A 115,343-nucleotide genomic window follows, 5' to 3' on the forward strand; every position below is an offset into this window, starting at 1 on the left:
AAGCACTTGGTCAACAGCATCTCGTTTGAATGATTCGGGATAAGTACGTCTGGTCTTGGTCATAAACATAACTCCTGGGTGGCATTATCCACCTTAAGTTAGTGTCCACCTAGACCGGGACAGACCAGTCTTCCTAAAGTTTTTTACGCATACAAAGTTCATAATCCTGTATCAGGCAAATTGCTGCGAACTTTTTCAATCCGGATTTCCATTAGGGGCAGATCAGACTGGCATCGCTACTCATTAAGAGCCTGTTGCCAGCGATACTAAAGCTTGATCCAGATCAAGCTTGATGGCGTCCTTTTTTTTTATGATGAAGTGCAGGGAAATCTTTTGTCGCTAAGTCATACCTGAAGGAGCATCCTCATGAAAAACGTTGGGAATATTGATCGTGGTTTACGGATCGCTGTTGGTGTCGGATTGGTTTTGATGGCGCTAATGGGCTATGTTGGTTGGTGGGCATATATTGGTGTAATCCCGCTGTTGACGGGGATTGTCGGTTTCTGTCCCGCCTATAGCGTGTTTGCTTGCTCGACGTGTCCCAAAGAGGAAAAATAGAAATCTATTTTTCAAATACCGCGTAGCGGATATCAGTTAGGATCAATCCAGTAGATCACCGCATCCTTGCGCGAGGTAGCTGAAGCCTTGTGACTTGGATGTCCAATAATAATGGGCGCAACCGTCAACCATTCGATCGGCAGATTCAATAAGGCTTTGCCAGCGGCGGTGTTCAGATAATGCTGTGCTAAGCCAATCCAGCAGGAGCCTAGTCCGCTTCCATGCGCGGCCAACATCATATTTTGTGCAGCGAGTGCACAGTCTTCGTTGGCCCATTTTTCCATTTCTGCCGATGAAATTACAAGCAGCACCGGCGCGTGGTAAAAAAGATGAAAATCACGGTCTTCAAGCTGCTTGCGAAAGTGCGCGGCACCAGGATCATCAGAGATGCTCCTAAGCATGTATGCCTTTGCCTGGACGGACAACTCATCAAGCTTCTCTTTATCGCGCACCACCGTAAATGTCCATGGTTGATTGTTCACGGCACTGGGAGCGTGAATCGCCGCATCAATTAACTTGCGGATACTCTCCTTGTCCACGTTTTCAGTCGTGTATTCACGAACTGCGCGGCGGTTTTTAATTGCATCAAAAAGTTCCATGTCTTACTCCGGAGTGAATCAATGTCGCTGCGGGCTTGCCGCTGATACCGCCGCCTAACCTTTGCGAATTCATGTTCACTGTAATCTGCGCATCTATCATCAGATTGATATAGATCAAAATCCAGTGCGGGTGTCGGAGTAGCGTCAAATCTCCTAAATTTAATCAGGAGATGATAATGAGCTCGCTTGAGGTGATCGAGGTATTGGCGGAATCCGACAAGAGTTGGGAGGATGCGGCGCAAATAGCCGTGAAGACTGCGGCAAAAAATATTAACAACATCAAGTCAGTTTATATCAAGGAGATGGAGGCAAGCGTCGAAAAAAATAAGATCACCCTTTATCGCATTAACGCGAAGATCTCATTCCTAATCGATAAAGAAGTTTTGCAAAACATATCAATGTATTCCTCTTTGGAATAAGCTGTTTTCTTAAGGAGACGGATATGTTGAAACTATGGTTTCATTTTTGTTTTACCCTCGCTCTGGTGCAAATCCCTCTCGCCGGTGCGATGTCGGCGGAAGTTACGGTCGGGGCGATTAGGTATTTGTCGGGTGGTATTGGAGTGGATGAAGAAGTAGAGTTGAAATCCATGGCATCGTGCTATGTGTTGGAAATGGTATCTTTGATCAAGTCTGGGCCGGGCGATCAATACACTGCAGACTCCCGGGTTTGTATCAGGAATAAAGTAGGTAAGGCTGTGCTGGATGGGATTTCAGAAGGCCCGTTTTTGCTGGCTAACCTGCCTGACGGAAGTTATCAGGTCGTAGTAAGCGAGGATGGCAACAGCAAACCAGAGAGGGTCTTAATCAAGAAGGGAACGCATAGGCGTCTGGTGTTTGTATGACGTCAGTAGCAGATCGTTTTCGCAGATTATTTGTGGTATTTACTACTGCGGCTGGAGTTTGTTCTGGCATGTTACAAGTCGGTCATGCGCAGATCATGCCCGACGAACTCGCTCCAACTTTTTATAAACAGGTCAGGCCAGCACTCGCCCCGCCAATTGAAGAGCAATTACTGTATGCCGGTTTAGCGTATAAGTCTTTGCAGGGCAGTGGTTTGGTCAGCGGGTCAGAATACATAGTATTGGTTGACCGTAGTGCATCAGTGCAAGCGATTTTCATCTTTTGGCTGGAGCAAGGACAACCTACCATATTTATCGGCGCATCCCCCGTATCCACTGGTCGAGTTGGACAATTCGACCATTTCGAGACGCCCACAGGCGTATTTGAACACTCTGTCGACAATCCGGATTTCCGCGCCGAAGGCACCAAGAATGCGCTTGGCATTCGCGGCTATGGCGTGAAGGGCATGCGCGTTTTTGACTTTGGTTGGCAGCAGGCAACGCGCGGTTGGGGTGGCGGTGGTCTGGGCACAATGCGATTACAAATGCATGCGACAGATCCTGACTTACTGGAAGCCAAGCTTGGAACGCAGCAATCCAAAGGATGTATCCGCATCTCAGCCAGCTTAAATCATTGGCTCGATACCTTTGGAATTATTGAGGCAGATTATGCGGATGCAGTAAACAAAGGTATGCATCTTCCTGTAGCTATGCCAACGCCTAAAGTGTATGGTTCTGGCAGATTTTTGATCGTTATTGATTCAGGGCGTTCCACCCGCCCGGAGTGGGCGACGCCGCAATTTTCCCCTCGCAATATTTTAAATTCCAGCTCAAATCTGCTTTATTTCGATAACTTCCGCTAGGTATATTAACGGGGATTGATTTGCTCGCAGAATTGACCCTCTCCAACTGATCCACCTTCCACTGTCTGGCGAAGGCTGCAACCCGGTCATACGACCCTTCATATCCCAACGTGTTGATTTGTATCGAAAACTGACCCACTTGGTCGTAGAAATTGCATCCAAAACTTACCACTAAATGATAGGTCGCTGCTCTAGTTTTCCGTACTTAACATGGGCAGATAACGCGATGACCAAGCTGCAATCAAATCAGCAACATAGTCTGCATCCCTGCGTTGCGTCAGTAGATGGTCTGCATCATCCAGTGAAATAAAGCTCTTTGGATGTTTTGCTGCCGCAAAGATGTGTGCAGCATTTTCAACATACACCGTGTCGTCGCCCGGTGCATGCATTACTAACACTGGACGTTTCAAGGCTGTGATGTGCGAACGTAGATCGTTCTCGCGCAAGGCATCAATCAAATCCTTGTGAACAAAAAAAGGACGACCGGCCAAATGGACTTCAGCTTGGCCGTTCGCTTCGATTTCTTCTAAAGCAGCTGGATCAAACTGATGCAATACATTCTTTAGATCGTACGGTGCACCGATCGTGACTACCGCTCGAATATTCGGCATCATGCCTGCGGCCATCAATGAAGCGGCGCCTCCCAAGCTATGACCTATCAGTAAAGAAGGTTCCTTGCCAACTTTCGCCATTGCCTGACCTGCCGCAACTAGATCAGCCACATCTGCCGCAAAGGTTGAATCGCCGAATTTGCCTTGGCTCCCACCCAATCCAGCAAAGTCAAAACGTAATACACCGACCCCACGCGCAGCCAGAGCACGTGTCGTTCGAGTAGCAGCCAGACTGTCTTTTCCGCAAGTAAAGCAGTGCGCAAAAATCGCCCACGCACGCGGTGCTTCAGGTCCTTCTATACGGCCGGATAAACGATAGCCTTTAGGCCCGTCAAAATCAAATGCTTGCGACGCCATAGTTATCCCTCTATATTCAATTTCAACTAATTTAATAATACTCATGCTACGTTATTTTTTGTGATTAAGTAGTCGCTTAAGTCGACGCGCTAAAGCGGAATATAGGCGCCCGTCGTTTTCTTGAATCGTATCTACCAATCCCATATCTCGCACTTTATAATTCGACGCATTCAAGACGGAGACAACTGCTCCGGCTAAAAAAATCGATTCTAAAAATCAAAAAACATTCTAATTGCTTATAAAAATGAAGAATATCGAGGAGACGTAAAAGTGATTGACGTTAAAGCACACAATCCTGTTCAGATCGAATTGGACAAGGCGGCGAGACTCATTAATGCAATATTGAGACTTATGCACAAAGGTGCAATGCCACACGAGCAGGCTAGGAAGGAATTGAGCGTACTGCCGAAAGGAATCGCCAAAGCAGAAATAGCTTATTGTGTTCAACAAGCAATGAGAGCTGTTGATCTGAATGAACAGATTTCGCGTAATACAGATAAAGAAAAAGAAAAATTTCCTGCGTGGTGATTCTATTTGCTACAGGTTATAGATAGCTGCCGAACTGCCCATTTGATGAGCTAGTCTATTCCAGACTATTTACTCAATCTAACCGAACCGCTTAACTAATAAATAGAAGATGCTTATTCTAAATTCCGTATATCTGCCAACTCGTGCAGATGCAGATTTAACAATTTTTATGGCCAGAACTGGTCAGCTTCTCATCGAATGCTTTATTGGCTTGTCTCCTGAGAAGACCGCTCAAGATTTCCAAAACGATGTCCTTATGCCGGTGCGGCTTAGCGATAATCTTCTCATTGATAATCCATCCGAAATTTTTATGCAATTTCTGTCGGAATCAGATCTCGATGGTGATTTTGCAGCAAAAACCAAAGCGCCTTTGATTAATGCTACTGCTTATTTTTGCCGAGCATTGAAAGCGTACGATATTGGTCAATTATCGGCTACTTGGTCTTATTTAGTTGACGCTAATTATTGGTGTGGTTTTTCATCTTCATACAGAGGAATAGGGATTGCGAGAGATAAAACTATCGTAGAAACAGAGGAGAAAGTGTTGTGGGAGCATAGATCAAAAGGTGGGACTGGCAAAAAAATAAATAATTTACCTTATAAATTAGAAGCTGAGGATCTTGCGCGGACGATGAGATCAACATGGAAAAATCCCAGTCAAGCCACTCACATTGTTCTAGATAAATTGAATCAAGAATATGAAAAACGCGAGCAAAAATTTCCATTAAAGTTTCACTCAATCTATCTTCATTTTAAATCGCTTCACGATGCGGATAAATTGTTCAATATCCCCTCCCAAAAATAAATTTTTCTAGAAACACTAATTAGAATTTTAAGCTGCGAATGCGTTTAGACCTATTTGCAGCTTGTACGCCCCATCAAAAAGCTTGCGTGACTTGCTCATGTGACGCCCTTTCTAATTCATCTTGATTGTCATAGTGCTGCGTCGTTATCCAGTAGATATGGCGTTCTTCTTCATTCCCAATACTCTAATTTCAATTTTCTATCATGGAGATATTCTTGAATTTCTTAAAGAAATTCAAGAATATCTCCATTTTCATTTGTGCATGATTTTTCTAAACTTGTCTTGTCGTAACCAACTTCATTCAAGGAGAAATAAATGCATACAACTGCAAATTTTTTAAACAATGTAATTCGTATTAAGCAACTTAAGCAGAAGACTGGCTTGGGAAATAGCAGCGTCTATAACAAGCTGAATCCTAAGAGCAAATACCACGATCCCACGTTCCCGCAGTCGATTCAGCTAGGCGACAGCGCCGTGGGTTGGATTGAAGGCGAGGTAGATATTTGGCTTAGCAATCGCCCACGCGCCAAAGTCTAAGCACCAGACATCTATATCTTTAAAAAAGGAAAAAACATGAAAGCATCACATCAAGAAACCGTATCAGAAGATTTGGCGATACAACAATTCATTGATCAGCTGGACGCATTACAGCCTTGCGCGCAACAGCAGAATACAGCTCGTTTTCAGAAAATGTATCCAGCAATCGAGCGTGCATTGTCTCGCAAGGTCTCACAGAAAGAAGTTGTATCTCATTTAGAAAAGATGGACTTGAAATTGTCTATCGGCGGCTTTCGCGCACAGTTAAAGGCGGAGCAGGATCGTCGCAAAGAGTGTGGTGATGTTCTGCCGTGCAGTTTATGTGGCTCACTTTTGCCGCATAAAAGCCACACGGAGAAAGGTAGCAGCCTGGCGACCGCATTCAATAACAAAGATCTGCATAAGTAGAGAGTTGGGGTACGACACAGTTCAATCTGTGCGTACCCAACGACACAAATAACATGCAGCAATGTTGCATACAATCTTTACAAGGATACAAATGAAATCGAAAGCGAAACGTGATCTGACCACGACACTTACATCAGATCGTTCAGTGTCAAACCAAGACAAAGCCATGCTTTTAGCAGGCCAGGACAGTCAACACTCTTTACCTGTTGGTTCTGTGCATGCAAGCTGGCCAATGCCTGTTCAGCCAATCGCAGTACATAGCTTGATTGCGGCCGAGTCCAGTATGGCTAAATCACTTATGCACAAGCAACTCATCTACATGATTGAAAATTATATGGCGGAGGTCGAGCGTGAATAATTTTCTTGACCCGCCTATTTATCCCAGACGTCATTTCTGTGATGCTCAGGATTCTATCGAAGAGTTGATACGAAACATACAAGCGCCCGATGCTTTGATTGCCATGGAAGTTGGCAGTTGCATGAGCATCGTTACCCAACCGTTATATGACATTCGTCTGCCTACAGGTCAGGTTCGGCCTCTATCAATGAATTGGGCTGTCATAGCAGATTCAGGTGAGCGCAAATCGGCAGTGCATGCAATTGTAGCTAAGCCGATTTATGAATTTGATCAAAGAATGAAGGAGAAATACGACGTTCAAATCGAACATTACAAAGCGGAGCTGGATTTTTGGAAATCTGTTTTGTCTGGCCTCAAGCAGAAGCTGGTCAAGTTGACGCGTGAAGACGCATGCGTCAAAGATCTGAAAGAGCAGATGTCGGAACATGCGAAAGCAAAGCCTGCAAAGCCGAGACAGCGTCGCATCATGCGCAAACTGACAAATGAGCGTGCAATGATGGAGGCACTTGAGGGATGCGGCGAATCAATCGGGTTTGTTAGTGACGAAGGACAGGTCCTGGTGAAAGGCGGAGCGCTTGAACGAGTTGGTATTAATAATTCGTTGTGGGATGGCGCAGAGCTGGTTATGGACCGCAGTGATGGTGTTCAACTCCACGTCAAAGATCCGCGGATGAGTATTTCATTCATGATTCAACGATTAGTATTCAAGCAGTTTTTGGGGAAGCGTGGAGATGAGCTAAGAGGCTCAGGAAATTGGGCACGGTATCTGATTGGTGATCCTCGAACTACAAAAGGTACTCGTTTTATTTCTACAGTTAATCCACCGTATGTGCATTTGTCTAAATTTCAATTCAGAATGGGGGAATTACTGGAAGAGTACGAACGACGTATCGAGTTAGGCAAGATTGAACGAGACATTCTTGAATTTTCTGAAGACGCGATCAGACGCTGGATTGAGATGTCAAACGAAATCGAATACATGTTGCGGCCATCTCAATACCTGCATGATATTGATGATTTTGCTTCCAAGGTGCTGGAAATCACCAGCCGCTTGGCAGGTGTGATGCATGTGTTCTCTTCGCAGGAAGGCAAAATTTCCGTCGACACACTTCAACGTGCTTTCGATATAGTCGGATGGCACATTGATGAGTTCAAGCGACTTTTTTCGCCAGAATTGGCTGTTTCAGAAGTAGTTATCAACGCGATGAAAGTGGAGGACTACTTATATCGAAAAGTTTGGCAGGCTAATTACACGTATGTACTACAAAATTATGCGTTTAATTTCGGACCAATACGTACGAAAGCCAAGTTTCAGCCGGCTTTGGATTGTCTGGAGTCACTAGGACGTATTCAGATTGGAGTTGGTCCGAGAGGTGAGCGATACATCAATTTGCATCACGGTTACTTTCAGGCAAAGCAGTTTCCGGTGCTGGACAACTTTTGATAATTGCCAAACTGATCTGGCTTCGAAGAAGTGCTTTCGAGTGGATTGATTAAGTAAATAAAAAATGTTTTTAGATTTCCATGCGGTTTGTGCTGTTAACAGCACGAACCGCATATTTTTTTGTATGCCCTTAAATTATTATTCTTTTATTCTGCCCTTTCGTCGGTGCTGTACTGGACACTCGATTATCCGTCCGGATGATCCCCCCTCAAAGCATTCATCACTCGTTTGACTCCTGCTTCTAAGCGAATGCTTGCATCGCGCTACCTTGATTACGCTTGGAATCCAAGTGATCCTCTGTATGAGACAGCGTGTATCAGTCCTTCACCAACTATGTAAGACAGGCTGCTCTGATTTTGACCATGTTTTCCTTCTGCTCACCTGTCATTGCTTGAACGCGCGCAGGACCTAGATGACGTTCGGGACGTCTTGCAATGCCTTGATCTTTCAATGAGCGATGATCGACTCTGCTTGAATGCCCGTTTCTTTCGAGTACAGCATTCTGAAGACCTGCACTTATCTGCCTCGTTTTAATTATTTCCTCTCTAAGCTCGACCCGGCTCTTCCCGCCACTGTCTTTCTTGCATCCACCGTTTTCCGGGTGCTTTGTGTTATATCGCTTGAATAGTTCCTCTGGTTTGCGATCAATACCATCAGGCAAACGATCAGAAAACATCAAATGCAGGTGTACGTTGGTTGCTCCTTGAATCGAAGACGGCGATTTATGGATAGCGTATTCATAGGGTTTGTCGACAATGATTTTCTCAATGTATTCACCGACTAGAACTTGAGTTTGTTCCGGCGTCAATTCGGAAGGCAGCGCAATCTCATGTTCCCGATACACTGCACCGTTCGCACGTTCGTGTTTGTCTCCTGCTTTCCAAAATGCATGCGGGTCGTCGTTTGCCCATTTAGGCATGTTGCCGTGACCGGTTGCGACCAGGTCATCACGTTGATTGTATTTACCCTTTCTGCTTATGTAGGCGGCGTGATTTGCTGCAGTACCTTTCTTGCCACTCTTGATGCAGTGATGGAAGCTTGCCATTTGTATTTGTCCTCATGTCGACGTTAAAAAGCCAGCGAGTTGATTCGCTGGCTGCGTGTGAGATGAAGTAAATACAGGTTGTCTTTTTGATGAAATATGGAGAAAGGTTAAGTGCGCGTCCTTATAACACTCCTCTAGTAGATATTGTTTATTCAACGATCACTATCTCCATCATCAACTACCTGTATTACTGTCTCGCATAACATAGGTAGAGATGTATAAAATTGCTGGTTGTTAAATAACGAGATCTGGCTTTAAAAGAGCAGTCCATGCTCTGCAAACGAGAATGTACCTTCCTCTCCAATAATGAAATGATCTAGTACGCGTACGTCGATTGATTCCAGAAGTGATTTGAGGCGATTGGTTAGCTGTTTGTCTGCTTCACTGGGTTGCGTACTACCAGAAGGATGGTTATGCGCTAGGATCATTGATGCAGCATTCAGTGACATAGCTCGTTGAACGATCGCTCGCGGATATACGGATGTCTGGTGGATAGTGCCGAAAAACAGTTCTTCATAGGCAAGCACACGATGCTGTGTGTCCATGAACACAACCGCAAACACCTCCCTCATCTCATGGAGGAGTTGTAGGCGCAAATAGTCCATCACATCCTTTGGACTTGTTAGCTTAGGTCCGTGCTTGATTACGTGTTCATCTAAGATTTCAATCGCTCTGTGCACTATCCAGGTATCTACTGCTGTCAGGTCATGCAGGAATTCGCTCCAATGGCGGAGAGAATTGGTATCTTGTTTCTCTTCACATACGTTGATGGTGGTAGTCATATGACCTCCTGATAGAGGAGTGCGCCCGGCATGAAAGGAAGGCACTTCCTGATTGTGTTGAATATGAAGTTGCAAATAAAAAGACCGCCGAGGCGGTCTTGATTTAGTGGGAGAGTGATGCAGGTTTAAACACGCAGCATGTATTGCTCATTGATTGTCATGAGATTAAAACCTCTGCTGCAGTAAAACGATGCGGCTGCGGTGAATAAATCCAGTGCTGCCTCCTGCGATCTGCACCTTCCACCAGTCCGAGTTTTGCGGATGTGTCTGGAACGAATTACCACTCTCGACACGTCCTATGATTGCGCTCTGTCCATTAGCTTGAGCACGGACGTTTGTATAACCGTCAGGGTCATCAATGACCGCCTCAACAGAAAAGTCTTTTACTGGTTGCGTGCCAACTTGTTTGCCATTGTCCGCAAGTACACCGTTTGCAAATACGTATCGATGCGCTTGATTATTTTCTCCCTGCATAGTGACGACGATAGAGTCGCCACTGCGCTCTGCTTCATAGATGTCTGAGCATGTCCCGAATGTCGGATAGCTCTGCGCACCGCTGGCTTTAATCGATACGAAATTGAATAGAGCAGGACAAGCGGAGCCACCAAGGTTTTCAATAAGAACGAATTGCTCCTCTCCAATAAGAAAAGACTCTTTGATCGACAGTGAGGAGTTCGCCTGAATGACTGGCTTTGCCAAACGGCCATTGAGGATGAGTTGAGTATGTTGATTAGTCGTGAGATGGCCGTAACGCGTTTCCAATAAGTCGACACCTTCTTTGTCTACGTTAGCTAAGGTCGTTTCATCATGCACGTGCTCAGCCTGTACAACGTTTTCTACAGGCGTCTGTGGAATGGATAAATCAAGTCCTGCTACGATTTGATCTCTTGGTGATGGAAGCTTACGCCCCACATTGGTGAATTCCATCAGCAAACTAATCGCTACTGAAGCAACGAAGACGATGATGGCGGCGATCGACCATCTCCGCTGTGATTGATTGAATTCTTCGAGGCTGCTCCAGTTACCTGTTCTCCATGCTAACTCACGTCCCTTCAAGCCAAGCCAGATGCTAACGCCAATACCGACTACCGGAATGAGTGCGAGCAGCCCCCACCAAACCCGGAATCGAATACTCCAAATGACGTTCAATAAAAAACCTCCCCAGCACCAGCCTTGAACGCCGGCAGGGAGTGGCTCTGATACAGCCTTAGGGATAGTCGGTTTTGATGTTGAGATGAGCTTTACGGCTTGAGGTGCGCCGCACTCGGGGCAATGCGTTGCGCTATCGGGAATTTCTTTACTGCAGGCGTGGCAAGAAGTCATGGCCATTTGTTCCTTTATCTGAAAGGTACTTTTATTCTTTTATGGGGATAGCTGCGTAGCAGCCTGAGGATGTTGATGACGGACACAAGGAAATAAGTAATAGGCTTTCCTCGTATCCGCCAATGCCGCTTTATCTTCCGATGAATATTCCAAGGATCATCGTCAAGACGAACATGCCTATCCATGTCCAGAAGTAGGCAGGGCTTTGATTAAACGCTTTAGCGCGCTTCCACAGAAAGACAGGGACCAAGAAGAAATACTTTCCGAAGCTGGATGTATCGACGCCGTCTTGTTTCAACCGGGCGTCTTCTCCTGCAGATAGCCCAATGTTGAGTATTAGCGAGATGTACCAGTACTTACTAGTAGCTGTAGCGACCTGCATTTGAAACAGGCCCGACCAGCATTCCAGCCGATTCTCGGCCAGGAATAACTGCAGCTGATGCCCCCTTCAAACCAGCATTAGCTGTAAATGAACCTGCATTTATCCGCGCCAACCAGCATTCCATCGCCGCGAACCAGAATTATCTGCAACTGACCAGGATGTTCAACACGGCCTTGGTATCGGCCTCGATTTCAGCCAGCACGCCCAGCCAATGACCTATGACCCGCTTGACGCTCGATGCCGGCTGGGTGTCGCGCCAAACCGTCAGGATGCGCTGGTAGCCGACCAGATCGGCCCGCTGGACGCAATACGCGATCGTCATTTGGGTTGCCTCGATGTCGGTAAATGCTCCGGGGGTACTGCGGGCCTGCTCCTGTAGGCCAACCTGGGCGGCCGTGTCGCTCTGGATGCGCCGCAGATGCTCGATGATGAGCGGCAATCCGGTTGGATTCGGCCAGGCAAGGATTTCGATTTCCTCGGTCGTGCCGGTGCCGGTGGCGATCCTCAATACATCGTGGACGCCCGCTCCGATCAAGTCTGCCGTCGGGATGTTCGTATGCGTCCACGGAAACAGCTCCTGTTTCTGTGCCACCAGCATGCGCAGGTCCTGCTTGAATCCCTGTTCCAATCCCGGAGGTGGTGCGTCCCGATTGTCGGCCTCGACCATTTTCCAAATTCGCTCGATGTGGTCCTCCTGCTCAGCTTCAGGAAACAGACTGATATTCCAGGCAAGACAGCAGCTCATGGCAGCCTTCTTTCGCGCCTCCTGTTCTTCAACGAAGAGGACGTGCGGCAGCATGAAGGACGAAAAGCAGGATGCGACTGTAAATTGTTTGAATTTCATGAGCAGAATTAGATGGGCAGGCCAGCGGCAAGCATCCGGTCGCGCAGCTCCGCTGTGCGCGCCGGTTCCAGTTTGTTGTTGAACAGCGCGCGGATTTCCGCTGGCTTGGCGTCGAACTGTTCGACCATATCCTTCAGTCTGTACCCGTGGCGGGTCAGGGTCGGCTCCAGATCGTCAAGCTGGCGCGACAGCACAGTTTCCACCAGCGCGGCCGTGACAGGCTTCTCGCCGGTCTGGTAGCCCGCTTCCAGCGACAAGGTCAGGTGCAGTTGGACTTGCAGCGGCGTGCGCAGCTTGGTGGACAGGATATCGATTGCCTCGCTGTTCAGGATCGATTCTGGATCAGTGTTCGGAGCCGCGCTGGCGCCAAGCAGCCACAGGATGTACTCGCGCTGGCTGCCGGCGACGCCATCGAGCGTGAAGATATCGGTCCGGTAGCCGATTTCTTCCATGGTCGGGCGGCGCAGGTCGTTGCGCAGCTTCGGATGGCCGGCCAGGATCACCGACAACCGGCCGCCTGCGTCCTCGACCACTTCCATCAGACGTTTGAGGCCGATGAGGGTGTGTCCGTTCAAGTCGTGCGCCTCGTCGACGAACAGTGCCACCGGCCGCTTCCCCTTTTTGACGATTTCCTGCAATTCGCGCTCGCGCTTTTCGCTCTGCTTGGGAATTTGCACCTGTTTGTCCTGCGTAAGGTCGTAGAAGAGCGTGGAGATCAAGGTGGCCAACTTGATGCTGTGCTTTTCCACGGACAGCGACTTAGCGACGGCAACGCGGTTCTCGTCTTTCAAAATCTGCTGAAGGCGGCGCAACGTGACTGTTTTGCCGCTGCCGACAACACCGCACAAGGCGATCAGCCGCCCCTCAAGGGTGGCCCCTTTGATGTCCTTGATCAGCTGCTTGTGGTGGTCAGTTTCGTAGTAGCCGGCCTGGCTCAGTGGTTGCGTCAGCCCGTAGTACTGCATCACTTCAACTCGCATGGTCCTCTCCAGTCTTCTTGTTTCGGAAATAATCTCGTATGCGCGCAAGCACGACGCTGCGCGTCAGCGTCTCGCTCAGTACCTGGTCGATGACGGCGCGATCTGCTGGCGACAGCTTGGCCAGCGGCTTGGCCAGCTCGCCCGCTATCGCCAGCTTGGCGGCGATGACGTTTGCAAAATGGAATTCGTGCGCCTCGGCGTCGAAGGGCTGGATTGGTAATTCGCCTGGTAGATTCAGCGGGGCCAAGTGCAGGTCCTTGCCGGCCAGCGCCTCGATGGGCAGCTTGAGCTGGTCGGCCAGGGTGCGTATACGGTCGGCGCGCGCGTCGGCCGCGCCGCGCTTGAAGGCGCGATAGCGGTTCAATGGAATCGGCCCGGCGACCGGGTAGTACGGGCCGGTGCGCACGCTTTCGTACTCCACGTACAGTTCGTTGTCGAACAGCCCCCACAGCAGCAACACATATTCACCGGCCATGTCCAGCTCGACTTCGTAGCTGGTACCCTCCACCGACACGCGCGCGTCCACGCCAACGCGGCGCCGCTCCGGCTCGCGGGCAAAGCGACAGTACTGCTCCCAGGCGCACATCTGCCGGATGCCGCCGCTCGGGAAATTGGCAAGCCAGTCCTCGATGCGCGAATGCTGCTCGGAGCGATGATCCTGGCGAATGTAACGCATCAGATAGCGCAACAGCCATTCGTTGGCCTGTTGCTCGGTCTCCGGCTTGTGGAAGTGGTACAGCGTCTCGTGGGCTTCCTTCACTGTGCGAAACGGCCGCTCGACCTTTCCCTTGGAGCGCGCTGTAACCCGCTCGCCGTCTTTGCCGGCCGGGATGTGTGTCATCCACTCGATACCAAGCGCGTGCATCACATTCTGGAATACGCGACTCTTGGCGACAGGGCCGTTGTCCAGGTAGATCATCAACGGCCGCCCCTGGAACGGATATTCGGGGTCCGCCTTCGCTGCCATCGCGTTGAACAGGAAGCGCAGCGCCGATTCGGCATCTTCGCCATAGACGCAGCGGTACTCCTGATAGGCCACACCGCTACGATCGTCCACGACGCTGTACAGCATCAGCGTCGGCTCGCCCTTTCCCGGTTCGATCCAGTCCGGCTTGTCGATCCGTTTGAGGTCGGACGGCGACATGTCGAACTGCCAGCAGTCGTTGCTGTGCTCGGCCTGGAAGCGCACGGCTGGCGGCTGCCGGCGCAGGCGCGGCTGGTCGAGGTGCCAAAGTGTGAGGTACTGGTTGACCGTGCTGCGCGTCAGCACCCCTTGCGGTGCGCGCACAAGTCCCTGTACCGTCTCGACGCCATATTCCTCCAGCAGCTCGATGGAGCGCTTCGTGGACAGGTGGCGGCCCTGCTTGTTGGTCGTGCGTAGCTTGAGGGCAGCGACCAGCTCGCAGTAGCGCTCCAGTTCCGATTTCGGCAGGACGCGCGGCTTGCCGTGATCGGTGCGGTGGACTACGCGCGGCTTCAGAAAGTCCTTCAGGGCGCGATACACCGACGTGGTGGACATGCCGTACAGCTCGGACATGGCGCGCACTTGGGCGGCACGCTCCGGACTTTTGTGAGGCAGACGGTCGAGCCGCTGCCGCAATTGCAGCAGCGATTCGGCCGGGATCTGCTTACGCCACCCGGCAGCCATCGCTCTCAGCCTTGTCTAGGTAGTTGTAGAGCGTGGATTTGGAAATCCCCATCATCTTGCAGATTTCCTCAACAGTGTGGTTGCGCTCCCGGTGCAATTTCACGGCGAGCGCGAGCTTGACAGGATCAAGGCGCCTCGGCCGACCGCCCATGCGGCCGCGCGCGCGCGCCGCGACCAGTCCGGCCTGCGTCCGTTCGCGGATCAGGTTGCGCTCGAACTCGGCCAGTGCGCCGAACAGGTGAAAGACCAGCTTGCCGCCGCTCGACGTGGTGTCGATGTTTTCTTGCAGGCTGCGCAGCCCGACCTTGGCTGATTCGAGCCGCTCGACCAGCTCGATCAGGTTCTTGAGCGACCGGCCCAGCCGATCCAACCGCCAGATGACTACGGTGTCGCCGGCGCGTAGCATGCTCATTAAGGTAACCAGCCCGGTGCGGTCCGCTCTGGCTCCGCTCACCATGTCCTCGAAGACACGCTCGCAACCGACCGCCTGCAACGCATCGCGCTGCAAGTCCAAGTTCTGGTCGTCGGTCGATACACGGGCGTAGCCGATCAGCATGGCGACTTGTCCAATAAATCACGAAAATTCAGTATAGCTGGACTTTGAATATTGGAAAGGGATTGTGGATTGTCGCTGTGCTTGAGCAAGCTGCCGCTTGTCGGCCGCGCGCGGGAGTGCAACAAACCCTCGTTTATTGGAGGATACTGCCCCCTAGTGACCGTCTTGCATCAGCTTCTGAATGAAAAGCCACCAAGCCACTAATCATCGATCGGAGGATATGTGTTGGAATTTACCAAACTTCCAACCTTGTTCGCCGTAACGGGCCGAGATAGTCGCTCAGCGTCAACACTCAGCGTTCCTGAGCGCCTGCCGATTGATAATTGGCATACACTCTAGAGTGTGGTTGCGGACGCTCTTAGAAAACACCAGTCGAGTTCGCGAATTTTTGATACTAAAGAGGAAATGACATGAACAAATTTTTGACAATTTTGGCCGTCGCGCTTATTGGCGCGAGTGCCTCGGCTGTGGCCATGGACGACATGAAAATGGGAATGAAAATGGACATGAAAATGCTCGACGCCAATGGCGACGGCGCGATTTCGAAAGATGAGTTTATGAAGCACCACGAAATGATGTACGACAAGATGAAAAAAAATAAAAACGGGACAGTCGACTTAAAAGACATGTCGATGATGCCGTCTCACGATATGAACATGACGGGCAAGGGAAAATCGAAGGATGGCGCTAAGGCCATGGAAGGTATGGCCAAGTAACGGCTCTATTAGCTCAAGAGTGACAGAACTGTGGCCGGGTAAGCGTTCCTTGAGATTGCTTATCCGGCCATTTGTTTTTCGACTGCGATTCTGGCCATTTGATTTTCGACTATGATCGTTCTAAATTTCGACCTCGAAGATTAATAACCGCAGAGATGTAGCACGGCTAGCTTGTTCGAACCTGCTTAGAACCAGAGTCGCACGCCCGCGACGATCTGACGCTCGCTGCGTGCCGCGTTTTGCTGTCGCGCAAGGGTAGCGGTCTGCCCCAGTTTGCGTGCCCAGGTAATACCGATGTAAGGGGCGAACTCACGGCGGATTTCATATCGTAAACGTAGTCCCAAGCGTGCATCCGAAAAACCGGTGCCAATACCGCGCGCTAAGTCTGACTTGCCGTATGCATTGACTTCCACTTCCGGCGTGAGGATGGCGCGTTGGGTGATTCGCACCGTATATTCACCGCGGGCGCGGGCAGCCGTGCGTCCGGCAGCACCGACATAAACAGCTGCTTCAACGTTGAACCAATAGGGTGTAATCCCCTGCACACCCAGCACGGCCCACTGCCGACTGGGACCGCCGCCGAAATCATGCCGCACGCCCGTCTGCAGATCCCAGAACGCTGCAACTGCATGCGACCACAATACCTCTGCCCTGCCGCTAGACTGTCCCGCGGACCGTTCAGCCTCCGCCTTGAGCCACAGTTTGTTAAAGTCCGTCCCGATCCAGACTGATCCGTCCATATTCAAGCCACTGCTATCGAGCCCGTCGAACCCTTCCAAACGGTCCAACATAACCATCGAAAAGACCGCATTGTCGGACATCTCCATACCGTCCCCTGGAATTGCATATGTGCCATCCGGATTTCGCGGATATGGCCCGGTCTTTGCTGCATTCACCGGGTCCGCAATCGCAGCCGGAGGCATTCGCATTTTTCCGTGATCCATTGGCGGCATGGGCGGCATTGACTGCGCGAAGACCGCAAACGACGCCGATGCTGCGCACGCAAAAGTTAGGCGCCGAAGAGCACGTGCGGCCAGACCGCGCTCCGGAAGCATCGCCGCGTACGAACGAAATGAGTCGACTGTCTTCATGAAACCACCACCATGCGGAACATGCCCGCTTCCATGTGATAAAGAAGGTGGCAATGGAAGGCCCATTGCCCCGGTGCGTCGGCCGTAACCAGGAAACTAATTTTCTTGCTCGGCTGCACATTAACTGTATGTTTGCGTACTAGGAACTTGCCTTGCTCGTCCTCAATGTCGCTGAACATACCGTGCAAATGAATTGGATGGTTCATCATCGAATCGTTGATCAGGGTGATCCGCACGCGTTCCCCGTACCGAAAATGTACAGGGCCCACTTCGGAAAATTTTTTGCCATCAAACCCCCAGACGAAACGTTTCATGTTGCCGGTCAGGCGCATGACAATCTCGCGGCTTGGGGCTCGCTTGTCGAGCGGCCCGCCTACCGAGTGCAAATCAGAATACGTAAGTACCCTGCGTCCATTACCGCGCAGACGCGGACCAGGATCATTTAGCGCACTGGAGGGCGACATTGCACGGGAGTCCACGCTGGGTCCAGTGTCCATGACGGCCATACTCTTATCTCCTGCCATGTCCATACCCGGGCCGTTCTTCTTAGGCGCCATGTCCATGCCTCGTTTATCACTCTCCTTGGACATATTCATCTCGCCGGCATTTTTCCCAGATGACATATCCATTCCAGGCATTGAAGAGTGGCCGCTGTCAGGCATCGCCGCTTTGTTCGTCATTGAAGACATGTCGTGCGCTGCGTTCGGAGGCGAACCACTTTGCATCGGTTTCGTCGATGACATGTCCATACCTTGCATCGCACTGTGGTCTGGTGCGGGGAGCTGAGTTTTCGGTGGCGTGCCGCCCATGTCCATGTCGCCCATTCCCATGTCGACCATGGCGAGCCATGTCTTAGGATCCATCTCCGGGACCGGAGCAGCCATTCCTTTTCTTGGCGCCAGCGTGGCGCGCGTGTAACCTGTGCGGTCAATCGACTGCGCGAAAATTGTATAAGCATTCTCATCTGGAATATGGACGACCACGTCGTACGTTTCGGCGACTGAGATGCGGAACTCGTCGACTTCGACCGGCTCGACTTGTTGTCCATCTGCGGAAACGACGGTCATTTTCAAGCCGGGAATACGCACGTCAAAGATCGTCGTCGAAGAACCGTTAATTATGCGGAGACGCACCTTTTCTCCCGACTTTACAAGTGCGGTCCAGTTTGCGGCGGGTGGCGCACCGTTAGCGAGATAGGTGAACGTCGAACCCGATACATCGCCGAGGTCGGTCGGGTTCATCCGCATCTGGTTCCACATTTTTCGTTTCTCCAGCGCCTTGCCAAGACCCATCTGCGACACGTCGCGGAAGAACATCCCTGCAGTTGGCATCTGAAAATTAAAAAAGTCCGATTCCTGTTTCAGGCGGCGATACAAGAACTCCGGTTCGCTGTCAGTCCAGTCGCTTAAAAGCAATACATGATCGCGATCCGAACTGATCGGATCGGCATTGGCTGGATCGATTACGATCGCGCCGTACAGCCCAGTTTGCTCTTGGAATTTCGTATGGCTGTGATACCAGTAGGTACCATTTTGCTGCACCTTAAATCGATAAGTGAACGTTTCTCCGGGCGCAATTCCGGGAAAGCTAATGCCAGGCACCCCATCCATCTCAAATGGTAGTAAGAGGCCATGCCAGTGAATGGAGGTCGAAGTCTGTAACCGGTTAGTGACGCGAATTGTCACGACATCGCCTTCTCGCATCCGCAGGGTCGGCCCGGGGATCGTGCCATTGACCGATGTGGTTCGTCGCGTCGTCCCGGTAAAATTCATCGGCGTGTCCGAAATGACAAGATCAAATTCAGTCCCTCGCAGTACTTCAGATTGCATCGGGTGCGTCGCTGCCGATGCTGGCCCAGTACCGATAGCAAATGCCGTCGCCACACCTCCTACAGCAAGTCCTTGCACAAATCGGCGACGTGACCTCAGCAACATCCTCTGCTCTTCGACCTCAATGAATTTTCCCACATAACCTCCTTCAATTCGCTCAACAGCCTTCGCAAGCGCTAGGTTCCGAACTACACACTGCCGCGTACCCGTCTCACCTACAAGCCGAAACAGTCACTACAACACGTACTAGCCGCAAACTTGGCATCCTTGCCAAGCATACATCAGACAGCAATATTCCGTCGCGAAAAGGAACAATTCCGAACTTGATCGCCGCTCTCCAATTTAGCTGGCTAGCCCAAATCTTCCATAAGCGGGTGCCAACCAGGCGCGTATCATTCAGAAAGTAATGTATTCTTGACAGCGGAATACTTGCGCTTTATGGTTAGCATTTACAAGAGGTTCACATGACAGGTAGAAAGACAGAGATTCAACGACTGGAACGCTATGGCAACCCGGCAATTTTCTTTCATTGGGTTCTTGCGCTTCTAATCACCATTATGATCGCCTTAGGCTGGTACATGATGTCCGTCGAGGAAGAACCCGGGAGCGACTGGCTTTTCAAACTGCACATTTCGATTGGTATTACGGCAGCGGCATTGATCGCCATGCGGGTAATTTGGCGGCTCAAACATGCACCGACTGCATTACCGTCCTCGCTGCCAGTTTGGCAAGCGAGGGCTTCCCGCTACACACACAAACTGCTGTATTTGCTACTGATACTCATGCCTACGACCGGGTATCTCGGAGCCTCGTTCAGTGGTGATGCTGTGGAGTATTTTGGGGTGCCGACTCCCACGTGGGTGGCGAAAAGCGACTCGCTCAAGGAACAGTTTTTTACTATTCATTCTTGGATCGCCTGGGTTTTGGTCGCGGCAGTGGCGCTCCATGTCCTAGCAGCGCTTAAGCATTTGTGGGTCGACGAAGATGGCGTATTCCAACGCATGTGGCCCTACTAATGATACTAAGCCACTGCGCCGAATAGTGCGCCTACCCCTGCTGTTACCGCCATCGCCAAAGCGCTCCAGAACGTGACGCGAATGACGCCAGGCATGATCTGGGCACCTCCAGTACGCGCTGCCAATCCGCCAAGAATTGCCAGCGATAGCAGTGCGGTCAACGCGACAATCGGAATCAATAGCGCGGTAGGTGCGAGTACCGCAACCCCTAGTGGTAACGCGGCACCTACTGCGAAGCTGGCTGCCGAATAGATCGCTGCTTGCAGCGGCCTAGCAGTGGTAATTTCCGAAATGCCCAGTTCGTCCCTGGCATGGGCACCAATTGCGTCGTGCGCCATCAGTTGCTCAGCGACTCGCGCAGCAAGCGATTGCTCAAGTCCGCGTCGCACATAGATCGCCGTTAGTTCACGGTGTTCGCTATCGATGTCCGCCTCGAGCTCGGCATGCTCTTCAGCTAGAGCGGCCTTTTCAGTGTCGGCTTGCGAATACACCGACACGTATTCGCCCGTCGCCATTGACATCGCGCCGGCGACTAGACCGGCCACGCCGGTCAGCAGAATGCTTCCGTGCCCGGCGCTTGCCGAGGCGACTCCTAAAATAAGGCTCGCGGTAGACACGATTCCATCGTTTGCACCAAGCACTGCTGCGCGAAGCCAACCGATGGCTTCAATACGGTGCCGCTCATCATGTTGTCTTGGCATAGTTGCAGTATCGTCGAAATTAAGAAGATGTTTCTAGCTCGATGGCCCCAGGGTCTTTAATCTTATGCTATCTGGGCACTAAAAGCGACTAATCCCCAATGCCACCTCTAGCAGGGCGTTGAAAAAGGACTGCACTCCTTCGGATTTTGTCGCCCGAAATGCGTTTTTTTCGGGCTGGAAGCCGCATTCTGCCTAAAAACCGGTTTCTCGGCGCTTTCTAGACTGTTTTTTAGTACTTATCAGCACTTTCCGCCCACTCTGGACGGAGTTATCCCACCACCGCCGACAAGCGCCAGCCAAAGATGGTCGCCATGCGGGTCAGGTTGTAAGCTGCGAAGGTGAACGTGGTCTGCGCGCGCACCTTTGCCAGGCCGACGAAGCGCGCCTTGTGCCGGTCGCCAGTGTGGTGGTGGCGTCGACCACGAGGCCGTTACGGTTCTCCATCAGCGCGTGGCCCAGGTAGCACAGCCTGGACTTGTCGCCGTCGCCTTTTTTGTACAGCCGCGCGTCTGGATCGGTCGTCGATTGGTGTGTTTCATTGGAGCGTTTCTCTCCCTTGAAGTCGACTGTGGCGTTGCGCCCGTTGTCGCTCGGCGGCGGCCCGCTGCCATCCTTCTTGGTGAAGCTCTTGACCGAGGCCCCCGCTTCGATCATGGTGCCGTCGACGGTGAAATGTTCGTCCGAAATCAGGCTTTGCCATTCGGCTATGCGCAGCACCTGGGCAAAGAAGCGCTGCGTCATCGCCTCGCTGAACAAGCGCTCGCAGTTGGCACTGAAGGTCGAGTGGTTCCACACGGGCTCGTCGAGGTTCATGCCGACGAACCAGTGGTACAGCAGGTTGTATTCAATGTGCTGCACCAGTTGACGCTCGGAGCGGATCGAGAACAGCGTCTGGATCAAGCTGGCGCGCAGCAGGCGCTCAGGTGCGATGGAAGGACGCCCGCGTCGCGAATACAGTGTCTGGAAATCGTAGTTCATGTTGACCAAGATGGCGTCGACCAGCACCCGTAGCTTGCGCAGTGGATGCGCATCGGGGATGCGTTCCTCCAAAGTGCGGTAACTGTACAGCGAGTGCTGGGTGACGTCGGTCTTGCGCATGATGGCGGTCGAAGGTGGGGTTGATTAGACAACGTTTACCGGCTCGGGTCGGTTGACGGGCGCGGCGATTAAATCAACACCCTGCTAGACCAGTACTTTTTTACGAGCGGAGTATCCTACCGCCTAAACTGGACAGTGGCGTTCGGTAGCTGGTCCTCGGCTTTAACCACGATCAAATGCGTGAGCGCTAGCGACTGCGGTTAGTTGCAGCTAATGCTAGTTCGCGCGAATGAAATGCCGGTCTGCGCGGCTAAATGCAGGTTCATTTGCAGCTAATGCTGGTTTGAAGGGGCTGTCAGTTGCAGTTATTCCTGGCCGAGAGTCGGCTTGAATGCTGGCCGGGCCCCGTTTCAAATGCAGGTCACTACAAGTAGCCATCGCATGTGCGGCCTCATATTCGTTTTGTGCAAGTACGCCAGCCACCAAGCTTTCCAAAATCAAACCAATCAACGGTGCGAATGCGAGGATCCACACCACCGTATTGTTGACAGCTACCGTTGGTGAGGGTGCCTTGATGGATGGCGCACCACATTTTGGACAAGCAGGAGCACTCACGTGAATTTGATGAGAGCAGTGCTGGCAGTTTAGAAATGAACTCATTTTTTCCTTTATTTGGAAGTTAGTTAAATTGGGTATTCCCTAAGAGAACAAGAAGGCCGAGTGCTGCAAAAGTGACGGCGACAATCGATAAGGTTTTAAGAGGCTTGTGTTGCTGCAGGCTGATTGCGCCGAGGATTAGGCTGCCCACCCCTAAAATAACTACGCCCAAGATGGCGTCCTTGTTGTGCGCCCCCTCAACACCCACACTGCCTAGGAATGCTAGGCCAGCAAAAATTGCAGAGACGATGCCCATCCATCCCGATTCCTCTGCGCACTTAATGGCTACTGCTTGAACCGCACCGCATTGGGGGCAGGATGGGGCACTTTCGTGAAGTTCTTTACTGCATCCGCGGCAAAAGACCATGGGTATTTTTCCTATGAATAAAGGTTGGTGAGCAGGGTGTGGTGAAGTGTTGCTTATCTTGAGTGAGCTTATTTTAAACCAAATAAGATATAATTAAACCAATTGGTTGCGGTGTGGCATCTTTGCATGCGGCACAATATGCAAATGCCTACCATCGAAGAAAAAAGTGCTTTCACTAAACGTTTACGTTTAGCGTTGCGCCGTAGCCAAGAAGCTGTCGAAGGTGCGACCGAGCTCGCTATCCAATTTAGTCTGCGTTACGACGGGACAGCGATTTCTCCCCAAACAGCGCATAAATGGCTAAGTGGGCGCTCAGTACCAACCGAAGATAAGTTAGTCACGCTAGCGAATTGGTTAAATGTGGATAAGCATTGGCTGCACTACGGTCCGTCACCAGAAAAGTCGGAGTCGAGTTCAAAAGCTGCAGGAAAGAAGAGCAGTGTCCATGCTCCTTCTAAAGAAGCAGTTACTTTGGCTCAGAAAATTCAAGCACTGCCCCCTCATCAACGTTATTTGATCGAAGAATTGGTAACGCAATTCCAAGAATAAATGGTCGGCTTTAAATGAGGGCCGTCGTCTGCCATAGCGCTTTCGCTTTCAACGTTGCCCCTTGTCCGAACCAAGCCGAATCCAGCCGATGATCAACACTCTTGGCTCGCCGTTCGTGATCCACAAACGCGGTGACTGCATTCAAAAGTCCAAACGCCGTACCCTTTGCCGACGGTAATTCGGCTCCTCGTCCTTTTCCTTCATAGATGCTTTTGACCTGACGCATGGTGCGATCCATGTATTGCCGTCCGTTGTGATCGGTTGGTATAGAGAAGAGGGTGCGCAAGAAAGCATCTGCTTCCTGATCCTTTAGTTTGCGTTCTGCCAGCTTGGTCATGCGGTATCTGAAATTGTCCCAAGCAGAAAATGAAATGCCCAATTCCTTCTTGACCAGGTCCGGCTCGAACGTCGTACTGTGCGGCACCTTCACGACATCCTTGCCACCAGATAAGGCAATCGCCAGGGTGTTATTGCAAACTACTCTCACGCTAGTGAACTGCGCTGTTGTCGCAAGGCTTCCATCACAGGCTGTTGCCAGCAGCAGATACCCATTAATACGATCTTTGTCTTTGATTGAAAAAGATTGTCCGGTCTTGGCCAGTGCCCATAGTTTGCGTCCACCTTTCATGACGCCGGCAGTTTCCAATTCAAACCCAGAGCGTTCCGTCAGATCCCGATAGAACTCCAGGATCTCGTCAGGCTGCACGACCTGATATCGGTTCGAGACTACAGATAAAGCAGCTTTGGTGTCTGACCGATACAGCACTTTTTGATCGCTGAACAATTGGATCTTTTCTGGTGCACCTAACAAACCCGAGTTGAAACGCACCGGTGTTTCCATAATCTTGAAATCCAAGCCGGACTGGTTGGCCCAAGTATCTAGAGACTGGTTGGGAGTGAGTACCTTACCTAAGCCATGCCATGGGGTTTGGCCTGCATAAGCCATCGTTTCAATTTCGTGTGACATTGTGTTCCCAGCATAAAAAAGCTCATGCCATCGCAATCGACAGAGGTCAGCTGGATGGCATGGGCAGGTGTGAAAGAAAGAAGAAAAGGAGCTTGTTAAGCTGTTCGTAAATGACGCTTAACTTGTGACAGCAGATTTAGTGGGCGTTGAAGGTATGTCCGCAGTGATGACATTTATTGTTGAGCAGCAGAGTGTTGTCGATGATTTTTCCAACGGTAATGCCAGTGGCACAGCCTGCAGCAGCATTAGCTAATGCATCAAGTACAGCACCAGCGATACCGCCTAGGGCCGAGCCAACTGGGCCGCCAATCAATCCGATCGATGCACCAACGCGTGCTCCTCTTGCACTGCTAGCGATAGTGATACCGATGCCAGCAAGCGCGCCGATTGCACAACCGGCCTTGGTAGCAAAATTCCTGATCTCGATTTGATGTGAGCCACACTTTGGACAAGCTTCAAATGCGGAGTAGGGTGGAAAAGCCTCTATTGGCTCCTCGGGGTCGTGCGGGTAGAGCTGGGTGGTTTCCATGAGATTCCTTCATTGTGTTGAATGAACGCACTACAGCGAAACAATGGCTGTAGCTCATGGTGGTTATATGTGGATGAGATTTTTTAGAAAAGAATATATGTACGAATTGCCTTCTTACTTTTTCATAATGCATGTCTATGATTTTTTTTTGAATCCATCAAACCATAAATAGAAAACGGCGATTGCGTATAGCAAATCAAAAAAACACTTTTGATTGATCAGGATTTAGCACTATTTAACAAAATATCCCATGAATATGGGAGGCAAGGCTGATTCATAAGTGTTTCCATTGTTGGTTGGGTAATGGAAGCAATAAGCTGTTTAGATAGCGTTTACAAGAGAGTTAAGTAGTGGCCAAGAAAAAGAAACCATCAGTCTTTAGTTGGATAGTTGGAGTACTTGTTGTCCTTTGGATTATTGGAAAAACTGAAAATGTTTGGCTGGTACTTTTCTTGGTCGGAGTAATTTATATCGTCTACAAAGCATATAAAAAGAATGCTTCTTCTAGCCAACAGGATGATCAAAGAATTCAAAGACCATCTGAATCTCTAAATCCGAGAGCTCACAAAGTGGTAAACGATACGGATGAACCTTTTCTGGTGCAGGTCAGTAGTAATGGAGCGCGCGCTTACGCAGTTCCGCCATCGCCAAATCAAGTCAGTGACGGGAAATGGATTCCCAAGGGGCAAACAGTCGAGGTTGGGCGGTTTTCCATTGCAGGCGGGATGATATATGTTGGTAACAAGTTACCTACTTATTACGGTCAACAAGATCCTGCATTGATAGACTCAAGAAAACCAATTGCGAAAGCTGGAAATTTTACTGAAGACTTAACGGGCTACTGGCCTTCTTATTCCGACATATCAAACCAGGCAAGACATGCCTACCTGCAGTGGTTGTCCGAAGGACGTACGCATCCAGAAGCAGGCATTGGATATGTCTTCTTGTTTTTCTGTGGTTTAGAGAGGCGAGCGTTGATTGATCTAAAGGGAAGCCTTAATTCGTCTGATGAAATAAAAGAAATAATTGATGAGTGCAGACGGCTTCTCGCTATTTATGGGGAAAAATCACATTCATTCTCAGGATATTGCGGCAGGTTCATAGAGTATCTCGAGTTGATGAACATACCTGAACGGAGTTATGACAATCCAGTACCAGAATTAGGACCATCTTCAGAACTGTCGTATCACTTACGCATTGCAATCGGTCAGGCCATGTTGGACAAATCGCCCATTCCAGCCCATGTGGCATTGGCATGGACAGAGCAAGACCCAGCTGTGATGCGACGCACTGCGGTTACTAGATGTAAAGCCGAGTTTCGTCGATTGTTTGAGATCAAATACAAGCAGCAGTTTGATGGAGGAATGAAGCTCACTCTGAATCTAACGAAATTAAAATTGGTATATAGACCAGCATCTGCAGGGTTTCGCGGTGGACCAGAGATTGTCTTGGATTTTGGTGACATTCCAGATGTTACCGCTCTTACCAAGCCCATTAAACTGTTGCAAATCGTTGTCGACGCTTGTACCGAAGAGCTTGATGCCTATAGCCGTTTTGTCGGTAGAAACCCAGGTCAGGAGTTGGCACTTGAAGGCTTATTACTACTGCCCGTTGATATGTGGCCGCAACCTGCACAAGACTCACTGGATCAATTGATCATGAGAGCTTCGCAAGGTATGGCGCTTATGTCCATGCGGGAGCTTGCGGATACGTTCTCTGCAATAGGTGAGTTAAGTAAGGAGCGGATTCGAGGGTTGGCACTAGCTTTATATTCTAAAAAGATAGGTTTAGAGCCAGACATCTTGGAAGGGGCGAAAACTCCGAAGGCAGAGAATAAGATTGCATTGTTTAAAATCGATTCAATCGTCGACGACAAACGTGCTGCGCCCGCATATCAGATCGCAGCAATAACACTGGAGTTAGCAGCTGCGGTAGCGCATGCAGATGGAGAATTTTCAGCTTCGGAGCTAGGCTTTTTGAATACGCACATAGAGTCTTGGGTACATTTGACACCTACTCTTCAGCGACGGCTCAAATGCCGTGCACGCCTGTTAATGGTAGAGCCGGTTTCCTTGGCCGCTCTAAAAAAGAAAGTAGAATCGCTGGACCCCTCTGCTCGCGAAATGATCGCTGGCTTTGCTGCTTCATTGGTTCAGGCTGATACAAAAGCCGCACCTGCTGAAATCAAATTACTTGAGAAGATATACAAACTGCTAGGCGTAGAGCAGAACAAGGCATACAGCGCAGTTCATCAAAATGCGACCTCGCCAGGTCTTGCGGGGCAGGCAAAGTCGGCAAGTGGTTTTGTTTTGGATAAAGACAAAATCGCTGCGTTACAACAAGACAGCGAGAGCCTATCTTCTTTGCTTGGAAATATCTTCAAAGAAGAAGTAGACATACCACCACCTATTGTCCCTGTTGAGGAAAGTGTAGCGAACAACGCTATATTGGGATTAGATGATGCACACTCGGCATTTGCACGCATGCTCTTATCAAGGATGTCTTGGTCGAGGCAAGAGCTTGGAAATATTGCCCAGGATCTTGAGGTGATGCTTGACGGTGCACTAGAGAAGTTAAATGAAGCTGCATTTGATACTTACGATTTTCCATTTACGGATGGAGATGACCCGATTGAAATCAGTCCTGAAATTATCGAGAAATTAGCAATATGAGTGCAACGCAAACAATTCGCCCAAAAGACCGTGACGCTGTTATTCAATCACTGCGCGCTGGCGTTGTCCCGCGAGCTGGCCAGCATCTAATTCAAGTCGGCAGAAAGCTGGAAGTTGAAACGCTCGTGGCAGATATGGATCGCGTTGCAGATGGCGGATCGACTATTCGATTTGTGATTGGAGAATATGGGGCGGGTAAAACATTCTTTCTGAACCTTATTCGTGCGGTTGCTATGGAAAAGAAGCTTGTAACCGCTAACGCTGATTTGAATCCGGATCGGCGCTTGCATGCGACGGGTGGGCAGGCCCGTTCGCTTTATGCCGAATTGATGAGAAATCTTTCAACTCGAACAAAGCCTGATGGCGGGGCAATGCAAGGAATTGTCGAACGATTTATTGCTACTGCCAAGACGGAAGCCCAGACAAATGGCAAAACCACTGACCTCGTCATTAGAGAAAAGCTTAACCAGCTAACAGAAATGGTTAACGGCTTTGATTTCGCAGATGTCATTGCCGCGTATTACAAAGGATTTGAAGAGGGAAATGAAGCTCTTAAATCAGATGCAATCCGTTGGCTGCGTGGAGAGTTCACTACCAAAACAGATGCACGTCAGGCGTTGGGTGTGAGAACGATCGTTGATGACTCATCGTTTTATGATCAGCTGAAGTTGTTTGCTCAGTTTGTGCGCCTAGCTGGTTACTCTGGGTTTGTGGTCTGTTTGGATGAGCTGGTGAATTTATACAAGCTATCCAATACGCAGGCACGCAACGCAAACTATGAACAGATCTTGCGCATATTGAATGACTCCTTACAGGGAGCTGCGGTCGGTCTGGGATTCATTCTTGGTGGGACACCTGAATTTTTGATGGATACGCGCAGAGGACTTTACAGTTATCCGGCATTGCAAAGTCGGTTGGCCGAGAATACTTTTGCGAAAGCCGGGCTAGTGGATTACAGCGGGCCCGTAGTGCGCCTATCAAGTCTGAGTCCGGAAGATCTCTACGTTCTTCTTCAGAAAGTTCGAACGATCTATAGTTTTGGTGATGCAGCGAAATTTCTGTTGCCGGACGAAGCAATCGGCCAATTTATGGAACATTGCTCGCTTCGTATTGGTGACAACTACTTCCGTACTCCAAGAACAACTATCACTGCGTTTATTAATCTACTGGCGGTTCTTGAACAAAATCCATCTGTTGAATGGCAAGGTTTGATTGGAGACGTTAAGGTTGACGCAGACTTGGGCGGAACTACTGATATGGAGCTAGATGCAGATGACGAATTAGTTTCGCTGAAGTTGTAAATCGTGAGCCAAAGCCAATCAACCTCGTTTGATCTATTGGATGAACGCATCCGTAGATGGATTTGGAATGAGCAGTGGACCGAGTTACGTGATGCTCAAGAGCAGGCTGTTCCCGCCATTATCAACGCCGACCGTGATGTAATTATTGCGGCTGCTACCGCCGCCGGCAAGACTGAGGCCGCATTCCTGCCTATCCTCACCGCGATGCTGTCGTCGGACACGATGGGATTGACCTTATATATAAGCCCACTTAAGGCGCTTATTAATGATCAATTCAGTAGACTTGAGCGGCTATGTGAGGCGCTTGAAATTCCTGTGTGGCCCTGGCACGGCGATATTTCCGGGTCCTTAAAGACTAAGTTTTTAAAACATCCTGAGGGTGTTCTACTCATAACACCTGAATCATTGGAGGCAATGCTTTGCAATCGCGGCTTTGCAGTGCCGCGGATTTTTGCTGATCTTCGTTACGTCGTTGTCGATGAGTTGCATGCGTTTATTGGCTCTGAACGAGGAAAGCAACTTCAGTCCTTGATGCAACGTATTGATAGCGCAGTTGATCGTAAAACTCCAAGGATTGGACTATCTGCAACGCTTGGCGATATGCAATTAGCCGCAGATTTCTTACGATCCGACCAATTACGTCCGGTGCACATCATTCAATCCAAATCAGAAGGTGGAGATCTTCGCATTCTGGTCAAGGGATTCATTGAATTGGCATCTCCTGACGACGATGACGAAAAAGAAAAAACAAAAGTCGTCGAATCTGTTTCATCTCATCTTTATAAGGTTCTTCGCGGATCGAACAATTTGGTTTTTCCAAATAGTCGAGCCAAGGTTGAACGCTACACCTACGCATTGAGACAGATGTGTGAGGCTAATAATGTTCCTAACGAGTTTTGGCCTCATCACGGCAGTCTCTCAAGGGAAATTCGAGAAGAGACAGAAGCCGCTTTGAAAAACAAAGAGCTTCATACGACGGCTGTGTGCACTAATACGCTCGAACTTGGCATTGATATCGGTAGCGTTAAAAGTATTGTGCAAATCGGGCCAGCACCTTCTGTTGCTAGCTTGCGCCAGAGATTGGGAAGGTCGGGAAGACGCAAAGGAGAGCCAGCGATTCTGCGAGGTTTCGTCATTGAGTCAGAACTGACTGCTAATTCTCATCTCATGGATGAACTAAGACTTGATGTCTTTGAGTTGTGCGCAATGGTTAGCTTGTTACTCGATAACTGGTTCGAACCACCAAAGACCGACGGCCTTCATCTTTCCACGCTCGTTCAGCAGCTCTTATCGCTTATTGCACAAAAGGGTGGAATTACGGCAGTCAATGCCTACAGCGCGCTTTGTATTAATGGACCATTCAACAATATAAATAAGTCGGATTTCGTGGCATTGCTACGCCATCTCGCTACTAAAGACCTCATACAACAGGACAGCGCCGGAGTACTACTACATGGTCAGAAGGGGGAGCTCATTGTTAACCACTATGCGTTTTATGCATCCTTCGCTACTGAGGAGGAATTTCGCGTTATTACAGGTAGCAGGACGCTTGGCTCAATTCCTTTGTCCAATACCATCAGCGTGGGTGATTTCATTCTCTTCGCCGCACGAACATGGAAGATTGAACAGATAGACGAGGATCAAAAGACTATATTTGTTCATCACCACGTGACCGGCCGACCACCATCATTTAATGACCATGGTGGAATGGTTCATGATCATGTGAGAGAACGAATGAAGGCACTTTATGAATCTGGTGATGCTATTCAATGGGTTGATACCGTCGCAGCCGATTTGTTAGATCAAGGACGGGTTGCCTTTTTAAGGCATGCCCTTAGATCTCGCGTGCTTACACAGGCAGGCAGAAACGTTTTGATTTTTACTTGGTTGGGTGACATGGCAAATGAAGCTATTGCTTCAATGCTTAAGTTGCGTGGATTTAACGCCAATTGTTTTGGACCAGCGATTGAAGTTTTTAACGCAGAGGTTGATCGCGTTGCGGATACTCTTCTGGAGTTTTCAAACGAGCCCATGTTGGATCCGATAGTTCTTTTGCATGGAGCCTATAACTTGCGCCAAGAAAAATGGGATTGGGCTTTGCCAGATGATTTATTACAGAAATCGTTTGCCAGTTTGCGTTTGAATATTGTCGTTGCGCATAAATGGCTAGTGACAAACCGATCGACAATATTGCATGCGCTGAACTAGGCGCGTGCTGTTGGTATTCAATAGCTTAGAGAATGAGGAACTGTATGGGAGAGCAAGTGAAGCAGGGCGATCGAGTAGCTGTCCTCGTGGATTGTGACAATACTTCTCCAGAGATTCTGGAATATGCACTTCGTGTAGTTGCTCAGTTCGGGCGTGTCGTCGTTCGACGAGGATATGGAAATCATGCAACGTTAGCGAATAAATGGCAGGAGGCGTTGGTTAGACTGGCTTTTACTCCTTGTCTTCAATATCAGTACGCGGCTGGGAAAAATACGTCTGACATTGCACTCGCATTAGATGCGCTCGAAGATTTGTTCGATCATCGCGCAGATACTTATTGTCTGGTCACGAGCGATTCCGATTTCGCATACTTATGTCGAAAGCTACGAGAGCGTGGGGCGACTGTTTGTATCGTCGGAGAAGAAAAAACACCTGATGCTCTGCGTAATGCCAGTGACCAATTTTTCGAATATCAGCCGCCTGAAGCCGAAAATGTAAAGGCTGGAGCTGCGAAGGTTGTCAAGCGTAGACCTAAAGCATTGATAGCTGCGGTTTCGTTGATTGCGGCGGAGAGTACCGAGGGGTGGGTAGGATTGGGAGCTCTGGGGCAGTACATGCGTAGAACGGATCCGGGATTCTCACCGCAGAAGAATGGATATGGTGGTTTGCTGGAAATGGTGAAGACTTACCCTGATCTAGTAACGCGAGTAGATGGCGGAGGCCATTGGGTACAATTAAAAGAAAGAGTTGATTGAGTCAACCATAGCCTGGTTTGGCAATATTTAAAATTAATAAAAATAATCAGGGGGTGATGAATGACTTATCGGATGCGTCGCATGGTGCTGATCAATATTGGCACCAATAAAAAAACTACATCGTGTTTGATTACGACGATTGATCCGCGAGATGGGGCCGCCGTCATTGGCGCAAACGGTGTAGGGAAAACAACGACGCTTCGTCTCATCCCATTGTTCTTTGGTCATCTGCCCAGCCAGATTGTCGCCGCTGGCAAAGGTCAGGAAGCTATGCTTCGATTTGTGCTGCCAACGGCCCAGAGCGCCATCGTATTTGAATATCAGCGAGGACCTTCTGATGAACACGATATTCGCACAGCGGTAATACGTCGACGTCAGGATGGGACCGATGCGCCAGAGTATCGATTTTTCAATTCAGGTTTCAAAGTGGAATTGTTCAAGGGAGAAGACGGTATCTTCCTGGATGACGAACAGTCGACTAAAGCTGCACTTATCCAACAAATTTCATTTACACAAAAGCTCAACGGTGCCGACTACCGTTCTGTGATTCTGGGTTTACGCGCGCTAAGTAAAGATGCCTTAAAGCTGCGAAGACTTGCTGGCGACTATGCATTTGGTCCGAAGCCTTTGCCTAATATGGATCGACTTGTCGCTGCGATGGTGAAAGATCACATAAACTTTACTGACCTGATTCAGGTTGCAGTTGGTATGGTGCAAGAGGAACTTGGAACTGGAACAGCGGCGGATAGAGGCAATCTCAAGTTAAAGCAAAGTAAAGGCGTCCTCGCACAGTGGATCATCGATCGCGAGATGTGCGCGCAATCTATAAATTTGCGCCCGCGTTCAGACAAACTCAATGAACGTGTCAGCACGTATGCTCAACAAGAGGTATTTCTCAGAACGACACGGGTCAACGTACAGGCGCTCTTGCGACACAGGACTGCAGAGGTTTTGGGGCTGATCGCGAAGCTTACCGAAATTGAAGAACAGCGAGCCGGTGCAAGAATTGTAGAAAAAAACGCATTAAATACGCTGAATGCCGATCTTAAAGACGCGAGGGAAATAAGCAGCGCCGCATTGATTAAGTATGAGGAAGAGAAAGGTAAATCCGAACACTTTAAGAAACAAGATGCCGCTGGTTGGGCCTCTCAATTATCTTCCCTGCCAGCTCTGGAAATCAATCAATTAGCGATTGGCGAGCAAATTGCAACGTTTGATGCAGAGGCGGGTGTCATTGAACGCGAATACTCAACACGTGTTTCGACCGTAGAAGTCCAGTCTGCTCAAGAGTGTCAACGTTTGGAGCAGACTAAGGCCGAACCGCGCCGCCAGCATGATCGGGCCATTGAAGACATTCGTGATCGTGAGCGAGAAGAGAATCGACAGCTTGCAGCGAAAGAGCAATCAGCAAATGAAAAATTAGAAAATCAAATTCACAAACTGATTACAGAAAAAGTCACCGCTAAAATGCGCGCCCAATCTCCGACGGTTTCGCCGGAGACAAGTGTATCTCTAGGACAGGCCAACGACAGGTTGCAGCAACATGCGCGAGAAGCGAAAGATGCTGCAAGACTTCAAGGTGTATTGAAAGATCAGTATCAACAGGGCAAGCTTCTTTTTGATCGAATGGAAATCACGTTAGCTGCAGCTATTGAACGAGTTAGTGCCTCCAAAATCGAATTGCTCACCGCCGAACAAATGAACGCCCCTGCCGCTGGAACATTACTGGCGACGCTACGTGAACATCCTGACCAGAATTGGTCACGAAATCTGGCGAGGGTAATAGATGTAGATTTGCTTCAACGCCAGGATCTTCAACCGCATTTTGACAATAGTGGTGATGAAGGCAACCTTTACGGATGGCACTTGGATGTCGGCGTGCTCGGTGTGCCTGATTGGACTCGCGATGGATTCGGTAAGCAACAGATTGTAGAACGGAAGGCTGCCGTGAGCGCCGCAGAGACGCACGAGAAGCAGGTACGAATCGATCTTGCGAATGCGAGCAAAGGCCTGAATGACGCACAAGAGAAATTAAATGCTCAGACTGCTCAAGTCAGCATGTTTGAAATGCAGGATGAGGCACTAAGCAACGCGAAGGCGGTAGCACAGGAACGTTTTTCTGAAGAGACGAAAGCAATAGTTTCTGCAGCGAATAAAATGTTGGAACGTTTGAACAAAGAAGAGCAACAACTTGAAAATCAAAAACGAGAAAGCCGGCTTGAATTCGCTTCGGAACGGGCAGCGATAGGTAAACGCGCTACTACCGAAGTAGGCTATTTGGTGACATCTCTAAATGCCGCTTTGGCGGCAATCGATCAGCAAATCCGGATCGTCGAGGAAGATCTCGCTGCTCGTCGTGAAAGTTTGCAGCAGGATAGAACACGCGCTCTAGAAGAGAAAGGTATTGATAGTATTAAGCTGGATAGATTAAAAATAGAACGGGACGTTATTGTAGGAAAAATTAATGACGTTCAAAAACGTGAAGTTCTCATATCAAGTTATCTGCAATGGTTAGAAGATGGTGGACCATCGGCTGTATCGAAGGCAGAGAATGCAAAGACGAATGCCAAGCAGGTTTTGAGTCAATATGAAGAACAAAAAGAGTTGCTTATTGCCACACATAACGATGCCGAAGAATTATATGAAAGCCTGCGGCGAGCCAAGCGAGATAGCAAAGCAAATGTGGAGAGTGAGGTGGACTCACTTCAGCGGCTGGACGAAAAACTTGGCAGATTTGCCGCTATTGGTTCTGTCACGGTAGATCTAAACGCTGACTCGCGCGCATTGATTGGGCAAATCAATGAAGGGCTGACGAAACTCTACGATCTGGAAAAAGAGTTGCGTGATGAAGCACGCTGGCTCAAGTCCGAGCTTAGTATCAAAGAAGGTGCGGTTAAGAGTTTTATCGATATTAGTCTGGGCGATATTAACGAAAACAATCCCGTTGAATTGGCGACAAAGCTTCATTGGTGTCAACAGCGGATGGGGCAGCAAGTAATCCAGAACGTCAATCTCACGTTGGAATCAGTCCTAGCGACAATTTCCTTATTTCACCGCGACATTACTGCTTTTGAATCTGAGATTGGTCGTTTTAATACAAAGCTGCAGACGGCCTTAAGTGCGGTTACCCAATTCGAACGTATCAAGGATGTACAAATTCACATTACATCAAATTTCGAAAAAGTGGATTTTATTCGTAAGCTGGAAGCCATCAATGTCTATGCCCGAGATTATCGTGCGCAGTTAGGCCGCGACCGGGCCAACACTGTTCCAGCCGAGGATATCGTTTCGCTTCTCCGGGATTTCATGAGTGTTATTGGAGGAGATGGATCTCTCGAAATTAACCTTGCATCTCATGTCACGCTACACGGCAGCGTGGTCGAGAATGGCTCTCTAAAGTCGTTTAAACGCGAATCCGAACTCGAACACGTTTCGTCTAATGGTCTAACTTCCATCATCATGATTACTCTTTTGTCCGGGTTGCTCAATATGATCCGGGGCACAGAGCGAGTGCATGTTGCATGGGTCACCGATGAAGTCGGTAAGTTTGACGGCCCAAACTTTATCGCGCTGATGCAATTGTTGAAAGATAATTTAATTGACGTAGTCACGGCATCCCCAGATATCTCACCATTGCATTACAAACGATTTGCTAATCGATATCAGCTCGATGACGGCGGAATCATCAGAATGTGCGTTCCAAAAGCAGCGAAGATTGAATTGGAAGGAGCGCCATCATGATGGAGCAAACCCTGCGAGCACTACTAGACGGTCATTTCATCTGCACGGTTCGATTCAAAGATTCTTACGTGAGTTTGCAAGATGAGCTGATGCAGGAGGAAGTAAATGTCTGGCTGAACAAGCTCGACATGCGTTTAGCACGTCTAGGTGACGATGGTGCATTTTTTATGGCGCCGAACTTCATTTCGGCTAAGGAAATTACCAAAGTAAAAGACGAACTAAGGCAGTTCCGGGATGCATATGGACCTGCGGTAATCATGCTAGATTTTATTCGGCAATCGATGCCGGATTCCACGGCTCTCTCGCCAGGTGAGTATATTCGTCTTGCTGACTTGGAGCATGCAGTCATCGGTAATGCGTCTATGGAAGAGCATCTAAAAAGTATTAGCTCGTTCATCAAGGGATATGCCGCACGCAACACGGTTCGTGAAAACATTAAAAAGCTGGTTGAACATTTAAAAGAAGGTGGCTATTTGATCGTGGCCAGTAGTTCTATCGAGAGCTATCAAGTGACAGGAAAAATCGAGCAGCTTTATGCCGTGATGGCATATATCGCGGAGAACGAGGGAATACTGGGAAAACGTGTAGAGGACGAGGTAAGCGAAGAAGACATGTTCGAAGGAACGCGTAATGAATGAGGGGAGCAAGCAGGTTGCTGAGCTATTCCGAACGCTTGCGCGTCACTGTGAATTGTTGGCTGAGGCGTTTAACGGAAGTGTCGATGGTGACGACAGAAAGCGTGCAAACGCGATTGATGCACTTGTCACGGTGAAAGCCTTAAAGCCCTACGAAGATGGTGTTTATGAACTAAATCCGAGGTTACGCGAATTTGTTGCGGATCATTTAGTCACTTACCAGGCGTATCAGAGACTGACGCGTGTGTCCGCCACAATTAAACAAGCCCGGTTGCAGTGGAGAGAAATCCGGGATTTGAGGGTTACTGGCGACTATGCTGATGTCGAAAAATTGGAACGTGCTTTTAACGACTCTGTATCTGACATCGCGTATGCGGTCGAACGAAATCTTGAGTTGCTGCATTCTTTGGTAAATACGCAGTACGGTAACGTCAATAATTTTGCATCCAAACTAAGGCAGAACGTTTTTTACAGCAATGAAGTGGCATCGTTGCTTAGAGAGATGGAGCAGGTTGAGCAAGTCTTTACACAAGTTGCCGACGAAGCTCTACATGAAGGCACATTGAATGTACGTCAACTGGTGAATCGACGGTTGTTGGTTCGTCTTCTAGATTGGACTCAACGTATCAAGAGTGCACAAGAAGTCATTACTCGACGACTATTTTTGTCACGACAGCTTGAGGACCGATTGCGCCAGTTGGCAACGACGTCGCTTTGGCTACGTCAGAATAAGACTGCATCGGGGTTTGAAATTGATGTCAAGGACACAGCGCCCGCTGTTTTGTTTAAGTCTGAAGCCATTGCTGTTAAACGTCAGATCGATGTGCTGGACAGCGATTCGCTGATGCAAGATGCACTACGAGACGCTGTTGCGCGTATACCTCCACGCGAAGTGTTCAGTCTCACAGAAGAAGTCGATCTCGAAAGGATTACAGCAAGAACGGATGTTGACGATCAAGTTGTCGAAGAACTGTTGCCACATGAGCGTGCAATCGAGGTACTGGTGGAAGAGCTCATGCAGCCGGGTGCTGGTATTTCACTGGTGGAGTGGAAAACTAAGGGATCGGATGCTGATGAATTATCGATGGAGGAGTGGTTGTTGTTCTCTTCGATACAACTGCAAAGCGAGGGGTTTTGTATCAAATACCTGGAGGATGAAGCAGAAAGCCGGATGACGTTGAATCGACAATTTCATGACGTTGTTGTATCGAGAGCGTAATCGATGACGCTTACCATTACACAGATCAAGTTTCTGCAAGATCTGATTGAGAAAAGACCGCCGTATAGGCTGGCCGGTCAGGCCGCGACTTTCCTATCAGAGCATTTCGCCGTTGGAATAATCGAGGGGCGTCGGGTCGAATACGACCAACTGCATTTTGAGACCGCGTATCAATTGCTAAAGAATGAGAATCTACCAACTGCGCGCGTGGAAAGTGGATTACGAAGGGCGCAGTCATCCAGTTATTCTGGTTTGTCAGAGAAATACGCTACGGTCCCACCGCATAAGGATTCCATTGCGGTTCGCGTAGCATCAGGAAAATGTCGTCTCGACGATGTTGAGGTATATACGCCTGCGGGAACATACCTGGTAGCGAACCTTGAAACAGCGATGCGTATCAGTGCCGATCGACTCATGGTGGTTGAGAATCTTGAGACTTTCCGTCATTTGGAGAAGCAGCGATGGATTGACTACGGTGGACTTGATGTACTGGCAATTTTTCGAGGCGATACACGGTTCAGTACCGGGGGGCCGCCATTATTGTTGAATAGACGTAGTGAGCCAGTGTGGGCATTTTATGACTTTGATCCAGCTGGGCTGGCATTAGCGAATATGTCTCCAAGATTGGAAAAAATAGTCTCGCCGCCAGCACAGTGGCTTATTACGGCAGCGCGTCGGGCGAAAAGATTTGATCTTTATCAGGATCAGCTTTGCCAATATGAAGCCGGGCTCAATGCAATCAAAAATTCAGAAATTCGTGAACTATGGAGTCTGATGAAGGAGACCCGAGCCGGGTACCCCCAAGAATGGATGGAAGCCTGCAAATCGAATTGATCGTGATTATTTGATCGTACCAAAACGGCATATATAAGGTACCTAAATCGTACCGTCTCCAATTTTGACACAGCTGAAGAACGAATATGAAATCCTAAATCGCCTATCTGTAGAGGCGCAGGTTATGTGACATCTAAACGATGCCGATACGCATGCTGCGAACGGCTTTTTAATCGTCAAAGGATAAATGGGAGGATTGACTCAAAGCCCGTATTTGCGTTTTCTATTTGTGAATGCAGGCTCGGTTCCTTCTAAAATCTCAACCACTCGCGCTTTTATAGCGGGTGACTCAATTCCACCAGATACATAGTTAAATAAGTTGGCGCCCTTATCGCATGTCGCGCAAATGATTTGCTCGGCATCGCAAACCACGGCCAGATTTGGATTATGAGTCACCATGATCACTTGACGACGTTGTTTGGCCGCCTTGATGCATTTCACCAGCACTTTAAAGATCGTTTGATTGTCTAGATTTTCTTCAGGCTGATCAATGACAATTGGAATGTCGTCTTTATCCACCAGCAAATAAAAGACGAGCAATAGCAGGCCTCGTTCGCCAGGAGACAGTTGACTGATTTCTTGTCCGTCAAACGTTAATGAATAGCGAGGAATCAAGTAACTCAACCCGAACACGTAATCTAGCAACTCCTGCGGCTCGCCACCGCGACGAAGTTGGTCAACAAGTTTCGTTTCTCGACCGCTTCCCGCATCGCGTCGATCGTAACGCAGCATGTCATCAATGGTGTCTAGAAATTCAATGGTCCCGCGATCGTCGCTAAAATCCGCTTCCTTCAATAATGAGTATTCGCATTAACCTTGCCACTCATTCGCATCTGAAACCTGCCACCTAGCCGCATCTGAAACTTGCCACCCATTCGTATTTCAAAGTTGCCATCGCCAAACTATGAATCACGATTCTCTTTCAAACCTAATTCTTGAATGCTCTGACGATAACGATCAATGCTCTCCAAAGTGGGCGGTCCGATATCAAGGTCCGGTCCAATCAGTGGCTCGAAGAATTTTTGGGAAGATTGAATCCTTTGCCCATTCAAAATTTGCATAGCATAGTAGCTAGCCATTTTTCTATCGCGTGCATGCGAACTTCGTTGTCGTAAATGTTCTGATAACTCGTGGAATGCTCCTGATAGACCTGGATAATTGCAGTTTTCAAGGTACATACGGCAACCGTTGAATCTAGCAAGATTAAAAACTCGTTCACGATAGAGCGTAAAAACTCTTTCACTAATGCCCCGTTTATTGAAGTCGCTTCCTATGATCAGCAGCACTCGGAAGATGCTTTTTGCGCATTCCCAAACTTGTTCATAGTCACCACGCTCGTGATTTAAACGCAATATGACTGTCAATGCCGTCAGGCTATCCATGCTAGCTCGCCGCTCTAGCGAGCCTAAAAAGTGACGGTCGCCTCTTAAACAGATGTCATGTCTTGAGTCAAATACTAAGCCAACAATTATCGGGACCAATTGGTGAAGCCATTCGGTTGCATGTCCTTGAACTGAAGTTTCGTGTCGAAGAACAGACCACAACACATGATTCAACTCCCAGCTGGAACCTTTAACTAGCTTCTCTGCACATAGTACTAAAGCGGGATACGGCACATGCATGCCCCGCGAATATTCCAAATATCTATTGTTCTTGACGTCATCGCGATTCTCAATGATGTGCGGCTGCAGAATTCGTTGAATCTCACGCGGCTTATAGGTGCCAAGTTCCTCGCATAAACAGTTAAACCAGTTGATCGTCCGCATCGAATCAACCATTTCATCGCGTCTTTTTTCTCGCTTAGCTGGCATTTACATGTCGTGAAAGTATTAATATTTGAAAGGATACAGATAATTTATTCAAATAATTCAACAACTTAATAAATTTCCTGTTTTGCAAAGAGAGTGAAGTTAAGCCCAATAGATACAGGTTTATTTAATCACCCTTGATTGCTAAGATTGCTCGTTCCGCAAAAGATATGTGACAGCTAGATACGAAGCGAAGGTATGACTGAATTTAAATTTGATGAACCATTGGAAACGCTGCTTGAGCGAGAGCTAACGAGTCGCTTTGGGCCTATGGTTTCCAATGACAATTTACGCATCACCTTGGGTTACGCGTCTAAGGAGGCGTTTCGGCAAGCGATATCAAGAAAAACTGTCCCGGTACCGATATTCGATATTGAAAATCGAAGAGGAAAATTTGCGTTAGTGAAGGATATTGCTGTTTGGCTTGCGGCACAACGCGAACGTGCAACGCTCAACGCTTCCTCTACCCTGACGGAGGGAGAATCGTCATGACCTAATCTGCCTGGGAGGCAGAAACGACAAAGGCTGCGAGCATCAACTCACAGCCTTTTGTACAGCTTTGGATAACTAGAAACGATCCGAGCTCAGTATCTCCCTTCCCATATTCCCTGTCAATACTTCGATCTCATCGAAGTGCCTTGTTGCGTGCGCGATTTCGCGACTCAATACCAATGAAAACGCCCGACTCTGCGCGGTGCTTAAGCATATTGCTATGGTCAATAGGAGAACTGACATGCGAAAAATTCGCGATGTCCTTGTATGCATATTTACAAAAGAGTTATCGAACCGCGAAACGTCCAGATATACAGGCGTCAACCGTGAAACAGTGTCGGATTTTCGGCATCGGTTTGTTAATGCCCAATTACCTTGGCCTCTGCCGGATTATATGGATGACGACTTACTGGAGGAAAAATTGTATCCCCAAGTCAAATCGTTTAATCACACACCCACTTCAGACATTGATTTTGCAGCAGTTCATATAGCGCTTGGACAAAAAGGTGCAACGCTAGCCATCCTGCACCAGGAATGGATCGACGCTTCCCCGCCAGAAGAACATTTTGGCTATTCACAGTATTGCCGACGCTATAACGCATTTAAAAAATCGTTACAAATTTCGATGCGACAAACTGCGGTCTATGGAGAAGTAGTTTATGTGGATTACTCTGGCGCGACTCTTAGTGTTACAGATTCTCAAACCGGCGAATTGAAGAAAGTACAAATTTTCGTTGGGGTCTTGGGCGGTTCAAGCTACACCTTTTGCGAGGCAACATGGTCCCAAAAATCGAGGGACTGGATTGCTTCGCACGCAAGAATGTTTGAGTTCTTCGGAGGCGTTCCACGTATTGTTGTTCCCGACAATCTTAAATCTGCAGTTACCAAAGCGGATCGCGTTGCACCGATTATTAACGAGTCGTACAACGTCATGTGCCGCTACTACGGCATTCATCCATTTCCTGCTCGTCCAAGGGAGCCGCGAGATAAATCCAAAGCAGAGGCTGGCGTTTTACTTGCACAACGCTGGATCTTGTTTTCGCTACGCAATCGCAAATTCTTTTCACTCGATGAGATGAATCATGCAATCAGCCTGCTTTTAGAAAAGCTCAATAGAAAAACATTTCAAAAACTTCCAGGTTCTCGTTTCAGCAGATGGCTAGAGTTAGAACAACCGGCATTGTCACCATTGCCGGCTGAACGCTACGCCTTCTCAGACTGGGGCAAGGTGCGTGCGGGGAATGATTACCACGTATGCGTAGAACGGCATTTCTACAGTGTCCCTTATCAACTTAAAGGAAGAGAGCTTGAATATTGTTTATCCAATCACTCCTTGGATTTTTTCTCAAAGGGCAAGTGCGTTGCGACACACACGCGCAGTCTTGTGCCAGATGAAACCACGACTCTAAGTCAGCATCAGCATCCTACGCATAAAGCCGTTTTGCAATGGTCTGAACCTGAAGCATTGCAGTGGGCAACTGAGGTTGGCCCTAACACTGCGCTTCTTCTTCAAGCGCAGCTATCAAAAATAAACGGGTATCTGTTCGGATATCGCATTACACAGGCCATGAAAGTCCTTCTTGCTAACTATGGCAAATCGCGTTTGGAGGAAGGATGTACGTATGCGTTTAAGAACAACATCACCGGCACGCCAGAGTTGCGCAATCTTTTATCCAAAAATTTGGATCGCCTACTAGGCCAAGAAAATAAAGAAGTAAGTAAAGAGATCGTGCACAGCAATATTAGAGGTGCCGATTATTACAACGAACTTTTACAAACAGATAAGGAAACCGAATCATGATGCAAAACACGATAGACCAGCTCAATACATTAAAACTATTTGGCATGGCAGCAGAGTTGGAACGCCAACTTGGAAATCCGACAATGAATGATCTCCCATTTGAGCATCGTGTGCGAAGCATGGTCGATCACGAGTCCACCGTTAGAGAAAATAAGCGGCTTCAAATGTTGCTTAAAAAAGCGAAATTGCCGATCGGGGCTTCCATCGAAGATATCGACTACCGAACATCTCGAGGTTTAGATAAACCGACCATGCTTTCTCTTACGAATCTTGACTGGGTTAGACAGCAAAATAATTTGGTCATTACCGGCCCCACTGGTACGGGAAAAACATGGCTTGCATGTGCTCTCGCCAATTACGCATGCAGGCTAGGGCTTTCGGCACATTTCGTGCGTGTGCCGATGCTAATGGAAAACCTGCTTTCGGCGCGCGCCTCAGGCTCGTTTAGTCTGCGATTGGAACAATTAAAGAAAATTGAACTTCTGATATTAGATGACTGGGGAATCGAGACTTTTTCCAAGCGAGCTCAAAATGATTTGCTTGAACTGGTCGATAGCCGTCTAGGGATAAGATCTATGATCATCACCAGTCAATTCCCAATGAGTCACTGGCATGACGCGCTGGATAATAAAACTGTCGCAGATGCAATCATGGATCGTATCGCACACAGTTCTTACACGCTGCAGTTGAGTGGGGAGTCGTTAAGAAAAATTAAGGGTGCAACAAGGAAATCAAATAAGACAATTAGCCCTTGATTTCACCCATACGCAAGAGAACTTTGCATCGAAATGATTAGTTATTCAATCTAGAGGAGCCGCAGATACACTTCGACGGCTCCTCACTTTCATTTAGGACTATTATCGAAGCAGTAAAACCGGTATGGACGATGTTCTGAGCATCGTCGTGGCGGTGCTGCCTACCAGCAATTGCCGAATGCGTGAGTGACCGTAGGCACCCATGATAAGAACATCAATCTGCTGATCTTTCACATAGTCAGATAAAACGGTCTCCGCATCTCCGTCCACCATTGCTGTCACTACCTCAAATCCGCGACCTTGAAGCGTATTCTGCGCCCATTGGAGATGTTCTTCTGTGGCAGTTGTACGTGCGGCAGCCATCACCACGTGACACGGCATGTCTCGAAACAAAGGACTTGATGCAATCATATCGACCCCTTTCCTTGTTGTAGCGCTGCCGTCGAATGCGATCATGAATTTTTCGGGCACTTGAAACGCTTCCGTGACGACAAGGATAGGCCGGTGCAAGCCGCGCGCAACGCGCTCTAGATTGCTTCCAAGATGCTGTACTGCTTGACCTGCAGTTTCGCCGCGCTTACCCAGAACAAACAAGCGCGCGGTTTCCTCCATCTCAACTAACGTTTCCACCAGTTCGCCACTTCGTTGTCTTCCTTCTGCATCAGTTACACCGCTGGTAATAACACGTTTTTTTGCGGCTTCAATTAACTGGCGACCAGCTTCTTGTGCAACCTTGCTACGCTGCTCGTCAAGGTTAGAAAGATCCTCCAAAAGGCTTTCCTGCGCCCCGAGACCGATACTTCCACTGAAGTCGATACGCTGTGCTTTTTCGGGGTGTCGATTCAGAACATGGATAAATTCCAAAGGCGAGCCCAGGCGAATTGCGGCCCAGGCTGCGTAATCACATACGCTTGTGGAGTATGGTGAATGATCGATACATGCCAAAATTTTGTTATTCATGTTGTTCTCCAATTAGTGTCCGCTAAGCTTATCCATCGCACCAGGTTTGTCGTGAATGGCAAACCGATCAACAATCGTGGCACTAGCCTCATTCAACCCGACGATTTCAACATCAGTGCCTTCTCGACGGAATTTGAGTACAACTCTGTCGAGAGCGCTTACAGCCGTGATGTCCCAAAAGTGCGCATGACTGACATCGATGACAACTTTCCCAACCACCTCTTTGAAATCAAAAGCTTTATTAAACTGATCTGTGGAAGCAAAAAATACATTGCCGTGCACGGAATACGTTCTCGTATTTCCGTTGTTGGAAGTTGCTGACTCAATCTTCAGCAGACGTCCCACTTTCCCGGCAAAAAAGATTCCGCTCAACAGCACACCAACGAAAACGCCTTTCGCCAAGTCATGAGTAGCAACGACAACGACTACCGTTGCTAGCATCACGACGCTGGAACTCTTGGGATGCGTAGTCAAGTTGCGTAAAGATTCCCAGCTGAATGTACCGATCGCGACCATGATCATGACAGCCACTAATGCTGCCATAGGTATTTGCTTGACCCAGTCGCCAATGAACACAATCATGATCAGCAAAATAACGCCCGCAGCCAACGTGGAGAGACGTCCACGCCCACCAGACTTAATATTGATAACTGACTGGCCGATCATTGCGCAACCAGCCATACCACCCAAAAATCCTGAAGCGATATTGGCAACACCTTGACCTGCGCATTCACGATTCTTGTTGCTTGTTGTATCGGTCAGATCGTCAACAATCGTCGCCGTCATCATCGATTCGAGAAGACCAACAATAGCGAGCGTGAGCGAATACGGAAAAATAATCGCCAGCGTCTCAAAATTAAGCGGAATCTGCGGAATCAAAAATACCGGAAGGCTGTCTGGCAACTGGCCCATGTCTCCAACTGTACGAATGTCCAATCCCATCAGCAAGGAGACGACAGTTAAAACCACGATGCAAACAAGCGGTGAAGGGATAGCCTTGGTGAGATATGGAAAGAGATAAATGATCGCTAGACCAGCGACCACCATTGGATAGACTATCCATGTCACGTTCGTGAGCTCTGGTAACTGCGCAAGGAAAATCAGGATGGCAAGTGCATTCACAAAGCCTGTCACGACCGATCTTGAAACAAATCGCATCAAAGACCCAAGTTTCAGTGAACCGGCAATGATTTGCAGAACGCCAGTTAATACCGTAGCGGCTAGCAAGTACTGAAGACCGTGGTCTTTAACCAACGTCACCATGAGTAATGCCATCGCTCCGGTAGCTGCAGAAATCATTCCTGGCCGACCACCTGCGAATGCAGTAACTACCGCGATACAAAACGAGGCATAGAGCCCTACCTTTGGATCAACACCTGCGATGATCGAAAAAGCGATTGCTTCGGGAATCAGGGCGAGCGCCACGACGATACCGGCTAGCATGTCTCCGCGTATATTGGAGAGCCAGTCTTGGCGAATTTTTTGAATAAACATGTAATCTCAATAGGTAAGCGCGCTCACAAGCAAAATGCGACGTAGGAGTACGCATTGCGGCAAACGCTTAGATATAAAAATGTTTGGGATTCAATGCAAAGCATCAAATCCAACAACGACAGAGATGCCAAAAGAATTGGCTTGAAATTAATATTTGCCCCAAACGCATGCAGAACACCATACGGTGATTACATGTCAAGGCTGTGACGGGAAGGAGAGCAACCCGCTAGAAGGGAAAACTACATTGGTATTATTTGAGTTAGATGTGCAGATCAACATTTTATCAAAAATGGATGCGCGGGTCAAAGCTCGTCAGACCAGTGGAGCCACGCGGCTTATATAAGCTCGTGCGCAATCTGCTTCAACATCAGCGTCTCTCTTTGAATAGAGGCACCCATGCTTACGTGCTGGTCGGAAATTACACGTTCATTATGGACAATAGCATGATGAATATTGATCCATTTAGCTGTCATGCCATTTTTCTTTTCGTAAGATTCAAGGCTAGTCGAGCCTAAGACTCGATCTGCATTGCACAGATAAAAATGCGACCGCATATACATCAGGTCGTACTCTGGTTTAGGTGACGGACGGTATTCATCGATGTAACCGTAATAGCGAAGGATTTGAATGTTCTGCGCTCCCGTTTCTTCCTGAAGTTCACGTAGCATACCCACGGACACATCTTCGCCATCATTTAGTCCTCCGCCCGGAAGGCTGTAATCGTTGTAGCGCTGCGTATAGAGTAAAAGGATATCTTCCTGCTGAAGCACAATAGCTCTGGCGGCAGGTCGTGTAAGTACCTTTCCTTCGAGTGAACAAATTTTAGGATGAATCAATGTATGAAGTAGCATGGGTAGTAAGGGAGTAATAATGCTGCTCACTCCAATCATAGCGAAACAGAAATTATATTTGGAGAAAGTGAACAAATGAAAAGCAGAAACTATAAACAACGACTATATGCAAGATTGCTTGGAAAAACAAACAGACGAAGCGCTGAAGAACAAGCATGGCTCGATATCGTGCCCGTAGGTCGTGAGTTCGGTAGTAAGGACTATGAGCGATTAGTTCATTTAGATGCTCAAACTACTAATCGGTAGCTGAATACTGATTGACCTCGATATTTGAAAAGCTTTGGTTGGCAGCTTTGAAATACGAATAAGTGGCAGGTTTGAAATGCGGATGCATGGCAACTTTGCAATGCGAATGAGTGGCAACATTAATGCGGATACTCAATAACCCATTCATTAAACGATTGCTCTCTTCGACGCCAGAGAACGAGCCTCTAGCCTGGCGATTGAGACGAGTAAGAAACTGATCCTGAAATCCATCTTCGTCAATGCGCACATCAAAGTCCAACGGCAATGGCATGTCCATTTTTGCAGCGGACTTAACAAAAGCTTGGACTGGCTCGTATAAACGACGATATTCCTCAACCATCTTGAGCAATTGATCGTGAGCGAGTTTCACCGCGTTTTCGCGACTAACTCTAAGTTGTTGCAATCTATCCGGCAGGGCGGTCAACGACTCTATTTCGGAAATAATCCAACTGATTGAATTCGCTTTGTCTTTTGTTCCCAAGAGCTCTTCTTTTGATCGCTCCCATTTGGAAACCTGATCCTTGAAAACAATGAAGAGACGTTGTTTTTCGCCAAGCTTGCTTTTTACAGAGGCAAGCGTGATTTCGATCGCTTCCCGCCGCTTGTTGATGCTGTTGTCTTTCTGACCGCTTAGCGTCGCATCCACCGCCGCTATTTCATCAATAGCTGACGCCGCCAATTGTTCAATGATGGCTGTATCGACCTGAAAGGTGACAAGTTCAGAAAGGGGCAGGTCGCTTTCAAATTCCGAAAGCATCGTTGACAACTCGGCCGCGAACAGCTCGTTCGCCTTCGTTTGATTTTTTATCGCCTGCAAGGCTTTGTTTAGAAGAGCCTGCCTTTTCGTTGCGGCGGTCTTTCGTTCCCTCAGCTTGCTCTCTTCTTCTCGAATGGCTTGTAGCGACGCCTCCATTTCATCAATTTGATCCGATGCTGCCTTGGATTCCTCTTGCGCCGCTTCTGTCGCGGTGGGGTCTTCGACTGGCGCTGGTTTGGCGCTTTCCAGCGCCGCTAACTCCGCTTTTTTCGCGTCGAGTTGCTGCTCTAGCGTCAATTTGAACTCGGCCGAAAGACGTTTTTCGATGTGAACGATTTCTGCGTTCACCTTTGAAATTTCTTTGTCGATCTGCGCGCGCGCGTCATTAATTTCCGCGACTTTGAACTTAATCAACTCGTCCATCGAGTTGAATCCTAATTGCTCCGCCTCCGGCACGTGCGTGTAAATGATCTTTCGAAGTTCGCTATCAAACGTGGAGGAGCCGCCATCGCCCAGCTCATTACAAAGCGTTTCCAGGTAGCTCTGAGGCAGATACTTGACACGCTCCACGCTGGTCTCTGGTGGATTGAGTTCTAAGCTACGCTCGCCGCTGTCGTTGCCGTCATGCCAGCGCAGGAGACCAGTGAAGTGCGAAGCTAAGCGATTTCTGGGATTGCGAAATCGCTTTTCGTTCAGGAACGAAAAGCCCTTGAAGTTCTTTGTGTCCCCCGCAAGAGCAACGATGTCCGCCATCGCGCTCTTTCCGCTGCCCTTGTTGCCAATGATCGCGACCAAATCATGGTTGAGCGGCACATCAACTTCGAACCATTGATCATCAAGGGTTGATCCCGCTTTGCGTGAGACGCGAATGCTGGACGCGTATTTTGTGCGATTGCTTTCCACGAGGAGCCTTTTCGGCGGCGCGTCTCCGACAAACACCCGATCCTCGAACTCGGTCAAAGCCTGTTTCAATCCCTCAAATGTGGCGTCAGCTTTTATCCAGGTGAAACAATTTCCAATTCGATCCTTGTTTTTTGATGTGCTCAAATCGTGGGCATCGGAACAATCCAATAAGATGCTCTTGACGTTGGACGTCACAAGCTTCTGTTTTCCAGCGTCATAGTCTTTTGGATTCGCCGCCGCTGTGAAGACCAAGTCGGCTTGGTTCAGGATGTTTCGCTTCTCAGCGATTGATTGACCGTCCCATTTCAGATTGTCCCACTCCGTTTTCCCCACAGCGATCAAATACCGACCCGCAAGACTATGGTTGTCTAGAGCTTCCTTAATTTTTTCCAAACTCACGCAGAGGTTATTAAATCCTTCCTCCAGCGGCGCTCCGAAATCGGCGCGTTTATCCGCCGGCACCGACTCGATGATCATTTGGCCGAGTTCAGTAAGGCTATCGCGAGTGATCACGCTTTTCCATTTTCCCTTGAGAAAAGTGGCTTCGGATATAAGGTCATAGCACGGTGCCAATGAGCCCAGGAATTGTTGGCGAATGAGCTCGGGATCCAGAGCGTCAAAGATCACGTGGAGGTTGATTCGATTCCAGCCTGATTGTGAGTAGCTTCCATCGGCCTCTTTTTTGACAACGCCCGCGAATTTGTCCAGCCGAAATTCAAGCACGGGCAATAGCAAATCAATGTTCTTTAGGCGACCTTGCTCTAGCTTTGCCTTTCGAGCGCGCTCGTAGCCCTCAATAAAGATGTAATCGTTAATTCCGATGACCTTGAATTCGGGAGGCAGGGCTTCCAAGTCCGTAAGAAACGCTTCCCAAGCATCGTCTGACTCTCCTGGATAGTTATGAACAATAGAGCAGGGCGTATGAACATGAAGATCCCATTTTTTCCACGTCGAGCCAGCTACATTGTTTTCCATGTTGTCCCTATTTTTTATTGGTATGAAATGCCATTTAGCTTTATGAAACAATTGTTTGCACTTATTGCGGGCCGATGCCCATATTCTTTCAGTTTTGTTCGAAACTAATGGAAAACGTCGCGATAAGAAAGGATAGACTTATGTCGCAGCCAATTCTCGCATCTAAATCATCAGCCGTGAATAAATACGACGCGAGTTTTGGCATGACGTGTGTCCGCTAGCTACATGCTGTATGTGAGCATCAACGCGCCGGGGCTGCCAAAATCCTATTTCCGTGAGCTTGCTAAGGGGATAGGGCAGCATAGTTCATCGCAAAGATCAAAAACAGGGAAAACAATATGGGAGACATTGATCTCGCAAGATTGGCTGCGGAATATTGGCACATGGGTTTGTTGGCCATTGTTTTGGTCGGCATCACGATCGATTTTCTGCTGCGATTTGTCGGTCAATCTATCAAGCTATCGCGTGAGTTAAAGGACTCGCTGGCCGCTTTGCGAGCCATTCGATCAGACATTAACGGAGGAGAAGTCACCGAGCTAGACGAAATTGGGCAGAAGGCAATGTCGGGGCCGGCGCTTGACCATCTGTGGAAGGAATACAGCAAGACGCTGCATCCCCAAAAAGAGGATGACGAGCATGGGCACAAGCGGATTGCTCGCTGGCGATCAACCGCGCTCGCGGAAAGCTTCTTTACCGAGCAAGCGATCGTCGATAGCCGATTAAAAACGGAATTCTTCAAACATTTGCCGGGTCTATTGACGGGCTTAGGGATCATTGGCACGTTTTTGGGCCTTATCAAGGGGCTCATTAGCTTTGATGTGTCGCTTGATCCAACTCAGGCGCAGGAACAACTTCGCAACTTGGTTAATTCGGTGGGCCACGCCTTCTTCGTCTCGGCTTCCGCTATATTCTTGGCGATGCTGTTCACTTGGATCGAGAAGTCGGTAGTCACTTCCCGATGCAAACAAGTCGAGGAGCTGCGCGAACTGATCGACAGTTTATTCAAGAGCGGGGCGGGTGAGGAATACCTTGAACGACTCGTCATTTCGTCGGAAAACGCCTCCACGCAATCGCAGCAGATCAAAGACGCTTTAGTCGCTGATCTTAAAGAGATACTGACGACTCTGGCGACTCGACAAATGGAGGCGCAGGCTCAGAACGTTGGTCAGATGTCCTCGGATGTCGGCAAAGCGATCGCCGAGAGCCTGAGCGGGCCGATGGCCGCGATCACCAAAGCGGTGGAGGGCGTGAGCTCCAACCAAGGCGACGCGGTCAACAAGATGCTCACGGACGTGCTTGCGAGTTTCGCCAGTCAGATGCGCGAAATGTTCGGTGGCCAGATGGCGGGCATGTCCGAATTGATGGTCAAGGCAAGCGAGTCGATGCAAGCCACCGCTATCGAATTCAAACTGCTCGCGGCGAACATGGACGCCGCCGGAACCAATACGGTTGACGCCATGGGTGAGCGGTTAGGCAAAGCCTTGGAAGCCATGGATGCCCGTCAATCGGCTATGAACACGCAAATGGGCGCGTTTGTCGAACAGATCAAGGCTTTGGTGTCTGAATCGCAGACCGAGTCTTCACAAAAACTCAAAGACACTCTGTCAGCGGTGGGCGATCAAGTCGCCGGTGTTGTTGAGCAATTGAGAAAGCAAGCGGAGCATGCGGCCGAGTCGCAAGGCGACCGCCAAAACCGATTTGAGCAAACAACGGGTCAAGCCATCGGCTCGTTGTCGGGTCAGGTTGAGCAGTTGCTAGCCCAATCGATGGAGACTAACAAGTCGTTGCAAAACACAGTCGCGGGGTTGACGCAGGCTACTGATAAGGCGATCTCGGGATTGAGCTCTGGCGCTGACACAGTACTTGTCGCCGCCAACGCTTTTGCGAAAGCGGGCGATGGCGTATCGGAGACAATGCGAGCGTCAGCAGTGGCCACGGAAGCTATCAAGGTCGCATCCGCTCAACTCACAATGTCCACCGATGGCGCGAAGATGATCTTTGCTGACTACGCTAAGACGCGGGACACTTTTGCCATCATGGTCGCTGAGTTGAAAGAAACCATCGACAACGCCAAACGCGACGCCTCCATGACATCGGAAATCATCGGTCGGATTGAAAAAGCTGCTCAGCAACTCACGATCGCGCAGAAGCAGTCGGAAGAATACTTGCAAGGCGTCAGCGAGGTTTTAGTCAAAGCGCACGAATCGTTCCGGGAGAATGTCGAGAACACGCTCCGGGAAGGGAACCGCATGTTCCAAACCGAGTTGTCGAGTTCGGTTCAATTGCTATCCGGGGCCATTAAGAACTTGGGCGACGTCGTCGACGACATTCCGCCTCGGAGGTAATGGGACATGCTTGGAATCAAAGCTCCCAAGCGACGCGGCGGCCGCGAAGACGGCGAGAAGCCGTTCTGGATTTCGTTTTCCGATTTGATGACGGCTTTAATGGTTCTATTTTTGGTGGCGATGGCCGTCGCGCTAATGGCGGTTACGCAGGGCCTGCAACAAATCAAAAAGGAATCCCAAGAGCGCGATAAGACCATCGCGAATTGCGTTTCCGATGTAGACGCGTTGACCAAGCTTGACGCGTTTAAAGGCGTGACGGTGCATGGACACTCCATCGATTTCGGCAAGCTGGTCCAGTTCCAAGACAAGGAGCACAAGTTTGAGAAACCTGATGATGAGCGTTTCGTGCGTAAGTTCGTCCCTCGCGTGTTGGATGTGGCGCGCTCGGATAAATGCGACAAGTGGTTGAAGAGAATTGTGGTCGAAGGCTTTGCGAGCAAGACGGGCGACTATCTTTTCAATCTCAATTTGAGTTACCAACGCTCGCAGCGGGTGTTGTGCGCTTTGCTCAACACTCAGCAGCCGGATTCTTTGTCCGCCGCTGATCGAGCTCTGATTCAAACGTTGTTCCTCGCTGGCGGCTCATCCTTCAACACCGCCTCAAGCGGCGCAGCCCAAATGAGGAGGGTCGAGATTAAGCTCGAGTTCCGCGATTTGGGTTCTGCCAAAGAGCCACCGCCAGATATTCCATTGGATCCAGGCTTGAGATGCCCGAACGACAGATGATTGATTCCCTCGCCATCCTTCAGACGGGTCTCAAACGATCTTTCGCAAACGGTCCCATATCTCCAGAGACATGGTCGGATCCCGCTGAAATGACCCGGGCGCGGGCGCGCGTCCATCAAGACCATGGAACGGCCGGCATCATCGCGGATGAGCGCTCAATCTTGGCCGCGGTTGCGGACTTCAAAAAGTCGAGGGAGATTGTCGGATTTCGAGATCTCAAATACGTCTGCCTTGGATTGGGAGCGCTGGACGGCGGCGGATGGTCCGTGTTAGCTGACGAAACGTTGCGCGGCGCTGTCGCCCGCATGGCCGAGCAGCAGCCCTCTACTCATCGCAGACTGCGTTGTTTCCAAGCGCTGTTGTCGACCTATTTCTCTTTTCACCGTAACAGCGAAGACGCCAGCGCCGAATCTAAGACCGGCTGGCTCGGTTTGCGGGCATGGCTGAGGACAGAGCGAGATCGAATTATGAACCTGCTCGAGTTCAAGCCACCATGGTTTGAGACCTTATTGCGGCATCCGGAGTTGTTGACCAATCAGCCATGCGACAAATTTGGCGCTGGCCTGTTGCGCAAGGATCCAGTGCTTTTGAACGACGCGCGGGATGGTCTTTCCATCCCCGACGATTCTTGGGTGATAGATGAGGCGGTGTTCGCTCAAATGAAGGCAGCCTCCGATTTGAAAGATCAGCAATTCAAAGCCGCGCTGCCTGATTTGCTCGTGATCGCAACGGGCAGCGGTGGCGTGTCTATCAGCGGCCAGTTGAGGATTCGTTGCGTGGCTCATTTGGTTTCGCGTTACGCTCGCTGCGGCGACCGGCCGGAGCAACCGGCGCTACGAGATGCGGCCACTTCGACTATCGGAAACCCATGGCTTCGGAGAACAAATTGGGATGCTTGGGTCCGCATAAAGGACACCGCGGATGACCAAGCGAGGGAAATGGTCTTCCTTTGGCTTAAAGAGCGCCTCGTCGCCGACTTTTTTGAGTTGCTTAGCGTTGAAGGAATCAACGACGAACGGCGGGTGGCGTATTGGCTACGATTTGTTCCGTTCGTGGAGGACATGTGGTTCGTCCTGGGCTCATCCGCAACCGCGCAGAGAGGAGGGAAGTTTCGGGAGTTCCGCGAGCGCGCCAAAGGTCGGCTGCTCACCTTAGAGGGCTCAACCCCGGACAACAACGCGTTCGTCATGCGTATTGGGGCTTATCTTGCGGTCGAGTTTGGAGCGGAAAACAACGCGTTTTACCTGTTCAGATGGGATTCGCTCAGCCCGTCGTTTATCGCGACTCTTAACTCGGGTCAGCAGAGAGCTAGCGTCCATATCAGTGAGCTCCGGGGCGACGACAACGAAGACAAGATGAGCCACCGTGATTCGCCGGTCGCGTTGAAAAGTTGGGAGCAGAAATTCGACGACAGATTGATCAAGCTGATCGGGAAAAAACCAGAGAAACGGCCGGCTTGCGTGCCGAGCCTTGAAGTTTTAGTCGCCGATAGCCGTTTCAAAGTGAACGATCTTCGAGGTGTGGGAGGAGCGCTCTGGATCGACGAGACGGAGCGCTCATCGCATCTCGCTAAGGAACTGCAAGCCAAGGGGTTTGCGTTTAGATCCGGCCGCGGCTGGTTCAAGGAGTAGACATGGTGTGGTCACCGTTTCAATCAAAAAATAAGGCGATGGCAGGCTCTTCCTCGCCATCCGCAACCGCGTTGGTTTCTTGGGACGACGAAGGCATTGCTTTTCGCCCCGAGCCCGCCTTCGATGATTGGCTTTCTTCTCCGCTGTCTTTTGCTGTGGGCGCCGAATTGGTTTTCCTGCTTCGACAGCTCGAAGAGGAGGGATTTGTCGAGTTGCGCCCAGATGGCGCGACCCTTTCATGGGCGGACTACTACACCTTGTTGGAATCAGACGAGCATGGCGGAACGCTTGGTCTTTTGGGATTGCCCAGCCAAGAGGCGTGGAGGCCCGCGCTGTCGAGCAGAGGAACGCTGACGGACACTGACTTCGCGGTCGGCATCCAAGGCTGGCTTAATTCCCAAGGGCAGCGTCCAAATGGCAATGTCACCCTTGCCGGCGGCGTTCTCACCGCGGGAGGGAAGTCGGCGATTATTTCCGAGGCCGCTTGGCGCATGACTCAGGCAATCGCGGAGCAACGCAATCGAGAGGGCAGCGAACGGACGCCGGATACAAATAAGCGCGATTGGTCAACCATTCGGGGTCATGCATCACGCGCGGGCGCGGACTTGACGGACTATCTCCGGAAGACTGTGGTTTTAACCCCGGAGCGCTTGCGCATCGATCTCCGCAAGGGAGATGTGGTCGGGGACAAGCTAGTGGAGGTGATGCCGGGATTTGATGGCGCTCCCCCTCGTTGGCTTGAGTTGTTTGATCGCTTCGACACGGTGCCCGAGCGTTACGAAATTCCCGATGGCAATGGCCTTGTGCATGTGCTGTTGTCAGATGAGGCGCGAACGGTGCTGCGTGAAATCAGGCGCATGCCTGGCCGTCGCATAGCCGGAGAGCGCGCTGAGGCGTTCGTTCGCAATCCATTCGCCACGCTTGGACCTGACGCGACGAAGGTCATTGATCCTGAGCAGTTCGAACGCGCGAGAGAGGACGCCGGCATCGTGTTCGCATGCTTCACCGCGAAGGTGTCGCGCGATGACAAAGGACGTCCGTATGAGGTCGCTTTAATTATTGAGGAAACTCTCAGAGGCGCGGTCCAAGCCGAGCAGTTTAAATTTGAAGGTCCGGTCCCGCTGGAAAGCTTCCTCAAAAAGCTTGAACGCAAGATCGCGGATGGAGCGCAGTGCTGCCACTGGGATGGCTTCGACCTCGAAATTTTAGGCGATACGCCGCGTCAAGCGGCTTTGCTGCGAGGGGCGCTTAACGATTGGCGAAATCCGAGTCGCATCAGCGCGTCCGACATTTTCGATCTATCCAAATATTCCGAGCGCGTGGGCGGGTTTGGAGTTGAGAAGGCTTATTACTCGCCCTTTATCGCGAAGAAAAGCGAAGACGCCGGATGGTTTCCAGAAAATATAGATTTAGGCCTGTTCTTCACTCCTGCGGACGACGGCGATACCGTGGCGGTTGCGCTCGACGATAGAAATTTGAGCGTCTTTCGGGCTGAATTGGACAAGGCGCGCCAAGAGAAGCGCGAGACTTTCGATTTTCCCGGCTGCCCGAAGCCTGTGCCGGTGTCTTGGGCGATCGACACTCTCGAAACTCTAGGTCAAGTTCGCGAGGAGGTTGAAAAGGGATCGTTTGATCCAAAAAAAACCTCCAAAAAAAATGGAATCGTCGAGCGCAGAGGATTAGTCGTCAAGCCCAATGTCGACTCTTTGGATTACGAGGAGCGAAGGGGCGCGCTTGCCAACCTCACAGAACCAGCCGCACTGCCATCGACGATGCTCAGTCACATAGAACTCAAGGAGCATCAGCTCTATGGCGTCGCGTGGCTTCAGCATTTATGGAGTCACTCGCCCAACGCGTGCCGCGGAGCGCTGCTTGCCGATGACATGGGTCTTGGAAAGACGATTCAGTTGCTGACCTTCATGGCCGCAGCGATTGAGCGGGAGCCCGGCATTGATCCGTTCTTGGTGGTGGCGCCGGTCTCGCTTTTGGAAAACTGGAAGGAGGAGATCACCAAGTTCTTCTCGCCTGGCGCGATGAAGGTCCTCACTCTTTATGGCCCTGATCTGGCTGCTAAACGTGTGCATAAGTCGGCGTTCGATGAGGGGCTGATAGAGGCGGGTTCCCCCAAGCTACTGACATTAGGTTGGCTCGGCACGGCGAATGTCGTTTTGACGACTTATGAGACGCTTCGAGACCTTGAGTTTTCATTGGCCGCTCAGCGATGGTCGGCGATGATTTGCGATGAGGCGCAGAAAATCAAAAATCCTAACGCCTTGGTGACCCGGGCCGCGAAGAAACAAAACGCCAGGCTAAAGATCGCTTGCACAGGAACGCCTGTGGAAAACACTCTCACTGACATCTGGTGTCTTTTCGATTTCATCCAGCCCGGACTGCTTGGCGCGTTGAAAGATTTCGGCTCCAAATACCGTAAACCGATCGAGTCGGAAACTGACGACGAAAAAATCCGCATTGAGGAGCTGAGAAATTTAATAGAGCCACAAAAACTCAGACGCACAAAAGCCGAGGTCGCTAAAGATTTGCCTAAGAAAATTGAGTTCGATGGTTGTCGCGCCTTGCCTTTGTCGCAGCGTCAGCGCTCCCTTTACGCCGATGCGGTCGCTCAGTTTCGCGCGAGACCAGCCGGAAAACAGGCCACCGGCATGCAGTCGCCGTTAGGGCTTTTGCAGTATCTGCGTCGGCTCTGCTCCGATCCAAGATCGCCAGGCCATCTTTCCACGGCATCGGAGCCGCTTCCTGACATCGTGAGAGATTCGCCTAAGATGGCGTGGATGCTGAGTCATCTAAAAGAGATCAAAAAAACCGGAGAGAAAGCGATTGTGTTCTGTGAGTTTAGGGACTTGCAGCGAACGTTACAGCGGGCGATTTCAGAGCGCTTCGAATTCATGCCTGACGTGATCAACGGAGATACGTCGGCGGATTCAGCAAACGCCAATAATCGTCAGAAACGGCTCAAAGCATTCCAGGAGCGACCAGGTTTCGGAGTGATCATTCTGTCGCCGCTAGCTGTTGGATTTGGCGTGAACATTCAAGCGGCCAATCATGTCATTCACTTTACGCGCACGTGGAATCCGGCCAAAGAGGATCAAGCTACAGACCGCGCCTACCGCATTGGACAGACGCGTGATGTCTATGTTTATTACCCTGTGGTGGTCGCTCACGATTTTCTGACATTCGACGCTAAGCTCGACAAGCTGCTCGACAAAAAACGCGCCCTTTCGACTGACATGCTCAACGGGGCGGGTGATGTGAGCCCTGCCGACTTTGGTGATCTGGAAGCTCCTGATGGCGGCAATGCGTTCAGCAACCAGCCACTGGTCGCTGAAGACATCGGCTCGATGGATGGCGATACCTTTGAGGCTTTTTGCGCTCTGCTGTGGAGCAAGATGGGCTATTCGCGAACCATAAAGACAAAGCGTGCCGGTGACGGGGGTGTCGATGTTGTCGCAATTAAGAGCAACGAAGGAGCGCTGATTCAATGCAAAAGTTCGACCATCGAGAGTAAAGGGGAGGGGTGGGAAGCAGTCAAAGATGTTTACGCTGGATCAGCTGCTTACGGCGCTCGCTATCCTGGGATCGTTTTTTCCATGTTGGCTGTCACCAATCGCCGATTTAACCAAGCGGCGCGAAGCCAAGCGAAATTATTAAAAGTTGAGTTGATCGAAGGTGATCAACTTGCGGAAATGCTCGCGAGTTATCCAATGAAACGAGGAGAGCTCGATCGGTTTTTGCTAGCAGGTTGGACAGAGCTCTAGTCGCTGGCGATTTAGTAGCAAGGAGTCAAGTAGTAATGCTGATAAGACTTGTAAAACGCGTACGGTTAAAATTCTTGTTATGAACCAGTTTTTAACTCGATGACATCAGCTCCTTTACGCAAGGTATCTAAATAGTCTGCCCACCGTTGCATCATTTCTCGACGGGCAGGTAAATGAGCAGTACGATTGTATGCACGACCATTGGGATCTTTTACCGCATGAGCTAACTGATGCTCAATCAGATCCACTCGTTCGCCTAATACCTCATCCATTATGGTGCGTGCCATCGCCCTAAAACCATGTGCAGTCATTGTTTCCTTGTCGTAGCCCATACTCCGTAAAGCTGCGTTAATAGTATTTTCGCTCATGCATCGTTCATAAGTTCGAATGCTTGGGAATACATATTTCCCATGTCCCGTCATCGCGTGCACCTCCCGTAAAATTTCGAGGGATTGTGTAGACAGAGGGACGAGGTGGTCGATATTCATCTTCATTTTCGAGGCGGGGATGCGCCACTCGGCTGCATCAAGATCGATCTCTTTCCATTCTGCGGAGCGCAATTCTCCTGGCCGCACAAATAGAAGAGGAGACAGCTTCAGCGCGGCCACGGCATAGGGATGGCCAGAGTAGCCAAAGATAGAGCGAAGTAATACTCCTGCCTGTTTAGGTTCTACGATGGCTGCATAGTTTGTCTTCGGTACAACGGATAATGCGCCTCTTAAATCTGCGGTCACATCTCGTTCTGCCAGCCCAGAGGCAACGGCGTACCTAAGTACTTGGCCACATATTTGTTTCACTCGATGGGCAGATTCAATTGAACCACGTGCTTCCATCTTTTGTACTGTGGTTAAAACATTTAACGGCTTGATTAAAGAAACAGGCATATGCCCGATAAATGGAAACACATCTTTTCGCAACCAGTTGGTAACTTTTTCTTGGGTTGTTGCGGCGCGCATTGCTGAGGTTTTCTTCAACCAAGCGTGAGCGACTGCTTCAAAGGTATGTGTACCCGCAATAGCTTTAGCTTCTTTTGCTTCACGTTTGAATTGGGCAGGGTCAATACCATCAGCTAGTAGTTTTCGCGCCTCTGCACGTTTGGCTCTTGCTTCCGTAAGAGATATCTCAGGATATGAACCGAAGGTCAAACGGTTTTGTTTGCCGTTCTGCTGACGATACGACATGCGCCATATCTTCGTACCCACTGCGGTGATCTCAAGATACATGCCCAAGCCATCAGCTAAGGTGTGAGCTTTTCCTGCAACTGGTTTGGCAGTTCTTACCTGTAAATCAGTGAGCGGTTTTGCGAGTTTTGGCATCGTTCATCCATGCAGTTTTTGATTAAGTGCTTATGGATGCTAGTGTGGATGTAAAGGTGTTGGATTGCAATGGACCCCAAAAGACGTCATAAAACAAAAAACCCGCGTCAGCACTGGGCTAGACACGGGTTTTTGGACTACTTTGGACTCTACTGCATGTACGACTGGTGCCGAGAGCCGGAATCGAACCGGCACGCCTTGCGGCGCGGGATTTTGAGTCCCGTGCGTCTACCTATTCCGCCATCTCGGCAACGCAAGCTGAGCATTATGCTCGATTTGCCCGATTTGAGCAAGACTCATGACGCTTGAATATGCTGCCTGTACGCAAATTTTTTACAAAATCGATAGCTAATCGACATTACTGCTGGCTGGCGGCCGGGGCGTTGTAGACACGGCGATACAGGCGGAAGCGTTCGTCGCGGTCAGCCGGCCGGCGACCGTGCCAGACCAGTTGCCATTGCTGGTTGTAACGCGTGATGGACTGCGCTGCATCATTGCCGCGGTGGGTGTCCTGCAGCAGCAGGTAGTCGCAGTTTTTCTCGCCAATTTGCGCGAACTCTACCTTGCCGAAGTAAGCGAAGGAAGCACGCTGGGCCGGGCCTACATTCGAGGCGACGCAACGTTTGACGGTCGGCAAGGCCGCATCGATTTGCTGCGCGACGCCGACATAGCTCTTGATGTAGTTACCCCATGGCAGCCACAAGGTCATCAGCAGCAACCAGCATAGGATGATACCGCCGGATGAGAGCACGACCGCGCGCCACAAGACCGATGGGCGACGCGAGACGCGCCAGTAGACGATCCAGATCCAGCCTGCGGATGCAGCAGCGGCGACCAGCAGGATGAAGAGGTTGAATTCAGGTTTGAAGCCAGGCGCGATCTTGAATGCATTCTTTGCCAGCTGTGCCGGCCAGCCGGTTTGCTTGGCGATCCAGCCTATCCAGATGAAGGCCGCGCACGTGGTCAGCATCATCACCGAGAACCAGTCGACCGCATTGATGGCGCCACGCTTCATGGTCGGCAAGCCGAAGGCAGCCAGGATCGCGAGCATAGGCAGCAGTGGCAACAGGCTGGCTTCTTCACCGTGCGAGTTGAGCAGTGCCAGTACCAGCAGTGCAGCGAAGAAAGTCAGTGGCAATGTGATGTGCAATGCCGCGTGCTGGCGACGCCATGCGTAGACTGCCCAGATCGCGAACGGCCATGCCGGCCATGCGAACCAGATCGCATTCTTCAGGAAATATTGCAGCGTGGACCAGGACGGGGCATCGACCAGGTGGTAGTTCCACGCCATCCACGCATCTATCGGCGAGTTGCCGTGTGGTTGCACTTGTTGACTGGCCCATATCCACGCACCGGTGATGGCGGCAGCCAGTGGCAGCGAGATTAGTATCAGGCGTGGCAACAGGGCACGCTCGCGTATTGCCGCGAGCACTATGATGCCTAGCCAGATGGCGAAGGGCGTGACCCAGCCGCGCGTCAGTGCCAGCAAGCCGAGTGCGACACCCAGCACCACTGCGCGACGCACGGTGTGTTTTTCAAACAGGCGGGTGGTGGCGTACAGCGCGCAAGCGACCAGCGAAACCTGCAGCGCTTCCGAGGTAGTGCCATGGCTGTGTACCAGCAAGCCGAGGCAGCCCAGGTAGATCAGCAGTGCGCCGTCCGCCAGTGTGCGGCCGAAGTCCTTCGGTTCAGGTTGTCCGCCGAAGGCGAGCTTGAGTGGTTGCGCTTCAGTGCGACGACCCAGCAGGTAGGTGGTGTACCAGACTGCGGTCGAGCCCAGCAGGAAGAAGCAGATAGGCGCGATGCGCGCAGCCATGGGCGCACCGACCAGCCAGCCAAATAATTTGATGCAGATGGCGCCTAACCAGAATGCCAGCGGACCTTCTTCCGGCATGGCGAGGCCGACGATATTCGGTGATAACCAGTCGGCCAGTGTGCCGGTGGCCATGGTCCACATGATGCCAAAGCCGGCAGCGTCGTCTGGTTTCCACGGATCACGGCCAACCAGGCCGGGCAGGATATACAGCAGACACAGTGCGAACAAGGCCCAGCGCGGGAGTGCGAGTGTAGCGGAGGCGGGCAGGCGGACTGGCTTCATGTAGGGGACGTTATTTTTATTTGATCCGGCGTTATTGTGCCGTAAAAATTCTTTATCAGTGCAGCGGATTCATCCGTATAGAGTGAAAAGGCCGGTTTTGTGCGCACTGACAGGCACATGGGGCCTGATGCAATAATAAAAAAGGCAGCCGTAGCTGCCTTTTTAAAACGCTGTGACGAATTATTCTGCCACGCTTGTTTTGGAACCGACGGAACCGAATTTCTTGCGGAATTTATCCACGCGACCTGCGGTATCAACGATTTTGTGTTTGCCGGTGTAGAAAGGATGCGATTCCGACGAAACCTCGATCTTGATCAGCGGGTATGTTGCGCCTTCAAATTCGATGGATTCACGAGTTTGAATGGTCGAACGGGTGATGAATTTGAAATCGTTAGACATGTCTTGAAACACGACTTCGCGATATTCTGGGTGTATGCCTTCTTTCATTTTTCTGCCTTGGTTAGTTTGGTAGCCAATCGTCACTTCGTCGGTCGCACAGCTTCTTGACCCGATTGTCGATCACTTGCCTGGGTTGGAACGAGCCGGAGATTATACAATGAAATCATGGGTTTGCGATAGATTTGGCAACAGCGGTGTTACAGTTCAGCACCAAGAATAAAAGGGAGACCCTGTGACAATAGGTTTGCAAAGTGGCATGAGTACGCTGCTGCAGGTGGTGGAAGCCTGCGGCATCATTGCATTTGCCTGCTCCGGCTTTGTCGAGGCGCGGCGCAAGGATATGGATCTGGTCGGGGTGTTTATTGTTGCTTTTGTGACAGCTTTTGGTGGCGGTACCCTGCGCGATATGTTGCTGGATCGACGTCCGCTGTTCTGGGTTGAGCATCAGGAATACGCAATCCTGGTCTTTGTACTGGCTTTGCTGGCCGGGCCGTTTTTGCCGCATTTGCGTTCTGCCGTGGCTGAAAAGACTATCGTCGTGGCTGATGCGCTGGGCCTGGGTTTGTTTAGTGCGGTCGGGACTTCGCTGGCAATGGAAGCGCAGATGCCGGTGTTTATTTGCGTGATGATGGGCGTGACCACCGGTATTTTCGGTGGTGTGCTGCGTGATGTCTTGTGTAACCAGATACCGATGGTGTTCCGCCGCGAGCAGTTATATGCGACCTGTTCCTTGCTCGGCTGTACCGTGTATTTGTTGCTGGAGTGGTTGAATATGACGTCGGCCGTGGCGCTGATAGCCAGTATCCTGGTAACGTCGGTGTTACGCCTGTTGGCAGTGCGGCGGAACTGGCGTTTGCCTGGATAAAGTACAGACTAATAAAAAAGCCCGTTTTCACTACAAATGAAAACGGGCTTTTTGTTTTCAGCTGTGTGCCAGCTGAAAAGCAGATGCAGGATCAGGAATTGCCGCGACGCATCATGTCGAAGAATTCGGCGTTGTTCTTGGTCGCCTTCATCTTGTCGAGGATGAACTCCATCGCTTCGATCTCGTCCATGCCGTACAACAGTTTGCGCAGGACCCAGATCTTTTGCAGTTGATCCGGTTTGATCAGCAATTCTTCGCGGCGGGTGCCGGATTTGTTCAGGTTGATGGCAGGGTAGACGCGCTTCTCGGCCAGACGGCGTTCGAGATGGACCTCCATGTTACCGGTACCTTTGAATTCTTCGTAGATCACGTCATCCATACGGCTGCCGGTTTCGATCAGCGCGGTTGCGATGATGGTCAGCGAGCCGCCTTCTTCGACATTACGTGCAGCACCGAAGAAGCGCTTAGGACGTTGCAGTGCATTCGCATCAACACCACCGGTCAGTACCTTGCCGGAAGCAGGGATCACGGTGTTGTAGGCGCGTGCCAGACGAGTGATGGAGTCGAGCAGAATCACGACGTCTTTTTTCATTTCGACCAGGCGCTTGGCTTTTTCCAACACCATTTCCGCAACTTGTACGTGACGTGTCGCTGGTTCATCGAAGGTCGATGCCACGACTTCGCCGCGCACCGAACGCTGCATCTCGGTCACTTCTTCCGGACGTTCGTCGATCAGCAACACGATCATGACTGCTTCAGGGTGATTGGTGGTGATCGCGTGTGCGATGTGTTGCAGCATTACGGATTTACCGGATTTAGGCGATGCAACCAGCAAGCCACGTTGACCTTTACCGATAGGTGCGATCAGATCGATGATGCGGCCGGTGATGTTTTCTTCGCCGCGCATATCGCGTTCAAGCAGCAATGGCTTGTTCGGGTGCAGCGGCGTCAGGTTTTCAAACAGGATGCGGTGTTTCGAAGCTTCCGGCGATTCGCCGTTGACCTTATCTACCTTGACCAGTGCAAAGTAGCGTTCACCGTCTTTCGGTGTGCGGACTTCACCTTCGATCGAATCGCCGGTGTGCAGATTGAAGCGGCGGATTTGCGAAGGCGAAATGTAAATGTCGTCTGTGGACGCCATGTAGCTGGCGTCGGGCGAGCGCAGGAAGCCAAAGCCGTCAGGCAATACTTCGAGGGCGCCATCGCCAAAAATTTGTTCTCCTGATTTCGCGCGTTTCTTGAGAATCGCGAACATCAGTTCTTGTTTGCGCAAGCGCGCAGCGTTATCGATGTCCAGGCTAATTGCCATTTCTAGCAGTGCGGAGACGTGTAACGCCTTTAATTCAGATAAATGCATATGTTTGAGTTTCCCAGGATGGGAGATAAAAAGGTGGGGGAGGGAACGACGCGGTGAAGTTGGTAATCATGCAGCGATGCGGGCGCATCGCTGCCATTTTTAATTATTTCAGATGTTGCTATCGATGAATGCGGTCAATTGGCCTTTTGCCAGTGCGCCGACTTTTTGCGCAGCTGGTGCACCGTTCTTGAACAAGATCAGTGTAGGAATGCCGCGGATACCGAATTTGGCCGGAATCGCCTGGTTGGCATCAACGTCCATTTTCGTGATCTGGATTTTGCCTGCGTACTCTTTGGCAACGTCTTCCAGGATAGGTGCAATCATCTTGCACGGACCACACCACTCTGCCCAGAAGTCGACCAGAACTGGTTTGTCGGATTTCAATACGTCTGTATCAAAAGATGCATCGGTAATATGTTTGATGTTTTCGCTCATGTTTGCCTCAGTCTGAGGGGAAAAGGATAAATCTGCGCCTTGGCATCACCTACTAATTGGTATCTGCCTGCAGCGTCTCCGCTTACTGAAACTCAGATGGAGACGTTGCGATTTAATTCAAGTTTTGAAGGTATAACCAGAGGTGATCAGGCGGGGTCTGGGCAAATCATAACCTATTTTATAAAAAGTGGGGCATTGCTCGAAAAATTTCACTCTCCTCGCATAAAATGCAAAACCGGATAGTCTTTGACTACTGATTCCATTGATTTTCCCACTAGAGTCCTGAATGCCGCCTCGCACTGTATTAATTCCACCTTCCGCTGCCTTTTGGGACGATGCCGCACGTGCATTGTTACAAAGCGATGCGTTAACAGGTGCGCAGCAGTCTGCGGTACGGGATTTATCCTCATTGCGGGTAGTGGTATCGACTTTCGCGCATATACAACTATTAAAGAATGCATTGGGGCGGCAGCTGGGCGCGGCTTTCATCCCGCCGACGATTACTTCGCTGGGTGAATATATACGGCTGTTACCACCGCAAACCGGAGCCAGTGCCACTGCGCCTAGCGAGCGGCTGATGTCGCTGTACGCCGACCTGCGCCAGCACGCCTGGTTGAAGAAGCTCTTCAGCGCGCGCCGCAATACAGATTTATTGCCGCTGGCAGAAATCCTGCTCGCCCTATCAGATGAGTTGACTCTAGCCATGCTGCCCGAGTTGCAGGTGTCGACCGATGTGGCCGATGCGCGCTGGCAAGCGGCGCTGGAGCAATTGTCACCGGTGGCGCGCAATTTGTTATCAGATGAAACGCAGCTGGTCTGGACTATCTGGAAAACCCAGCTGGATGCCAGCGATGCGATCGTGCATCGCTTTGCGCAAATGATGCGTATCGCCGAGCAAGCGCAATTGCCATTGTTCTGGATCAGCCCGGTGGAAGCCGATGCGCTGGAGCAGGCTTTCCTCGATGCGTATCAGCTCAATCGACCAGTGGTTGCGATTACGCTGGATTGGCACGCGCAACATATTAATAGTACTTATGCCGCTGCCTGGCCTGAGTTGCTGGCGGATGAGGACACACACGCTATAAGCGAATTGCCATTGGCAACACCTGCGGGTTTGTCTTTATATGCGGCGCATAACCTGGAAGCAGAAGCCAAGGCTGGTGCACAAACCATACTGGACTGGCTGCAGCAGGGTAAAACGAATCTCGCCATCGTCGCTCAGGATCGCGTGGTTGCACGTCGCATCCGCGCGCTGCTGGAACGCGCACAAGTCATCGTCGCCGATGAAACCGGCTGGAAGCTATCGACCACGCGCGCTGCTGCTGCGCTCGCATCGTGGCTGGAGCTGGTGGCGGCGCGGGCTGAAACCATCGCCTTGCTCGACTTCCTGAAGTCGCCGTTTGTTTTTGCGAATACGGACAATAAAGCTGACCTGGTCATGGCGAGTGAACTCGCTTTGCGTCGCTCCAATGTGCTGGGTGGCTGGGATGCGGTCGGCGATGCATTGACCGCGATACCTGCGGCACAGAATATGGTGAAGCTGCTGGCACAACAGGCGACCGGTTTCAGCAAAGGTAAAACCTTGTGTGACTGGATCACCGCCAGTCAGCAGACGCTGGATGCACTCGGCATGCGAGCTGCCTTGCAGGCGGATGGTGCCGGTGCACAAGTGCTGCAGCTATTGCAGGATATAGAACAGGACTGCACCGCAGTCGGACACGTCTTTTCATTTGCCGAATGGCGCGCCTTCCTCAATCTGCAACTGGAAGCAACTGCCTATGTGCAATTAAACCGCGACCGGCGCGTCGTGATGCTGCCGTTGAACGGTGCGCGCTTACGTAGTTTCGATGCCGTCTTGCTGGTCGGTGCAGATGCGGAACATTTGCCGTCGCAACCGAGTGAGACTTTGTTCTTTGCGAATGTGGTGCGACGTGAACTAGGACTGGCAACACGTGAAAGCAGGCAGCGCCAGCAGTTGCGTGATGTAACCGAATTGCTGTCGTCGAATGAGCTGGTCGTGATGTCATGGCAGGCACATAAGAATGGCGAGCCGAATCCTGTCAGCCCGTGGATAGAGCGCTTGCAACTAAGTCTGGCGCGTGCCGGTTTGCCGGAAGTCGCAACGCATCGAGTCGAGATCGCACCGCGCAGCCTGACACCGGCACCACTGAGCATGCCCGCACCGCATGCTGCCGTGTTGCGACCGCAGAAGCTTTCTGCCAGCGGCTACAACAGCCTGGTTGCTTGTCCTTATCAATTCTTTGCCACGCGCATGCTGGGTTTGTCCGGGCTCGACGAGTTATCGGATATGCCGGAGAAGCGAGATTACGGCGACTGGCTGCATCAGATTCTTGCGATCTTCCATGCCCGTTTGCACGAAGTTGCAAAGTCCGAGCGTGCAGCTTTGCTGCAAGAGATCACCGACCAGGTATTCAATCTGGCTCTCGATAAAAGTGCTGCCGCTCTCGGCTATTACGCGCGCTGGCAAAAAGCGATGCCCGCTTATCTGGATTGGTTAAGCGAGCGTGAAGCGCAAGGCTGGCATTTTGTGCTGGGTGAAGAAAAGTTTGAAAAAGTACTGCGCTGGGATGATGGCGAAATCATCCTACATGGTCGCGTCGATCGCATGGATGAGAATGAAGCAGGCGAACGCGCGGTGCTGGATTACAAGAGTACCAACCAGACCGCGCTGCGGGAAAAACTCAAGCACGGCGAAGATCATCAATTACCGTTTTACGGTTTGCTGTCGGATGTGCCGCTGAAGAATGCGTTGTATATCCCGCTGGAAGCAAGCAAGGACAAGATCAAGGAAGTGGAATCACCCGACTATGACAACTGGCAGCAGACCTTGAGCACGCAGATCGTCAACAGCATGCGTGCGATTGCGCATGATGCGCCTTTGCCTGCGACTGGCCCGGAATCGGTATGCCAGTACTGTGATGTGCGCGGACTTTGCCGCAAGGGAGCATGGTAATGCGCGGGCCGGATGAGATGACTCAGGATGCAGCAATGCCGGAGCAACGCATGGTGCCGCGTGCTTATGAAATCAATGGCGAACAGGCCGATGCCGCGCACTTCGTCGCGCGTGCCTGCGATCCTGCACGTTCGGTGGTGGTGGAAGCCTGTGCTGGTAGTGGCAAGACCTGGTTGCTGGTAGCGCGTGTCCTGCGTTTGTTACTGGCCGGTACCGAACCAGCCGCTATCCTCGCGATTACCTTTACACGCAAGGCCGCGCAAGAGATGCGCGAACGCCTGATGCAGTTGCTGCACGAGCTGACGCTGAAACCGGATGCAGAAGTACTGGCCTTGTTGCGCGAACGCGGTATCCCCGAGCATGCGCTGGCCGAGACTTTGCCGCAGGCGCGTGCATTGTATGAAAAGGTCTTGCGCAGTCCGCAAGCCTTGTCGATAGACACCTTCCATAGCTGGTTTGCACGCCTGATCCAGATCGCACCTTTGGCTTCTGGTGTGCCGCATGGCTATAGCCTGACAGAAGCGACTGGCGAATTGTTGTCGGATGCTTACAGTCGCTTCATGCAGGAAGTGAATGAAAAGGACCAGCAACACGTCAAGGACGCACTGATAGACCTGTATGGTCAGGTCGGTGACTTCAGCACGCGTAACTTATTGAATTCCTTTATTGCCAAGCGCGCCGAGTGGTGGGCTTCGGTGCAGGGCGGTGAACCGCTGCAGTGGCTGGAAGAACTTTGCGGTGCCGATGGCGTGAGCGATGCGCGCCTGTCCTTGTGGTCGGATGAAAAGCTGCTGGGACGTATCAATCAGATAGCCTGGTTGCTGGGGCAGGGCACAGCTGTTAACCAGGAAAGAGCGACGGCGATAGAGAAAGCCGTCAGCGCTGGTGCTGCACTGGAAAACTTTGAAGCACTGATGAATGAGTTTTTTGATGCCGGCGGCAAGTTCCGTAAAAACCGCTCTACCAAAAACCTGACCAAAGCCTTGCTCGATAACCTGGGTGAAGACGGCGTCTATGCATTTGAAGTTGAGTTTGAAAGCGCAGGCGAAGCGCTGAAGAAGATCCTGCGCCGTAGCATGGAGCCCAAAGTCATCGCGCTGAATCGTTCCTTGTTTATTGTGGGTGCTGCCTATCTGGAGATCTATCAGGCAGTCAAAGCTGAGCAACGGGTATTCGATTTCGCCGATCTGGAATGGCAAGCTTATCGCCTGTTAACGAATGAAGAACACGCGGCTTATTTGCAGAGTCGCCTTGATGCACGTTACAAACATGTGTTGCTGGATGAATTCCAGGATACCAATCCGCTGCAGTGGAGCATAGTCCAGGCCTGGCTGAATGCGTATGGCGACGATAGCGACAAGCCCAGCATGTTTGTGGTCGGTGATCCCAAGCAATCGATTTATCGCTTCCGTCGTGCCGAGCCGCGCGTGTTTTCTGCTGCACGCACCGTGCTGGTGGCGCAAGGTGCAGACTTCCTGCGTACCAATCAAACGCGACGTAATGCACGCGGCATCGTTGAAGTGTTGAACGACAGCTTCCGCGGCAATCCTATTTATACGCCACAGACTACCCTGTCGGCCAACGAAGGCGCAGTGTGGCAGTTGCCGCTGGTGCAGCAGGAAAAGACTGCGAAGACCAGCTGGACGCCAGCCGATATGCGCGATCCGTTGACCGAGCCGCGCGAGGAAGAGGAAGATGCGCGCCGTCTGGAAGAAGGGCGTGCGGTAGCGCAAGCCATCCTGCGGGCGCGTACCTTAAACAAAGGAGCGCAGTGGTCGGATGTAATGTTGCTGGTAAAGAAGCGTACCCATCTGGGTGCTTACGAGCGTGCGTTGCGTGAAGCCCGTATCCCGTTTGCATCAGACCGGCGCGGTGGTTTGCTGGAATCGCTGGAAGTGGCCGACTTGATCGCCTTGCTGACTTTCCTGATTACGCCACATGACAATCTCGCGCTGGCGCATGTACTCAAGTCGCCCATCATGGGTGCAACCGATAACGACCTGATCGCACTGGCCTTGCGTAGCGAGAAAACCTGGTGGAGCCGTTTGCATCAGGCCGAATTGAATACACCAGTGCTACAGCGCGCAGTACAGCTATTGGAAAAATGGCTGGAGCTGGCCGCGCGTTTGCCGGTGCATGATTTGCTTGATCGCATCCTGCATGAAGGTGATGTGGTCGCACGTTATGCGCTCTCGGCATCGCCGTTGGTGCGCGGGCAAGTGCTGGGTAATATCGAAGCTTTTACCGAGCTGGCGCTGAACCTGGATGCCGGACGTTATCCGAGCTTGCCTAAGTTCATCGATGCCTTGCGTCGCCTGCAAAAGTCGGCCGAAAGCGATGCGCCGGATGAAGCCGATATCGACGCTGCGCTGGATGCAGCACGCATCCTGACTATACACGGCGCGAAAGGGCTGGAAGCCGACATCGTGGTTTTGCTGGACGCCAACCACAGCGATCCGGCGCGTGATGATTACGGCGTGCTGTGCGAGTGGAAGCAGGAAGCAGATGCGCCAAATCACTTCTCGGTATTCGGGCGCCAGGCTGAACGTGGTGCGGCGCGTGATTATTTGTTCGCAGAAGAAGAACAGCTGAAAACCCAGGAAGACTGGAACCTCTTATATGTAGCGACCACGCGCGCCAAGAAGCTATTAATAGTCAGCGGTGTGGCAGATGCGCGCAGTGGCTCGGAGAGTGGTATGGCTGAGGGTTGCTGGTATGCGCGCTTCCAGGGCGCCCAGGAAGTCGAGCTGGAGCAGCAGGAGCAGGTGTTGGATGTCGCTTTGGAACAGGAATTCCAGTTGGCGATCTTCAGTCCACCTGCCATGCCCTTGCCACAGACCGAGCTGCCGGAAGCATTCAGTAGCGCCGAGATAGAAGAGGGCATAGCCCTGCATGCGCTGATGGAGCGCCTGACCCAGCACTGGCCGATACAGCGCTACGATGCAGCAGCTGTCGCGAAATGGCTGCCGTGCACACGCGAGATGGCGGAAGTAGTGCGGGTGCAGGCTGAGGCGATATTGGGGCAGCCTGAATTAAGTCGCTTCTTCGATCCGGCGCAGTATCGTTTTGCGCGCAATGAGATGGAAATTGTCAGCAATGCCGGAGTTGCGCGTTTTGACCGCGTGGTGATGTTTGACGATGAGTTGTGGATATTGGATTACAAACGCAATTTGTTCGATAGCGAGCGGGCGGCGTACACTGCGCAGCTGGCGCGTTATCGCATTGCAGCACAGGATGTCTTCCCCGGCCTGAACATCCGTACCGCACTGATCACGGTGGATGGCAAGCTGACTGAGGTAATATGACGCATGCCGTGCATGCATTGCGTGGCGTGTAATTTTGGCAAGCGAGCTAGTCCTATCGCTGACCGCTAATCGATAAATTTAAACCTTGCAGCGGAAAACCGACGGCCGATAGTGCTATCTATTGACGGTCATTCCTCTGCACTACTATAGTGGCGAGATGATTACAGACTTTCACAATCTTTCTGCAAAGATCAGCCAGCTGGCTGATTTGACCCAGTCGCTACGTAGCGAAAATGCGGATTTGCGCATCAAATCGGCGGCTCTGGCAGCCGAAAATGCCGAATTGACGCGCCGCATGCAGGAAGCGCACGAACGCGTTGCTGCACTGCTCGCAAAAATCCCGACACAAGAACAAGATGAGGAGACCGCATGATCCAGCTCGACGTATCCATCATGGGGCAGCCTTATAAGCTGGCTTGCAAGGAAGGCGAAGAAGGCGCGTTGCAGGAAGCGGTTGCGTATCTGGACGGCAAGATGTCGGCGATCCGCGATGCCGGCAAACTGAAGGGTAACGACCGTATCGCTGTCATGGCTGCACTCGGAATTGCTGCAGAGCTTTTGGCGACAAAATCGCCAAGTGGCCCTTTGTCCGAGATGTCGATGTCCGAGGTCAAGCAAAAAATCGCTGCAATGCACGAAACGCTGGATACAGCATTGGCGCCACAAGAAAATCTTTTCTAAGATTTCTTTTCCTTGTCCTGCGATTGGAGTAAACTAAGCGCTCCTGCCGTGTTCGCCATTGCCATAAAATCCTTGAACCATTTATGCGCAGCGGCTGCGGAATTTTGTTCGATGGGAGTGCGCGTCGCTAGTCCGATGAACCCGAAGTTGAACTAACTGTGGCCAACTTGAACCTCTTGGTTCAGGATGCCGGCAAAGCGGCACAGGCGGGACTTGAATACTGGAACGGTTGCATGCAAATGCAGCCGTTTTTTATTTCCGCCGTCGTTTTGGACAAGAGCGGGCATCTGCTGCAGCATCACCGGACGATATGGTGGTCTCTTTGGTTTTATAATTCCCCGGTATATCCAACCTTTCAGGCAAACAGCTTATGCGCTATTGGCTCATGAAATCCGAACCGAGCGAAGTCAGCATCGACGATGCATGGTCCGCTCCCAAACGTACCGTGGCCTGGACCGGCGTGCGTAACTACCAGGCGCGCAACTTCATGCGCGACACCATGCAGGTAGGTGACGGCGTCCTGTTCTACCACTCCAGTTGCGCCGAACCCGGCATCGTCGGCCTGGCCGAAGTCGCCAGCACCGCCTATCCCGACCATACCCAGTTTGAGCCGGACAGCCACTACTACGATCCGAAAGCGACGCAGGAAACGCCGCGCTGGATGATGGTCGACGTCCGTATCAAGAAAAAGACCCGCCTGCTGTCACTGGCCGAAATGCGCACTATGCCGGAATTGAGTGGCATGGTGCTCCTGCAGCGTGGCAGCCGCCTGTCGATTACACCTGTCACAGCGGATGAATGGAATTTCATCTGCAAACAATTGGCCTGATTCCGGGCAGTTAATTCTCTTCATCTTGTGCAGGCGGAATATTGCCTGCGCATCTTTGCCTCTTCATCCCCTGTTTTTTGCGTCGGGAAATTTTCTGCAATGGAAAATTATGTTGATGAAGTGCGCCTATGTTACAAAAAATATTTAACATTTTTATGAATATTTAATGACAGCGAGCATGTAATTTTTTCGCATGTCCTTATACGGTAAAAAGTTCAAATACGCTGATCTGCCTCTTTTTTGAGCAGTTACGTACGTTGACCACGCAAGATGTGCAGGCATTGCGCGTAATTTTTACAAACTCATTCCTCTCGTCCTTACGCACGGACATCAAGCGTTTCCTTTCATTATTTTTTCTCAATTCAGGAGAGGAATATCTCGTATTTATCTGCGCGCATGGCGTGGAACTAAATCACGAGCCCCCTCTCTTAACCAGCTCTTTGTATAGACAAAATGACACGAATTTATTGCTGCAGAAAATTTTTGTTCGAGCGCAATTTGAAATAAAAAAGTTTCTCACTCGCGCTCTTATCTGTGTGCATGTTTGCTTCCTTCATCGGGGCCTTATTGAAGAATGGTGGAAAAAATGATGGTGTCGTTGATTTCATATACACACAGCATGCGTGACTTAAGTGTGACTGCAGTGATTCAGGTGTTGGCAATCCAGGCGCTGGCAGATTAATGATGAACATACTTGTGATGCATGAGCGCGCCGTTCTTGCGCGCCGCAAGGAAGTTGGCCTGAGATCGGCCTTGCTGCTGCTCGCCACGATGGCGAGTCTGCCGGTATTTGCTGCAGATCCGGTCAGTGGCGATACCTTTACCCCTTATGCCAGCTACGGTATTTACTACGATTCCAATCTGTTGCGGCAATCGGATATCGTGCGACAGAGTGGGGCGCAGCTATCAGATCGCTGGACGCGCGCTGCGGTAGGGATACGCATGGATAAGGATATAGGCCGACAGAAATTGACCGCCGATGCCTCTGTCTATCGCGCTGATTACGATCGCTTCAACCAATTTAATAACACGGGTAAAGACCTTATCGCCAACTGGAAATGGGCGTTGGGCAACCAGTTTTCCGGTAACGCTGGTGTTAACTATGCAGAAGGCCTGACTTCTTTTGATGACTTCCGTAGTCTGCAACGCAGCATACAAACGCAGACCAAGACCTACGTCGATGGTTCGTGGCGTTTCCATCCGAGCTGGGCACTGAACGCTGCTTATAGTCACTATGACTTGGGCTACGACCTGGAAATACAGAAGCCGTCCGAACGCACACTGGACATCACTGATGTCGGCGTCGACTACCTGGCGCGCAGTGGCAATAAGGTTGGCATGGTTTTGCGTCACATCGAAGGTGACTACACCTATGCCGACATCAACTCCTATACGCAGAATGAAGTGAAGGCCAAGGTCGACTGGCAAGTCACCGGCAAGACCATGCTGCAATTCCTCGGCGGCTATTCCAAGCGTGAATATGCAATCAATCCGCAGCGCGATTCGGGCGTGCCGAGTGCACGCCTGACTGCTTACTGGAAGGCGACCAACAAGACCGCCGTTTCGCTCGCTGCGTGGCGTGAGCTGGGTGCGACCGACAATCTGGCCGCCAACTATGCGCGTAACCAGGGTGTAAGCCTGGCGTCGACCTGGGATGCGACCAGCAAAATCAGCGTTGATGGCCTGGTAATGACAGAGAGGCGCAGTTACAACGGCGTGTCAGTGGTACAGGGACTGGACCCGCTGAATCGTTCTGATGACTACCGCAACGCCTTGCTCGGCGTGACTTACAAGCCGACTTCGCATTGGCGCATACGCGCAGCGGTGTTCCGCACCACCCTGGATTCGAATATTCCATCGGCGTCCTACAGTACCGATGGTGCTCATATCAGTACACGCTATGAATTCTGACATCAGCCAAATCAAATATCCGGCGGATATACCCGCGCGGAATTTTTATCGCCGCCTGCTTGATCCGCTGATTGCGATCGGCTTGCTCTATCTGATGAGCGTGCTGATAGGTCAGGGTTTCAGTGCGCAGCATGTAGTGCTGGCTATACTGACTTTCTTTATCAGCTCGACGGTATTCAGCTGGAGTGATCCGTGGCGGGATGCGGCTTCGAATAACTTCCTCAGCAAACTCAAAGCCATCCTGCTGACCTGGAGCCTGGTCAGCGTGCTCTTGCTGTTCTTCGGCTATGTGGCTGGTCTGTCGGTCTTGTTTGCGCAACAGGCTGTCGTGCTGTGGCTACTGCTGACGCCGCCGGTTCTGTTGCTCGGCCAGATCGTTCTGCAGAAGGCCAGCTCCGGATTGCGTCGTACCGGCATACGTTCGGTGGTGCTGGTCGGCGTTAATGAGTTGAGCGTGAAGCTGGCCGAGCGTGTCGATGAAAATCCGGATCTGCGCATGGAAGTCAGCGGCTTCTTTGACGACCGCGATATTTCGCGTCAGCCGGAGGAGCAGCGCGTACCTTTGCTCGGCAGCATGTCAGATATTCCGGCTTACGTGCGGCAAAACAATATCAACACCATCTTCATCAGCCAGCCTATCTCGGCACAGCCGCGCATACGCAAGTTGCTGAATGAATTGCAGGACACTACGGCATCGATTTACTTCTTGCCGGACATATATGTGTTTGACCTGATACAGGCGCGTTTCGATAGTGTGGCCGGTTTGCCGGTGGTCGCGATCTGCGAGTCGCCGTTCACAGGCATTAACAGCATGATCAAGCGCGGCAGCGACATCGTGCTGGCCTCGATCATCCAGCTCATGCTGCTGCCGGTGATGCTGGGCATCGCGATTGCGATCAAAGCCACCTCGCCAGGCCCTGTGATCTTCCGCCAGCGCCGTTACGGCCTCGATGGCGAAGAAATCATCGTCTACAAATTCCGCTCTATGACGGTGTGTGAAGACGGTGCGCGTGTGGTGCAGGCGACCAAGGATGATCAGCGCATCACGCGCATAGGTGCGTTCCTGCGCAAGACTTCACTGGATGAGTTGCCACAATTCTTCAATGTCCTGCAGGGCCGTATGAGCATAGTCGGACCCCGCCCACATGCAGTCGCGCACAACGAGCTATACCGCAAGCAAATCAAGGGTTACATGCTGCGCCACAAAGTACGTCCCGGCATTACCGGCTGGGCGCAGGTGAATGGCTTGCGCGGTGAGACCGACACGCTGGACAAGATGGAAGCGCGCATCGCCTATGACCTCGACTACCTCAAGCGCTGGTCGTTGGCGCTAGACCTATGGATCATCCTGCGCACCTTCAAGGTCGTGCTGATGCGTGACAACGCCTATTGATACCGACAACTGAATACGAAGCAAATGGAGTGAAGCATGAAAAAAATAAGACAAGCAATGTTGGCGATTCTGATGGTTACCGTAGGTAGCTGGGTGCAGGCGGCCGATGTGCCGCTGGGTGCCGGTGACGTGGTGAAGATCACGGTATTCGGTAACAGCGACCTGACAGTGGAGACACGTGTCAGCGAAGCGGGCAGCATTTCATTCCCGCTGGTCGGTGAAGTCAAAGTCGGCGGTCTCTCATCCAACCAGGCGGAAAAGAAAATCGCCGACCTGCTGGATAAAGGTGGTTTCATCCGCAACCCACAGGTCAACCTGATGGTGACCGAGATGCAGAGCCAGCAGGTATCGGTGCTGGGACAGGTCAACAAGCCCGGGCGTTACCCGGTTGATGGCAAGCGCAGCCTGACCGATGTGCTGGCGATGGCGGGCGGTGCGAATGAAGAAGCGGCCGATACCGTGATCCTCACGCATACCCGCGATGGCAAAACCAGCAAGGAAACCATAGATCTGCTGGAACTGGTGCGCTCCGGTGACCCGAGCAAGAACCGCGAGCTGGTAGCCGGTGACCAGGTATTCGTCGAGCGTGCACCGCGTTTCTACATCTACGGCGAAGTACAGAAGCCAGGCTCCTACAAGCTGGAACGCAACATGATGGTGCTGCAAGCCTTGTCTACCGGCGGCGGCCTGAGCCCACGCGGTACCGAACGCGGCGTACGCATCAAGCGACGTGATGCGAATGGCGTGCTGCAAATCATGAGCGTCAAACATGACGATTTACTCAAGCCGGACGACATCGTCTATGTAAAAGAAAGCCTGTTCTGAGCGGGGGGCGACTATGACTATCAGCCAAATCCTGCGCACCCTGCGTGCGCGTTACAAAATTATCGTGTTGTTGCTGGCACTGACGCTGGCATCCGCCTTCGTGGTCAGCCTGGTGATGTCCAAGACCTACAAGGCAACGACCGCACTGGTGCTGAACAACAAAGGTGTTGATCCGGTTACCGGCCTGAATGTGCCAGCGCAACTAACGCCAGGCTATATGCCGACCCAGGTCGATATCGTCAACAGCAAAGTGGTCGCGATGAAGGTCATCGACGATCTGAAGCTGGCAGATAATCCTGCCGTCAAGGAACGCTATGCGCGCCTGGACCCGGGCCACGGCACGATACAGGACTGGCTGGCCGATGGCTTGCGCAGCAATCTGACGGTAGAGCCAGCACGTGAAAGCAGTGTGTTGAACATCAGCTTCAAAGGGGATGACGCTGATTACGTCGCCAAAGTGGCGAATGCCTTCGCTGCGGCTTACCAGCAAGTCAGTGTCGACCTGAAAGTCGCACCGGCACAAAAGGCCAGCGGCTACATCAATGAGCAAATCAAGGTTCTGCGTGATCGCTTTGAGGATGCGCAAAACCGCATGTCGGCCTACCAGCAAAAGAACAACATCTTCAGCAGCGACAACAAGCTGGACGTGGAAACCTCACGCCTGAATGAATTGTCGAGCCAGCTGGTGGTAGCGCAAGGGCAGGCGATGGATGCGACTTCGCGCCAGCAACAGGTCAAGCGCAATGCCGGGGATTCGCCGGATGTTTTGTCCAATCCTTTGATACAGACGCTGAAGTCGCGTCTGTCGGAGGCAGAAGCCAAGTTCGCAGATACCTCGAAAAAGCTCAACATCAACCACCCGCAATACATCGCCGCCAAATCAGAAGTGGATCAGTTGCGTGCCAACCTGAACCAGCAGATAGGGCTGGCTTCCAGCGGTGTCGTGAACAACGCAAGAATCGCGCAGCAGCGTGAAGCGGAGATCCGCGCGGCGCTGGATGCACAGAAGAAGAAAGTACTGGCACTGAACGGTGCACGCGATGAACTGAGCGTGCTGGCGAATGAAATGGAAAACGCCAAGAAAGCGTACGAGACCGCATCGCAACGCCTGACCCAGACCAGCCTGGAAGGCCAGTCCACACAATCCGATATCTCGGTACTGACCGCCGCAACGCCACCGCGCAGCCCGGCCAGTCCGCGTCTCATGCTCAACTTGCTGGTCGCACTGGTGGTGGGCCTGATGCTGGGTGTGGGTGCGGCGATCGCGATGGAATTGCTGGATCACCGTGTGCGTTCACCGGAAGACCTGACGCGCATCTTCGATTTGCCTTTGATAGGCGTGATCGAAAAAACCAAAAAGCTGGGCAAGAGAAATCCTCCGCGCCTGGGCCCTGCAGCACCGGCGCTGCCTGCCTGACGCCATAAGCGACAGCACAGCGCACATTTTAGATAGGAAACATCATGATCAGAAACGCAACGCAGATACAGGATGCCGCCACACTGCATTATCGCGAGACACGTCCTCTGAGCACCGCCAACCAGATGGGCAGCATCCTCATCAAGAGTGGCCGTCTCACTGCCGGTGATACCGAACTCATCCTGCGCGAGCAGCATAAATACCGGCAGCGCTTCGGTGAAACCGGCGTCGCGCTGGGTTTGTTGACAGCCGCCGATATCGATTTTGCGCTGTCCAGCCAGTTTGCCTATCCCTACTTGCGCCGCGGTGAAAGCAGCGTCAGCGAAGAAGTCATTGCTGCCTATGACCCATTCAGCAAACAGGTCGAAGCCTTGCGCGCCTTGCGTAGCCAACTGGTGATGCGCTGGTTTGGTGCCGGTGCACAGCGCTCGGCATTGGCGATTACCAGCGCTGAGCGTGGTGATGGGCGCAGCTATATCGCGGCCAACCTGGCGGTATTGTTTTCACAGTTGGGGCAGCGCACCTTGCTGATCGATGCCGATATGCGCAGACCGCGCCAGCACAAATTATTCGGTATCGAAAATCGCAGCGGCTTGTCCGGCATCCTGTCCGGACGTAACGCCGCGACCGATGTGCAGCGCATAGAAGCGTTGATGGATTTGTCGGTCTTGCCTAGCGGGGTGTTGCCGCCGAATCCGCAGGAGTTGCTGGGGCGAGGTGCTTTCCCGCAAATGCTGCGCGACTTCAGCACCGAGTTCGATGTGATCCTGATCGATACTCCGCCGGATTATGACTATGCCGATGGCCAGACTGCGGCCGCCCGTGCCGGTGCGGCACTGGTGGTGGCGCGCAAGGACAACAGTCATGTCGGTGCGATCGGCAACCTGGTCGATTCGATGAAGCATAGCGGCGTGCTGGTGGTCGGCGCTGTCATGAATGAATATTAAATTTGAATGAGATGACATGGCCAGTCCGAAGAATCACAAACAGCTATGCAGGGAATTGATGCAACGGCATGAAGTATTGCTGGAGCTGATAGGCGATGCGCCTTTCCATTATGTCGATATCCCGACGCATGGCAATGTCGGCGATTTGCTGATCATGCATGGCACGCTGGCTTTCTTCCGCAAGCATGGATTGTCGCCCAAGCTGATCGCGCCATACGATGCCTATGACCCGGAGTGGATAGACGAGGGTGATGTGATCGTATTCCATGGCGGTGGTAATTTCGGCGACCTGTATCCGTGTTTCCAGCAGTTGCGGGAAGACATTGTCATGTCGCATCCGCACAATCGCATCATTGTGCTGCCGCAATCGCTGCATTTCTCTTCAGCCGCCGAGCAGGCTGCTTCCGCCGAAGTATTCCGCAGCCATCCGGATGTACACCTCTGTGTACGTGACGAAGTTTCGCTACAGATGGCGCAAGCCTTCAGCGATCACGTCTATCTGTTGCCGGATATGGCGCATCAGCTCTATCCGCTACGGTCTGGCAACAAGCGCCCGTCGCAGCATGGCTTGCGCATCAGTCGCGTCGATGATGAAGGTGGTGTGCACATCGATATGGCTGAGCTGAATATCGACACCGTCACCGACTGGCCGGAGTTCGTAGGTGAGCGTGAAGAACATATCAATCTGTTCCGCCGCGGACTGGGTGGTTTTTACCGCCGTGGCATGGGGCGCGCTGCGAATCGCATCCTGGTGCGCTTGTGGATCGCCTACTCGGCACGACTGGTCAAGGATGCGGCGCGTTTGTTTGCCCGTCATGAATTCATCGTGACGGATCGCCTGCACGGCCACATCCTCGCCTGCCTGCTGAATCGGCCCAACATCGTCCTTGATAACAGCTATGGCAAAAATTCCCGCTATGTCGCGGCGTGGACGCAGCGTAGTGAGTTGGTGACGCTGGCTCAGGCACAGACGCAGCCCACTCAGCCACGGACAACACGAATCGCAGATGTCGCGCAATTGGCGGCCATCATTTAAGGGAGAATTATTGTGGCAACGATAGATGTATTACTGCCGGTGAAGAACGGCATCGATTATCTGGCGGCATCGCTGGACAGTATCTGCATGCAGACTTTCAAGGATTGGCGCGTGCTGGTACTGGACCACGGTTCTACCGATGGCAGCCTGGAGCTGGCTGAAGACTACCACCGACGCGATCCACGCATAAAAGTGCACAGCTTCCCGCAAGCTGAAGGCCTGGCTGGCTTGCTGAACTGCGGCCTGGAGATCAGCGATTGCAAATATGTGATGCGCCACGATGCCGATGACGTCTGCTTCGTTGACCGCATGGAGATCGTGCTGGCGGCTTTCAAACGACAGCCGGATTGCGTCGCCATCAGCGGACAATCGTCAGTAATCAATGGCGCGGGTGAGGTCGGCGGCAATATCAAGATGCCGGTCGGTCGCCAACGCGTGGCAGCCGCCAGCTTTTTCCGTAATCCGATTACGCATCCGGCCGCGATGATGGATTTCGCCGCGGTACAAAAGCTGGGTGTGCGTTACGGCTCCGACTTCCTGAAAGTCATGCCTGCCGACAAGCGCTTACAGGTGAATAGCCTGGCCGAGGATTACTTCATGTTCGGCCAGCTGGCGATACTCGGCAAGTGCACCAATGTGCCGTCGCAGCTAATCCAGTATCGCTGGCACGGCAGCAATGTCAGCGCGACGCGCTTTCGTGAACAGGTCGAGGTGTCGCTGGATATCTCGCGTTACCTGACGCGCTCGTTCTGCATCATGCATGACTTGCCTTACTTTGATCCGGCACCGTTCTGCAATCACGGCGGGATTTTGTTTGATGTTAACGGCAGGACCGATTTCTCCGATGAGTTCGAGCAGATGGCGTATACCCTGCGCCGCGGCCTCGGTGCGTCGGAGGAGCTGGAACGCGAACTGATCTTCCGTAAAGCGGCATCGACACGACAGGATGCCGCCTTGCTATGGCGTTACTTCCAGTTCCAGTCGCGCAACGCACCTGAGACCGGGGAGTGGAATGCTATCCGCTCCTGGCTGATCCGCCGTTTCCCTGGCAAGGGCAGCATGAGTGTGGCCGGGGAACTGGCTGCTTAAGTCCATGCCTACCGACATTCCATATCAAGGCACTGCCTCCGGTGGCAAAGTGCATATGCGCTGGCTGCCGAACCAGGGGCAGGCGTACACAGTGCTGGGCGTGATCGTGCTGGCACTGCTGGCCGGTATCGTCGTGCCGTTTTATGCGGAAGTGATGGATTACAAGCTGGCGCGACTGGCGGCTTTGCCTGCCTTCCTGCTGTTTGGCTTCCTGCTGTTGTTTAACCGTATGGCGCTGCTGACGCTGATTATCGTGTTCCGCTCGGTCGGTGATGTGGTGCTGGAATCTACCCGCTTTTCGATAGGCGGCTATACCACCGGCCTCGGTGGTGTCATCAATCTGTGCGTGATCCTGCTGGCCTGCATGCTGGTGATGGAGCGACCGCAGCAGCTACCGAAGAAGATGGTCTGGGCGTGGTTGCCGTTCCTGTTGGCAGCCATGTTCGGTGTTGTGATATCGCCTGAGAAAGGCGATGCGATCCGCACCTACCTGACGCTGCTTTCTTACTGCGCGATGTTTGTCAGTGCCTTTTACTTCGTGCGCTCGGCACAGGATTTCCGCTATTGCGTACGTCTGGTGTTGTGGTCGTCGGTCTTGCCTGCGCTGTATGCAGTGGTCGATGTGGCCTTGCACGGCGCCAGCGGCGGAGCGGAAGGTTTCCGCCTGCAATCGGCATTTACCCATCCGAATATCTTTGCCTTTTACCTGACGCTGGTCATCCCGCTGACCCTGTTCACACTGAAGGATAAGGCGATGCCACTGAGTGGCACCATGCGCGTGGTGGTGACGCTGTACTTCTTTTATCTGCTGGCTTTGCTGGTATTGACGCAGACACGCAGTGCCTGGATCGCCTGTCTGTTTGTATTTGTCGGCTATGCCTTGTTGTTTGAGCGGCGTTATTTGCTGTACCTGATGCTATTGCCGGTCGTGGCTTTGCTGGTACCGGAAATCCGTGATCGCTTGCTGGACCTGGGTAGCGGTACCGAAGCGGTCGGCTATGCCAAGCTGAATTCGTTTGCCTGGCGTTTGTCGATCTGGGAGAGCGGTCTGCAATGGATGCGTCCCAGCCATTATCTGTCCGGTTATGGTGTCGAGGCTTTCCGTCATTTCTCGCAAACCTTCTTCCCGGCTGCCAACAAGATGAATTGGGGTGCGCACAATGTGTATGTGCAATGGTTCTTTGACGCCGGTGTGCTCGGTTTGTGTGCCTACCTCTTCCTGTATGCACGCATGGTACTGGCACTGAAAGCACTGTTCCGGGTAGACCGGCTGGCATCCTTCATCACGATCGCGATTGTGATTGTGTACCTGGTGGTGTCGTCGTCGGACAATATGTTTGGTTATCTGGTCTTTAACTGGTACTTCTGGTTTGTCATCGGCGCCGGTTGTGCGCTGGCGACTATCAGCGGTGCATTGCCCACGGCTAAAACCGATGCCAAAGTTAACAGCGGTGCGGCGCAACAAACGGCAGGTGTGCGATGAGCGGCCCGCGTCTGGAAGTGCTGGATGGCTGGCGCGGCGTCAGCATCCTGTGTGTGCTGGCGGCGCACTTGCTGCCTATGGGGCCCAAGGTATTGCAGATGAATGCGATGTTTGGGCTGCTCGGCATGTCCTTGTTCTTTACCTTGTCCGGCTTCCTGATTACTTCCTTCCTGCTGAAGGACCCGCCGGTTTCTGATTTCCTGGTGCGTCGTTTCTTCCGCATCCTGCCACTGGCGTGGTTGTACCTGGCGCTGGCATTGACGCTGGCTGGTGCATCAGCGGATACCTGGCTATCGCATTTCTTCTTTTACGCGAACTTGCCGCCGGTGCATCTGGTTACGCTGACCGAGCACATCTGGAGCTTGTGCCTGGAGATGCAGTTCTATCTGGGTATCGCTCTGCTGTTTGCCTTGTTTGGTGTGCGCAGCTTGTTGCTACTCCCTTTGTCGGCTTTGTTCTTTACCGGTTTGCGCATAACGGATGGTGTGTATGCATCCAGCATCAGCTATTACCGCATGGATGAAATCCTGGCCGGTTGTACTTTGGCCTTGCTGGTGCATCACCGTAGTGACTTGCGCGTGCTGGCATGGCTGAAAAAGATACCGCAATGGCCATTGCTGCTGTTGCTGCTGGTGTCTTGCCATGAACAGGGCGCAGCATTGAATTACCTGCGTCCTTATCTGGCGGCCTTGCTGGTAGGCAGCACCATCGTCAATCCGGCCGGCATGCTCGCCGCCATGCTGAATCGTCGCGTACTGGTGTACCTGGCGACTATCTCCTATGCGTTGTACGTGATCCATCCGCTGCTGGCGCACACCTGGCTCGGTAGTGGCGATGTGATCGTCAAATACCTGAAACGACCATTGCTCTTCGCCGTGCTGTTCGTCCTTGCGCATATTTCCACCTTCTATTTTGAACACTGGTGGATAGCGCGCGGCAAGTTGATGGCCAACAAATTGAAAACAGCTTAAACAATATGGAGAACCCAGATATGCCTATTTCCTACCCTGATGTCGGTACCAAGAACAGCATTGCAACTGCACTGGCTTTGTGCGGCGCGCTGCTGTTGACAGGTGCGCCCATGCAAGCGGCGGCGCAGGGTGGCTGGGGCACGTATCAAAAGCCGTTTGCCGCGACTTCGCCGTGGAATAGCCGTCCGGTACAGCCGGTACTCGGTGATTTTGTAATTCCGAAATCTACGTATGCACCTGGTGTTGCCGGAGGTGAGTGGTCGACTGGCGTGTTCCTCGCGAAGGCCGGGGATCAGCCTGTCACGGTGAGCGGCTTGCCTAAGACACAGGGTTTGTGGGACCCGGATGCGTCGGCCTTCCATGACGTGACCATCCCGCGCTGGCCTGCAGATGTGGTGGCTGCCAGCGCCAGCGACGGGCATGCCGATATCGTTGATCCGGCGACCGGCATTGTCCACTCATTCTGGCAATTGAAAAAAGTGGATGGCAAGTGGGTCGCCGCCCAGTATGCATGGACCAAACTGAATGGTCGCGGCTGGGGTGATCCGGCGCATTACTTCCAGGGGGCGCGCGCGGCCGGAGTGGCAACTGCGGGCGGCCTGATACGCAAGCATGAAGTGAAGGATGGTGATGTGATGTATCGCCATGCGCTGGCCGTGTCGCTGACTTTCGACGGACTGGCGTCGCAACCGACTTATGTATTCCCGGCGACTTCGGCAGATACCGATGCCGCCACGCGCAACACAGGAAAGATACCGGAGGGTGCATTGCTGATGCTGCCGCCTTCCTATGACACCAGCAAGATCAGCAATCCTGATTTGCGCAAAGTTGCAGAGACCTTGAAGACCTATGGCGCGTATGTGGTCGATCGCAACTTCGGTACGCCGTTCTTTATCTATGTGGAAAACGGTGCAGGTTTCGATTTGCATAAAGGCGGCTGGGACAACAACGTGGCCAATGATCTCGAACGCATGCGCGTGGCATTGCGTCCGGTGGTGTCAGCGCAAGGCTGGCTGGATGGAAATGGGCAGCCTGTCGTCCTGCAAAAACAAATGAATCTCCTGTCCATGCGCGGCCCGTGGCAATTGCAATCGGGTGCCAGCCTGGGGACGTTCGATACCTGGCAACAGGCAGTGGTATTTCCTGCCAACGCACAGGCGGTGACACAAGTCAATTATTCATCGCGCGGTCTACATCCGGTGAACTGGGCATTGCCACAGGCCGGCAAGAATTATCGCGTGACCGCACATACTACCGGCGGCGGAAAATTGCGCCTGCAAGTGCGTGACCCATCCGGTACCCCGCTTCATTTCGATAGCGGCGAATTGACGAACGGCGAGGGTAAGACCTTTGCCTGGCCTGATCCACGCGCGATTGTGACTGTGTACGCGACCAGCGGTGTCGGCACTGTGTCTACGGTCAGCGGTGAGTTACTGCAACTGGATTGATGAAGCGAATGATGGATAGCGACTGGTCAGCAGATATGCAACGTTATGACGTGCGACGCCCCTTCCTGAAAGAGCAATCGATCTGGGCGGTGTGGACTTACCGCCTGGGGCGACGCATAGATAGCCGGGAACCGGGTCGGATGAAACGAGTGCTGACGGCTGTGTACTGGCCGTGGTTCCGGCTGGTGGAAACAGTGGTCGGCATCAGTTTGCCGAAGTCGGCAGTGATAGGTGGCGGTCTGCGCATCTGGCATTTCGGCGGCATCTTTGTGCACCCGCAAGCGCAGATAGGTCGCAACTGCACTTTGCGCCAGGGCGTGACCATAGGCAATCGTGTCGCCGATGGCGCGGTACCGGTAATAGGTGATGACGTTGAGTTTGGGGCGTATGCACAAGTGCTGGGTGCGGTGCGCATAGGTAATGGTTGCCGTATCGGTGCGCTGTCCGTGGTCTTGTGCGATGTGCCGGATGGTGCGACTGCGGTAGGTGTGCCAGCACGAATAGTCGGACAGACGGAAGTAAATGGTTTGCAAAAAAACATACAAGAAAATGTGTCGAGGATTATGCGCTTCGGTACCGAGCGCTGAAAGGATATGAAGTGAACGCAATACGTGTTGCCTACCTGATTAATCAGTATCCGAAGGTGAGCCACAGCTTCATCCGGCGGGAGATACTGGCGCTGGAGCGTCAGGGCATGAATGTGCAGAGAATAGCGATGCGCGGCTGGGATGGTGACCTGGTCGATGCGGAGGATTTCACTGAACGTGATCGTACCCGCTATGTATTGAAAAACGGTTTGTTTGGTTTGCTGCGCTCCGTGTTATCGGTTGCTACTTCGACGCCGAAGCGCCTGTTTCATGGCTTGCGCCTGGCCTGGCAGATGAGCAAACGCGCTGACCGTTCCTTGCCTTATCACCTGATCTACCTGGCTGAAGCGTGTCGGGTTGCCTTGTGGCTGAAGCGGGAGGGCGCGACGCATTTGCATGCGCACTTCGGTACCAATTCGGCCGAGGTGGCGATGCTGGCGAGCGAGTTGGCAGGCGTGCCTTACAGCCTGACCATACATGGCTCGGAAGAATTCGATAAGGCCGAGTTCATAGGCCTTGGCGAGAAGCTGCGCCGCGCTACTTTTGTCGCGGCGGTCAGCTCTTTCTGTCGCAGTCAGTTGTACCGCAGCGTCGCTTATAAGCACTGGGCCAAGATGCACATCGTGCATTGCGGCGTTGATCCTGATTTCTATCGCATCGGTGCGACGCAGGTCGCCGAGAAACCGCGCTTTGTTTGCGTCGGTCGCTTGTGCGAACAGAAGGGCCAGCAAATCCTGATCGAAGCGGCGGCACGACTGGCCGCCAAGGGCATAGATTTTGAACTGGTGCTGGCGGGTGATGGTGAGATGCGTCCCGAGGTAGAAGCGCTGATTGCCAAACATGGGCTGGCTGCGCAGGTAAGGATTACCGGCTGGATCAGCAGTGAGCAGGTCAGGCAGGAGCTGCTGGCAGCGCGGGCACTGGTGATGGCGAGTTTTGCTGAAGGCTTGCCGGTGGTGATTATGGAAGCGATGTCGGTGCAGCGTCCGGTGCTGACGACATGGATAGCCGGTATACCGGAGCTGGTGATCGAAGGTGAGAACGGCTGGCTGTATCCGCCCGGCTCGGTCGATGAGCTGGCACTGGCGATGGAGCGTTGCCTGAATACGCCGCATGATGAATTGGCGCGCATGGGCTCACGGGCGCGTACCCGCGTGCTGGCACGCCACGACATCGACCGGGAAGCGGCCAAGCTGATCGCCCTGTTTTATCAGGTGTCGCAAGGTGATCGTTGGCTGCTGGGAGGCAAGCCATGATGACCTTATTCCAGATCATTTTATCGCTGGTGGTGCTGGCCTTGCTGGTGCCGGTTGCTGTGCTCCTGCTGCAGGTACTGGCTGCGATGGGTAAAAAATCCGTGGTCGCTGCACCCGACGGTCGTCGTCCGGAAGTCGCCGTATTGGTTCCTGCACACAACGAAGCACAGGGCATAGCTGCGACCGTGGCGGGCATACGCGCGCAATTGCGTGCAGGTGACCGCGTCCTGGTGGTCGCTGATAACTGTGACGATGACACAGCAGAGCAGGCATTGGCGGCTGGTGCGCCGGTATTGGAACGCCATGATTTGTCGGCACGCGGCAAAGGCTATGCGCTGGATGCCGGTGTGCGGCAACTGTCCTTGAGTCCGCCGGAAGTACTGATCATCATCGATGCCGATTGTCGCGTAAAAGCAGGCTCGATCACGCAGCTGGCTTGTACTGCACTGGAAACGCAAAGACCGGTGCAGGCACTGGATCTGATGCGTGCGCCACGCGGTGCCGGGCTGAAGATACGTATCGCCGAATTCGCATGGATAGTGAAGAACAAGGTGCGCGCACTGGGTTTCCATCAACTGGGTTTGCCGTGCCAGCTGATGGGTACCGGCATGGCCTTTCCGTGGCCGCTGATAGCGCAAGCGTCATTGGCGAACGGTCATCTGGCGGAAGACATGAAACTGGGCGTAGAGCTGGCGCGGGCGCAGGCAGCACCTGTGTTCTGTCCGGAAGCCTGTGTGATCAGCTACTTCCCGAGCAGCGACGAAGCCGCGCGCATGCAACGCACGCGCTGGGAGCATGGCCATATGGGCATGATCATGCACGAAGGTTTGCCTTTGCTATGGCAGGGCATACGTGAGCGCAATCGTGCGCTGTTCGCGATGGCACTGGATATGTGCGTACCGCCGCTGGCTTTGCTGACGCTGCTCTCGTGTGCAGTGTTTGGCATTACAGCTCTGAATTTCCTGATCTTTGACTATGCTGCACCGCTGGTATTGGCTGGCGTATTGGTGGCGGCGCTGACACTGGCGATACTGCTGTCCTGGCAACGCTTTGGTCAACAGGTGTTGAGCCTGAAGGATTTGCTCTCGGCATTGGGTTATGCCTGCTGGAAGTTGCCGCTGTATATGAAGTTCTTCGTGAATCGCCAGCTTGAATGGGTAAGGGCCAGACGCGATGCAGAATAATCAGGCATTGATGCCGGACTATAGCGGCACGCAAATATCTTCTTATCCGGTGCAAACGGATTTCCAGCGCAAGGTGGTGTGCATACTCGGCCTGCCTTTCGATGTCATCAGCACGGAACAGGCAGTCGATCAATTATCGGATGCCGCACATCACTATCAGCGCTGCTTTCTCTCGACCCCGAATCTCAATTTCGCCGTGGCCAGTCTCGCCGGTGGCGCATTCCGCGATTCAGTCATACGCAGCGACTTATCGGTGGCAGACGGCATGCCGCTGGTATGGATAGCAAAGCTGCTGGGCCTGCCTGTCACTGAGCGGGTTGCCGGTTCCACTTTGTTTGAGCGTCTGCGCGTACGCAAAGATGGCGCTGAAAAGTTGCGTGTGTATTTCTTTGGCGGGCCAGATGGTGTGGCCGCTGCCGCAGCAGAGAAGCTGAACGCCAGTGCATCTGGCCTGGTGTGTACCGGTTATGAATCGCCCGGCTTTGGCAGCATAGAGCAGATGAGTACGCCCGCCATCATCAATCGCATCAATGCCAGCCAGGCTGATTTTGTGGTGGTCGCCTTAGGTGCGAAGAAAGGGCAGGCGTGGATAGAACACAATCTCGCTGCGCTGGATGCACCAGTCATCAGTCATCTGGGTGCAGTGGTGAATTTCGTTGCCGGTACTGTCGCACGTGCACCACGCTGGGTGCAGCGCATAGGTGGTGAGTGGTTGTGGCGTATATGGGAAGAGCCCAGCCTGTGGCGCCGTTATCTGCATGATGGCTTGACCTTGATCCGTTTGATGACGCGTCATGTGTTGCCGTGTGCGGTGATGGTGCGTTTGCACAAACCTGAACTGCATGCGCTGGTAGCGGCGCGGATAGAGATGCAGCAGCACACCAGCTACATCAGTATTCACGCCAGCGGTGCATGGGATGAACGTAACCTGACTGCGATGCGCAAGATATTTGCTGAGGCAACGACGATGCCTTTTGATATCCGCATCGATTTTTCCGAGGTGACGCACATTGATAGTGCATGCATAGGCTTGCTGTTATTGCTGTATGGCCACCAAAGCAAAGTGCAGCGTGATTTCGTTTTGCGCGGAGTGCGTCCTGGTGTGTTGCGTATCTTGCGTTTGTATTGTGCTGACTATCTGGTGAGTGAACAGCAAGCCGCTTACGTCGCCGCTGCCTGAAATAATTTGCAAAAATTCGCGCTGTAAAAATTACGTGCATCCATGATTTTTACCGTGCATATTTTTCAAAAAATAGGCGATACATTTCTGCGAAAAAATATTTCAGTTTGATGAAGTTTCCCTCTGAAAACGCGTAAATTTTTCAACTAACTTTATTGTTAAATCTTCTATCTAAATAGTGAACTTTGCAGTGATCTGACTATCTTTGTAAGGGTGCAAACTTGCCGCTTACTGGATAAATGAAATGCAAATATTAGTAACGGGAGGAGCTGGTTATATCGGCTCACATACTTGTGTAGAACTGATCAATGCAGGATATCGGGTAGTCGTTGTCGATAATCTCTGTAATAGCAAAGTGTCGGTGCTGGATCGCGTAGCGACAATTACCGGCAGATCAGTCAGCTTCATAGAAGCAGACTTGCGTGATTACTCTGCGATGGATGAAATTTTCTCCGCGTATGAGTTTGATGCCGTCGTGCATTTCGCCGGACTGAAAGCAGTCGGTGAATCAGTGGCAGAGCCGCTGCGCTATTACGACAATAATGTGGAAGGCAGCCTGGTGCTATTTCAGGTGATGGCCAAGCATGGTGTGAAGAGCCTGGTCTTCAGTTCTTCGGCCACGGTCTATGGTGATCCGGCCACTGTGCCTATCGTCGAAGACTTTCCGTTGTCGGCAACCAATCCTTATGGTCGCAGCAAGCTGATGATAGAAGAGATGCTGCGCGATGTAGCGACTTCTGATCCGTCATGGCGCATCGCTTTGTTGCGCTACTTCAATCCTGCCGGTGCGCATGAGAGCGGCCTGATCGGCGAAGACCCGAATGACGTGCCGAATAACTTATTTCCGTATGTGGCGCAGGTGGCTTCCGGACGTCGTGAGTTGCTCTCGGTCTATGGTTCCGATTACCCGACCTCGGATGGCACCGGCGTGCGTGACTACATTCATGTAGTTGATCTCGCGATAGGTCATGTGAAGACGCTGGCACGATTAATGAATACCGATGCAGGCGTGCTGGCCTACAACCTGGGTACCGGTTGCGGCAGCAGCGTGTTGCAAATGATCAGCGCATTTGAAAAAGCGAGCGGACGCAAGATTCCGTATCGCATCGTGGCGCGCCGTCCTGGCGATATCGCCGTGTGTTATGCCGATGCCTCACTCGCGCAAAGAGAGCTTGGCTGGCGTGCGATCCGCAGCATAGAGCAAATGTGCGTTGATTCCTGGCGCTGGCAAGCGATGTCGGAAGACAAGCTGGCCTATGCCTGAAGTCACATCCATATTGATTTAATACTGAAGAATCCGAGGGAACCATGAAAGCAATGATACTTGCCGCAGGCAAAGGAACACGCGTCCAGCCCCTGACTTATGAATTGCCGAAACCGATGATACCGATACTGGGTAAGCCGGTGATGGAGTACCTGGTCGAGCACCTGGTGAAGTACGGCATCCAAGAGATCATGGTTAACGTTAGTTATCTGCACCAAAAAATAGAAGACTATTTTGGTGAGGGGCAGCGTTTTGGTGCACAGATAGGTTATTCCTTCGAAGGCTATATGACCGATGAAGGTGAAGTCATGCCCAAGCCTATCGGCTCCGCTGGCGGCCTGAAGAAGATACAGGAGTTCGGTGGTTTCTTTGATGAAACCACCTTGGTCATTTGCGGTGATGCGCTGATCGACCTGGATATCAAATCAGCCTTGTTTGAACACAAGCGCAAAGGCGCGATGGTCAGCATCATCACCAAGGAAGTGTCACTGGACAAGGCATCCGATTACGGCATGGTGGTGACCGATGAAGAGGGGCGTGTCTTGTCCTTTCAGGAAAAACCTAAACCGGAAGAAGCGCTGTCGAACCTGGCCAGCACCGGTATCTATATCTTCGAACCGGAAGTACTGGATTTGATTCCATCTGATACCGAGTTTGATATCGGTTCACAGCTGTTTCCTTTGCTGGTGGAGAAAGGCGTGCCTTTCTTTGCGCAGAAGCGTTTCTTCAACTGGATAGATATCGGTAATGTCAAAGACTACTGGCAGGTTTCGCAAAATGTGCTGAAGGGTGAACTCGCGCATATGACCATGCCGGGTACGCAGATCGCCGATGGCGTGTGGGTCGGGCTGAATACGCGCATAGACTGGGAAGGTACGAAGATAGAGGGGCCGGTGTATATCGGTTCCGGCTCGACGGTGGAAGCCGGCAGCACCATCATAGGCCCGACCTGGATAGGACACGGCAGCCAGATCTGCAGCGGCTCGGAAGTTACGCGTAGCGTACTGTTTGAATATACCCGTGTGTCGCCGAATTCCCATATGTCGGAGCTGGTGGTGTGCAAGGATTACTGTGTCAGCCGTATCGGCCAGATGCAGCATGTCTCCGAATGTGTGGAAGACTACTGGCGCGATGCACGTGATCGTCGCGGTAAAACGCGCACACCGGAAGCAGATTCCAAATCCGAGGCTCCTGCGCTGTCGCCGCAAGAGGTAAAGCCGCGCAAGCTGGCCAATGTGGCGTAACGCGAGCCTGCATGAAAATCTATCCCGTTATTTTGTCTGGTGGTTCCGGCAGCCGTTTGTGGCCCTTGTCGCGTGCCGCTTTGCCCAAGCAATTATTGCCACTAGTATCCGAACGCACCATGCTGCAGGACACCGTACTGCGTGTCTCCACCTGGAAAGGAATGGAGCCGCCGCTGGTAGTGTGCGGTGATGATCATCGCTTCCTGGTCGCCGAGCAGTTGCGCCAGATAGGCATCTCGCCGACCGCCATCCTGCTGGAAGCGCAAGGGCGCAATACTGCACCCGCAGTCGCGGCAGCCGCCAATTACCTGGCGGCACTGGAGCCGGATGCCGTGATGCTGGTGCTACCAGCGGATCACATGATTGCGGATGAAGATGCTTTTCATGTCGCGGTGATGCTGGCAGCCGATGCGATAGGCACGACTGCGCTGGCTACCTTCGGCATTGTGCCGACGGCAGCGGAAACCGGTTACGGTTATATACGTCGTGGTGCGGCGCTGGACGCATCGGAAACCTGCTTCGCGGTGGAACGCTTTGTGGAAAAGCCTGATCTGGCGACGGCTGAGAAATTCATCGCAGACAAGAATTACTCATGGAATAGCGGCATGTTTATGTTCCGCGCTTCCGCTTACCTGTCCGAACTGCAACGCCTGCAACCAGAGATGGCCCAGTGCTGTGCGTTGGCAGTGCATGATGCGTATACCGATTTGTCATTCTGCCGCCTCGATGAAACCGCCTATGCGGCTTGCCCGGCCGAGTCCATCGACTTTGCCGTGATGGAACACACTGCGCATGCGCTGGTGATCCCGGTCGATATGGGCTGGAGTGATGTCGGCTCATGGTCGGCGCTGGCCGAGATCAAGCCGGGCGACAAGGACGGCAACATCCTGCACGGCGACGTGTACACCGATGGCGTGACCGATACGCTGATCCGTTCCGGCAGCCGCTTCGTTGCGGCGATAGGCGTCGATAACCTGATCGTGGTGGAAACCAAGGATGCGGTACTGATAGTCGCGAAAGACCAGGTACAACGCGTCAAGCAGGTGGTCGAACACCTGCAGCTGGAACAGCGCGGCGAGCATTTAAACCATACGCGTGTGTATCGTCCCTGGGGTTGCTACGAAGGAATAGATGCGGGTGAGCGCTTCCAGGTCAAACGCATCACCGTCGATCCGGGTGAAAAACTCTCCCTGCAGATGCACCACCATCGTGCCGAACACTGGGTCGTGGTGACCGGCACTGCCCGCATCACTTGCGGCGAAACGGTCAGGCTGCTGACTGAAAATGAATCCATCTACATCCCGATAGGCATGACACACAGGCTGGAGAATCCGGGCAAGATGCCGCTCCACCTGATCGAAGTGCAATCGGGGGCTTACCTGGGAGAAGATGACATCGTGCGTTTCGACGATGTGTATCAACGTGCCTGATGAACCTGTCTGACCATCCGAATTTGCAAGAGCATCCTTTTATACAGCACGCGACGCGTCCGCTGATCGTGCGCCTGACCGAAAAGCGTAGCGAAGGCCGCGTCGTCCGCAGTGCCAGCTTTGGCAACCAGCAAGTCTGGTGGGAGCTGGCCGGACCCGAACACAGTTTGCCTGCACCGCTGGTGGCGCACGATATGGCGGCGACCGCGCTAGTCTTCGTCGCGATGCATCGCGGACAGGATTTGTATATCGATGGCCCGGTGACTTATTCCCTGTTGAAGAACATGGAAGACCTGATTGCGTGCTGGGTTGCATGGCGGCCGGATCTGTACCGAGCGATACGGGTAGGTGCGGCACAGGAATTGCCAGATAGTGCTATCCCCGCACCGTATGCGACACGTGCAGTGGCGGCTTTCTCGGGCGGTCTTGATGCGTCATTCACTGCATGGCGTCACGTCACCGGACGCGCCGGACGACGCAGCTATCCCTTGCATGCGGGTGTGCTGATACAAGGCTTCGATATTGCACTGGATGCGAAAGCGGCTTTCGATACCACCATCGCTTCCGCTGCCGATACCCTGCATTCGATCAGTGTCCCCATGGTGACGCTGAAGACTAACTGGCGCACCGTCGCCTGCGTGAACTGGGAAATGGAATTCGGTAATGGCGTTGCCACCTGTTTGCGTAACTGGCAGGGTAGTGCGAACGCAGGCCTGGTCGGCTCTGATGAAGACTACGCACGGCTGGTGCTGCCCTGGGGCGGCAATCCGATTACCTATGCGATGTTGTCCAGCCGCGATTTCCAGATTGTGTATGACGGCGGTGAATTCGCCCGTACCGAAAAAGCGGAAGGCATACTCGACTGGCCGGTAGGTTTGCGCAATCTGCGCGTGTGCTGGGAAGGGCCGACCACCGGCCGCAATTGTGGTCGCTGCGAAAAATGCATGCGTACCAAACTCAACTTCATGGCGGTCGGTGCAGACTTGCCAGAGTCGCTGGCGGGGCGTCCGACGGATGCGCAAATCTTGCGTCTGCGTGCGGGGAATCATGCGCAGCTGGTCTTGCTGGAAGAGATCGTCCTGATCGCGGAGCAGCGCCAGATCAACGAATCATGGTTGCGCATGCTGAAGTGGGCGATCAAGAAGAATCGCTTCCTGAATACCTTTTCCATCTTTGGCCGGATCAGGCGCGTGCTGGGTTCCTTTAAACGCAGGCTGGTGGCCAGATGAAAAATATGCGACGGGTGGTGCCGTGGGCCATCGTCGATAGCCTGGGAGTAGGGCTGCTCGGTTTCCTCACGCTGGCCATCATGACACGGGTGCTGACGCCTACCGATTTCGGTAGCGTCGCCTTTGCGCAATCCATCGTCTTGCTGACGCAACTGGTGATAGGCCTCGGTATCAATGAAGCGCTGATACAGCGGCGGCCTATCGATATGCTGCATCTGGATAGTGCGTTCTGGATGGCGGTCGCGCTTGGCTTGTCCGGCTTTCTGTTCTGCGTCGGCGTCGGTCTTTACTTCATCTTCTATCTGCAGGAAAGCCTGGTCGGTACGATCTTGCTGGCCGAAGGTACGGCTTGTCTGTTCACAGGATTGAATCTGTTGCCATCTGCGATGCTGGATCGCAAGCTGCGCACCAAGGCGATTGCGCGCCGCACGGTAGCGGGCAAGCTGAGTTACGGCATCGTCGCGATTACGCTGGCGCTGTCGCAGTTTGGCGTGTGGAGCATTGTCATTGCAGGCATCGTGCAAAACATTTTATTGACGGTGATTTTTTGGCGTGGCCAGCACCGGTGGCCGCAGCGTCGTTTCTCGTGGCCGCATGCGAAGCAACTGATCGTGTTTGGTTTCCCGGTGATGCTGGAAGGTGCGTTGTGGGCTTTCCTGACGCGCGTGTTCAGCCTGCTGATCGGTGCGATACACGGCATGAGCATGCTGGGATTTGTCAGCGTTGCGTTCAAGGCGACCGATGCCTTGTCGAATATCGTCGGCAGTGTAGCCGGGCGCATAGGCTTGCCGCTGTTTTCTTCCATGCAGCAGGACAAGGAGCGCTTGCAGCGATCCTTCCTGCAAACCACGCAGGTGATGGCTTTTGTTTCCACGCCTATCTTCGTCGGCCTCGCATTGACCACCGCGCAATGGGTTCCGCTGCTACTCGGGGATAAATGGGCGGAAGCGATCCCGATGATCGTGATCCTGTGCTTTGTGTGGGCGATCAGCTTTACCCGTATTTTCGTCAGTCCGTATTTGCGTGCGCTGGGTCATCCGCGTGCCTTGCTGTTACCGGCGGTGTGCGCGAGTGCCTGCACTATTGCGGCGGTATTCCTGACCGCGCATCAGTCCGCAATTTATATCATCGCCGCATGGTCGTGCCGGGTAGCGGTGACTTATCCGCTAGGTTTGCACTTGTTACGCAAGTACGCGGCGATTCCCATGCGTGCGCAATTGCAGCCTTTGCTGTCGCCTGTGATGTGCGTCACTTTCATGGCGGCTTGCGTTTATGCGGCGCAACGCGGCTTGCAGCATTTGTCGCTGCCTTTGCTGGCGATGCTGTTTATATCGATGGCGGTAGGGGCGCTGAGCTATGCGTTCGCGGTGCTTTTGCTGCACCGTGAGCATTTGTCAGGTTTATGGGCGAACTGGCGTGGCGGGGAATTGAAGCAAAGTCGTTAGCTTGGATCTGCCGGATGGCGATGCAAGTTCTCATTGCCGGACAGGTAGATCGCGATGCGTTCTATCCAACCTTCGGTCGGTGCCGGTTTGAGGGTGAGTATCGGGAACAGGGCGATGGTGCCTATGATGAGTAGCTTGCGATCAAAGACGATAGGCGTCCATCCCCGGCAATACCAGATGAAGCCCAGGCTGATGACAGCACCCAACAGCAAACCGGTAATGACTTCAGAAACCGAGTGCACACCCAGCGCCAGGCGCGAGATGCCTATCATGAGGCCGAACAGCAGGCCTGCCAGCACACCCAGCGTGGCCTTGCGCTTCCCCTGATCCTGCAATAACACGTACAGGAATGCCGGTGCAACCGACATCGCGCGCATCGCATGACCGCTGAAGCCTTTGAAATCAATTGTGGCGATACCTATGCCCCAGCCGACATAAGCGATCTTGGTCGCTGCGACCAGGAAGATGCCGAAGCCGAATAGCAAACACCAGCAAAGCGCAGGACGCCAGGCGCGGGCGGCTGCCAGCCACACTGCAAGCAGTGCGGCCAGTGGCATAGTGAAGTTGGTATCGGCGAGTTTGGTAAAGGCGAGCCAGGCTGTCATCTATGGGTTATCTCTAATCGATTGAACGGGAATCTTCACGCAGGCTTTTTGCGATAAGCAATCAGCAGCATGACGATGCCCAGCACGATCAGCGGCACCGATAACATCTGTCCGGCAGAGATGGTGATATTGGCGAAGTGCACTTCGTAATCCGGCATGCGGAAGTATTCGGTGAAGAAGCGTGCCGAACCGTACAGCAAACAGAACATGCCGCCGACTGCCATGCGTGGACGTTCCTTGCGCGAGAACAGCCACAGCAGGATAAACATTAGCAAGCCATCGACCAGTGCCTGGTACAAAGGCGAAGGATGACGTGGCAGGTTATCGACGTTAGGCCAGATCATGGCCCACGGCAGCGAGGCATCGGCGACGCGACCCGGCAATTCGGCATTGATGAAATTGCCGAGACGGCCGAAGGCATAACCAAGCGGCACCATAGGTGCGATGAAATCCCATACGTCCAGTACATTGCGGCGCTGACGGTTGGCCCAGATGCTCATCGCGAGTAGCACACCGAGGAAACCGCCGTGGAAGGACATGCCACCTTTCCATACCTTGAAGATTTCAAGCGGATTGGAGAAGTAGTAGCTCGGATCGTAGAACAGGACTTCACCAAGGCGACCACCGATGATGACGCCGAGCACGCCGTAAAACAGCATGTCGTCTATGTCTTCTTTCTTCCAGCCGGCGCGTGCGATATGTGGCTGCTTGATGCGTACCCGCGCCAGCCAGATGAATTGTGCGAATGCTGCCAGGTACATGAGGCCGTACCAGCGGATGGCGAGGGGACCGATTTCAAGTGCAATCGGATCGGGCATAGGGTGTATCCACATATTTCTATTTCTTTCTCAGTAATTCCAGAAAAGCGTTTAATACCGGCGAGGTGTTATCCCGTCGCCATGCCATACCGGTTTCGACCAGCGGCGTTTTATCTGCCAGTGCCTTGTAGTCGACGCCGGGGCGTTTTAAGTTTGATACGGATTGTGGCACAAGCGCGATACCCATGCCGGCAGATACCAGTCCTATGATGGTTTGCATCTGTATCGCTTCCTGCCCGATATGCGGCGTCAGGCCAGCATCGCGATAACAGGCGAGGATCGCATCGTGGAAGGCCGGCGCGATCCGGCGCGGGAAGATAATCAGCGGCAGTTCGGCGACTGCCTGCAAGGCTACCGTCTGCTTGCCACGCACCGCGTTCAATCCCTTAGGTACAGCCAGGATCAAAGGTTCAGATAAAACCGGCAAATAATCCAGTTGCAGTCGCGCCTTGTCTGGCAACGGCGGGATCAGCAGGCCGACATCTATGCGTCCCTGCGTCAGTTCATCGAGCTGGACGTCGGTGGTGGCTTCGCGCAAATCGATCTCTACCTGTGGGTAGGCTTCACGGAATTCACGCAGGAAGTGCGGCAGCACGCTGTAGTCAGCCGTTGACACAAAGGCCAGCGAGAGCCGGCCCGAAGCACCGGACGCGGCACGGCGCATCAGGTCCGGCAGGGCTGCGGTTTGCTGCAGGATGCGTTGCGCTTCCGGCAACAGGGCGATGCCGGCAGGAGTCAGTGCCACGCTGCGGCTGGTGCGGCGGAACAGCTGCACCCCGAGCAGGGCTTCCAGCGCCTGGATGGATTGTGACAGCGGCGGCTGCGTCATGTGCAGGCGCTGGGCGGCGCGGCCGAAGTGCATTTCCTCGGCGACCGTGACGAAGTGACGTAACTGCCGGAGTTCTATATTCATGGCCTTAATTTACCCCATATCAATATATTCTGCATATTGATCATGATGGAATCATATATTTGACACATGGCACGGCGCAAGGCAATCTAGGCGTCTTTTCAAGGATTTGCCCTGTTACCGGGCAGGCAAGCGTCGTAGCCCTGGTTAAATGCGACGTACTACCGATAGCTTATTTTCTTCTGGAGTCATCATGGCATTCAATCGCCGTTCGAAAAATATTACACAAGGTATCTCCCGCAGCCCGAATCGTTCCATGTACTACGCAATGGGCTACGAAAAGGAAGATTTCGACAAACCTATGGTTGGTATCGCCAACGGTCACTCGACGATCACACCATGTAACTCCGGCCTGCAAAAGCTGGCTGACATCGCCATCAAGACCGTCAAGGACTCGGGCGGCAATCCACAAGTATTCGGCACACCGACCATTTCCGACGGTATGTCTATGGGTACCGAAGGCATGAAGTATTCGCTGATTTCGCGCGAAGTCATCGCCGACTGTATCGAAACAGCTGTTAACGGCCAATGGATGGACGGCGTGCTGGTCATCGGTGGTTGCGACAAGAATATGCCAGGCGGCATGATCGCGATGTTGCGCACCAACGTACCGAGTATTTACGTATACGGCGGCACCATCAAACCAGGCCACTGGAAAGGTAAAGACCTGACCATCGTTTCGGCATTTGAAGCGGTCGGTGAATTCACTGCCGGTCGTATGTCGCAAGAAGACTTCGACGGTATCGAACGCAATGCCTGCCCATCGGCTGGCTCCTGCGGCGGTATGTACACTGCAAACACCATGTCGTCGGCATTTGAAGCGCTGGGCCTGGCCTTGCCGTACTCGTCGACCATGGCTAACCCTGACGATGAAAAAGTCGGCTCCGCTGCTGAATCCGCACGCGTACTGATCGAAGCGATCAAGAAAGACCTGAAGCCGCGCGATATCGTGACCCGCAAAGCAATCGAAAACGCAGTTGCCGTGATTATGGCTACCGGCGGTTCGACCAATGCTGTCTTGCACTTCCTCGCGATTGCACACGCTGCTGAAGTGGAATGGACCATCGATGACTTCGAACGCATGCGCAAAAAAGTACCTGTCATCTGCGATCTGAAACCATCGGGTCAATACGTGGCAACCGACTTGCACAAAGCTGGTGGTATTCCGCAAGTCATGAAAGTCTTGCTGGACGCAGGCTTGTTGCACGGTGATTGCATGACCATCACCGGTCAGACCGTTGCTGAAGCGCTGGCGAACGTACCATCGGTACCGAGCGCAGAGCAAAAAGTTATCCATCCGATCAAGGACGCGCTGTACGAACAAGGCCACTTGGCTATCCTGAAAGGCAATCTGTCGCCTGAAGGTTGCGTCGCAAAAATCACCGGCCTGAAAAACCCAGTGATCACCGGCCCTGCACGTGTATTCGACGACGAATACTCGGCCATGGACGCGATCATGGCGAAGAAAATCGTTGCTGGCGACGTACTGGTCTTGCGTTACCTCGGCCCTAAAGGTGGTCCTGGTATGCCTGAGATGCTGGCACCGACCTCGGCGCTGGTTGGCCAGGGCCTGGGTGAGTCAGTCGGCTTGATTACCGATGGTCGTTTCTCCGGCGGTACCTGGGGCATGGTGGTTGGTCACGTGTCGCCGGAAGCTTTCGTTGGTGGCTTGATTGGTCTGGTGGAAGAGGGTGATTCGGTTACCATCGATGCACACAATCTGCTGATCCAGTTGAACGTACCGGAAGAAGAAATCGCACGTCGTCGCGCTAACTGGAAACAACCTGCGCCACGTTACACACGCGGTGTCCTGTCGAAATTCGCAGCATTGGCTTCGACCGCCAGCAAAGGCGCAGTCACTGGCTGATAGTTGCTTGCTGTAAGTGTAAAAAAGCCGGCTGATGCCGGCTTTTTTTATGTGCGTATGGAATAGCGTCTTTTGTTTTCTTTATCCACATTTTCTGTGGATAAGTCTGGGGGAAACTCATGGTCGCAGCGCGCACAGCCATGCTGCTACTGGCTTCAATATAAATTGCCTATCCGGTGATGCTTTTGTGCAAGTGGCGAATTTCCCGTCGGTGTATTCACCTGAATACTCGACAAATCAGTCAGCAAATACGAATTTGTTTTTACCGAGTTGCTTGGCCTGGTACATCGCTGCATCGGCGCGCCGCATGAGTTCGTCGCGTCCGAGTCCGGGCTGATACATGGCGACGCCTATGCTGGCGGATACGACGACTTGCTTGCCATCGATTTCTACCGCTTCCTGCGCGGCCTTGATCATGCGTGCGAGGATTTTTTCGCATTCATCGATGGAGTGCAGTTCGTTCAGCACAACGACAAATTCATCACCACCAAAGCGCGCCAGCATATCGCTTGCGCGCATGCAGTTGTGCAGGCGTAGCGACATTTGCTGCAGCAGATAGTCACCGGCAGCATGGCCGAGGCTGTCGTTGATTTCCTTGAAGCCGTCGAGATCGAGGAAGCAGACGGCGACCTGATGTTCGCCATTCGCAGCACCTGCGATCGCCTGCTTCAGATGGCTTTCCAGCAGGCGACGATTAGGCAGGCCGGTCAGGGCGTCGTACTGGGCGATGCTTTGCAACTCGCGGCGACTGCGGATGATGGCGGCCAGAACATAAGCGAACCAGCCCATGCACAGACTGCTGATGATGACGATAACGGCTGCCACCAGTGTGCGGGCACCAGATTGCCAGCCATCTTTTTTGCTGACTTCCAGCGTCCATTCATCGCTGCCGACTTTGACCTGGCGCGTGAAGATGCGACCTTGCAAGGGTTTGCGCGAAGCTGCGATCAGTTCTACCTTGTCGGTTTGCGGATTTTTGCCACTCAGGCGGTAGGTGTAGCCGCGGCTTTCCATGTCTTCGAGTCGTGCGTCACTGAAGGCATCAGGAAACTTCAGGGTCACCAGCGTATAGCCCCAGAAGTAGGCTTTGCCTTCTGCATTCTTCAGGAACACCGGCAGCTTGCCGATCGCACCCATAGGTCCTTGCAGCAAGCGGATAGGGCCATAGAACTCGACCACGTTCTGATCCATGGTCGGTATCAGTGTGGCGCGATCCATGCCCGCCATGATGTCGTGTCCATTGACGCATGCATTGCTGGCGGCGGGCTCGATTTGCTGCACTACGCCGTCAGGAGCCAAGGCGAGGGCATAAGCGCCTTTGTACATATTCAGCATGTATTTGGACAGGCGCGAGAATTCAGCTACGCGACCTTTGCCCTGATGCACCATCACGGCCAGCGCATTGGCAGCGGACAGCGCATGGTCGAATTGCCGGGTAATCGCGGTGGCATAGCTGGAGACCAGTTGATTCGCCCGCGCCATCTCGATCTCGCGCCGGTTGGATTCGGACTTGAAAAAAATCCAGCCGCCGACCATAGCGGTCAGCAGGAATACGATGATGGGGAGTCGCCAGGTAGGGCTGGTGGGGTGCGCTGTAAACGTTAAAGGTAGGCGCATGACGTGGCCTCACTTTAAAATTTAAGAAACAGGCTCTGCAGCCCCTAGTAGAACCGCTACACCGCATGGGGTCAAGGATGCGCGGTCTTTGTTTAGAAATGTTTACTCGGTGTAGGACTAGCACTGGTGTAGGAAAAATCTGCCCAGTGCTGGGCGTGTTAAATCAGATGCTATTTATTTGAAGGTTTTCTTCACGCGTTCCTGGCGTGCTTTTTCCAGTTGTTCGTGTGCTTTGCGCTTATCGAGGCCGAACATGCGCTCGACGAATTCAAACCAGATAAAGGCCACCACGAACAAGCCGGCAATCCACCACCATGACAGGCTGGCGAGCGGACCGACTTCAAAGTATTTCAAAACGGTCAACAGTACGATCGCGATGATGAGTAACATGAATTCTCCCTTTTGCCGCAGGATATTGTGAAAAAGAGTAACGGTCAATTGCACGCGTCAACTGGCGTGTTAGCTTGGCGTTATAGCAGTATGGGAGTGTGCCATCGTGGCGCGTAAAACGCGGTAGAATGGCGGCGATCAATCTTGTGGAGAAAAGCATGAAACGTACTTTGTTGCTTGGTTTGGTTCTGGCTGCAGGCGTGTCGAATGTCGCGCTGGCGAATGCTGATTTGGCGAAGGCAAAGAATTGTATGGCTTGCCACTCGGTGACCAACAAGGTGGTGGGGCCTTCCTTTAAAGACATCGCAGCGAAGTATTCTGGTCAAAAAGGCGCAGAAGATAAGCTGGTGCAGAAGGTATTGAAGGGCGGTAGCGGCACCTGGGGTGCTGTGCCTATGCCGGCTAATGCTCAGGTTAGTGAGGCTGAGGCTCGCACGCTGGTTTCTTGGATTATGACTTTGAAGTAAGCAGATTTACTTGATAGTTAAAAAGCGCCTCCCGGGGCGCTTTTTTATTGTCTGTTTGGATTGCTTGTTGATGATGCGGTTCTTTCTCCGTGGAGAGCGGGGCCACCCCCGGCAACGCACTTTTCTCCGGAGGGAAAACCGAATCAGCGCCATCAACGCGCAAACCAACAAGCTCCCCCATTAAGTGCAGCCCCTCTCCATTTCGGCGCATCTTGTTGCCAGCAGCACATTCGATTACCACCATTTGTATCCGCTTTACCACACTCAATTTACCTCTTCTCCAGAGAGGGAAGCCCCTCTCGCTTTCCGATTGGCACGCTTGTTGCTGAACAAAATTCAAGCTACTTGAATATTTAAGTTTTTGTTGTTACTGTCATTCAAGCAACTTGAATTGTTCCCGTCGATCGTTTTCAAAGGAGATTAAAGTGAGCAAGACCAACACTGTATTAAAGGCGGCGGTTGTTTGTGCTGCTGTAGGCATGGGTTTATTGAGCATGACGGCATCGGCTAAAGATGTCGTGAAGATTGCATTTGTTGGGCCGCTTACTGGCGGGGTCTCCTCCATCGGTCTGGGCGGGCGTAACTCGGCTGACCTCGCAGTGCGCTTGCGCAATGCAGATCCGAAGGCCAAGTACACCTATCAACTCGTGACCCAGGATGATGAATGTCGTCCTAACGTCGGCGTGCAGGTTGCTACCAAAGTTGCTGCAGATAAGAGCATCGTCGCGGGCGTGACCCATTTCTGTTCCGCAGTGGCAATGGGTACCGTTGGTGTTTACAACCGTTTCGGTTTGCCGGTCATCGTGTGGGGCGCTGTGCTGCCTGAGATCACATACGGCAATGACTTCAAGGAAGTTCATCGCGTCAACGGCACGATGATTAACCAGAGCGAAGTGGCTGCCAAGTTCATGATCAGCAAGGGCTATAAGAAGTGGGCCATCATTCATGACACCACCGATTACGGCAAAGGCCACAACAAGTATTTCTCCGAGTTCGTGAAGAAGAATGGCGGCACCGTACTGTCGACTTTTGGTGTGACTGCCGACCAGCAGGATTTCACCACCGAACTGACCAAGATCCGCGAATTGAAACCAGATGTCGTCTACTTCGGTGGCCTGACACCGCTCGGCGTTCGTATCCGCACCCAGATGGAAAAGCTCGGTATCAAGGCGCAGTTTGAAGGCACCTCCGGTATCAAGTCGGATGCGTATATCCAGGGTGTAGGCGAGAAGGTTGCGGAAGGTTCCTTGTCCTTCATCGAAGGCGCACCATGGGAAAAAATTCCAGGTGGCTTGTTCTTCACTGCCAAATATCAATTGCAAAAATACAGCGAACCACCTGAAGCCTACGGTCCATTCGCATACGCAGCTGCCAACCTGATCATGGATGCAGTTGAAAAAGTCGGCCCGGATCGCAAGAAGGTGCGTGATGTGCTGAACCAAACCAAAGACGCCGATACCCTCATCGGTAAAGTGACCTTCGATGACCACCGCCAAAACATCGTGCCATTGGTAACCAAGTATGTGGTTGAAGATGGCAAGTGGGTGATTTGGGAAGACAGCAGCTATGCCACTGGCAAGCGGAAGTTGTCCGGGCTCTAAGCTCTAAGCAATCATAAGACAGGCATGAAATCGCAGGCCCCGCCCCTGTGCGGGGACCTGCTGCCTGAGAGAATCTGGAACGGAGCAAACGATGAGTGAAATCGGTCAATATGTGTTTAACGGACTGATGCTGGGCATGATCTATGCCATGGTGGCGGTCGGGTTTACCTTGTTTTTTGGCGTATTGGACGTCATCAAGTTTTCGCACGGCGATACTTTGATGGTCGGTGCGTTCGCGGGCCTGACGGCTTCCACTGGTGTCTTGATGCTGGACATCAGCTCACCCTGGATACGCTTGCTGGCAGTTGTGATTAGTGCGGTGTGCGTGACCGGTTTGCTCGGTGCGGCGATCGCCAAATTCCTGATTCTTCCCTTGCATAAGGCACCGCCGCTGAATACCTTGCTGGCGACCCTGATGCTGGGTACGGTAATGCGTGAATCGGTACGTCTGTTTTACCCAGACGGTTCGAATTCCAAACCTTTCCCTTCCTTGTTGCCTACTGGCTCGGTGGATATCGGTACGCTCGCGCTGCGAGCAGATAACGTGATCCTGCTGATCAGCGGGCTGGCGATTATCGCTGGCGTGCACTTCCTGATTACGCGCACCCGCCTTGGTATGGCGATCCGCGCCGTGGCGCAGGATGGTGAAACGGCGCGCCTGATGGGTATTAATTTCGAAGCAGTGGTCTTGCTGACGTTTGCACTGGGCTCCGGCATGGCCGCGCTGGCTGGTGTGATGAACGGCTTGTACTACAACGAGATCAACTTCAACGTCGGCCTGTTGCTCGGCGTGATCGGCTTCTCGGCTGCGATCCTGGGCGGGCTGGGCAATATCTACGGTGCGATTCTCGGTGGCTTCCTGTTCGCTGCCTTGCAAGTACTCGGCAGCGCCTTGTTGCCGGCACTGATACCGAATATCCCTAGTGCATACAAAGACGTCTTCGCCTTTGCTGTCGTCATTATGTTGATGGCGTGGAAACCAACCGGGCTGATTGCCGAAAAATCAAGCGAGCGAGTCTGATATGAGCGACATCAAATTGAAAACAAATTCAGCCAAGCTGGTATTGGCGCTGGCCACTGTCCTGGTGACAGCATATATGTGGTTGTTCCTGCACGCTGAATCGCAGCTCGCCATCGGCGTCCTGATCGTGCTGGCGCTGGTGCTGGCGATCGTCGGCAAAAAAACCGGCACCACGCAAAAGGTAGAGCAGGCTGCAGCAATTCAACCTGGCCTGGCGCGCCTGTGGAGCGTCATGGGAGTGCTGGCTCTGGTGGCTGCTTTCTATGACAGCCACTTCGTGCTGATGATGATATGCGCAGTGTTGCTGTATTCGACTGCATGCATGGGACTGACCCTGCAATTCGGTTTTGTCGGTGTGGCCAACTTTGCCGGTGCTGCGTTCTTTGGTATCGGTAGTTACACCACTGCGGTGCTAGCGACGCATACCGGTCTGCCGCAACTGGCCAACATTGCGATCTCCGGTGTGGTTGCTGCCATCATCGGTTCGGTGCTGATCCTGCCCGTGCTGCGTACCCGTGGTCACTATGCAGCTCTGGTCACGATTGCATTCGGCATCCTGTTCAAGACCTTTATCGAAGTCAACGATGTGCTTGGTGGCCCGCAAGGTCTGCAAGTGCCGGGCATGCAGTTGTTCGGTCATGCCTTCAATGACGGCTTCAAACTGTTTGGCATTGAGTTCTCCTTCTATGTTTCCTATGTGCTGCTGAGCCTGGTGATTTGTGCCGGTGCGTTTGTACTGGTGAAAGCACTGGAACGTTCGTGGGTAGGCTTGAGCATGGATGTGGTGCGTACCGATGAAACAGCTGCGGCTACCTTCGGTTTGCATATCGCCCGCTGGAAGGTGATTGCCTTCACCATGGGCAATCTGTTCGCCGGTATCGCCGGTAGCGTGTACGGCATGATGGTGGGCTTCATCGCGCCGAATAACTTCACCTTCTCCGATTCACTGTTGCTGGTATCGATCGCCATCCTTGGTGGCCTCGGCAATCCGGTCGGCCTGATCCCTGCGGCCATCATCGTGCTGATGCTGCCGGAGAAGCTGCAGTTCATCCAGGAATATCGCGTCTTGCTGTACGCAGCATTGGTGATCGCTATCCTGCTGTTCCGTCCTGAAGGCTTGTTGCCACGCAAGACACGCTTGTTCTTTAGCAGAAAGGACGCCTAATGAATGCCGCAACCATGAATCACGTAGAGCGTCCGACACACACTGTCGGCGGCAAGCTGGTCGGTGTAACCGATTTGACCATGCGCTTCGGTGGCCTGACCGCGCTCGACCGGTTGAATATGCATATCAACGAAGGGGAAGTGCTGGGTTTGCTCGGACCTAACGGTTCCGGCAAGACTACTTTCTTTAACGTGCTGACCGGTTTGTATAAAGCCAGCAGCGGTTCGATTATTTACCAGGGCCAGGAAGTCATAGGCCAGACGCCGCAGGAGATTTATCGCAGCGGTGTGGCGCGTACCTTCCAGCGTTCACGGCTGTCATTGCCGTTGACGGTGTTCGACAACATCGTGATCGGCGATTACCAGCACATGAACCACGGCTTGTTCTTCAATCTGTTCCAGCGCAAGGCTTTCCGTGCTGAATACGATGCTTATGTGAGCAAGGTCGAAGCGTTGCTGAATATCTTCAGTCCACCACTGGTGGCACGCATGTTCGAGCCGGTGGGTACCTTCACCATGATCGATCGTCGTCGCATCGAAGTTTGCCGTGCTTTGCTGAGCCAACCACACCTGTTGTTGCTGGACGAGCCTTCGGCTGGTATGACGCATGATGAAACCGAAGCCCTGATGGATGACATCCTGCAGGTGCGCGGCAAGCTGGAAAAACTGACCATCGTGCTGATCGAACATGAAATGAATGTGATCGAGCGCATTACCGATCGCTGCATCGTATTCAACTACGGCAAGAAAATCGCCGAAGGCACTTACGCAGAAATCACCGCTGATCCTAATGTGCAAACCGCTTACCTGGGAGAAGCCGAATGAGCAATCTGATCGTCAAGGGACTGACTACTGGCTACGACAAGGTCAATGTATTGCACGATGTCTCGATTGAAGTCGCACCGGGCAAGATCACCTGCATCCTCGGTGCCAACGGTGCCGGCAAGAGCACGCTGATACGCTCGATACTGGGTTTGACGCCGCCACGCCAGGGCGAAATCCTGTGGGGTGGCAAGAACCTGGCCGGTGAAAAGACACACAACATCATCGCCAGCGGTATCTCGTGCATACCGGAAGGCCGCAAGGTTTTTCCACGCATGACCGTGGCAGAAAATCTCGCACTCGGCGCTTTCCTTGAAAGCGGCAGCGGTGTGGTGCGTGAGCGCCTGGCACGGGTGTATGAAATTTTCCCGCGCCTGAAAGAACGTGCGGCGCAACTGGCAGGGACCATGTCCGGCGGTGAGCAGGCTATGGTTTCCATTGGTCGCGGCCTGATGGCTGAACCGAAGTTGCTGGTGATCGATGAACCGTCACTTGGTTTATCACCGCTGTACGTGAAAGAAAACTTCAAGGTCATCAAGCAGATCAATGCACTCGGTATCACGGTCTTGCTGGTTGAGCAGAATGCACGCCAGACGTTGGCGATTTCGCACTATGGCTATGTGCTGTCGCAAGGTCGCGTGATGGCACAGGGTACGGCGGAAGCACTGGCCAGCAATGATGACGTGCGTTCGGCTTACTTCGGTTGATCGGGAGCGTTGTATGAGAGATTACGCCAGCGCATCGCTGAAACAATTGGCAGCCAGCATCGCACGTCGCGAAGTATCGGTGGAAGATGTGGCGCGTGCCGGGATTACACATATCGAGGAATACGAACCTGCGGTACACGCATGGCAGCATTTCGATCCGCAGCATGTGATTGAGCAGGCGCGCCTGCTTGATGCGCAGCCGCAGCAGGGTTTGCTGTATGGCTTGCCGATTGGTGTGAAGGACTTGATGGATACGGCGGATATGCCGACCACCTATGGTTCGCCCATCTATGAAAACTATCGCCCTATCGTGGATGCAGCTTGTGTCGCTGCCAGTCGCAGCGCCGGTGCGGTGCTGATGGGTAAGACCGTCACTACCGAGTTTGCCACTTTCCAGCCGGGGCCTACACGCAATCCGCACGGTGCAACTGATCACACACCGGGTGGTTCATCCAGCGGTTCGGCGGCGGCAGTGGCAAGCGGCATGGTGCCTGCGGCTTTCGCTACACAAACTGCAGGTTCCATCGTGCGGCCTGCTGCGTATTGCGGCGTGGTGGGTTACAAACCGACTTTCGGCACTTTGCCGCTGGCCGGAATTAAATCCTTGTCGCCCAGCCTGGATACGGTTGGTGTGCTGACGCGCAATGTCGCCGATGCCGCTTTCTTTATCGGTGCGCTGGCGCGCCTGCCTTTGTCTGCGTTGCTGACGCTGGAAGCACAACCCACACGTCTGCGCGTAGGCATATGCCGGACACCCAACTGGGATCGGGCCAGTGCAGCGACCCGTGCCGCCATCGAGCAGGCAGCACGCTTGCTGGAACGCGCTGGTGCGGTACTCAGCGACATCGATTTACCGGCACCTTGCGGTGGCCTGACGGATGCGCAGATACGCATCATGTCTTATGAAGCGGCCGCTGCTTTTGCACCGGAAGCACGCACCCATGCAGATGGTTTCAGCAAGGCCTTTGCCGCCGTGCTGGCAGCCGGACAAGCGATAGACGGCTGCAGCTATGTCGCCGCGCAAGCGCTGGCCGCTGCCTCGCGTCAAGTGGCGGCAGGCGTATTTGAAAACGTCGACATCCTGCTCGCACCGAGCACCGAAGGTGAAGCACCGGCCGGACTGAATGCAACCGGCGATCCGATTTTTAATCGTATGTGGTCGCTGCTCGGTAATCCATGCGTGCACGTGCCGCAAGGTATGGGCCCGGGTGGTATGCCGATAGGCGTGACGCTGATCGGTCCACGCTGGGGAGATGCCAGCACGCTGGCCGCAGCCCATTTACTCGAAAACACTTTTGCTACGCTCAACTGAGAGACAGGAATAGCATGACTAAGCAAGCACAGGCGGCGACCAGCGCCGCAGAAAATGCACAGGATCACGTCAACAGCAATCGCCTGCAGGATGCGATTGCCGCACTCGCTGCCTTTGGTGGGCGCGATGATGGCGGCGTGGCACGCGAAACACTGACGGCGATTGATCTGGAAGCACGTCGACACTTGATTACATCGGCGCGGGCGTTGGGTTGTGAAGTGGAGATCGATGATTGTGCGAATTTGTTTTTCCGTCGCCCTGGCACGACTGACTTGCCACCGGTGCTGACCGGCAGCCATGCCGATACGCAACCGGTAGGCGGCAAACTGGATGGTGCTTATGGCGTACTGGCCGGACTTGAAGTGATCGCAGCCTTGAACGATGCCGGGATCCAGACGCAACGTGCGATTGAAGTAGTGGCATGGACCAATGAAGAAGGCAGCCGCTTCGGCCCCGGTGCAATGGGTTCCAGCGCCTTCGTCGATCCGTCGCGTCTGGCGGCTTATCGTGCCGTGAAGGATGGCGACAATATTACTTTCGGTGCGGCGGTTGATACCGCACTGCAAGCGGCTGCTGATGTCAAACATCGCAGTCTGCGTCAGCCGATAGCATCATGCGTCGAACTGCATATAGAACAAGGCCCGGTACTGGAACGTGCGAACGCGGCGCTGGGCGTCGTGACCGGCATCCAGAGCGTGCGCTGGTATCGTGTTGATTGTGTCGGCATGGCGGCGCATGCCGGGACCACGCCGATGGATGAGCGTGCGGATGCGATGAAAGCGGCAGTCGCGCTGGCGCAACAGCTGTATACCTATGCTGCGGCCGAAGCGGCGCACAATCTGCGCCTGACCCTGGGACGCTGGCAGGTCGGGCCGAATTCGGTCAACACCATTCCCGGCAATGTGGAATTCACCATAGACGTGCGTTGTGTCGATGCTGCCGTATTGGAACGTTTTGAGCAGTTCCTGACTCAGACGATTGCTGCCTATCAATGGCGCGGCAAGATAGGCTTTGAATGCTTCTTCTCGCGTCCGCCGACGATTTTCCCGCAAGACATGCTGAACCTGATAGAGAAAGCATGCGTGCGGGCCGGTACCCTGGCCAAGCGCGGCGAGCCGCAACACCTGACTTCGGGTGCTTTCCATGACGCCATGTATCTGGCGGAATATTGCCCGACTGCGATGATTTTTGTGCCAAGCAAGGGCGGAATCAGTCACAATGCCGCCGAGGAAACCGCGCCGGAAGATTTGTACCTGGGTGTGCAAGCACTGGCTTACACCGTAGTCGAATTAGCCAATCAGTAGGCAAGCAACGGTAATCGCGGTATTCGATCGTCCCTTTTTTACGGATAAAGAAATTGAAGAGCAAACGCAGTACTGCTGCCAGCGTTGAAACTGTCGAGAAGAAAACCTCGGTATCCGGGCTGGGGGTGCGCTTGCGCCATACCCGCCTGGTTGCGGGTTTGACCCTGATACAACTGGCGAAGAAGGCAGAGTGTTCGGAGAGCCTGATTTCCAAGATAGAGCGCGGTTCAGCCACACCTTCACTGGTGATGCTGCATAGACTCGCCGTGGCATTGGATACCAATATTTCGACCTTGATGTCGGAAGAGATGCCGGTAGTTGGTCCGGTCTTGCGCGTCGGTGAGCGGCCTGTGATCAAGACTGGCGGCATATCGCTGGAGCGTCTGGTGCTGCCCACCCGTGGCGGCTTGTTGCAGGCGAATATACATATCGTCGAGCCGGGTGCCGAGAGTGATGGCCAGATCGAGCATGTGGGCGAAGAAGTCGGCTACGTACTGGAAGGTACGCTGGAGTTGCGCCTGGGTGACGAGCGTTACGAGATTACCGTTGGTGATGTGTTTACCTTTGCCAGCAATGTGCCGCATGGTTATAGCAATATCGGCAAGACCGTGGCGAAAGTACTGTGGGTGAATTCACCTGCCACTTTTTAGTGCATCGCACTTGGTTTGATGAAATAAAAAAAGCGCCTGATCGGCGCTTTTTTTATTGTGGGACAGCTGCTTATTTCACGACTGCCAGTTCGGTACGTTTGCCGCCACGGTAGGTGTACAGCGTCAGGGTACCGTCCTTGATATCGCCTTTGGCATCGAAAGCGATAGTGCCGGTCACGCCCGGGTAGCTGATTTTTGCCAGCTCAGGCAGGTACTTGGCCGGTTCCGAGGATTTGGCTTTTTGCATCGCATCGACTACTGCATAGGTCGCATCGTAGGCATAGGCTGCGGTGTAGACGACGTCGATGCCAAAGCGTTTTTTGTAGGCTGCGCGGAATTTATCCAGGCCTGCTTTACGTGCATCTTCCACGCCGCCAGCTTCTGCGCAGTAGACCTGATTTTCACCGAGGCCTGCGCCTGCCAGACCCGGCAGGGAGCCGGTACAAATACCGTCACCACCCATGAATTTGGCATTGATGCCCAGTTGTTTCATTTGTTGCAGCATAGGACCGCCGACTGCATCCATGCCGCCAAAGAAAATGACATCCGGTTTCTTCGCCTTGATCGCAGTCAGGATGGCGTTGAAGTCGGTTGCCTTGTTATTCGTGTACTGGCTGGTGACCACGCTGCCACCGGCGGCCTTGACGCCTTTGGCAAATTCTTCTGCGACGCCCTGGCCGTAAGCAGTACGGTCATCGATCACGGCGACGTTTTTGGCAGCCAGGGTTTTGACTGCGTACTGGCCTAGTACACGACCCAGTTGCGCATCATTGGCAACTACGCGGAAGGCTGTTTTAAAGCCTTGTTGTGTGTACTTCGGATTGGTGGAGGAAGGCGAAATTTGTACGATACCGGCATTCGCGTAGATGCGCGAAGCAGGGATGGTGGCACCCGAATTCAGGTGGCCGATGACGACCGCGACATTGGAGTCGACCAGTTTGGTGGCCGCTGCGGTAGCTTGTTTCGGATCGGCTGCATCGTCTTCCGGCATATATTGCAGTTTGACTTTCTTGCCGTTGATGACGACGCCCTTGGCATTGAGCTCCTCGACTGCCAGGCGGGCGCCGTTTTCATTGTCCTTGCCCATGTGTGCATCGGTGCCGGTGACCGGACCGACGTGGCCGATTTTGACGATTTGTTCCTGTGCCAGTGCGCTGCCGGCGAGTGCCAGGAGGACTGCACCAGTTAAGGGAATCATTTTTGTCTTGAACTGCATATATTTTCTCCTGAGGATTGTAAAAATACAGAGTAGCTGCAACACTGGGCACGCTTGCCTTGCAAGACATTGACCTTACAACATAAGAAAATGCGACGCAAAGTGTTTTTTGGTGCAATTTTCGAGCTTCCCACGTTTATATGAGCAAACTTCATACCCTGGATAAAGTAGACCGCAAGCTGCTGAACCTGCTGCAGAAGGATAACCAGACGCCAACGCGCACGCTGGCCGATAAGGTGCATATTTCCCAGCCTACCTGTTTGCGCCGTATCCGTGACATGCGGGATGCCGGCATTATCAGTGCAGATGTGGCGATGATAGACCCGTTTGCACTGGGATATGGGATGCTGGCTTTCCTGGAAGTGTCGTTGAGCAATCAATCCGATGAGCACATGCAAGAGTTTGAAGTGCGCATGGGCAAGGAGGCGGAAGTAATGCAGTGTTACTTCGTGTCGGGTGACTACGATTACTTCCTGGTGGTGCATGTGGTCGATATGGATGCGTATTACCAGTTCGTGCGCCGCGCGATTTCAGGCTCGGGCAATGTGCGCCATTTCCAGTCGCGTTTCCCGATGAAACGGGCCAAGTTTGATACCCGTATTGCCTTCGATGAAAAGTCGGCCGAGGTGCAGGTCAGGATAGAGAAGTAGCGCAAGCTCACCGTACGGATAACAAAAAACGCTGCATGTTTACACATGCAGCGTTTTTTTATGAGCAGGCTGTTTAAAAGCTAGGACGGATTACGCCGGTTGCGTCACGCTGGTCGCGATTCGTTTCGACGGACGATAAGGCATGCCGGTGAATTTGAAGTCCAGGTCAGGCTGCAGGCCGGAGACGATCTCGGCCAATGCACGACCCGAGCCACAACCCATGGTCCAGCCCAGAGTGCCGTGGCCGGTATTGAGGTAGAGGTTGCTGTACTTGGTCTTGCCGATGTAAGGCACGTTCGATGGCGTCAACGGACGCAAACCAGTCCAGTACACCGGATTGTCGTAGTCACATGCATCTGGGAACAGCTCCTTGGTGCGGCGCGTGATGGCCTCACAACGTGCGGTATTCAGATCACGGGTGTAACCATTCAATTCGCAGGTGCCCGCCACACGCAGGCGGTCGCCGAGGCGCGATACCACTAATTTGTAGCCGTCGTCCGTCAGGGATACTGTCGGGGCGGCGGCTGGATCGGTCACTTTGTAAGTGGCCGAATAACCTTTGCCCGGGTAGATCATCAGGTCTATGCCTAGCGGACGAACCAGTTCCGCCGAGAAGCTGCCCATTGCCATGACGTAAGCATCTGCATGCAGTACTTGATGACGGCCATCCGGGCCTATGACTTCGACGCCGGTGATTTTGGCGTTGGCACCGCTGCCTTCGGTCAGCAGGCGCGTGACTGAAGTGTTGTAGCGGAAGTTGACACCAGCTTCTGCCGCTTTGGCAGCTAGGCCGCTGGTGAATTTATAGACGTCACCGGATTCATCGGTCGCAGTGTAGTCACCGCCGACGATTTTGTTGCGGATGCTGGCCAGTGCCGGTTCGATACGCACCACTTCATCTGCGCTGATGGAATCGCGCGGGCAGCCGAGGTCGCGCATCAGTTTGGCGGCTGGCAGTGAGTCGTCGAATTCTTTTTGATCGGTATAGAAGTGCAGGATGCCGCTGGTCAGTTGATCGTAGTTGATGCCGGTTTCAGCGCGTACAGCTTGCAGGGTCTGGCGGCTGTATTCGCAGATGGCGACGATCTGACGGATGTTGTCGTTGGTGCGTGCTGGCGTACATTCACGCAGGAAGTTGAGTGCCCATTTCCATTGCAGCCATTCCGGACGGAAGCGATACAGTAGCGGCGCATCTTCCTTGCCCAGCCATTTCAGGACTTTCATCGGAGCCGCAGGATTGGCCCAAGGTTCGGCGTGCGAGACCGAGATCTGACAGCCGTTGGCAAAACTGGTTTCTTGTGCAGCGCCGGGTTGACGCTCGATTACGGTGACCTCATGGCCTTGTTTGTTCAAGAACCACGCGGAAGAGGTGCCGATAATTCCCGAACCCAAAACGATAACTTTCATCTCTATCTCTCCAACCAATCAGGTGTTTGTCTAATAGCTAAATTGTAGAAAGTTATTTGTTTTTTAGGCGTTCATAATCGAGGCTTTAATTTATGTAAAAAAACAAACGAAGTTTTATTTCGTTTTAAAAACAAAGAAATCAGAGATTATTTTGTTTTTTTGAAAAATGGATTTTATCCACTTCTTGCGCCACGGCATCACTGATGGCGTCGGACAGGGTTTGGTGGAAATCCTGCCTGATGCCTTCAGCCGCCACCTGCATGACTTGCGCCAGGCTGTCGCGGATACGCTGTTCCAGCACCGGTTCTATACGCTCCAGCAATTGTGTGAGCACACGCTCACTGATCTTTTGCTCCATGCGCGTCCACTCTTCATCCAGCCAGCTGTCTATAGGCTGGTGGGCGGCGGGATCGACTGCTTTGCTGTCTGTAGCCAGCGATGCGCTGTCAGTCGGGGCAACGGTTATCGGTTCGCTCGGCGTTTCGACATGTACGGTGCGGGCCGGGGTGGGGATGACTTCAGTCAGGACCGGGATGCCGAAGTCTTGTGTAGAGTTGCTCATGTCGGTTCCGCCACGAAATGGGTGAGTGGGTAACCGCGTTGTTTGTAGAAACTGTAGCGGTCGCGTCCGGCCGATTTGTCGGCGTCTTCGGTAGAGATGACTTCAAACATGCGCTCGAAACGTGCGAAGTGGGTCGGCGAGGTATCGGATAGATTGATCAGGATTTGCGTATGCGGTGATTCCATCGCGCGATCAGCTGTTAACAGTATCGGCGTTTGTGCTGCCAGCGCATCGTCCAGCATCACGTGCGGCAGGAAGTCCTGTTCGGAAAACGTCCATAGCTTCTCATCCAGCTGCATCAGTTGCGCCCGGTCCTGCGCCAGGATCACGACCTGGAAGTTGGCATTGCGTGCCTTGCGCGCCAGGCGGCACGCATAGTTGATTTTGTCAGGCACGTTGCTGTGAAAGTCGATACGGGTCATAAGAGCAAATAGTTAAAAACGAATGAGCTACGGGACTGGCCTCAGAAGCGAAAGCCCGGTGGTGCATTGCCAGCAGCCGGCAGGCTGTCGCTAGCCGCATCCTGCACTGGCGCGGCACTGGCTTTCGGCTCGGCTAATTTCTTCGGTGCGGCAGCCTGTGCGGGCGGATTGCGATAGCTGGCCGGTAACTGGCTGTTCTCCGGATATCCGGCATTACCGAGCAGGATATTCCAGGCTTCGGCTTCAAAGCCGGATAATTTGTTGCGACCTACGGTCAGGAAAGGCAGTTGCTTGTCGCCGCCGACTTGCTGCAGGCGTGCGATGTCTTCATTGCTGTTGACGGTTTTTTCCGCATACGGAATGCCGCGTGCGTTCAGCAGGCTGCGTGCGCTGTCGCAGGCATTGCATTTACTGGTGGTGTA

The 115,343-nt window shown here is 52.4% G+C and carries 102 protein-coding genes, 1 tRNA gene, 1 other RNA gene and 1 pseudogene (1 of these 105 running past the window's edge); 65 read left to right on the top strand and 40 right to left on the bottom strand.

Annotated features, from left to right (window positions below; genetic code table 11):
• The first annotated feature begins 366 nt into the window (after nt 1–366).
• Entirely contained in the window at nt 367–558 is a 192-nt protein-coding gene (locus tag IXC47_RS11755; RefSeq protein ID WP_195875744.1) for a YgaP family membrane protein, read from the top strand.
• Between the two features lie 32 nt (nt 559–590).
• On the opposite strand, the gene IXC47_RS11760 is transcribed toward IXC47_RS11755, so the two are convergent.
• Nucleotides 591–1,157 (bottom strand): nitroreductase family protein, encoded by a 567-nt coding sequence (locus IXC47_RS11760; RefSeq protein ID WP_195875745.1) that lies wholly within the window; start codon nt 1,155–1,157, stop codon nt 591–593.
• Between the two features lie 176 nt (nt 1,158–1,333).
• On the opposite strand from IXC47_RS11760, the gene IXC47_RS11765 reads away from it, so the two are divergent.
• Genes IXC47_RS11765 through IXC47_RS11775 form a run of 3 tightly spaced genes read left to right on the top strand, consistent with a single transcriptional unit; the run spans nt 1,334 to nt 2,861 of the window.
• Nucleotides 1,334–1,576: a dodecin family protein gene (locus IXC47_RS11765; protein WP_195875746.1), complete on the top strand. Its 243-nt coding sequence runs from the start codon at nt 1,334–1,336 to the stop codon at nt 1,574–1,576.
• A gap of 23 nt (nt 1,577–1,599) precedes the next feature.
• Nucleotides 1,600–2,001, top strand: a complete 402-nt coding sequence (locus IXC47_RS11770; RefSeq protein ID WP_195875747.1) for a hypothetical protein — start codon at nt 1,600–1,602, stop codon at nt 1,999–2,001.
• Complete coding sequence (locus tag IXC47_RS11775) at nt 1,998–2,861, top strand: L,D-transpeptidase family protein (RefSeq protein WP_195875748.1); 864 nt, start codon at nt 1,998–2,000, stop codon at nt 2,859–2,861. The genes IXC47_RS11770 and IXC47_RS11775 overlap by 4 nt, the downstream gene beginning before the upstream one ends.
• 191 nt (nt 2,862–3,052) lie before the next feature.
• On the opposite strand, the gene IXC47_RS11780 is transcribed toward IXC47_RS11775, so the two are convergent.
• Nucleotides 3,053–3,829, bottom strand: a complete 777-nt coding sequence (locus IXC47_RS11780; protein ID WP_195875815.1) for an alpha/beta hydrolase family protein — start codon at nt 3,827–3,829, stop codon at nt 3,053–3,055.
• A 270-nt stretch (nt 3,830–4,099) separates the two neighbouring features.
• On the opposite strand from IXC47_RS11780, the gene IXC47_RS11785 reads away from it, so the two are divergent.
• The 6 genes from IXC47_RS11785 (at nt 4,100) to IXC47_RS11810 (ending at nt 7,909) form a co-directional block, all read left to right on the top strand.
• Nucleotides 4,100–4,357 carry a hypothetical protein gene (locus IXC47_RS11785; protein ID WP_195875749.1) on the top strand — a complete coding sequence of 86 codons (258 nt, stop codon included), beginning with the start codon at nt 4,100–4,102 and terminating at the stop codon, nt 4,355–4,357.
• Nucleotides 4,358–4,466: 109 nt separating this feature from the next.
• A complete protein-coding gene (locus IXC47_RS11790) occupies nt 4,467–5,162 on the top strand; it encodes a hypothetical protein (RefSeq protein ID WP_195875750.1) in 696 nt (231 codons plus the stop codon).
• Between the two features lie 315 nt (nt 5,163–5,477).
• A complete protein-coding gene (locus IXC47_RS11795) occupies nt 5,478–5,699 on the top strand; it encodes an AlpA family phage regulatory protein (RefSeq protein ID WP_195875751.1) in 222 nt (73 codons plus the stop codon).
• 36 nt (nt 5,700–5,735) lie between these two features.
• Entirely contained in the window at nt 5,736–6,107 is a 372-nt protein-coding gene (locus tag IXC47_RS11800; RefSeq protein WP_195875752.1) for a hypothetical protein, read from the top strand.
• Nucleotides 6,108–6,198: 91 nt separating this feature from the next.
• Entirely contained in the window at nt 6,199–6,465 is a 267-nt protein-coding gene (locus IXC47_RS11805; protein ID WP_195875753.1) for a hypothetical protein, read from the top strand.
• A complete protein-coding gene (locus tag IXC47_RS11810) occupies nt 6,458–7,909 on the top strand; it encodes a YfjI family protein (protein WP_195875754.1) in 1,452 nt (483 codons plus the stop codon). Before IXC47_RS11805 ends, IXC47_RS11810 begins: the two co-directional genes overlap by 8 nt.
• Nucleotides 7,910–8,240: 331 nt before the next feature.
• On the opposite strand, the gene IXC47_RS11815 is transcribed toward IXC47_RS11810, so the two are convergent.
• The 7 genes from IXC47_RS11815 to IXC47_RS11845 form a co-directional block, all read right to left on the bottom strand.
• A complete protein-coding gene (locus IXC47_RS11815; RefSeq protein WP_195875755.1) occupies nt 8,241–8,954 on the bottom strand; it encodes a MobA/MobL family protein in 714 nt (237 codons plus the stop codon).
• Between the two features lie 254 nt (nt 8,955–9,208).
• Complete coding sequence (locus IXC47_RS11820) at nt 9,209–9,736, bottom strand: JAB domain-containing protein (RefSeq protein WP_230089523.1); 528 nt, start codon at nt 9,734–9,736, stop codon at nt 9,209–9,211.
• 165 nt (nt 9,737–9,901) lie between these two features.
• Entirely contained in the window at nt 9,902–11,065 is a 1,164-nt protein-coding gene (locus tag IXC47_RS11825) for an SH3 domain-containing protein (RefSeq protein ID WP_195875756.1), read from the bottom strand.
• Between the two features lie 515 nt (nt 11,066–11,580).
• On the bottom strand, nt 11,581–12,285 hold the full coding sequence (locus IXC47_RS11830) for a hypothetical protein (protein WP_134222395.1): 705 nt from the start codon (nt 12,283–12,285) through the stop codon (nt 11,581–11,583).
• 8 nt (nt 12,286–12,293) lie between these two features.
• Entirely contained in the window at nt 12,294–13,265 is a 972-nt protein-coding gene (locus tag IXC47_RS11835; RefSeq protein WP_134222394.1) for an ExeA family protein, read from the bottom strand.
• Nucleotides 13,255–14,889, bottom strand: coding sequence for a DDE-type integrase/transposase/recombinase (locus IXC47_RS11840; protein WP_134224091.1), 1,635 nt, complete (start codon nt 14,887–14,889; stop codon nt 13,255–13,257). The genes IXC47_RS11835 and IXC47_RS11840 overlap by 11 nt, the downstream gene beginning before the upstream one ends.
• 4 nt (nt 14,890–14,893) lie before the next feature.
• On the bottom strand, nt 14,894–15,469 hold the full coding sequence (locus tag IXC47_RS11845) for a recombinase family protein (RefSeq protein WP_134222393.1): 576 nt from the start codon (nt 15,467–15,469) through the stop codon (nt 14,894–14,896).
• Nucleotides 15,470–15,879: 410 nt separating this feature from the next.
• Here IXC47_RS11845 and IXC47_RS11850 point away from each other — a divergent pair, with 410 nt between their 5' ends.
• Nucleotides 15,880–16,185 (top strand): EF-hand domain-containing protein, encoded by a 306-nt coding sequence (locus IXC47_RS11850; RefSeq protein ID WP_195875757.1) that lies wholly within the window; start codon nt 15,880–15,882, stop codon nt 16,183–16,185.
• 185 nt (nt 16,186–16,370) lie between these two features.
• Here IXC47_RS11850 and IXC47_RS11855 read toward each other — a convergent pair whose 3' ends face one another.
• Both IXC47_RS11855 and IXC47_RS11860 read right to left on the bottom strand, forming a co-directional pair.
• The gene (locus tag IXC47_RS11855) at nt 16,371–17,276 is read right to left on the bottom strand and encodes a copper resistance protein B (protein ID WP_195875758.1); all 906 of its coding nucleotides are present in this window, start codon (nt 17,274–17,276) and stop codon (nt 16,371–16,373) included.
• Nucleotides 17,273–19,210, bottom strand: coding sequence for a copper resistance system multicopper oxidase (locus tag IXC47_RS11860; protein ID WP_195875817.1), 1,938 nt, complete (start codon nt 19,208–19,210; stop codon nt 17,273–17,275). Before IXC47_RS11860 ends, IXC47_RS11855 begins: the two co-directional genes overlap by 4 nt.
• A 359-nt stretch (nt 19,211–19,569) precedes the next feature.
• On the opposite strand from IXC47_RS11860, the gene IXC47_RS11865 reads away from it, so the two are divergent.
• On the top strand, nt 19,570–20,121 hold the full coding sequence (locus IXC47_RS11865) for a cytochrome b (protein ID WP_195875759.1): 552 nt from the start codon (nt 19,570–19,572) through the stop codon (nt 20,119–20,121).
• Nucleotides 20,122–20,126: 5 nt separating this feature from the next.
• Here the strand turns inward: IXC47_RS11865 and IXC47_RS11870 are convergent, their stop codons facing one another.
• From IXC47_RS11870 to IXC47_RS11885, 4 genes and pseudogenes are all read right to left on the bottom strand, one after another.
• Nucleotides 20,127–20,822, bottom strand: coding sequence for a VIT1/CCC1 transporter family protein (locus IXC47_RS11870; RefSeq protein WP_195875760.1), 696 nt, complete (start codon nt 20,820–20,822; stop codon nt 20,127–20,129).
• Nucleotides 20,823–21,170: 348 nt separating this feature from the next.
• Nucleotides 21,171–21,920, bottom strand: a pseudogene (locus tag IXC47_RS11875) (IS5 family transposase); the annotation flags it as partial.
• A gap of 216 nt (nt 21,921–22,136) precedes the next feature.
• Nucleotides 22,137–22,520 carry a hypothetical protein gene (locus IXC47_RS19380; protein ID WP_230089524.1) on the bottom strand — a complete coding sequence of 128 codons (384 nt, stop codon included), beginning with the start codon at nt 22,518–22,520 and terminating at the stop codon, nt 22,137–22,139.
• Between the two features lie 19 nt (nt 22,521–22,539).
• A complete protein-coding gene (locus tag IXC47_RS11885) occupies nt 22,540–22,773 on the bottom strand; it encodes a hypothetical protein (protein ID WP_195875762.1) in 234 nt (77 codons plus the stop codon).
• A gap of 255 nt (nt 22,774–23,028) precedes the next feature.
• On the opposite strand from IXC47_RS11885, the gene IXC47_RS11890 reads away from it, so the two are divergent.
• A complete protein-coding gene (locus IXC47_RS11890; RefSeq protein ID WP_195875818.1) occupies nt 23,029–23,433 on the top strand; it encodes a helix-turn-helix domain-containing protein in 405 nt (134 codons plus the stop codon).
• A gap of 10 nt (nt 23,434–23,443) precedes the next feature.
• On the opposite strand, the gene IXC47_RS11895 is transcribed toward IXC47_RS11890, so the two are convergent.
• Nucleotides 23,444–24,400 (bottom strand): DUF932 domain-containing protein, encoded by a 957-nt coding sequence (locus IXC47_RS11895; RefSeq protein WP_195875763.1) that lies wholly within the window; start codon nt 24,398–24,400, stop codon nt 23,444–23,446.
• Nucleotides 24,401–24,536: 136 nt separating this feature from the next.
• Nucleotides 24,537–24,929 carry a hypothetical protein gene (locus IXC47_RS11900; protein ID WP_195875764.1) on the bottom strand — a complete coding sequence of 131 codons (393 nt, stop codon included), beginning with the start codon at nt 24,927–24,929 and terminating at the stop codon, nt 24,537–24,539.
• 350 nt (nt 24,930–25,279) lie between these two features.
• Between IXC47_RS11900 and IXC47_RS11905 the strand changes: the two genes are divergently transcribed.
• From IXC47_RS11905 to IXC47_RS11940, 8 genes are all read left to right on the top strand, one after another.
• Nucleotides 25,280–27,601 (top strand): tellurite resistance TerB family protein, encoded by a 2,322-nt coding sequence (locus IXC47_RS11905; RefSeq protein ID WP_195875765.1) that lies wholly within the window; start codon nt 25,280–25,282, stop codon nt 27,599–27,601.
• On the top strand, nt 27,598–28,902 hold the full coding sequence (locus IXC47_RS11910) for an ATP-binding protein (protein ID WP_195875766.1): 1,305 nt from the start codon (nt 27,598–27,600) through the stop codon (nt 28,900–28,902). The genes IXC47_RS11905 and IXC47_RS11910 overlap by 4 nt, the downstream gene beginning before the upstream one ends.
• A 3-nt stretch (nt 28,903–28,905) precedes the next feature.
• On the top strand, nt 28,906–31,110 hold the full coding sequence (locus IXC47_RS11915) for a DEAD/DEAH box helicase (protein WP_195875767.1): 2,205 nt from the start codon (nt 28,906–28,908) through the stop codon (nt 31,108–31,110).
• 44 nt (nt 31,111–31,154) lie between these two features.
• Complete coding sequence (locus IXC47_RS11920) at nt 31,155–31,865, top strand: NYN domain-containing protein (RefSeq protein ID WP_195875768.1); 711 nt, start codon at nt 31,155–31,157, stop codon at nt 31,863–31,865.
• 81 nt (nt 31,866–31,946) lie between these two features.
• Nucleotides 31,947–35,606 (top strand): ATP-binding protein, encoded by a 3,660-nt coding sequence (locus IXC47_RS11925; protein ID WP_195875769.1) that lies wholly within the window; start codon nt 31,947–31,949, stop codon nt 35,604–35,606.
• On the top strand, nt 35,603–36,244 hold the full coding sequence (locus IXC47_RS11930; protein ID WP_195875770.1) for a hypothetical protein: 642 nt from the start codon (nt 35,603–35,605) through the stop codon (nt 36,242–36,244). The genes IXC47_RS11925 and IXC47_RS11930 overlap by 4 nt, the downstream gene beginning before the upstream one ends.
• Nucleotides 36,237–37,460, top strand: coding sequence for a hypothetical protein (locus IXC47_RS11935; RefSeq protein WP_195875771.1), 1,224 nt, complete (start codon nt 36,237–36,239; stop codon nt 37,458–37,460). The genes IXC47_RS11930 and IXC47_RS11935 overlap by 8 nt, the downstream gene beginning before the upstream one ends.
• 3 nt (nt 37,461–37,463) lie before the next feature.
• Nucleotides 37,464–38,294 carry a DUF7281 domain-containing protein gene (locus tag IXC47_RS11940; protein ID WP_195875772.1) on the top strand — a complete coding sequence of 277 codons (831 nt, stop codon included), beginning with the start codon at nt 37,464–37,466 and terminating at the stop codon, nt 38,292–38,294.
• 201 nt (nt 38,295–38,495) lie between these two features.
• Here the strand turns inward: IXC47_RS11940 and IXC47_RS11945 are convergent, their stop codons facing one another.
• Complete coding sequence (locus IXC47_RS11945) at nt 38,496–39,089, bottom strand: AAA family ATPase (protein ID WP_326838399.1); 594 nt, start codon at nt 39,087–39,089, stop codon at nt 38,496–38,498.
• A 107-nt stretch (nt 39,090–39,196) separates the two neighbouring features.
• Entirely contained in the window at nt 39,197–40,105 is a 909-nt protein-coding gene (locus IXC47_RS11950; RefSeq protein ID WP_195875773.1) for a hypothetical protein, read from the bottom strand.
• Nucleotides 40,106–40,300: 195 nt separating this feature from the next.
• Between IXC47_RS11950 and IXC47_RS11955 the strand changes: the two genes are divergently transcribed.
• From IXC47_RS11955 to istB, 3 genes are all read left to right on the top strand, one after another.
• A complete protein-coding gene (locus IXC47_RS11955; RefSeq protein ID WP_195875774.1) occupies nt 40,301–40,594 on the top strand; it encodes a hypothetical protein in 294 nt (97 codons plus the stop codon).
• 241 nt (nt 40,595–40,835) lie between these two features.
• The gene (gene istA / locus IXC47_RS11960) at nt 40,836–42,395 is read left to right on the top strand and encodes an IS21 family transposase (protein WP_195875775.1); all 1,560 of its coding nucleotides are present in this window, start codon (nt 40,836–40,838) and stop codon (nt 42,393–42,395) included.
• Complete coding sequence (gene istB, locus IXC47_RS11965; RefSeq protein WP_230089525.1) at nt 42,392–43,150, top strand: IS21-like element helper ATPase IstB; 759 nt, start codon at nt 42,392–42,394, stop codon at nt 43,148–43,150. The genes istA and istB overlap by 4 nt, the downstream gene beginning before the upstream one ends.
• A 102-nt stretch (nt 43,151–43,252) precedes the next feature.
• Here the strand turns inward: istB and IXC47_RS11970 are convergent, their stop codons facing one another.
• The 4 genes from IXC47_RS11970 to IXC47_RS11985 form a co-directional block, all read right to left on the bottom strand.
• Nucleotides 43,253–44,110: a universal stress protein gene (locus IXC47_RS11970; RefSeq protein WP_195875776.1), complete on the bottom strand. Its 858-nt coding sequence runs from the start codon at nt 44,108–44,110 to the stop codon at nt 43,253–43,255.
• 12 nt (nt 44,111–44,122) lie between these two features.
• A complete protein-coding gene (locus IXC47_RS11975; RefSeq protein WP_195875777.1) occupies nt 44,123–45,604 on the bottom strand; it encodes a SulP family inorganic anion transporter in 1,482 nt (493 codons plus the stop codon).
• Between the two features lie 335 nt (nt 45,605–45,939).
• A complete protein-coding gene (locus IXC47_RS11980; protein WP_326838400.1) occupies nt 45,940–46,485 on the bottom strand; it encodes an NUDIX domain-containing protein in 546 nt (181 codons plus the stop codon).
• Between the two features lie 205 nt (nt 46,486–46,690).
• Entirely contained in the window at nt 46,691–49,336 is a 2,646-nt protein-coding gene (locus tag IXC47_RS11985) for a TrlF family AAA-like ATPase (protein WP_195875778.1), read from the bottom strand.
• A gap of 338 nt (nt 49,337–49,674) precedes the next feature.
• Here IXC47_RS11985 and zorA point away from each other — a divergent pair, with 338 nt between their 5' ends.
• The 4 genes from zorA to IXC47_RS12005 are packed head-to-tail and all read left to right on the top strand — an operon-like array spanning nt 49,675 to nt 57,811.
• Complete coding sequence (gene zorA / locus IXC47_RS11990) at nt 49,675–51,681, top strand: anti-phage ZorAB system protein ZorA (protein ID WP_195875779.1); 2,007 nt, start codon at nt 49,675–49,677, stop codon at nt 51,679–51,681.
• 6 nt (nt 51,682–51,687) lie between these two features.
• Nucleotides 51,688–52,407, top strand: coding sequence for a flagellar motor protein MotB (locus tag IXC47_RS11995; RefSeq protein WP_195875780.1), 720 nt, complete (start codon nt 51,688–51,690; stop codon nt 52,405–52,407).
• Nucleotides 52,404–54,038, top strand: coding sequence for an EH signature domain-containing protein (locus tag IXC47_RS12000; protein WP_195875781.1), 1,635 nt, complete (start codon nt 52,404–52,406; stop codon nt 54,036–54,038). Before IXC47_RS11995 ends, IXC47_RS12000 begins: the two co-directional genes overlap by 4 nt.
• Before the next feature lie 2 nt (nt 54,039–54,040).
• Nucleotides 54,041–57,811, top strand: coding sequence for an SNF2-related protein (locus tag IXC47_RS12005; protein ID WP_230089526.1), 3,771 nt, complete (start codon nt 54,041–54,043; stop codon nt 57,809–57,811).
• A gap of 77 nt (nt 57,812–57,888) precedes the next feature.
• On the opposite strand, the gene IXC47_RS12010 is transcribed toward IXC47_RS12005, so the two are convergent.
• From IXC47_RS12010 to IXC47_RS12025, 4 genes are all read right to left on the bottom strand, one after another.
• Nucleotides 57,889–59,127: a tyrosine-type recombinase/integrase gene (locus tag IXC47_RS12010; protein WP_195875782.1), complete on the bottom strand. Its 1,239-nt coding sequence runs from the start codon at nt 59,125–59,127 to the stop codon at nt 57,889–57,891.
• 165 nt (nt 59,128–59,292) lie between these two features.
• Nucleotides 59,293–59,377, bottom strand: a tRNA-Leu gene (locus tag IXC47_RS12015).
• 108 nt (nt 59,378–59,485) lie between these two features.
• On the bottom strand, nt 59,486–61,225 hold the full coding sequence (locus tag IXC47_RS12020) for an ArnT family glycosyltransferase (RefSeq protein WP_175626175.1): 1,740 nt from the start codon (nt 61,223–61,225) through the stop codon (nt 59,486–59,488).
• 180 nt (nt 61,226–61,405) lie between these two features.
• The gene (locus IXC47_RS12025) at nt 61,406–61,672 is read right to left on the bottom strand and encodes a type B 50S ribosomal protein L31 (protein ID WP_175626176.1); all 267 of its coding nucleotides are present in this window, start codon (nt 61,670–61,672) and stop codon (nt 61,406–61,408) included.
• Between the two features lie 208 nt (nt 61,673–61,880).
• On the opposite strand from IXC47_RS12025, the gene IXC47_RS12030 reads away from it, so the two are divergent.
• Nucleotides 61,881–62,489: a trimeric intracellular cation channel family protein gene (locus IXC47_RS12030; protein WP_124574962.1), complete on the top strand. Its 609-nt coding sequence runs from the start codon at nt 61,881–61,883 to the stop codon at nt 62,487–62,489.
• A 91-nt stretch (nt 62,490–62,580) separates the two neighbouring features.
• Here the strand turns inward: IXC47_RS12030 and rho are convergent, their stop codons facing one another.
• Nucleotides 62,581–63,846: a transcription termination factor Rho gene (gene rho / locus IXC47_RS12035; protein WP_124574812.1), complete on the bottom strand. Its 1,266-nt coding sequence runs from the start codon at nt 63,844–63,846 to the stop codon at nt 62,581–62,583.
• Between the two features lie 108 nt (nt 63,847–63,954).
• A complete protein-coding gene (gene trxA / locus IXC47_RS12040) occupies nt 63,955–64,281 on the bottom strand; it encodes a thioredoxin TrxA (protein ID WP_012078487.1) in 327 nt (108 codons plus the stop codon).
• A 286-nt stretch (nt 64,282–64,567) separates the two neighbouring features.
• Here trxA and IXC47_RS12045 point away from each other — a divergent pair, with 286 nt between their 5' ends.
• The 25 genes from IXC47_RS12045 to IXC47_RS12165 all read left to right on the top strand — a co-directional run bounded on the left by IXC47_RS12045 (nt 64,568) and on the right by IXC47_RS12165 (nt 95,409).
• The gene (locus IXC47_RS12045; RefSeq protein ID WP_195875783.1) at nt 64,568–67,255 is read left to right on the top strand and encodes a PD-(D/E)XK nuclease family protein; all 2,688 of its coding nucleotides are present in this window, start codon (nt 64,568–64,570) and stop codon (nt 67,253–67,255) included.
• Nucleotides 67,255–70,560 carry a UvrD-helicase domain-containing protein gene (locus IXC47_RS12050; protein ID WP_230089527.1) on the top strand — a complete coding sequence of 1,102 codons (3,306 nt, stop codon included), beginning with the start codon at nt 67,255–67,257 and terminating at the stop codon, nt 70,558–70,560. Before IXC47_RS12045 ends, IXC47_RS12050 begins: the two co-directional genes overlap by 1 nt.
• A 157-nt stretch (nt 70,561–70,717) precedes the next feature.
• Entirely contained in the window at nt 70,718–70,933 is a 216-nt protein-coding gene (locus tag IXC47_RS12055) for a DUF904 domain-containing protein (protein WP_175626179.1), read from the top strand.
• Complete coding sequence (locus IXC47_RS12060) at nt 70,930–71,241, top strand: cell division protein ZapA (protein ID WP_175626180.1); 312 nt, start codon at nt 70,930–70,932, stop codon at nt 71,239–71,241. The genes IXC47_RS12055 and IXC47_RS12060 overlap by 4 nt, the downstream gene beginning before the upstream one ends.
• A 37-nt stretch (nt 71,242–71,278) precedes the next feature.
• Nucleotides 71,279–71,458: non-coding RNA, 6S RNA (gene ssrS / locus IXC47_RS12065), on the top strand.
• A gap of 153 nt (nt 71,459–71,611) precedes the next feature.
• A complete protein-coding gene (locus IXC47_RS12070) occupies nt 71,612–72,070 on the top strand; it encodes an EVE domain-containing protein (protein ID WP_175626181.1) in 459 nt (152 codons plus the stop codon).
• 681 nt (nt 72,071–72,751) lie between these two features.
• Complete coding sequence (gene epsL / locus IXC47_RS12075; protein ID WP_230089528.1) at nt 72,752–73,981, top strand: XrtB/PEP-CTERM-associated polysaccharide biosynthesis outer membrane protein EpsL; 1,230 nt, start codon at nt 72,752–72,754, stop codon at nt 73,979–73,981.
• Nucleotides 73,971–75,374 (top strand): undecaprenyl-phosphate glucose phosphotransferase, encoded by a 1,404-nt coding sequence (locus IXC47_RS12080; RefSeq protein ID WP_175626182.1) that lies wholly within the window; start codon nt 73,971–73,973, stop codon nt 75,372–75,374. The genes epsL and IXC47_RS12080 overlap by 11 nt, the downstream gene beginning before the upstream one ends.
• 36 nt (nt 75,375–75,410) lie before the next feature.
• Complete coding sequence (gene epsE / locus IXC47_RS12085; RefSeq protein ID WP_195875784.1) at nt 75,411–76,199, top strand: polysaccharide export protein EpsE; 789 nt, start codon at nt 75,411–75,413, stop codon at nt 76,197–76,199.
• A 13-nt stretch (nt 76,200–76,212) separates the two neighbouring features.
• Nucleotides 76,213–77,616 (top strand): chain length determinant protein EpsF, encoded by a 1,404-nt coding sequence (gene epsF, locus IXC47_RS12090; RefSeq protein WP_175626184.1) that lies wholly within the window; start codon nt 76,213–76,215, stop codon nt 77,614–77,616.
• 44 nt (nt 77,617–77,660) lie between these two features.
• Complete coding sequence (epsG, locus tag IXC47_RS12095) at nt 77,661–78,563, top strand: chain length determinant protein tyrosine kinase EpsG (protein WP_175626185.1); 903 nt, start codon at nt 77,661–77,663, stop codon at nt 78,561–78,563.
• 16 nt (nt 78,564–78,579) lie between these two features.
• Nucleotides 78,580–79,599 (top strand): polysaccharide pyruvyl transferase family protein, encoded by a 1,020-nt coding sequence (locus IXC47_RS12100; protein ID WP_195875785.1) that lies wholly within the window; start codon nt 78,580–78,582, stop codon nt 79,597–79,599.
• A gap of 12 nt (nt 79,600–79,611) precedes the next feature.
• The gene (locus IXC47_RS12105) at nt 79,612–80,688 is read left to right on the top strand and encodes a glycosyltransferase family A protein (RefSeq protein WP_195875786.1); all 1,077 of its coding nucleotides are present in this window, start codon (nt 79,612–79,614) and stop codon (nt 80,686–80,688) included.
• A gap of 4 nt (nt 80,689–80,692) precedes the next feature.
• Nucleotides 80,693–82,171: an O-antigen ligase family protein gene (locus IXC47_RS12110; RefSeq protein ID WP_230089529.1), complete on the top strand. Its 1,479-nt coding sequence runs from the start codon at nt 80,693–80,695 to the stop codon at nt 82,169–82,171.
• On the top strand, nt 82,168–83,142 hold the full coding sequence (locus tag IXC47_RS12115) for an acyltransferase family protein (protein ID WP_195875787.1): 975 nt from the start codon (nt 82,168–82,170) through the stop codon (nt 83,140–83,142). The genes IXC47_RS12110 and IXC47_RS12115 overlap by 4 nt, the downstream gene beginning before the upstream one ends.
• 20 nt (nt 83,143–83,162) lie before the next feature.
• Nucleotides 83,163–84,590: an Atrophin-1 multi-domain protein gene (locus tag IXC47_RS12120; protein ID WP_195875788.1), complete on the top strand. Its 1,428-nt coding sequence runs from the start codon at nt 83,163–83,165 to the stop codon at nt 84,588–84,590.
• Entirely contained in the window at nt 84,590–85,177 is a 588-nt protein-coding gene (locus IXC47_RS12125; RefSeq protein ID WP_195875789.1) for a serine O-acetyltransferase, read from the top strand. Before IXC47_RS12120 ends, IXC47_RS12125 begins: the two co-directional genes overlap by 1 nt.
• Before the next feature lie 11 nt (nt 85,178–85,188).
• Nucleotides 85,189–86,433: a glycosyltransferase gene (locus tag IXC47_RS12130; protein ID WP_217703462.1), complete on the top strand. Its 1,245-nt coding sequence runs from the start codon at nt 85,189–85,191 to the stop codon at nt 86,431–86,433.
• Nucleotides 86,430–87,617 (top strand): glycosyltransferase family 2 protein, encoded by a 1,188-nt coding sequence (locus IXC47_RS12135; protein ID WP_195875790.1) that lies wholly within the window; start codon nt 86,430–86,432, stop codon nt 87,615–87,617. The genes IXC47_RS12130 and IXC47_RS12135 overlap by 4 nt, the downstream gene beginning before the upstream one ends.
• Nucleotides 87,607–88,797, top strand: coding sequence for a WecB/TagA/CpsF family glycosyltransferase (locus tag IXC47_RS12140; protein ID WP_230089530.1), 1,191 nt, complete (start codon nt 87,607–87,609; stop codon nt 88,795–88,797). The genes IXC47_RS12135 and IXC47_RS12140 overlap by 11 nt, the downstream gene beginning before the upstream one ends.
• Nucleotides 88,798–89,041: 244 nt before the next feature.
• Nucleotides 89,042–90,061: a UDP-glucose 4-epimerase GalE gene (gene galE / locus IXC47_RS12145; RefSeq protein WP_175626192.1), complete on the top strand. Its 1,020-nt coding sequence runs from the start codon at nt 89,042–89,044 to the stop codon at nt 90,059–90,061.
• A gap of 44 nt (nt 90,062–90,105) precedes the next feature.
• The gene (locus IXC47_RS12150) at nt 90,106–91,305 is read left to right on the top strand and encodes a sugar phosphate nucleotidyltransferase (protein ID WP_175626193.1); all 1,200 of its coding nucleotides are present in this window, start codon (nt 90,106–90,108) and stop codon (nt 91,303–91,305) included.
• Nucleotides 91,306–91,316: 11 nt separating this feature from the next.
• Entirely contained in the window at nt 91,317–92,735 is a 1,419-nt protein-coding gene (locus IXC47_RS12155; RefSeq protein ID WP_195875791.1) for a mannose-1-phosphate guanylyltransferase/mannose-6-phosphate isomerase, read from the top strand.
• Nucleotides 92,735–93,964 (top strand): hypothetical protein, encoded by a 1,230-nt coding sequence (locus IXC47_RS12160; protein ID WP_195875792.1) that lies wholly within the window; start codon nt 92,735–92,737, stop codon nt 93,962–93,964. Before IXC47_RS12155 ends, IXC47_RS12160 begins: the two co-directional genes overlap by 1 nt.
• On the top strand, nt 93,961–95,409 hold the full coding sequence (locus IXC47_RS12165) for a lipopolysaccharide biosynthesis protein (protein ID WP_230089531.1): 1,449 nt from the start codon (nt 93,961–93,963) through the stop codon (nt 95,407–95,409). The genes IXC47_RS12160 and IXC47_RS12165 overlap by 4 nt, the downstream gene beginning before the upstream one ends.
• On the opposite strand, the gene IXC47_RS12170 is transcribed toward IXC47_RS12165, so the two are convergent.
• The 3 genes from IXC47_RS12170 to IXC47_RS12180 are packed head-to-tail and all read right to left on the bottom strand — an operon-like array spanning nt 95,406 to nt 97,745.
• Nucleotides 95,406–96,014 (bottom strand): phosphatase PAP2 family protein, encoded by a 609-nt coding sequence (locus IXC47_RS12170; protein WP_195875793.1) that lies wholly within the window; start codon nt 96,012–96,014, stop codon nt 95,406–95,408. The two genes, IXC47_RS12165 and IXC47_RS12170, sit on opposite strands and share 4 nt — an antisense overlap.
• 35 nt (nt 96,015–96,049) lie before the next feature.
• Complete coding sequence (gene lgt, locus IXC47_RS12175) at nt 96,050–96,847, bottom strand: prolipoprotein diacylglyceryl transferase (RefSeq protein WP_175626197.1); 798 nt, start codon at nt 96,845–96,847, stop codon at nt 96,050–96,052.
• Between the two features lie 4 nt (nt 96,848–96,851).
• Nucleotides 96,852–97,745, bottom strand: coding sequence for a LysR substrate-binding domain-containing protein (locus tag IXC47_RS12180; RefSeq protein ID WP_124574832.1), 894 nt, complete (start codon nt 97,743–97,745; stop codon nt 96,852–96,854).
• A 190-nt stretch (nt 97,746–97,935) separates the two neighbouring features.
• On the opposite strand from IXC47_RS12180, the gene ilvD reads away from it, so the two are divergent.
• Nucleotides 97,936–99,609, top strand: coding sequence for a dihydroxy-acid dehydratase (gene ilvD / locus IXC47_RS12185; protein WP_175626199.1), 1,674 nt, complete (start codon nt 97,936–97,938; stop codon nt 99,607–99,609).
• Between the two features lie 237 nt (nt 99,610–99,846).
• On the opposite strand, the gene IXC47_RS12190 is transcribed toward ilvD, so the two are convergent.
• Together IXC47_RS12190 and IXC47_RS12195 are read right to left on the bottom strand one after the other, a co-directional pair.
• A complete protein-coding gene (locus IXC47_RS12190; RefSeq protein WP_195875794.1) occupies nt 99,847–101,226 on the bottom strand; it encodes a sensor domain-containing diguanylate cyclase in 1,380 nt (459 codons plus the stop codon).
• Between the two features lie 174 nt (nt 101,227–101,400).
• Nucleotides 101,401–101,616, bottom strand: coding sequence for a TIGR04438 family Trp-rich protein (locus IXC47_RS12195; protein ID WP_175626201.1), 216 nt, complete (start codon nt 101,614–101,616; stop codon nt 101,401–101,403).
• Nucleotides 101,617–101,774: 158 nt separating this feature from the next.
• On the opposite strand from IXC47_RS12195, the gene IXC47_RS12200 reads away from it, so the two are divergent.
• Nucleotides 101,775–102,083: a c-type cytochrome gene (locus IXC47_RS12200; RefSeq protein ID WP_124574836.1), complete on the top strand. Its 309-nt coding sequence runs from the start codon at nt 101,775–101,777 to the stop codon at nt 102,081–102,083.
• On the opposite strand, the gene IXC47_RS12205 is transcribed toward IXC47_RS12200, so the two are convergent.
• A complete protein-coding gene (locus IXC47_RS12205) occupies nt 102,067–102,327 on the bottom strand; it encodes a hypothetical protein (protein WP_195875795.1) in 261 nt (86 codons plus the stop codon). The two genes, IXC47_RS12200 and IXC47_RS12205, sit on opposite strands and share 17 nt — an antisense overlap.
• Before the next feature lie 181 nt (nt 102,328–102,508).
• On the opposite strand from IXC47_RS12205, the gene IXC47_RS12210 reads away from it, so the two are divergent.
• The 8 genes from IXC47_RS12210 (at nt 102,509) to IXC47_RS12245 (ending at nt 110,664) form a co-directional block, all read left to right on the top strand.
• On the top strand, nt 102,509–103,684 hold the full coding sequence (locus tag IXC47_RS12210; protein WP_175626202.1) for a branched-chain amino acid ABC transporter substrate-binding protein: 1,176 nt from the start codon (nt 102,509–102,511) through the stop codon (nt 103,682–103,684).
• A 91-nt stretch (nt 103,685–103,775) separates the two neighbouring features.
• Nucleotides 103,776–104,705 carry a branched-chain amino acid ABC transporter permease gene (locus IXC47_RS12215; RefSeq protein WP_175626203.1) on the top strand — a complete coding sequence of 310 codons (930 nt, stop codon included), beginning with the start codon at nt 103,776–103,778 and terminating at the stop codon, nt 104,703–104,705.
• 1 nt (nt 104,706) lies between these two features.
• Nucleotides 104,707–105,870 carry a branched-chain amino acid ABC transporter permease gene (locus tag IXC47_RS12220; RefSeq protein WP_175626204.1) on the top strand — a complete coding sequence of 388 codons (1,164 nt, stop codon included), beginning with the start codon at nt 104,707–104,709 and terminating at the stop codon, nt 105,868–105,870.
• Nucleotides 105,870–106,694 carry an ABC transporter ATP-binding protein gene (locus IXC47_RS12225; protein ID WP_407651119.1) on the top strand — a complete coding sequence of 275 codons (825 nt, stop codon included), beginning with the start codon at nt 105,870–105,872 and terminating at the stop codon, nt 106,692–106,694. Before IXC47_RS12220 ends, IXC47_RS12225 begins: the two co-directional genes overlap by 1 nt.
• Complete coding sequence (locus IXC47_RS12230) at nt 106,691–107,398, top strand: ABC transporter ATP-binding protein (protein WP_175626205.1); 708 nt, start codon at nt 106,691–106,693, stop codon at nt 107,396–107,398. The genes IXC47_RS12225 and IXC47_RS12230 overlap by 4 nt, the downstream gene beginning before the upstream one ends.
• 13 nt (nt 107,399–107,411) lie before the next feature.
• Nucleotides 107,412–108,710: an amidase gene (locus IXC47_RS12235; protein ID WP_195875796.1), complete on the top strand. Its 1,299-nt coding sequence runs from the start codon at nt 107,412–107,414 to the stop codon at nt 108,708–108,710.
• Between the two features lie 14 nt (nt 108,711–108,724).
• Nucleotides 108,725–110,014 carry a M20 family metallo-hydrolase gene (locus tag IXC47_RS12240; protein WP_195875797.1) on the top strand — a complete coding sequence of 430 codons (1,290 nt, stop codon included), beginning with the start codon at nt 108,725–108,727 and terminating at the stop codon, nt 110,012–110,014.
• 53 nt (nt 110,015–110,067) lie between these two features.
• Entirely contained in the window at nt 110,068–110,664 is a 597-nt protein-coding gene (locus IXC47_RS12245) for a helix-turn-helix domain-containing protein (RefSeq protein WP_175626208.1), read from the top strand.
• A 70-nt stretch (nt 110,665–110,734) separates the two neighbouring features.
• Here the strand turns inward: IXC47_RS12245 and IXC47_RS12250 are convergent, their stop codons facing one another.
• The gene (locus IXC47_RS12250) at nt 110,735–111,880 is read right to left on the bottom strand and encodes a branched-chain amino acid ABC transporter substrate-binding protein (protein WP_195875798.1); all 1,146 of its coding nucleotides are present in this window, start codon (nt 111,878–111,880) and stop codon (nt 110,735–110,737) included.
• A gap of 140 nt (nt 111,881–112,020) precedes the next feature.
• Between IXC47_RS12250 and IXC47_RS12255 the strand changes: the two genes are divergently transcribed.
• On the top strand, nt 112,021–112,530 hold the full coding sequence (locus IXC47_RS12255; protein WP_175626210.1) for an Lrp/AsnC family transcriptional regulator: 510 nt from the start codon (nt 112,021–112,023) through the stop codon (nt 112,528–112,530).
• Nucleotides 112,531–112,620: 90 nt separating this feature from the next.
• Here IXC47_RS12255 and IXC47_RS12260 read toward each other — a convergent pair whose 3' ends face one another.
• The 4 genes from IXC47_RS12260 to IXC47_RS12275 all read right to left on the bottom strand — a co-directional run.
• On the bottom strand, nt 112,621–113,937 hold the full coding sequence (locus IXC47_RS12260) for a D-amino acid dehydrogenase (RefSeq protein WP_175626211.1): 1,317 nt from the start codon (nt 113,935–113,937) through the stop codon (nt 112,621–112,623).
• A gap of 139 nt (nt 113,938–114,076) precedes the next feature.
• A complete protein-coding gene (locus tag IXC47_RS12265; RefSeq protein ID WP_195875799.1) occupies nt 114,077–114,499 on the bottom strand; it encodes a hypothetical protein in 423 nt (140 codons plus the stop codon).
• On the bottom strand, nt 114,496–114,921 hold the full coding sequence (locus IXC47_RS12270) for a DNA polymerase III subunit chi (protein ID WP_195875800.1): 426 nt from the start codon (nt 114,919–114,921) through the stop codon (nt 114,496–114,498). Before IXC47_RS12270 ends, IXC47_RS12265 begins: the two co-directional genes overlap by 4 nt.
• Before the next feature lie 41 nt (nt 114,922–114,962).
• Nucleotides 114,963–115,343, bottom strand: the 3' portion of a protein-coding gene (locus IXC47_RS12275) for a glutaredoxin family protein (RefSeq protein WP_195875801.1). It continues 225 nt past the right edge of the window; only the last 381 of its 606 coding nucleotides appear in the window; its start codon lies off the right edge, out of view; the stop codon is at nt 114,963–114,965.

Source organism: Herminiimonas contaminans, assembly GCF_015645465.1.
GTDB classification, from domain to species: Bacteria; Pseudomonadota; Gammaproteobacteria; order Burkholderiales; family Burkholderiaceae_D; genus Oxalicibacterium; species Oxalicibacterium contaminans.

Excerpts from the sequence above, each read along its gene's own strand:
- ilvD (WP_175626199.1), top strand. The coding sequence starts at position 97,936 with ATGGCATTCAATCGCCGTTCGAAAAATATTACACAAGGTATCTCCCGC.
- IXC47_RS12265 (WP_195875799.1), bottom strand. The coding sequence starts at position 114,499 with ATGAGCAACTCTACACAAGACTTCGGCATCCCGGTCCTGACTGAAGTC.
- lgt (WP_175626197.1), bottom strand. The coding sequence starts at position 96,847 with ATGTGGATACACCCTATGCCCGATCCGATTGCACTTGAAATCGGTCCC.
- IXC47_RS12045 (WP_195875783.1), top strand. The coding sequence starts at position 64,568 with ATGCCGCCTCGCACTGTATTAATTCCACCTTCCGCTGCCTTTTGGGAC.
- IXC47_RS12240 (WP_195875797.1), top strand. The coding sequence starts at position 108,725 with ATGACTAAGCAAGCACAGGCGGCGACCAGCGCCGCAGAAAATGCACAG.
- IXC47_RS12050 (WP_230089527.1), top strand. The coding sequence starts at position 67,255 with ATGCGCGGGCCGGATGAGATGACTCAGGATGCAGCAATGCCGGAGCAA.
- trxA (WP_012078487.1), bottom strand. The coding sequence starts at position 64,281 with ATGAGCGAAAACATCAAACATATTACCGATGCATCTTTTGATACAGAC.
- IXC47_RS12115 (WP_195875787.1), top strand. The coding sequence starts at position 82,168 with ATGAGCGGCCCGCGTCTGGAAGTGCTGGATGGCTGGCGCGGCGTCAGC.
- IXC47_RS12170 (WP_195875793.1), bottom strand. The coding sequence starts at position 96,014 with ATGACAGCCTGGCTCGCCTTTACCAAACTCGCCGATACCAACTTCACT.
- IXC47_RS11930 (WP_195875770.1), top strand. The coding sequence starts at position 35,603 with ATGATGGAGCAAACCCTGCGAGCACTACTAGACGGTCATTTCATCTGC.
- IXC47_RS12150 (WP_175626193.1), top strand. The coding sequence starts at position 90,106 with ATGAAAGCAATGATACTTGCCGCAGGCAAAGGAACACGCGTCCAGCCC.
- zorA (WP_195875779.1), top strand. The coding sequence starts at position 49,675 with ATGGGAGACATTGATCTCGCAAGATTGGCTGCGGAATATTGGCACATG.
- IXC47_RS12220 (WP_175626204.1), top strand. The coding sequence starts at position 104,707 with ATGAGCGACATCAAATTGAAAACAAATTCAGCCAAGCTGGTATTGGCG.
- IXC47_RS12215 (WP_175626203.1), top strand. The coding sequence starts at position 103,776 with ATGAGTGAAATCGGTCAATATGTGTTTAACGGACTGATGCTGGGCATG.
- IXC47_RS12235 (WP_195875796.1), top strand. The coding sequence starts at position 107,412 with ATGAGAGATTACGCCAGCGCATCGCTGAAACAATTGGCAGCCAGCATC.
- istB (WP_230089525.1), top strand. The coding sequence starts at position 42,392 with ATGATGCAAAACACGATAGACCAGCTCAATACATTAAAACTATTTGGC.
- IXC47_RS12255 (WP_175626210.1), top strand. The coding sequence starts at position 112,021 with ATGAGCAAACTTCATACCCTGGATAAAGTAGACCGCAAGCTGCTGAAC.
- IXC47_RS11935 (WP_195875771.1), top strand. The coding sequence starts at position 36,237 with ATGAATGAGGGGAGCAAGCAGGTTGCTGAGCTATTCCGAACGCTTGCG.
- IXC47_RS11940 (WP_195875772.1), top strand. The coding sequence starts at position 37,464 with ATGACGCTTACCATTACACAGATCAAGTTTCTGCAAGATCTGATTGAG.
- IXC47_RS11865 (WP_195875759.1), top strand. The coding sequence starts at position 19,570 with ATGACAGGTAGAAAGACAGAGATTCAACGACTGGAACGCTATGGCAAC.
- IXC47_RS12010 (WP_195875782.1), bottom strand. The coding sequence starts at position 59,127 with ATGCCAAAACTCGCAAAACCGCTCACTGATTTACAGGTAAGAACTGCC.
- IXC47_RS11805 (WP_195875753.1), top strand. The coding sequence starts at position 6,199 with ATGAAATCGAAAGCGAAACGTGATCTGACCACGACACTTACATCAGAT.
- IXC47_RS12100 (WP_195875785.1), top strand. The coding sequence starts at position 78,580 with ATGGCCAGTCCGAAGAATCACAAACAGCTATGCAGGGAATTGATGCAA.
- IXC47_RS12025 (WP_175626176.1), bottom strand. The coding sequence starts at position 61,672 with ATGAAAGAAGGCATACACCCAGAATATCGCGAAGTCGTGTTTCAAGAC.
- IXC47_RS11770 (WP_195875747.1), top strand. The coding sequence starts at position 1,600 with ATGTTGAAACTATGGTTTCATTTTTGTTTTACCCTCGCTCTGGTGCAA.
- IXC47_RS12270 (WP_195875800.1), bottom strand. The coding sequence starts at position 114,921 with ATGACCCGTATCGACTTTCACAGCAACGTGCCTGACAAAATCAACTAT.
- IXC47_RS11815 (WP_195875755.1), bottom strand. The coding sequence starts at position 8,954 with ATGGCAAGCTTCCATCACTGCATCAAGAGTGGCAAGAAAGGTACTGCA.
- IXC47_RS12250 (WP_195875798.1), bottom strand. The coding sequence starts at position 111,880 with ATGCAGTTCAAGACAAAAATGATTCCCTTAACTGGTGCAGTCCTCCTG.
- IXC47_RS11835 (WP_134222394.1), bottom strand. The coding sequence starts at position 13,265 with ATGCGAGTTGAAGTGATGCAGTACTACGGGCTGACGCAACCACTGAGC.
- IXC47_RS11760 (WP_195875745.1), bottom strand. The coding sequence starts at position 1,157 with ATGGAACTTTTTGATGCAATTAAAAACCGCCGCGCAGTTCGTGAATAC.
- IXC47_RS12160 (WP_195875792.1), top strand. The coding sequence starts at position 92,735 with ATGAACCTGTCTGACCATCCGAATTTGCAAGAGCATCCTTTTATACAG.
- IXC47_RS12000 (WP_195875781.1), top strand. The coding sequence starts at position 52,404 with ATGATTGATTCCCTCGCCATCCTTCAGACGGGTCTCAAACGATCTTTC.
- IXC47_RS11795 (WP_195875751.1), top strand. The coding sequence starts at position 5,478 with ATGCATACAACTGCAAATTTTTTAAACAATGTAATTCGTATTAAGCAA.
- IXC47_RS11825 (WP_195875756.1), bottom strand. The coding sequence starts at position 11,065 with ATGGCCATGACTTCTTGCCACGCCTGCAGTAAAGAAATTCCCGATAGC.
- IXC47_RS12030 (WP_124574962.1), top strand. The coding sequence starts at position 61,881 with ATGAGTACGCTGCTGCAGGTGGTGGAAGCCTGCGGCATCATTGCATTT.
- epsE (WP_195875784.1), top strand. The coding sequence starts at position 75,411 with ATGAAAAAAATAAGACAAGCAATGTTGGCGATTCTGATGGTTACCGTA.
- IXC47_RS11885 (WP_195875762.1), bottom strand. The coding sequence starts at position 22,773 with ATGGGCATCGTCTCTGCAATTTTTGCTGGCCTAGCATTCCTAGGCAGT.
- IXC47_RS11955 (WP_195875774.1), top strand. The coding sequence starts at position 40,301 with ATGACTGAATTTAAATTTGATGAACCATTGGAAACGCTGCTTGAGCGA.
- IXC47_RS11780 (WP_195875815.1), bottom strand. The coding sequence starts at position 3,829 with ATGGCGTCGCAAGCATTTGATTTTGACGGGCCTAAAGGCTATCGTTTA.
- IXC47_RS11970 (WP_195875776.1), bottom strand. The coding sequence starts at position 44,110 with ATGAATAACAAAATTTTGGCATGTATCGATCATTCACCATACTCCACA.
- IXC47_RS11855 (WP_195875758.1), bottom strand. The coding sequence starts at position 17,276 with ATGAAGACAGTCGACTCATTTCGTTCGTACGCGGCGATGCTTCCGGAG.
- IXC47_RS12225 (WP_407651119.1), top strand. The coding sequence starts at position 105,870 with ATGAATGCCGCAACCATGAATCACGTAGAGCGTCCGACACACACTGTC.
- IXC47_RS12230 (WP_175626205.1), top strand. The coding sequence starts at position 106,691 with ATGAGCAATCTGATCGTCAAGGGACTGACTACTGGCTACGACAAGGTC.
- IXC47_RS12165 (WP_230089531.1), top strand. The coding sequence starts at position 93,961 with ATGAAAAATATGCGACGGGTGGTGCCGTGGGCCATCGTCGATAGCCTG.
- IXC47_RS12200 (WP_124574836.1), top strand. The coding sequence starts at position 101,775 with ATGAAACGTACTTTGTTGCTTGGTTTGGTTCTGGCTGCAGGCGTGTCG.
- IXC47_RS12080 (WP_175626182.1), top strand. The coding sequence starts at position 73,971 with ATGAATTCTGACATCAGCCAAATCAAATATCCGGCGGATATACCCGCG.
- IXC47_RS11830 (WP_134222395.1), bottom strand. The coding sequence starts at position 12,285 with ATGAAATTCAAACAATTTACAGTCGCATCCTGCTTTTCGTCCTTCATG.
- IXC47_RS12195 (WP_175626201.1), bottom strand. The coding sequence starts at position 101,616 with ATGTTACTCATCATCGCGATCGTACTGTTGACCGTTTTGAAATACTTT.
- IXC47_RS12260 (WP_175626211.1), bottom strand. The coding sequence starts at position 113,937 with ATGAAAGTTATCGTTTTGGGTTCGGGAATTATCGGCACCTCTTCCGCG.
- rho (WP_124574812.1), bottom strand. The coding sequence starts at position 63,846 with ATGCATTTATCTGAATTAAAGGCGTTACACGTCTCCGCACTGCTAGAA.
- IXC47_RS11995 (WP_195875780.1), top strand. The coding sequence starts at position 51,688 with ATGCTTGGAATCAAAGCTCCCAAGCGACGCGGCGGCCGCGAAGACGGC.
- IXC47_RS11950 (WP_195875773.1), bottom strand. The coding sequence starts at position 40,105 with ATGCCAGCTAAGCGAGAAAAAAGACGCGATGAAATGGTTGATTCGATG.
- IXC47_RS11895 (WP_195875763.1), bottom strand. The coding sequence starts at position 24,400 with ATGTCACACGAAATTGAAACGATGGCTTATGCAGGCCAAACCCCATGG.
- IXC47_RS11910 (WP_195875766.1), top strand. The coding sequence starts at position 27,598 with ATGAGTGCAACGCAAACAATTCGCCCAAAAGACCGTGACGCTGTTATT.
- IXC47_RS12190 (WP_195875794.1), bottom strand. The coding sequence starts at position 101,226 with ATGCGCCTACCTTTAACGTTTACAGCGCACCCCACCAGCCCTACCTGG.
- IXC47_RS12055 (WP_175626179.1), top strand. The coding sequence starts at position 70,718 with ATGATTACAGACTTTCACAATCTTTCTGCAAAGATCAGCCAGCTGGCT.
- epsL (WP_230089528.1), top strand. The coding sequence starts at position 72,752 with ATGATGAACATACTTGTGATGCATGAGCGCGCCGTTCTTGCGCGCCGC.
- IXC47_RS12155 (WP_195875791.1), top strand. The coding sequence starts at position 91,317 with ATGAAAATCTATCCCGTTATTTTGTCTGGTGGTTCCGGCAGCCGTTTG.
- istA (WP_195875775.1), top strand. The coding sequence starts at position 40,836 with ATGCGAAAAATTCGCGATGTCCTTGTATGCATATTTACAAAAGAGTTA.
- IXC47_RS12180 (WP_124574832.1), bottom strand. The coding sequence starts at position 97,745 with ATGAATATAGAACTCCGGCAGTTACGTCACTTCGTCACGGTCGCCGAG.
- IXC47_RS12205 (WP_195875795.1), bottom strand. The coding sequence starts at position 102,327 with ATGGTGGTAATCGAATGTGCTGCTGGCAACAAGATGCGCCGAAATGGA.
- galE (WP_175626192.1), top strand. The coding sequence starts at position 89,042 with ATGCAAATATTAGTAACGGGAGGAGCTGGTTATATCGGCTCACATACT.
- epsF (WP_175626184.1), top strand. The coding sequence starts at position 76,213 with ATGACTATCAGCCAAATCCTGCGCACCCTGCGTGCGCGTTACAAAATT.
- IXC47_RS12020 (WP_175626175.1), bottom strand. The coding sequence starts at position 61,225 with ATGAAGCCAGTCCGCCTGCCCGCCTCCGCTACACTCGCACTCCCGCGC.
- IXC47_RS12140 (WP_230089530.1), top strand. The coding sequence starts at position 87,607 with ATGCAGAATAATCAGGCATTGATGCCGGACTATAGCGGCACGCAAATA.
- IXC47_RS12110 (WP_230089529.1), top strand. The coding sequence starts at position 80,693 with ATGCCTACCGACATTCCATATCAAGGCACTGCCTCCGGTGGCAAAGTG.
- IXC47_RS12135 (WP_195875790.1), top strand. The coding sequence starts at position 86,430 with ATGATGACCTTATTCCAGATCATTTTATCGCTGGTGGTGCTGGCCTTG.
- IXC47_RS11890 (WP_195875818.1), top strand. The coding sequence starts at position 23,029 with ATGCCTACCATCGAAGAAAAAAGTGCTTTCACTAAACGTTTACGTTTA.
- IXC47_RS11985 (WP_195875778.1), bottom strand. The coding sequence starts at position 49,336 with ATGGAAAACAATGTAGCTGGCTCGACGTGGAAAAAATGGGATCTTCAT.
- IXC47_RS11870 (WP_195875760.1), bottom strand. The coding sequence starts at position 20,822 with ATGCCAAGACAACATGATGAGCGGCACCGTATTGAAGCCATCGGTTGG.
- IXC47_RS11790 (WP_195875750.1), top strand. The coding sequence starts at position 4,467 with ATGCTTATTCTAAATTCCGTATATCTGCCAACTCGTGCAGATGCAGAT.
- IXC47_RS11920 (WP_195875768.1), top strand. The coding sequence starts at position 31,155 with ATGGGAGAGCAAGTGAAGCAGGGCGATCGAGTAGCTGTCCTCGTGGAT.
- IXC47_RS12060 (WP_175626180.1), top strand. The coding sequence starts at position 70,930 with ATGATCCAGCTCGACGTATCCATCATGGGGCAGCCTTATAAGCTGGCT.
- IXC47_RS11765 (WP_195875746.1), top strand. The coding sequence starts at position 1,334 with ATGAGCTCGCTTGAGGTGATCGAGGTATTGGCGGAATCCGACAAGAGT.
- IXC47_RS11850 (WP_195875757.1), top strand. The coding sequence starts at position 15,880 with ATGAACAAATTTTTGACAATTTTGGCCGTCGCGCTTATTGGCGCGAGT.
- IXC47_RS11755 (WP_195875744.1), top strand. The coding sequence starts at position 367 with ATGAAAAACGTTGGGAATATTGATCGTGGTTTACGGATCGCTGTTGGT.
- IXC47_RS12070 (WP_175626181.1), top strand. The coding sequence starts at position 71,612 with ATGCGCTATTGGCTCATGAAATCCGAACCGAGCGAAGTCAGCATCGAC.
- IXC47_RS19380 (WP_230089524.1), bottom strand. The coding sequence starts at position 22,520 with ATGAGTTCATTTCTAAACTGCCAGCACTGCTCTCATCAAATTCACGTG.
- IXC47_RS11820 (WP_230089523.1), bottom strand. The coding sequence starts at position 9,736 with ATGACTACCACCATCAACGTATGTGAAGAGAAACAAGATACCAATTCT.
- IXC47_RS12120 (WP_195875788.1), top strand. The coding sequence starts at position 83,163 with ATGCCTATTTCCTACCCTGATGTCGGTACCAAGAACAGCATTGCAACT.
- IXC47_RS11900 (WP_195875764.1), bottom strand. The coding sequence starts at position 24,929 with ATGGAAACCACCCAGCTCTACCCGCACGACCCCGAGGAGCCAATAGAG.
- IXC47_RS12005 (WP_230089526.1), top strand. The coding sequence starts at position 54,041 with ATGGTGTGGTCACCGTTTCAATCAAAAAATAAGGCGATGGCAGGCTCT.
- IXC47_RS11775 (WP_195875748.1), top strand. The coding sequence starts at position 1,998 with ATGACGTCAGTAGCAGATCGTTTTCGCAGATTATTTGTGGTATTTACT.
- IXC47_RS11860 (WP_195875817.1), bottom strand. The coding sequence starts at position 19,210 with ATGTTGCTGAGGTCACGTCGCCGATTTGTGCAAGGACTTGCTGTAGGA.
- epsG (WP_175626185.1), top strand. The coding sequence starts at position 77,661 with ATGATCAGAAACGCAACGCAGATACAGGATGCCGCCACACTGCATTAT.
- IXC47_RS11925 (WP_195875769.1), top strand. The coding sequence starts at position 31,947 with ATGGTGCTGATCAATATTGGCACCAATAAAAAAACTACATCGTGTTTG.
- IXC47_RS11975 (WP_195875777.1), bottom strand. The coding sequence starts at position 45,604 with ATGTTTATTCAAAAAATTCGCCAAGACTGGCTCTCCAATATACGCGGA.
- IXC47_RS12125 (WP_195875789.1), top strand. The coding sequence starts at position 84,590 with ATGAAGCGAATGATGGATAGCGACTGGTCAGCAGATATGCAACGTTAT.
- IXC47_RS11845 (WP_134222393.1), bottom strand. The coding sequence starts at position 15,469 with ATGCTGATCGGCTACGCCCGTGTATCGACCGACGACCAGAACTTGGAC.
- IXC47_RS11800 (WP_195875752.1), top strand. The coding sequence starts at position 5,736 with ATGAAAGCATCACATCAAGAAACCGTATCAGAAGATTTGGCGATACAA.